The sequence below is a fragment of the Caminibacter pacificus genome (assembly GCF_003752135.1).
GTDB lineage: Bacteria > Campylobacterota > Campylobacteria > Campylobacterales > Nautiliaceae > Caminibacter > Caminibacter pacificus.
Genome location: NZ_RJVK01000003.1, coordinates 57,156 through 172,498, shown reverse-complemented (window position 1 = coordinate 172,498; position 115,343 = coordinate 57,156). Strand labels below are relative to the sequence as shown.

At 34.9% G+C, this 115,343-nt stretch carries 112 protein-coding genes (2 of these 112 cut by a window edge); 70 read left to right on the top strand and 42 right to left on the bottom strand.

Annotation, left to right across the window (positions count from 1 at the left end; genetic code table 11):
• A protein-coding gene (locus EDC58_RS07180) for a TIGR02757 family protein (RefSeq protein WP_123352840.1) crosses the window boundary here: on the bottom strand, positions 1-18 show its start. It extends 699 nt beyond the left edge of the window; only the first 18 of its 717 coding nucleotides appear in the window; its start codon is at positions 16-18; its stop codon lies beyond the left edge, outside the window.
• A 54-nt stretch (positions 19-72) separates the two neighbouring features.
• Between EDC58_RS07180 and EDC58_RS07175 the strand changes: the two genes are divergently transcribed.
• Positions 73-720, top strand: coding sequence for a hypothetical protein (locus tag EDC58_RS07175; RefSeq protein WP_123352839.1), 648 nt, complete (start codon positions 73-75; stop codon positions 718-720).
• Here the strand turns inward: EDC58_RS07175 and flgK are convergent.
• The 6 genes from flgK to EDC58_RS07145 are packed head-to-tail and all read right to left on the bottom strand — an operon-like array spanning position 710 to position 6,118.
• Positions 710-2,869, bottom strand: coding sequence for a flagellar hook-associated protein FlgK (gene flgK / locus EDC58_RS07170; RefSeq protein WP_123352838.1), 2,160 nt, complete (start codon positions 2,867-2,869; stop codon positions 710-712). The two genes, EDC58_RS07175 and flgK, sit on opposite strands and share 11 nt — an antisense overlap.
• A 2-nt stretch (positions 2,870-2,871) precedes the next feature.
• Positions 2,872-3,285, bottom strand: coding sequence for a hypothetical protein (locus tag EDC58_RS07165; RefSeq protein WP_123352837.1), 414 nt, complete (start codon positions 3,283-3,285; stop codon positions 2,872-2,874).
• Between the two features lie 29 nt (positions 3,286-3,314).
• Positions 3,315-3,509: a flagellar biosynthesis anti-sigma factor FlgM gene (locus tag EDC58_RS07160; protein WP_123352836.1), complete on the bottom strand. Its 195-nt coding sequence runs from the start codon at positions 3,507-3,509 to the stop codon at positions 3,315-3,317.
• A gap of 56 nt (positions 3,510-3,565) precedes the next feature.
• Positions 3,566-3,838 carry a rod-binding protein gene (locus EDC58_RS07155; protein WP_123352835.1) on the bottom strand — a complete coding sequence of 91 codons (273 nt, stop codon included), beginning with the start codon at positions 3,836-3,838 and terminating at the stop codon, positions 3,566-3,568.
• Between the two features lie 10 nt (positions 3,839-3,848).
• Positions 3,849-4,811, bottom strand: a complete 963-nt coding sequence (locus EDC58_RS07150; protein ID WP_123352834.1) for a flagellar basal body P-ring protein FlgI — start codon at positions 4,809-4,811, stop codon at positions 3,849-3,851.
• Positions 4,812-4,858: 47 nt separating this feature from the next.
• Entirely contained in the window at positions 4,859-6,118 is a 1,260-nt protein-coding gene (locus EDC58_RS07145; protein ID WP_123352833.1) for an MFS transporter, read from the bottom strand.
• 100 nt (positions 6,119-6,218) lie between these two features.
• On the opposite strand from EDC58_RS07145, the gene EDC58_RS07140 reads away from it, so the two are divergent.
• Positions 6,219-7,778, top strand: coding sequence for a hypothetical protein (locus EDC58_RS07140; protein ID WP_123352832.1), 1,560 nt, complete (start codon positions 6,219-6,221; stop codon positions 7,776-7,778).
• Here the strand turns inward: EDC58_RS07140 and EDC58_RS07135 are convergent.
• Entirely contained in the window at positions 7,775-8,554 is a 780-nt protein-coding gene (locus EDC58_RS07135) for a histidinol-phosphatase (RefSeq protein WP_123352831.1), read from the bottom strand. The two genes, EDC58_RS07140 and EDC58_RS07135, sit on opposite strands and share 4 nt — an antisense overlap.
• 54 nt (positions 8,555-8,608) lie before the next feature.
• Between EDC58_RS07135 and EDC58_RS07130 the strand changes: the two genes are divergently transcribed.
• The 10 genes from EDC58_RS07130 to waaA are packed head-to-tail and all read left to right on the top strand — an operon-like array spanning position 8,609 to position 16,122.
• On the top strand, positions 8,609-9,307 hold the full coding sequence (locus EDC58_RS07130; RefSeq protein ID WP_123352830.1) for a hypothetical protein: 699 nt from the start codon (positions 8,609-8,611) through the stop codon (positions 9,305-9,307).
• 3 nt (positions 9,308-9,310) lie between these two features.
• Positions 9,311-10,594, top strand: coding sequence for a peptidase U32 family protein (locus EDC58_RS07125; RefSeq protein ID WP_123352829.1), 1,284 nt, complete (start codon positions 9,311-9,313; stop codon positions 10,592-10,594).
• Between the two features lie 10 nt (positions 10,595-10,604).
• Complete coding sequence (purE, locus tag EDC58_RS07120; protein WP_123352828.1) at positions 10,605-11,102, top strand: 5-(carboxyamino)imidazole ribonucleotide mutase; 498 nt, start codon at positions 10,605-10,607, stop codon at positions 11,100-11,102.
• A complete protein-coding gene (locus tag EDC58_RS07115; protein ID WP_123352827.1) occupies positions 11,102-11,560 on the top strand; it encodes a DUF3972 domain-containing protein in 459 nt (152 codons plus the stop codon). Before purE ends, EDC58_RS07115 begins: the two co-directional genes overlap by 1 nt.
• A complete protein-coding gene (locus EDC58_RS07110) occupies positions 11,560-11,799 on the top strand; it encodes a glutaredoxin family protein (RefSeq protein ID WP_123352826.1) in 240 nt (79 codons plus the stop codon). The genes EDC58_RS07115 and EDC58_RS07110 overlap by 1 nt, the downstream gene beginning before the upstream one ends.
• Positions 11,799-12,662 (top strand): damage-control phosphatase ARMT1 family protein, encoded by an 864-nt coding sequence (locus EDC58_RS07105; RefSeq protein WP_123352825.1) that lies wholly within the window; start codon positions 11,799-11,801, stop codon positions 12,660-12,662. Before EDC58_RS07110 ends, EDC58_RS07105 begins: the two co-directional genes overlap by 1 nt.
• Before the next feature lie 10 nt (positions 12,663-12,672).
• Positions 12,673-13,527 (top strand): glycine--tRNA ligase subunit alpha, encoded by an 855-nt coding sequence (gene glyQ, locus EDC58_RS07100; protein ID WP_235823196.1) that lies wholly within the window; start codon positions 12,673-12,675, stop codon positions 13,525-13,527.
• Positions 13,524-14,252, top strand: a complete 729-nt coding sequence (locus tag EDC58_RS07095; RefSeq protein WP_123352823.1) for a Nif3-like dinuclear metal center hexameric protein — start codon at positions 13,524-13,526, stop codon at positions 14,250-14,252. Before glyQ ends, EDC58_RS07095 begins: the two co-directional genes overlap by 4 nt.
• 26 nt (positions 14,253-14,278) lie before the next feature.
• Positions 14,279-15,001 carry a zinc ribbon domain-containing protein gene (locus tag EDC58_RS07090; RefSeq protein WP_123352822.1) on the top strand — a complete coding sequence of 241 codons (723 nt, stop codon included), beginning with the start codon at positions 14,279-14,281 and terminating at the stop codon, positions 14,999-15,001.
• Positions 15,001-16,122: a lipid IV(A) 3-deoxy-D-manno-octulosonic acid transferase gene (gene waaA, locus EDC58_RS07085; protein ID WP_123352821.1), complete on the top strand. Its 1,122-nt coding sequence runs from the start codon at positions 15,001-15,003 to the stop codon at positions 16,120-16,122. Before EDC58_RS07090 ends, waaA begins: the two co-directional genes overlap by 1 nt.
• On the opposite strand, the gene EDC58_RS07080 is transcribed toward waaA, so the two are convergent.
• Positions 16,112-16,537, bottom strand: coding sequence for a hypothetical protein (locus EDC58_RS07080; RefSeq protein WP_123352820.1), 426 nt, complete (start codon positions 16,535-16,537; stop codon positions 16,112-16,114). The genes waaA and EDC58_RS07080 overlap by 11 nt on opposite strands.
• A gap of 70 nt (positions 16,538-16,607) precedes the next feature.
• On the opposite strand from EDC58_RS07080, the gene EDC58_RS07075 reads away from it, so the two are divergent.
• The 4 genes from EDC58_RS07075 to EDC58_RS07060 are packed head-to-tail and all read left to right on the top strand — an operon-like array spanning position 16,608 to position 22,325.
• Positions 16,608-16,889: a DUF167 domain-containing protein gene (locus tag EDC58_RS07075; RefSeq protein WP_123352819.1), complete on the top strand. Its 282-nt coding sequence runs from the start codon at positions 16,608-16,610 to the stop codon at positions 16,887-16,889.
• Entirely contained in the window at positions 16,886-19,258 is a 2,373-nt protein-coding gene (locus EDC58_RS07070) for a bifunctional diguanylate cyclase/phosphodiesterase (protein WP_123352818.1), read from the top strand. Before EDC58_RS07075 ends, EDC58_RS07070 begins: the two co-directional genes overlap by 4 nt.
• Positions 19,255-20,973: a DNA polymerase/3'-5' exonuclease PolX gene (gene polX, locus EDC58_RS07065; protein ID WP_123352817.1), complete on the top strand. Its 1,719-nt coding sequence runs from the start codon at positions 19,255-19,257 to the stop codon at positions 20,971-20,973. The genes EDC58_RS07070 and polX overlap by 4 nt, the downstream gene beginning before the upstream one ends.
• A complete protein-coding gene (locus EDC58_RS07060) occupies positions 20,970-22,325 on the top strand; it encodes a transporter substrate-binding domain-containing diguanylate cyclase (protein WP_123352816.1) in 1,356 nt (451 codons plus the stop codon). Before polX ends, EDC58_RS07060 begins: the two co-directional genes overlap by 4 nt.
• On the opposite strand, the gene EDC58_RS07055 is transcribed toward EDC58_RS07060, so the two are convergent.
• The 5 genes from EDC58_RS07055 to EDC58_RS07035 are packed head-to-tail and all read right to left on the bottom strand — an operon-like array spanning position 22,315 to position 30,650.
• Positions 22,315-24,042: a motility associated factor glycosyltransferase family protein gene (locus EDC58_RS07055; protein WP_123352815.1), complete on the bottom strand. Its 1,728-nt coding sequence runs from the start codon at positions 24,040-24,042 to the stop codon at positions 22,315-22,317. The genes EDC58_RS07060 and EDC58_RS07055 overlap by 11 nt on opposite strands.
• A 43-nt stretch (positions 24,043-24,085) precedes the next feature.
• Positions 24,086-26,686, bottom strand: a complete 2,601-nt coding sequence (locus tag EDC58_RS10365) for a flagellar hook-basal body complex protein (RefSeq protein WP_123352814.1) — start codon at positions 26,684-26,686, stop codon at positions 24,086-24,088.
• A 50-nt stretch (positions 26,687-26,736) separates the two neighbouring features.
• Complete coding sequence (locus tag EDC58_RS07045) at positions 26,737-28,644, bottom strand: flagellar hook-basal body complex protein (protein ID WP_123352813.1); 1,908 nt, start codon at positions 28,642-28,644, stop codon at positions 26,737-26,739.
• A 4-nt stretch (positions 28,645-28,648) separates the two neighbouring features.
• The gene (locus EDC58_RS07040; RefSeq protein ID WP_123352812.1) at positions 28,649-29,320 is read right to left on the bottom strand and encodes a FlgD immunoglobulin-like domain containing protein; all 672 of its coding nucleotides are present in this window, start codon (positions 29,318-29,320) and stop codon (positions 28,649-28,651) included.
• Between the two features lie 37 nt (positions 29,321-29,357).
• The gene (locus EDC58_RS07035) at positions 29,358-30,650 is read right to left on the bottom strand and encodes a flagellar hook-length control protein FliK (protein ID WP_123352811.1); all 1,293 of its coding nucleotides are present in this window, start codon (positions 30,648-30,650) and stop codon (positions 29,358-29,360) included.
• Between the two features lie 105 nt (positions 30,651-30,755).
• On the opposite strand from EDC58_RS07035, the gene typA reads away from it, so the two are divergent.
• From typA to rdgB, 6 genes are all read left to right on the top strand, one after another.
• Positions 30,756-32,567, top strand: a complete 1,812-nt coding sequence (gene typA / locus EDC58_RS07030) for a translational GTPase TypA (protein ID WP_123352810.1) — start codon at positions 30,756-30,758, stop codon at positions 32,565-32,567.
• A gap of 112 nt (positions 32,568-32,679) precedes the next feature.
• Complete coding sequence (locus EDC58_RS07025; RefSeq protein WP_123352809.1) at positions 32,680-34,113, top strand: TolC family protein; 1,434 nt, start codon at positions 32,680-32,682, stop codon at positions 34,111-34,113.
• A complete protein-coding gene (locus EDC58_RS07020) occupies positions 34,110-35,153 on the top strand; it encodes an efflux RND transporter periplasmic adaptor subunit (protein WP_123352808.1) in 1,044 nt (347 codons plus the stop codon). The genes EDC58_RS07025 and EDC58_RS07020 overlap by 4 nt, the downstream gene beginning before the upstream one ends.
• On the top strand, positions 35,153-38,671 hold the full coding sequence (locus EDC58_RS07015) for an efflux RND transporter permease subunit (protein ID WP_123352807.1): 3,519 nt from the start codon (positions 35,153-35,155) through the stop codon (positions 38,669-38,671). The genes EDC58_RS07020 and EDC58_RS07015 overlap by 1 nt, the downstream gene beginning before the upstream one ends.
• Before the next feature lie 34 nt (positions 38,672-38,705).
• Entirely contained in the window at positions 38,706-40,781 is a 2,076-nt protein-coding gene (locus EDC58_RS07010) for an EAL domain-containing protein (RefSeq protein ID WP_123352806.1), read from the top strand.
• A gap of 2 nt (positions 40,782-40,783) precedes the next feature.
• Positions 40,784-41,368: an RdgB/HAM1 family non-canonical purine NTP pyrophosphatase gene (rdgB, locus tag EDC58_RS07005; protein WP_123352805.1), complete on the top strand. Its 585-nt coding sequence runs from the start codon at positions 40,784-40,786 to the stop codon at positions 41,366-41,368.
• On the opposite strand, the gene EDC58_RS07000 is transcribed toward rdgB, so the two are convergent.
• The 8 genes from EDC58_RS07000 to EDC58_RS06960 all read right to left on the bottom strand — a co-directional run bounded on the left by EDC58_RS07000 (position 41,361) and on the right by EDC58_RS06960 (position 53,597).
• Positions 41,361-42,257, bottom strand: coding sequence for a hypothetical protein (locus EDC58_RS07000; RefSeq protein ID WP_235823194.1), 897 nt, complete (start codon positions 42,255-42,257; stop codon positions 41,361-41,363). The two genes, rdgB and EDC58_RS07000, sit on opposite strands and share 8 nt — an antisense overlap.
• 43 nt (positions 42,258-42,300) lie before the next feature.
• On the bottom strand, positions 42,301-44,118 hold the full coding sequence (locus EDC58_RS06995) for a polysaccharide deacetylase family protein (protein WP_123352803.1): 1,818 nt from the start codon (positions 44,116-44,118) through the stop codon (positions 42,301-42,303).
• Between the two features lie 147 nt (positions 44,119-44,265).
• Positions 44,266-45,585, bottom strand: a complete 1,320-nt coding sequence (locus EDC58_RS06985; protein WP_123352801.1) for a glycosyltransferase family 2 protein — start codon at positions 45,583-45,585, stop codon at positions 44,266-44,268.
• Entirely contained in the window at positions 45,579-48,986 is a 3,408-nt protein-coding gene (locus EDC58_RS06980; RefSeq protein ID WP_211325237.1) for a tetratricopeptide repeat protein, read from the bottom strand. The genes EDC58_RS06985 and EDC58_RS06980 overlap by 7 nt, the downstream gene beginning before the upstream one ends.
• Positions 48,983-50,311, bottom strand: a complete 1,329-nt coding sequence (locus EDC58_RS06975) for a hypothetical protein (protein WP_123352799.1) — start codon at positions 50,309-50,311, stop codon at positions 48,983-48,985. The genes EDC58_RS06980 and EDC58_RS06975 overlap by 4 nt, the downstream gene beginning before the upstream one ends.
• A gap of 19 nt (positions 50,312-50,330) precedes the next feature.
• Positions 50,331-52,163, bottom strand: a complete 1,833-nt coding sequence (locus tag EDC58_RS06970; protein ID WP_123352798.1) for a sensor histidine kinase — start codon at positions 52,161-52,163, stop codon at positions 50,331-50,333.
• Positions 52,164-52,261: 98 nt separating this feature from the next.
• Positions 52,262-52,894, bottom strand: coding sequence for a response regulator transcription factor (locus EDC58_RS06965; RefSeq protein WP_123352797.1), 633 nt, complete (start codon positions 52,892-52,894; stop codon positions 52,262-52,264).
• Between the two features lie 43 nt (positions 52,895-52,937).
• Positions 52,938-53,597, bottom strand: a complete 660-nt coding sequence (locus EDC58_RS06960; protein ID WP_123352796.1) for a 16S rRNA (uracil(1498)-N(3))-methyltransferase — start codon at positions 53,595-53,597, stop codon at positions 52,938-52,940.
• 52 nt (positions 53,598-53,649) lie between these two features.
• Here EDC58_RS06960 and EDC58_RS06955 point away from each other — a divergent pair, with 52 nt between their 5' ends.
• From EDC58_RS06955 to EDC58_RS06900, 12 genes are all read left to right on the top strand, one after another.
• Entirely contained in the window at positions 53,650-55,353 is a 1,704-nt protein-coding gene (locus tag EDC58_RS06955) for an ATP-binding protein (RefSeq protein ID WP_123352795.1), read from the top strand.
• A gap of 150 nt (positions 55,354-55,503) precedes the next feature.
• Positions 55,504-55,842 (top strand): NADH-quinone oxidoreductase subunit A, encoded by a 339-nt coding sequence (locus EDC58_RS06950; protein WP_123352794.1) that lies wholly within the window; start codon positions 55,504-55,506, stop codon positions 55,840-55,842.
• Complete coding sequence (locus tag EDC58_RS06945; RefSeq protein WP_123352793.1) at positions 55,826-56,299, top strand: NADH-quinone oxidoreductase subunit B; 474 nt, start codon at positions 55,826-55,828, stop codon at positions 56,297-56,299. The genes EDC58_RS06950 and EDC58_RS06945 overlap by 17 nt, the downstream gene beginning before the upstream one ends.
• A 9-nt stretch (positions 56,300-56,308) precedes the next feature.
• On the top strand, positions 56,309-57,958 hold the full coding sequence (locus EDC58_RS06940) for an NADH-quinone oxidoreductase subunit D-related protein (RefSeq protein WP_123352792.1): 1,650 nt from the start codon (positions 56,309-56,311) through the stop codon (positions 57,956-57,958).
• A 9-nt stretch (positions 57,959-57,967) separates the two neighbouring features.
• Positions 57,968-58,939, top strand: a complete 972-nt coding sequence (locus EDC58_RS06935) for a complex I subunit 1/NuoH family protein (RefSeq protein WP_123352791.1) — start codon at positions 57,968-57,970, stop codon at positions 58,937-58,939.
• A 1-nt stretch (position 58,940) separates the two neighbouring features.
• On the top strand, positions 58,941-59,528 hold the full coding sequence (locus tag EDC58_RS06930; RefSeq protein ID WP_123352790.1) for a 4Fe-4S binding protein: 588 nt from the start codon (positions 58,941-58,943) through the stop codon (positions 59,526-59,528).
• On the top strand, positions 59,525-59,992 hold the full coding sequence (locus EDC58_RS06925; protein WP_123352789.1) for an NADH-quinone oxidoreductase subunit J family protein: 468 nt from the start codon (positions 59,525-59,527) through the stop codon (positions 59,990-59,992). The genes EDC58_RS06930 and EDC58_RS06925 overlap by 4 nt, the downstream gene beginning before the upstream one ends.
• A gap of 2 nt (positions 59,993-59,994) precedes the next feature.
• Positions 59,995-60,303, top strand: coding sequence for an NADH-quinone oxidoreductase subunit NuoK (locus EDC58_RS06920; protein ID WP_123352788.1), 309 nt, complete (start codon positions 59,995-59,997; stop codon positions 60,301-60,303).
• The gene (locus tag EDC58_RS06915) at positions 60,296-62,146 is read left to right on the top strand and encodes an NADH-quinone oxidoreductase subunit 5 family protein (protein ID WP_123352787.1); all 1,851 of its coding nucleotides are present in this window, start codon (positions 60,296-60,298) and stop codon (positions 62,144-62,146) included. Before EDC58_RS06920 ends, EDC58_RS06915 begins: the two co-directional genes overlap by 8 nt.
• The gene (locus EDC58_RS06910) at positions 62,147-63,577 is read left to right on the top strand and encodes a complex I subunit 4 family protein (RefSeq protein ID WP_123352786.1); all 1,431 of its coding nucleotides are present in this window, start codon (positions 62,147-62,149) and stop codon (positions 63,575-63,577) included.
• A complete protein-coding gene (locus tag EDC58_RS06905) occupies positions 63,577-64,908 on the top strand; it encodes an NADH-quinone oxidoreductase subunit N (RefSeq protein WP_123352785.1) in 1,332 nt (443 codons plus the stop codon). The genes EDC58_RS06910 and EDC58_RS06905 overlap by 1 nt, the downstream gene beginning before the upstream one ends.
• A gap of 31 nt (positions 64,909-64,939) precedes the next feature.
• On the top strand, positions 64,940-67,180 hold the full coding sequence (locus EDC58_RS06900; RefSeq protein ID WP_123352784.1) for a tetratricopeptide repeat protein: 2,241 nt from the start codon (positions 64,940-64,942) through the stop codon (positions 67,178-67,180).
• Here EDC58_RS06900 and miaA read toward each other — a convergent pair.
• Positions 67,166-68,017, bottom strand: coding sequence for a tRNA (adenosine(37)-N6)-dimethylallyltransferase MiaA (gene miaA, locus EDC58_RS06895; protein ID WP_123352783.1), 852 nt, complete (start codon positions 68,015-68,017; stop codon positions 67,166-67,168). The two genes, EDC58_RS06900 and miaA, sit on opposite strands and share 15 nt — an antisense overlap.
• Before the next feature lie 54 nt (positions 68,018-68,071).
• On the opposite strand from miaA, the gene mqnP reads away from it, so the two are divergent.
• From mqnP to EDC58_RS06850, 9 genes are all read left to right on the top strand, one after another.
• A complete protein-coding gene (gene mqnP, locus EDC58_RS06890; protein ID WP_123352782.1) occupies positions 68,072-68,908 on the top strand; it encodes a menaquinone biosynthesis prenyltransferase MqnP in 837 nt (278 codons plus the stop codon).
• 2 nt (positions 68,909-68,910) lie between these two features.
• Positions 68,911-69,414 carry a hypothetical protein gene (locus EDC58_RS06885; protein ID WP_123352781.1) on the top strand — a complete coding sequence of 168 codons (504 nt, stop codon included), beginning with the start codon at positions 68,911-68,913 and terminating at the stop codon, positions 69,412-69,414.
• A gap of 78 nt (positions 69,415-69,492) precedes the next feature.
• Positions 69,493-69,879, top strand: a complete 387-nt coding sequence (locus tag EDC58_RS06880) for a DUF6115 domain-containing protein (RefSeq protein ID WP_235823193.1) — start codon at positions 69,493-69,495, stop codon at positions 69,877-69,879.
• A gap of 83 nt (positions 69,880-69,962) precedes the next feature.
• On the top strand, positions 69,963-70,385 hold the full coding sequence (gene rplM / locus EDC58_RS06875; protein ID WP_123352779.1) for a 50S ribosomal protein L13: 423 nt from the start codon (positions 69,963-69,965) through the stop codon (positions 70,383-70,385).
• Between the two features lie 5 nt (positions 70,386-70,390).
• Positions 70,391-70,783: a 30S ribosomal protein S9 gene (gene rpsI, locus EDC58_RS06870; RefSeq protein ID WP_123352905.1), complete on the top strand. Its 393-nt coding sequence runs from the start codon at positions 70,391-70,393 to the stop codon at positions 70,781-70,783.
• A 98-nt stretch (positions 70,784-70,881) separates the two neighbouring features.
• Positions 70,882-71,367, top strand: coding sequence for a hypothetical protein (locus EDC58_RS06865; RefSeq protein ID WP_123352778.1), 486 nt, complete (start codon positions 70,882-70,884; stop codon positions 71,365-71,367).
• On the top strand, positions 71,354-72,421 hold the full coding sequence (locus EDC58_RS06860; protein WP_123352904.1) for an NAD(P)/FAD-dependent oxidoreductase: 1,068 nt from the start codon (positions 71,354-71,356) through the stop codon (positions 72,419-72,421). The genes EDC58_RS06865 and EDC58_RS06860 overlap by 14 nt, the downstream gene beginning before the upstream one ends.
• Positions 72,418-73,188 carry an ABC transporter ATP-binding protein gene (locus EDC58_RS06855; protein WP_420836390.1) on the top strand — a complete coding sequence of 257 codons (771 nt, stop codon included), beginning with the start codon at positions 72,418-72,420 and terminating at the stop codon, positions 73,186-73,188. Before EDC58_RS06860 ends, EDC58_RS06855 begins: the two co-directional genes overlap by 4 nt.
• A complete protein-coding gene (locus tag EDC58_RS06850; protein ID WP_123352776.1) occupies positions 73,175-73,873 on the top strand; it encodes an ABC transporter ATP-binding protein in 699 nt (232 codons plus the stop codon). Before EDC58_RS06855 ends, EDC58_RS06850 begins: the two co-directional genes overlap by 14 nt.
• Here the strand turns inward: EDC58_RS06850 and bcp are convergent.
• Entirely contained in the window at positions 73,870-74,322 is a 453-nt protein-coding gene (bcp, locus tag EDC58_RS06845; protein ID WP_123352775.1) for a thioredoxin-dependent thiol peroxidase, read from the bottom strand. The two genes, EDC58_RS06850 and bcp, sit on opposite strands and share 4 nt — an antisense overlap.
• Positions 74,323-74,397: 75 nt before the next feature.
• Here bcp and EDC58_RS06840 point away from each other — a divergent pair, with 75 nt between their 5' ends.
• Entirely contained in the window at positions 74,398-76,380 is a 1,983-nt protein-coding gene (locus tag EDC58_RS06840; protein WP_123352774.1) for a methyl-accepting chemotaxis protein, read from the top strand.
• A gap of 86 nt (positions 76,381-76,466) precedes the next feature.
• Here EDC58_RS06840 and EDC58_RS06835 read toward each other — a convergent pair whose 3' ends face one another.
• The 4 genes from EDC58_RS06835 to EDC58_RS06820 all read right to left on the bottom strand — a co-directional run bounded on the left by EDC58_RS06835 (position 76,467) and on the right by EDC58_RS06820 (position 79,858).
• Positions 76,467-77,639 (bottom strand): ammonium transporter, encoded by a 1,173-nt coding sequence (locus tag EDC58_RS06835; RefSeq protein WP_123352773.1) that lies wholly within the window; start codon positions 77,637-77,639, stop codon positions 76,467-76,469.
• Between the two features lie 24 nt (positions 77,640-77,663).
• Positions 77,664-78,002 (bottom strand): P-II family nitrogen regulator, encoded by a 339-nt coding sequence (locus tag EDC58_RS06830; protein WP_123352772.1) that lies wholly within the window; start codon positions 78,000-78,002, stop codon positions 77,664-77,666.
• Positions 78,003-78,152: 150 nt separating this feature from the next.
• Positions 78,153-79,322: a formate-dependent phosphoribosylglycinamide formyltransferase gene (purT, locus tag EDC58_RS06825; protein ID WP_123352771.1), complete on the bottom strand. Its 1,170-nt coding sequence runs from the start codon at positions 79,320-79,322 to the stop codon at positions 78,153-78,155.
• On the bottom strand, positions 79,319-79,858 hold the full coding sequence (locus EDC58_RS06820) for a Uma2 family endonuclease (RefSeq protein ID WP_123352770.1): 540 nt from the start codon (positions 79,856-79,858) through the stop codon (positions 79,319-79,321). The genes purT and EDC58_RS06820 overlap by 4 nt, the downstream gene beginning before the upstream one ends.
• 81 nt (positions 79,859-79,939) lie before the next feature.
• On the opposite strand from EDC58_RS06820, the gene EDC58_RS06815 reads away from it, so the two are divergent.
• The 5 genes from EDC58_RS06815 (at position 79,940) to EDC58_RS06790 (ending at position 86,709) form a co-directional block, all read left to right on the top strand.
• Positions 79,940-80,164, top strand: a complete 225-nt coding sequence (locus EDC58_RS06815) for a FeoA family protein (protein ID WP_123352769.1) — start codon at positions 79,940-79,942, stop codon at positions 80,162-80,164.
• A gap of 12 nt (positions 80,165-80,176) precedes the next feature.
• Entirely contained in the window at positions 80,177-82,225 is a 2,049-nt protein-coding gene (gene feoB / locus EDC58_RS06810; RefSeq protein WP_123352768.1) for a ferrous iron transport protein B, read from the top strand.
• 177 nt (positions 82,226-82,402) lie between these two features.
• Positions 82,403-84,832, top strand: a complete 2,430-nt coding sequence (locus tag EDC58_RS06805) for a ribonucleoside-diphosphate reductase subunit alpha (protein WP_123352903.1) — start codon at positions 82,403-82,405, stop codon at positions 84,830-84,832.
• Between the two features lie 410 nt (positions 84,833-85,242).
• On the top strand, positions 85,243-86,283 hold the full coding sequence (locus EDC58_RS06795; RefSeq protein WP_123352766.1) for a ribonucleotide-diphosphate reductase subunit beta: 1,041 nt from the start codon (positions 85,243-85,245) through the stop codon (positions 86,281-86,283).
• A gap of 9 nt (positions 86,284-86,292) precedes the next feature.
• Positions 86,293-86,709 (top strand): secondary thiamine-phosphate synthase enzyme YjbQ, encoded by a 417-nt coding sequence (locus EDC58_RS06790; RefSeq protein WP_123352765.1) that lies wholly within the window; start codon positions 86,293-86,295, stop codon positions 86,707-86,709.
• On the opposite strand, the gene EDC58_RS06785 is transcribed toward EDC58_RS06790, so the two are convergent.
• The gene (locus EDC58_RS06785; protein WP_123352764.1) at positions 86,706-87,311 is read right to left on the bottom strand and encodes a hypothetical protein; all 606 of its coding nucleotides are present in this window, start codon (positions 87,309-87,311) and stop codon (positions 86,706-86,708) included. The genes EDC58_RS06790 and EDC58_RS06785 overlap by 4 nt on opposite strands.
• A gap of 56 nt (positions 87,312-87,367) precedes the next feature.
• Here EDC58_RS06785 and EDC58_RS06780 point away from each other — a divergent pair, with 56 nt between their 5' ends.
• From EDC58_RS06780 to EDC58_RS06765, 4 genes are all read left to right on the top strand, one after another.
• Positions 87,368-87,928, top strand: a complete 561-nt coding sequence (locus EDC58_RS06780) for a flavin reductase family protein (RefSeq protein ID WP_235823192.1) — start codon at positions 87,368-87,370, stop codon at positions 87,926-87,928.
• Entirely contained in the window at positions 87,925-88,500 is a 576-nt protein-coding gene (locus tag EDC58_RS06775) for a fumarylacetoacetate hydrolase family protein (RefSeq protein WP_123352763.1), read from the top strand. Before EDC58_RS06780 ends, EDC58_RS06775 begins: the two co-directional genes overlap by 4 nt.
• A complete protein-coding gene (locus tag EDC58_RS06770) occupies positions 88,497-89,189 on the top strand; it encodes a 7-carboxy-7-deazaguanine synthase QueE (RefSeq protein WP_235823191.1) in 693 nt (230 codons plus the stop codon). The genes EDC58_RS06775 and EDC58_RS06770 overlap by 4 nt, the downstream gene beginning before the upstream one ends.
• 110 nt (positions 89,190-89,299) lie before the next feature.
• The gene (locus tag EDC58_RS06765) at positions 89,300-89,884 is read left to right on the top strand and encodes a 6-pyruvoyl trahydropterin synthase family protein (protein ID WP_123352761.1); all 585 of its coding nucleotides are present in this window, start codon (positions 89,300-89,302) and stop codon (positions 89,882-89,884) included.
• Here EDC58_RS06765 and EDC58_RS06760 read toward each other — a convergent pair.
• Positions 89,862-91,334 carry an ATP-binding protein gene (locus EDC58_RS06760; protein WP_338025535.1) on the bottom strand — a complete coding sequence of 491 codons (1,473 nt, stop codon included), beginning with the start codon at positions 91,332-91,334 and terminating at the stop codon, positions 89,862-89,864. The genes EDC58_RS06765 and EDC58_RS06760 overlap by 23 nt on opposite strands.
• A 172-nt stretch (positions 91,335-91,506) precedes the next feature.
• Positions 91,507-92,250, bottom strand: coding sequence for a carbonic anhydrase (locus EDC58_RS06755; RefSeq protein ID WP_123352759.1), 744 nt, complete (start codon positions 92,248-92,250; stop codon positions 91,507-91,509).
• 213 nt (positions 92,251-92,463) lie between these two features.
• On the opposite strand from EDC58_RS06755, the gene EDC58_RS06750 reads away from it, so the two are divergent.
• From EDC58_RS06750 to EDC58_RS06735, 4 genes are read left to right on the top strand one after another with little or no spacing between them, the layout of a single operon-like run.
• Entirely contained in the window at positions 92,464-93,147 is a 684-nt protein-coding gene (locus tag EDC58_RS06750) for a TIGR00703 family protein (RefSeq protein WP_123352758.1), read from the top strand.
• Between the two features lie 9 nt (positions 93,148-93,156).
• Complete coding sequence (locus EDC58_RS06745; protein WP_123352757.1) at positions 93,157-93,870, top strand: hypothetical protein; 714 nt, start codon at positions 93,157-93,159, stop codon at positions 93,868-93,870.
• A 1-nt stretch (position 93,871) separates the two neighbouring features.
• Positions 93,872-94,252 (top strand): NifB/NifX family molybdenum-iron cluster-binding protein, encoded by a 381-nt coding sequence (locus EDC58_RS06740; RefSeq protein WP_123352756.1) that lies wholly within the window; start codon positions 93,872-93,874, stop codon positions 94,250-94,252.
• Positions 94,249-94,614, top strand: coding sequence for a NifB/NifX family molybdenum-iron cluster-binding protein (locus tag EDC58_RS06735; protein ID WP_123352755.1), 366 nt, complete (start codon positions 94,249-94,251; stop codon positions 94,612-94,614). Before EDC58_RS06740 ends, EDC58_RS06735 begins: the two co-directional genes overlap by 4 nt.
• 7 nt (positions 94,615-94,621) lie before the next feature.
• On the opposite strand, the gene EDC58_RS06730 is transcribed toward EDC58_RS06735, so the two are convergent.
• Genes EDC58_RS06730 through luxS form a run of 3 tightly spaced genes read right to left on the bottom strand, consistent with a single transcriptional unit; the run spans position 94,622 to position 96,762 of the window.
• Positions 94,622-95,086 carry a desulfoferrodoxin family protein gene (locus tag EDC58_RS06730; RefSeq protein ID WP_123352754.1) on the bottom strand — a complete coding sequence of 155 codons (465 nt, stop codon included), beginning with the start codon at positions 95,084-95,086 and terminating at the stop codon, positions 94,622-94,624.
• Between the two features lie 54 nt (positions 95,087-95,140).
• Entirely contained in the window at positions 95,141-96,235 is a 1,095-nt protein-coding gene (locus tag EDC58_RS06725) for an SLC13 family permease (RefSeq protein WP_123352753.1), read from the bottom strand.
• Positions 96,232-96,762, bottom strand: coding sequence for an S-ribosylhomocysteine lyase (luxS, locus tag EDC58_RS06720; protein WP_123352752.1), 531 nt, complete (start codon positions 96,760-96,762; stop codon positions 96,232-96,234). The genes EDC58_RS06725 and luxS overlap by 4 nt, the downstream gene beginning before the upstream one ends.
• A 189-nt stretch (positions 96,763-96,951) precedes the next feature.
• Here luxS and rpsB point away from each other — a divergent pair, with 189 nt between their 5' ends.
• Genes rpsB through fliR form a run of 4 tightly spaced genes read left to right on the top strand, consistent with a single transcriptional unit; the run spans position 96,952 to position 100,146 of the window.
• On the top strand, positions 96,952-97,782 hold the full coding sequence (gene rpsB / locus EDC58_RS06715) for a 30S ribosomal protein S2 (RefSeq protein ID WP_123352751.1): 831 nt from the start codon (positions 96,952-96,954) through the stop codon (positions 97,780-97,782).
• Position 97,783: 1 nt separating this feature from the next.
• The gene (gene tsf, locus EDC58_RS06710; protein ID WP_123352750.1) at positions 97,784-98,710 is read left to right on the top strand and encodes a translation elongation factor Ts; all 927 of its coding nucleotides are present in this window, start codon (positions 97,784-97,786) and stop codon (positions 98,708-98,710) included.
• A 39-nt stretch (positions 98,711-98,749) separates the two neighbouring features.
• Positions 98,750-99,388, top strand: coding sequence for an ABC transporter ATP-binding protein (locus EDC58_RS06705; RefSeq protein ID WP_123352749.1), 639 nt, complete (start codon positions 98,750-98,752; stop codon positions 99,386-99,388).
• Positions 99,379-100,146: a flagellar biosynthetic protein FliR gene (fliR, locus tag EDC58_RS06700; protein ID WP_123352748.1), complete on the top strand. Its 768-nt coding sequence runs from the start codon at positions 99,379-99,381 to the stop codon at positions 100,144-100,146. Before EDC58_RS06705 ends, fliR begins: the two co-directional genes overlap by 10 nt.
• On the opposite strand, the gene EDC58_RS06695 is transcribed toward fliR, so the two are convergent.
• Positions 100,136-100,654 carry a phospholipase D-like domain-containing protein gene (locus EDC58_RS06695; RefSeq protein ID WP_123352747.1) on the bottom strand — a complete coding sequence of 173 codons (519 nt, stop codon included), beginning with the start codon at positions 100,652-100,654 and terminating at the stop codon, positions 100,136-100,138. The genes fliR and EDC58_RS06695 overlap by 11 nt on opposite strands.
• A 43-nt stretch (positions 100,655-100,697) precedes the next feature.
• On the opposite strand from EDC58_RS06695, the gene EDC58_RS06690 reads away from it, so the two are divergent.
• Genes EDC58_RS06690 through EDC58_RS06675 form a run of 4 tightly spaced genes read left to right on the top strand, consistent with a single transcriptional unit; the run spans position 100,698 to position 104,620 of the window.
• Positions 100,698-101,936 (top strand): hypothetical protein, encoded by a 1,239-nt coding sequence (locus tag EDC58_RS06690; protein ID WP_123352746.1) that lies wholly within the window; start codon positions 100,698-100,700, stop codon positions 101,934-101,936.
• A gap of 1 nt (position 101,937) precedes the next feature.
• Positions 101,938-102,570, top strand: a complete 633-nt coding sequence (gene gmk / locus EDC58_RS06685; RefSeq protein ID WP_123352745.1) for a guanylate kinase — start codon at positions 101,938-101,940, stop codon at positions 102,568-102,570.
• Entirely contained in the window at positions 102,567-104,189 is a 1,623-nt protein-coding gene (argS, locus tag EDC58_RS06680; RefSeq protein ID WP_123352744.1) for an arginine--tRNA ligase, read from the top strand. Before gmk ends, argS begins: the two co-directional genes overlap by 4 nt.
• Positions 104,189-104,620 (top strand): 2-thiouracil desulfurase family protein, encoded by a 432-nt coding sequence (locus tag EDC58_RS06675; protein WP_123352743.1) that lies wholly within the window; start codon positions 104,189-104,191, stop codon positions 104,618-104,620. The genes argS and EDC58_RS06675 overlap by 1 nt, the downstream gene beginning before the upstream one ends.
• On the opposite strand, the gene rsfS is transcribed toward EDC58_RS06675, so the two are convergent.
• Positions 104,609-104,935: a ribosome silencing factor gene (rsfS, locus tag EDC58_RS06670; RefSeq protein ID WP_123352742.1), complete on the bottom strand. Its 327-nt coding sequence runs from the start codon at positions 104,933-104,935 to the stop codon at positions 104,609-104,611. The genes EDC58_RS06675 and rsfS overlap by 12 nt on opposite strands.
• Positions 104,901-105,452, bottom strand: coding sequence for a nicotinate (nicotinamide) nucleotide adenylyltransferase (gene nadD / locus EDC58_RS06665; RefSeq protein WP_123352741.1), 552 nt, complete (start codon positions 105,450-105,452; stop codon positions 104,901-104,903). Before nadD ends, rsfS begins: the two co-directional genes overlap by 35 nt.
• 38 nt (positions 105,453-105,490) lie before the next feature.
• On the opposite strand from nadD, the gene gap reads away from it, so the two are divergent.
• The 5 genes from gap (at position 105,491) to EDC58_RS06640 (ending at position 110,589) form a co-directional block, all read left to right on the top strand.
• On the top strand, positions 105,491-106,480 hold the full coding sequence (gap, locus tag EDC58_RS06660) for a type I glyceraldehyde-3-phosphate dehydrogenase (protein ID WP_123352740.1): 990 nt from the start codon (positions 105,491-105,493) through the stop codon (positions 106,478-106,480).
• A 185-nt stretch (positions 106,481-106,665) separates the two neighbouring features.
• Positions 106,666-107,880 (top strand): phosphoglycerate kinase, encoded by a 1,215-nt coding sequence (locus tag EDC58_RS06655; protein WP_123352739.1) that lies wholly within the window; start codon positions 106,666-106,668, stop codon positions 107,878-107,880.
• Positions 107,877-108,566 carry a triose-phosphate isomerase gene (locus tag EDC58_RS06650; RefSeq protein ID WP_123352738.1) on the top strand — a complete coding sequence of 230 codons (690 nt, stop codon included), beginning with the start codon at positions 107,877-107,879 and terminating at the stop codon, positions 108,564-108,566. Before EDC58_RS06655 ends, EDC58_RS06650 begins: the two co-directional genes overlap by 4 nt.
• On the top strand, positions 108,563-109,342 hold the full coding sequence (gene fabI / locus EDC58_RS06645; protein WP_123352737.1) for an enoyl-ACP reductase FabI: 780 nt from the start codon (positions 108,563-108,565) through the stop codon (positions 109,340-109,342). Before EDC58_RS06650 ends, fabI begins: the two co-directional genes overlap by 4 nt.
• 110 nt (positions 109,343-109,452) lie before the next feature.
• Complete coding sequence (locus EDC58_RS06640; RefSeq protein WP_123352736.1) at positions 109,453-110,589, top strand: major outer membrane protein; 1,137 nt, start codon at positions 109,453-109,455, stop codon at positions 110,587-110,589.
• A 117-nt stretch (positions 110,590-110,706) separates the two neighbouring features.
• On the opposite strand, the gene EDC58_RS06635 is transcribed toward EDC58_RS06640, so the two are convergent.
• The 5 genes in view from EDC58_RS06635 to EDC58_RS06615 are tightly spaced (each overlapping or abutting the next) and all read right to left on the bottom strand, a layout consistent with a single transcriptional unit that may run on beyond the window.
• On the bottom strand, positions 110,707-111,342 hold the full coding sequence (locus EDC58_RS06635; protein ID WP_123352735.1) for a Crp/Fnr family transcriptional regulator: 636 nt from the start codon (positions 111,340-111,342) through the stop codon (positions 110,707-110,709).
• Positions 111,339-112,592: a homoserine dehydrogenase gene (locus EDC58_RS06630; RefSeq protein WP_123352734.1), complete on the bottom strand. Its 1,254-nt coding sequence runs from the start codon at positions 112,590-112,592 to the stop codon at positions 111,339-111,341. Before EDC58_RS06630 ends, EDC58_RS06635 begins: the two co-directional genes overlap by 4 nt.
• Positions 112,585-113,796, bottom strand: coding sequence for an LL-diaminopimelate aminotransferase (locus EDC58_RS06625; RefSeq protein WP_123352733.1), 1,212 nt, complete (start codon positions 113,794-113,796; stop codon positions 112,585-112,587). Before EDC58_RS06625 ends, EDC58_RS06630 begins: the two co-directional genes overlap by 8 nt.
• The gene (locus tag EDC58_RS06620) at positions 113,793-114,572 is read right to left on the bottom strand and encodes a hypothetical protein (RefSeq protein ID WP_123352732.1); all 780 of its coding nucleotides are present in this window, start codon (positions 114,570-114,572) and stop codon (positions 113,793-113,795) included. The genes EDC58_RS06625 and EDC58_RS06620 overlap by 4 nt, the downstream gene beginning before the upstream one ends.
• Positions 114,569-115,343: the 3' portion of a helix-turn-helix domain-containing protein gene (locus tag EDC58_RS06615; RefSeq protein ID WP_123352731.1), read on the bottom strand. The gene runs 146 nt beyond the window's last position; only the last 775 of its 921 coding nucleotides appear in the window; its start codon lies off the right edge, out of view; it ends in the stop codon at positions 114,569-114,571. Before EDC58_RS06615 ends, EDC58_RS06620 begins: the two co-directional genes overlap by 4 nt.

Here is a 115,343-nt window from a genome sequence, read left to right as displayed (position 1 = left end):
TTTTGATTTTATATCCATTGAGTCCCTTTTTATAAGATTATGTGATATAATTATAATAAAAAAGGAGACGTAATGGTTATTAGAGGGGAAACAAATCTTATAAAAGTGTATGATTTGACTCCGATTGTGGATATCGAAAGTTATGATTTGAGCGAAACCAAAGATATCGAAAGATTTCAAGAAGTAGTGGCAAGTTATATTGACAGCGGAGAAGCCGAAGCCGTTGATTTGCCTACGGAACTTATGGGTGTTTTACCTGACGGGGCGGAGATTGAGATAGAAGATAAAACTTATACGTTTGAGGATATCGAATATAAAAATACAAGCGTAGACGAGCTTATTAGTGAAAATTTTAATGAAGGCGACGTACTTCTTTTATTGCAAGCAAATGGTGATGGGTATTTCGAATATGACGAAAATCCTGATATCAACGACTTGAAAATCGGATATACGGCTTGTGATATCGACGCACCGCAAGAGCCTATTTATGATTTCTTTTGTGATTTGATGCTTCCAGATATGGTATTAAAAGGTGAAGAAAAACTTGAAATAAAAGCAAGTAATTTCTATCCGAAAGATACGATGGTAGGTGAAGTTTATATCGTAAGAGAAGACGGAGGTAAATATCTCGAAAAAATAGCCGAAATCGATATGCTGCATTTCGGGTGGGATTTATTTGAAGATTTGATTCAAGTCGATTACGACGACCCTATTGCTTAATCGCAAATAGGGCGTCGAGCATATTGTTGATTGTAGTTATAACTCTTGCGTTGGCTTGATAGCCTCTTTGGAATTTTTCAAGGTTTATAAGCTCTTCGTCGATATTGACGCCGCTTAGAGAATAGTATTCGTTAGAGACCGATTTATAAAGAGTTTCGGCAGCTTCTTTTTGGTCGGTCGTATTTTTCGCTTCGTTTGCCAAAGAAGAGGTCATCGTTCTGTAAAATCCTGTAATGGTATTTGTTATTTTCGTATCGCCTTTATAAAATGTAATATCTTGGAATTGAAGTTGTAATATTTCGTTTGCCACTTCGTTATTACCCTCGTTAGGAGCTTTATAAGCGTGAATTTTACTCGGGTCGTCGATAAATTCTTGTCTTAAAGAGATATTGGAGCTGTCGGTTCCGTCAAAAAATTTATTTACTCCGAAACTCCCTCCGAAATTCGCCGTGTCGTTATCGAGCCCTACGAAAGTGTCTTCTTGTTTAGGTGCAAGAATGAATTTTCCGTTTAAAAACTTCGCTTGATAATAATCGTCAACGTCATCATTCGGGTTGTTGTTTTGGTTGTCGTCGATATTGGGCGTATTTATTTGAGCCATAATACCTTCGATTGTCGAATATCTCGGGTCTTTAGAGTCCATATTTACGGTTATGGTTCTTCTTGCTTTTTCTTCTCCGTTGCTGTCGTATACCACTACGTCAAAGGTTCCGTTATCCATCGGAATAGGGAGTTTTGTATCGTCTATTTTTGATAGAGGCATATATTCTATTTCGTTTAGAGCGCTAAAAAGCAAACTTCCGTCGTCTTTTACGAGGACATTCGGGCTTTCATTGCCGTTTGAATCTACGAATTTTATCTGTCCGTTGACAAGTTTTGCTTGAGTATCGGTAACTCCCGCATTTTGTAAGGAAGTGTTGATGTCGCTTATTATGTCGTTAATGCTTTTTTGTGAATCGATTGAAACTTTTACTTCTTGAGTCGGATTTCCGCTGTTGTCATATACTTGCAAAATCATATTTCCGTCTCTTACCGGATGAGCCAAATATTTTTCTATCAAAGGAAGAGGTTTGTCCGCCATATCCGGAGATACGGAAATAGGTTTGTTTATAGTATCCGTTTCTACGGATTCTTGAGCGGAATATGAATAGATTGAGTTTACGCTTCTTATCATTCCTTGTGCAAAAGCGTCAAGAGAGCTTAGCATATCTCCAATAACTCCGTCTTTTGGGTCGGTATTGGAGTTGAATTCTCTTCCTCTTACATCAAGAAGCGCGCCTAACTCTCCGCCTTTAATAGCATCGGTTACGTCGTTTATTTCGGTATTGGATTTTAGTGCGATATTGTAGTTTTGATAATTATCTTGCAATACCAATTCGTTTGAAGTGGAGTTATCAAGCAGTACGTATCCTCCGATACTTATTTGATAGTTTTCGGTATAATCGACGGTAGTAGTGCCTTGAGCGTCTTGAGAAGTTACGCCGGATTTGTAGATTTTAACGTCGGCAATCTCTTTTAATCTTTTTTCAAGGGCGTCTCTTTTGTCTCTAAGTTCGTTTGCATGAGAAGAGCCGTTTGCTTCGTGAGCCGTAATTTTAGCGTTTATATCCGCTATCTCTTTTACAATCGAATTAATTTCGTCCACTCTTGTTTTAACCTCTTCATTTAGGCTTTTTTGGATATCTTTTAATTTTCCTCTTAAAGTTTTGATATCGTCGGTCATTTTTTGGGTTTTGTACGCAAGGTCTACTTTTACCGCTCCGTCGTTGGGGTTGCTTGCAAAAGTTTGCCATGCGTCAAAAAAATCTTTGATGTCTTTATTTAGTCCTTGGTCTTCCACATCCGGAAAATAAGTCGCTATTTCATTTAGGTATTGTTCTTTTGTGGTTAAGTTTTTAACGTTTGCCGAAGTTTGAGTGAATCTGTTGAATAAAAAAGTATCAGTAATTCTCATAACGCTTTGAATCTTGACTCCTATACCGATATCGCCGGGAATAGAGTTGATTCCGTCATATGTCGTGAAAATCGCTCTTTCTCTTACGTAATCTGGATTTGAGGCGTTTGAGATGTTGTTTGATGTCACATCAAGCGCTGTTTGGTGTGCTTTTAGTCCTGTTAGAGCGGTTGAGTATGCTGTTGAGATTGCCATTTTTACGCCTTTAATTTAAGAAATGATTTTGGTAATTGGGAATCTTTATAGTCAATTTTGGGAGATTCCTGTTTTATTTCTTTCATCAAAGCGTTATAGAAATTTGCGACACTTAAAGCGAGTTTCGAAAATTTTTTGTGAAGAGTGTGAAATTCGCTTAGTTTATTTCTGAATTCATCAAAAAGTATCTCTTCTTCTTTTGAAAAAATCTCTTCTATCGGCTTGTTTCTTGAGACCAAAATATTATCTATTTCGCTTTTTAGATTGCTGAATTTCACTGCCAATTCTTCTTTTTTAGCGGTGTTTGCAAATACTTTTTCGTGATTTGCTGCTTTGATATTTTCTATATCTTGAGTTGTCATTTCTATTAATTGATTTAGCACGTTTATTATGTCGTTTAGTTTTTGAGTAAGCATTGTCCCTTCCTTTTAGTCAGGGTGGAAGATTAAAACAAAAGAGCCTTTGCCATAGCTTCAGCGGTTTTTCTGAGGTCGATTTTATATTCGCCTTTTTGGATTTGCTGTTTTATCTCCTCCACCCTGGATAATTTTTGCACCTCTTGGGTTTTTTGTGTTTTTTTGGTTTCGTTTTGTTGGGTAGAGACAAACGTTTTAAATCCGATAGAGATTTTTCTAATCATTTTGTCCTTCTTATTTTTAGTTTTCTACCCAATAACATCGTCTTTTTATTCATTTACTAAACTTTTTCTTTCAAATAGTCGAATAAAAGCTTAGAATAGCCGAAATTGCCGCTAAGTTCTTTTGATAGTTGTTCTTGATACATCGATTTGTATATCTTCTCGCCCGGAGATTCGGGGAAAAGAGCGTTATTGCTATCCATTGCTTCTTTTAAGAAAAAATTTAAAATTTCACTCTCGAAATCATCACAAACTTTTTTTAGCTCTTTTAATGTTTGCGATTTCGATTCGGAGTGTTTGTGAAGCAGACTCGTTATAAGTTGTGTTTTCATTTTAAGCTCCTTAATTTACGACAATTTTAGCGCTAATCGCTCTTGAAGCCCTAAGGTTTTCAAGAATTGCGATTACATCCTGAGGCGTAGCTTTTACTCGTTGTAAATTCGATGTCAATTCCAAAACGCTTGTCTCTTTGTCTATTTTGATCGTAAAGTTTCCGTATACGATCACTGTCGGCTGCACCTTTATATCACTACCAGCAATTACCGTTCCGGTTCTTTCGTCAATTACGATAACCGGCTCGTGAGGTACTTTTACGTTTAGATTTTCAACCATTGCCAAAAATTCAGGCATTGAGAGGTTTTTTGGTTTTTTTAGTTTTACGGTTCTTGGGTCTATTGCTATCGCTACGTTTTGTTTAAAAAATGAATTGATCGTTTTTTGCACGTTTATTGCGAGATTGAAATCGCTCGTATTTAAAGAAAGAGTGGCGAATTTTTTGTGATAAATATCCCATACTACGGCTCTTTCGACGGTTGCACCTTTGATAACTTTGACGGTTGTAGTGAAGTGTTTTTGTTTTTTGCCGCCTTTTGTATTGAATCCGCCCATCGTAATAGGTCCTTGAGCCAAGGCGTAGATTTTTCCGTCAACTCCTATTAAAGGAGTGATAAGCAATACCCCTCCTTGAAGAGATTTCGCATCACCGATTGAGGAGACGGTTACGTCGATTTTATCTCCTTCTCTTGCAAACGGCGGAAGCGTAGCAGTTACTATTACAGCCGCTACGTTTTTGGATTTGATGTCTTGAGGGTCGATTTTTAGGTTTGTATTTTTAAGAAAGTTGGATAAGAACTGCTTTGTGAATTTTGTGGAGGAATCACCCGTTCCGTCAAGTCCTCCAACAACTCCGTAACCGAAAAGCTGGTTACTTCTAACTCCTACGATTGAGGAGATTTCTTTGATTTTTTGCGAAAAGGCAAAAGAGAAAAGAAGCGACAGGATTAAAACCGATTTAAAGATGTTCATCTAAACGCCTTTTTGCCATATCAAGCAAAAGGCGTTCCGAAAATGTTTTAGTCGATGTATCTGACTATTAAAACGCCTTCTTTTTCATAAAAATCATATACGTTTTTTTCGGTTTTCAACTCTTCGATAAAATCTTTGTCAAATTCGGTATATTCGACGATTTTGAATTTTTTTACAGGTTTCATTTTTATAAGAGCGAATACCCACAAAAAAGCGATGATGATTGAGATAATCAAAAAGCTTTTTAGCATACCGTGTTTCATAAAATATCCCGCTACCGCACCGCCTAAGAAAATTCCTAAATATTGAATGGTGTTGGAAGTTGAAAGAGCGGTGGCTTTTTGGTTTGCGTACGCGACTTTACTAACGAAACTTTGAAGTACCGGCTCAAGCAGGTTGAATCCGAAGAAAAATACTATAACTGCGATAAGTGCAAAAAGATAGTTTTGAGTGTTTAGACCTATTAAGAAAAGTATTAAAGCTAAGGTGATACTAAGAGCGCTTATAATAAATACGGCTTTTCCTTTTCCTTTTTTTTCGGCCAATATCGCACCTAAAGGAAGTGCGAAAAATCCGAATACCAAAGCTGGGATATATACTTTCCAAAGTGAGGTTTTTTCCCAATGAAAAGTTTGGGTGAATACAAGAGGAATCAGTAAGAAAAATACGCTCATAAGGCCTTTTTGCATAAAACCGCTGAAAAATAGTTTTAATAACTCTTTGTGAGCGAAAATATCTTTTAGAGAAACTTTCGAATCGGTATGGTGCACGATTTTAGGAGCTGGAGGTACTTTTGCAATTACCAAATATATAGAAATCAAAGCAAGTATAGCCGTTAATAAAAAGAGTTTGTCAACTCCCCATTTAGTTCCGATTGTAGGTCCTAAAATCATAGAAATCGCAAAACTTAAAGCGATAAATTGTCCCATTCTCGCAAAAATTTTAGCTCTGTTGTTTTCGTCGCTCAAATCCGACATGTAAGCCAAAATCACTCCTCCGATAGCTCCGGCACCTTGGAGTAGACGACCGAAAATAAGTGTATAGATGTTGTCTGAAAAAGCACAGACCAAACTACCTAAAAATAGTAAAAAAAGTCCGAAAATAAGGATTTTTTTCTTATCGTATCTATCAGCGAGTTTTCCGAATTGAATTTGTAAAAATACTTGAGAGAGGGCATATGCACCAAGCGCTACCCCGACACTGAATTCACTGGCGCCTTTTAAATGCATGGCATAAAGTGCAAGTACGGGCATTACTATAAAAAGCCCTAAAAATCTGATTGCCATAAGCAGGCTTAAATAAATCAATTTTTCTCCTTTTTCTGTTTTGGGCGAATTATACAACACTAAGATTAATTTTTTCTTTTATTGTGCCGATTTAGTTGCAAATAAAAACAAGGATGTAAAAATGAAAGCGACAGGATTAAAACCGATTGTTGGAGCGATTGCTATTAGTGCGTTTTTAATAGGATGCGGCGGTGGAAGCGGAGGAAGCAGTGAAGTCCAAAAAGTGGAAGGAAGCGTTCAAGCGAGTGTTTTAAAAGGAGTCAAAGTTTGTCTAAAAGGGACGAATGTTTGTGATATAACCGATTCAAACGGAAAATTCAGTTTGGATACGACGTATCCCGCAAATCTTGAAATCAGTGTGGGGGATACGAAACTCGGAGATGTCGAAGTAACCGGAAATACCGATATTACACCTGCTCTTTTAGCGGATAATAACGTAACTCTTGCAGCATACTTAGGTTCGCTTTTGCATAAAGCTGGCGGATGTAGCGTGACATCTAGTTATTGCGATTTGTCAAAAGTTAAGTCTTTTGATTTAAACGCAAGCGGTGATACGCTTGTAGATATGATTACTAAAGCCGTAAAAGACGGAGAACTTTACGCAAAAGTGGACGGAAAAGACGTTAACGTTACTTTAAGCGACGTTGATGCGTACGTTACGGCAAATCCTATTATAAGCGGAAGAGGTGAAATTACTTATCAAGGTGCGATGACTCTTGGTGATTATGCCGAATTTACTTTCGATTTGAAAGACGATGTTGTAAATTATCAGATTAAAGGTAACGTATTAGGTAAAGTGGCATCGAAATCAAAAATTTACAACATGTATAATAATATGCTATTTGTCAATAACGACGGAAGCAACTTTTATTATTTAACAGCGGGAATTATGTTTTCTACGATTATGCAAAACGGAAGTCCTTATACCGTTGTAGGTATTCCGAAAAACTTTATTGCTTTAAGTGCAAGCGACGTAGCGGGAAAAACTTACAATATTTTGCTTAGAGGCGTAAAAATCGCAAACGAATCGATAACTTCAATCGCTACGGTAACGCTAAATGACGATAACACTTTTACTTTTGCTACAAAAGATTCTAACGGAAACGTAATTTCAGTACTCGGTACCTGGAATTTTACGGATAATAAAGTATATTTAAAAGACTCAAACGGAAATGACTTTATGATTATGGCGGTAAAAAAAGGATATCTTCAAAGTATTGCAATTGCCGATTTCGTAAACGGAGGTTTCGGTTTAGGGGTTGAGAGCGAGCCTATGAGCGCAAGCGACTTTACGGGTTACGGGTATATTAAATTCATTCAAAACGTAGGAGAGAATAAAAACGAGATTTGTCTTGGTAATTTGAGAGTTAAAAAAATAGACGACACTCATGCTCAAATTGACGAGAGAGATTCAAAATGTTTTATGGTTTATATCAATACGAACGTAAATGCCGTATTTTTTGAAGAAGTTCCTGCTGAAGAGCCTATTAGTTATATGGCTTTGATTAATCCGACTATGGAAATCAACGGAAATTATATCACTCTTAATTCGGTGGCTTTAAGCAGCGGTGACGTTACGGGTGCGAGTATTATTGACGGGGATAACGGAATCTTCGCACAAATCGCAATTAGAGACGGAAAAGAGGTGGCTATTTTAGGTTCTAACAAACCTATCCATTAAATTTTAAACTCTCTTTTCTCTTTTTTTTCAAAATATACCAACTTCTCAACTCCCATTTTTTTAAGTTTTTGAGTGGTCTCTTTTAGCATAAATCCTACTTGGTTTGGCGAATGAGCGTCGCTTGAAGTCGTTAGGTCGATATTTTCTTCGAGTATCATTTCAAGGAGTTCGTCTGAGGGATAAGCTTCTTTTACCGGTTTTCTAAGACCTGCCGTATTGATTTCTACCGCTATATTCGATTTTTTTATGGCTTTTATCGCTTCTTTTGCCAAATCTTTTATATTTTTTTTAGGTTTGTGACCGAATACTTTTACCAAATCCAAGTGTCCTACGATATTGAAAAGTTTTGATTCGGCAAGTTCTTTTATGTATTTGAAATACTCTTTATAAACGTCATCAACGTCTCTTTTGTCCCACTCTTTTATAAACTCCGGATTATCAAACCCCCAATTATCCAAAAAATGAACGCTTCCTATCAAATAATCGACATCGGCATTCAAAACTCTTTTGTCGAGGTATTTTTTCGGTGTGAAATCGACTTCGTATCCGAGTAATATCTTTATATCGTTTTTATACTTTTCTTTTAGAATTTTAATCTCTTTTTCATAGGTTTGCATATCGCTAAATTCCATACGATATTGTGGGTCGAAATTCATAGGAGCGTGGTCTGCGAATCCGTAAACTTTTATTCCTTTTTTGATCGCTTCTTGAATGTACTCATCAGGTGTACCTTCGGCGTGGTTGCAAAGCGGGGTGTGGTTGTGTAAATCGACCATTTTTTGCCTTTTTTAGTGAAATTATATATAATATATCAAAAAAAGAGGTGGCTTATGACACAAGAGGAACTTGACGCTTTAATGGACGGTGATATCGAGGGTATCGACGCTCTTGAAGAGAGCGAAGAAAATCAAAACGACCAAAGCGAAGATGATTTGCTTGAGGGAATTTTGGATGAAGCGGTAGAAGATAGCGAGCCAAAAGATGAAGATAGCGAAGAGATATATCCTCCGCCTGCGGATGATAAGCACAGAGTCGTAGCTCAGCTTGACGAAGTAACAAAAGAGAGCGAAGAAAAAGCCTCTCAGGTTATAGACATCATGGATGAAATATCCGAAGCCGTAAGCTACGCAAATGAAGACCTAAACGACGTACTTGATTTTTTCGTTCACCAAAAAGAGCTTTTTTCCAAGCTTGTCGAAAAGTTTCCTCATATTAAAACTTTTAAAACCGAGCTTGAAAAAATTGACGAAATGATTGAAAAAGTCAAAAAAGCTATAGAAAGCAACGAAGAGACTCAAGATAAAATAATGACGGCGATGGAGATTATGCAATATCAAGACATCCATCGTCAAAAAATAGAAAGAGTTATAAATATTATGAGAGCATTGATAAAATATATGAATAAATTATTCGAAGGAAAAATCGACGATGAAGAGAGAGTTAAAAGCGCAAATCATATTCATGGAGACGAAAGTGAGACCGTTAGCGACGAAGATATCGAAGCGTTACTCGAGCAGTTCGGAGTGTGATGTATGAAAAAACCTGAACTTTTAGCACCGGCCGGTGATTTCGAAAAGCTTAAAATCGCAATAGAATACGGAGCGGATGCCGTTTATGCGGGAGTGAGTCATTTTTCTTTGCGTTGTCACAGCGGAAAAGAGTTTGATTACGAAACGTTTAAAGAAGCGGTGGATTATGCTCATGAAAGAGGCGTAAAGGTATATGCTACTGTAAATTCCTTTCCTTTTGAAAATCAGCTTCCTTTAGTCGAGTCTCATATTAAAAAATTAAAAGAAATCGGCGTTGATGCGATGATTATTTCGACACTCGGGGTTATTGCAAAAGCAAAAGAGATAGCACCCGAAATAGATATTCATCTCTCAACTCAAGCAAACGCTCTTAATTCTTGGGATTATAAAGCGTATAGGGATTTCGGAGTAAAGAGAATTATTGCGGCAAGGGAGACAAGTCTTAAGGATTTGATAAAAATAAAAGAAAAAGTACCCGATGTGGAAATAGAGATTTTCGTTCATGGTGCTATGTGTTTTGCGTATAGCGGAAGATGTCTTTTAAGTGCCGTGCAATTCGGAAGAAACCCGAACAAAGGAAGTTGTGCCAACGATTGTAGGTATCCGTATGTTTTATATGCCGAAAATCCGGAGACCGGTACTATGTTTAAAATGGAAGAATATGAAGACGGCACTTATATAATGAACGCTAAGGATTTATGTCTTATTAAACATATTCCGGAAATTTTGGATGCCGGAGTTGTGGATAGTTTGAAAATAGAAGGTAGAACCAAAGCGCCTTATTACGTCGCGGTGGTTACAAAAGCTTATAGAGATGCGATTGACGAATATTTAAGCAGCGGAAAATGCGATTGCGAAAAATATTATAAAGAGATTTTAACGACCAAAAATAGAGGCTTGACGGATGCGTATTTAGTTAAAAGACCTTATGAAAGAGACGATACGCAAAATCTTGAGACTTCTTTGACTCACGGAGAGTGGCAGGTAAGCGGAGTAGTTACGCAAGAGGGTGATAGTTTTATGTGTAAATATAAAACTTTTCCGGGTGACGTTGTTGAAATTTTACTACCTAAAAATGCTAAAATTTCACCTTGTGAAAACGAGATAGGTAAAATTTGGCAAGAAGATGGCAAGTGGTATTTAAAATTTAATAAAATAGTTACAAAAAGCGGTAAAGAATTAAACGCGGTGCATAGCGGGAACCAAAATCCGATTATGCTTCCTTGCAAATTGCCGCCGCTTACCTTTTTGAGAAAAAAAGTAGAATATAGCCCAAACGGCGTATAAGGAGAGAAAAATGAGATTTGTTAGCGTGCTTATGGGAAGTAAGAGCGATTATGAGATAATGAGAGAAGCTGTAAAAATTTTTGAAAAATTCCAAATTCCTTACGAGCTGATAATTACTTCGGCTCACAGAACTCCGGATAGAACTCATTCGTATGTAAAAGAAGCCGAAGAGAGAGGTTGTAAAGTGTTTATTTGTGGTGCGGGAATGGCGGCTCACTTAGCGGGGGTTGTAGCATCATTAACTACAAGACCGGTTATCGGTGTACCTATGCCTACCGGAATGATGGACGGGCTTGACGCTTTATTATCTACTGTACAGATGCCCGGAGGTATGCCGGTTGCGACTGTTGCGGTAGGAAAAGCGGGAGCTAAAAACGCCGCATATCTTGCGCTTCAGATTTTGGCAAACAGCGATGACGAGCTAAAAGCGAAACTTGAAGAAGACAGAATCGCTCAAGCTAAAAAAGTGGAACTTGATTCAAAAGAAGTTGAGGTAAGACTCGATTAATGCAAACTTGGCTAAGTATCGAGGAGTTTAGTAAGCTTAGCGGAAAAACGCGCAAAGAGATAATTAAACTCTGTAAAGAAAAAAAACTTAAATGTAAAAAACAAGAAGATACAATTTATGTTGAAGTCGAATCGATGGCGAAGGCTCTTGTGCCTTTGCCCGAACTTCAAATAATCGAAAAAGAGCAATCGATTGCCGAGAGAACAATCGGTATGCTTTTGACGTTGCATGAAAAAGTTTTGATGAGTAAAGATGAGACTATCGAAACTTTAAAAGAAGAAAATCAGTTTTTAAAAGAGTCTATTTACGCTATTCAAGAAGATTACGAAAATCAAAAAAAGACAATCGAAAGACTTCAAAAACAGCTTGAAATTTGTCAAGAAGAGCTTGAGTTTTGCAGAAGAAAATATAAACTTATGTGGGGACAAGTATTAAAAAAAGAGAATAAGGAGGATTGATGGCTCAAAAAAGAGTTGTGCTTTTTACCGCTCCCGGTTGTGTGTGGTGTACTAAAGCCGAGCAGTTTTTTAGAAAAAACAAAGTAAAATACAAGAAAATCGATATAAGCAAAGACCAAAGAGCGGCAAAAGATTGCGAAAGACACGGATGTAGAGGAGTGCCTGTAATTCTTATAGGCAGCAGATGGATTTGTGGATTTAACGAGCCTGTAATTAAAAAAGAACTTGGAATTAAATAATGCATATAAGCAAAGAGTGTTATTTATGCATTTATAATCAGGTTTTTAAAATAACCGAGCGTTTGAATTTGAATGATGAAAAAGCAAGCGAGGTTTTAAGGGTCGGAGCTAAAATTCTCTCCAAATACGACCTAACATATATGCCGCCCGTAATTGCGGCGGATGTTTATAAAAAGATATCCGAAATTTTGGGAATTGAAGATTTATTTGAAAAAGAGAAAAAAGAAGCGATAAAAGAAGCGTTGAAGTTTAAAGAGATTCTTGAAAAAAGAATAAAAAAAAGCAAAGACCCGCTGTTTGATGCTGCGAAAATTTCCGTAGCCGGCAATGTTATAGACCTCGGAGTTCATCAGGAGTATAATTTAGAAAAAGAGATTAAAAATATTTTTGAAATGAAATTTTTTAAAAACGATTTTAATGAGTTTAGAGAAAAACTCAAAAATGCAAAAACTCTTTGTTATCTTGCTGATAATGCCGGAGAAAACGTATTTGACGAAATTTTTATTAAAGAGATAAGACGTTTTAATCCTGAAATTCAAGTTTTTTATTTTGTTAGAGGAAAGCCGATTATTAACGACGTAACTTTAAAAGATTTGGAAGGTCTTGAGATTTGGGATTTGGCGGAAGTGGTGGATAGCGGAGTGCCGACACCGGGATTTTGTATTCCTTTTGCTAACAAAAAAGCAAAAGATATTTTCCAAACGAGCAATTTGGTAATCAGCAAAGGAATGGGAAATTTCGAATGTCTTTTTGGAGAGTGTGAAAGAGAAGTGTTTTATTTTTACAAAGTAAAGTGCAACGTAGTGGCAAGAGCGAGCAAATCAAAGCTTGGCGAATATATGATTTATAAAGGTGAAAAATAAAGGAGCGTTGATGTATTTTAGTGATTTACTTTTGAAACTTCAGGAATTTTGGAAAAACAAAGGATGTAATATCGTTATGCCTTACGATTTTCCAAGCGGGGCGGGGACGTTTCATCCCGCAACTCTACTTAGAAGTCTTGAAAACAGACCTTGGAATGTGGCGTATGTTGCGCCGAGTCGTCGTCCGACAGACGGAAGATACGGAGAAAATCCCAATAGGCTCGGGAGTTATTATCAGTTTCAGGTTATTATGAAACCGAGTCCCGACAATATTCAAGAGATGTATCTTGAGAGTCTTGAATATTTAGGACTTGATTTGAAAAATCACGATGTGAGATTTGTAGAAGACAACTGGGAGAGCCCGACTCTCGGAGCTTGGGGGCTTGGATGGGAAGTTTGGCTTGACGGTATGGAAGTTACGCAGTTTACCTATTTTCAACAAGTAGGAGGTTTAAAGACTTTCCCGGTACCTGTTGAGATAACCTACGGTACCGAAAGACTTGCTATGTATCTTCAAGGGGTGGATAACGTATATGATATTAAATGGAACGAAAATACGACTTATGGGGATATGCATAAAGAGGGTGAATTTGAATTTTCAAAATATAATTTTGAAGTCGCAAATACGGATATGCTTTTTAGATGGTTTGAAGACAGCAGAAACGAAGCCAAAAGATGTATAGAAGCAAAACTTCCGCTTCCGGCGTATGATTATACGATTTTTGCGAGTCATATTTTTAACGTGCTTGATGCGAGAAAAGCCATCTCTCAAACCGAGAGACAAAACTATATTTTAAAAATAAGAGAGCTTGCAAAAGCGGTTGCCGAATTGTATGTTGAAATCCAAGAAAAGCAAGAGAAATGAAAGTAAGAACGATTTATGATTTTTTAAACGAAGTTTCGCCTTTTGAATATCAAGAAGAGTGGGACAATAGCGGTCTTAACGTAGGTGATTACAATCAAGAGGTTAAAAAAATTTATCTCTCTTTAGATATTGACGAGAGTGTAATTGAAAAAGTAGAAGATAATTCGTTGATTATCACTCATCATCCTTTGATTTTTAGAGGAATTAAAAGAGTGGTGCCTAATTCTTTTTCTACTAAATTTTTAATTAAACTGATTCGAAAAAACGTATCGTTAATTGCAATGCATACCAATTTTGACAAAACTCATCTTAACAACTATTTTGCGACTAAAGTATTGGGACTTAGCGGAGTTGCGGAAGATTTCGTTTTTTATAGCGATGTTTTTATGAGTTTTGACGAGCTTGTAAATTTAGTAAAAGATAAGATGAATTTGGAAAAAATAAAAGTTGTAAAAACAAAAGATTTTATTGAAAAGGTTGCAATTACGACGGGTGCGGGGATGAGTTTACTTAGCGGTATTAAAGCTGATTGTTTTTTAACGGGTGATATTAAATATCACGAAGCTATGGATGCAAAAGCCCGCGGAATTTCACTGATTGATATCGGTCATTACGATAGTGAAAAATATTTTACGGACGTTTTATATAAAGCGATTGATGGCGAAATCGGATTTGATGTGGAGATTATAAAAATAAATTCTCAAAATCCGTTTTCGTTAATTTGATATAATTTCATTAAAAAAGGCAGAGAATGAACAAATTCCTAAAAGAGCTAATTGAACTGAATAGATTAGAGAGAAAATTAAAAGAGCTTGAGCCTGTAGAAGCGAATATAAAAGCCCCTTTGATTAAGCTTGAAAATCAAAAAGCTTCGCTTGAAGAGAGACTTGAAAAACTTGAAGACGAGATTAAAAATATCAAACTTAAAAAAAGCAAAAACGAACTTTTAATTGCGGAACTTAAAGAAAAACTAAAAGATATCGAAGAGAAACAAAACAAAGTAAAAACTGAAAAAGAGTTTAAAGCGCTTCAAATCGAAGAAGAACTTGCAAGAGAACAAATAGAAAGCGCAAATGAAGAGATTGCAAGATTTGAAAAAATGATAGAACAAAAAGAGGAAGAAAAAGCTGAGCTTTTAAAAGAGATTGAAAAAATTGAAGCAGATATTACTATTACTAAAATGGATGTTGAGAAAAAACTAGAAACTGTTGAAAAACAAAAAGAAGAACTTTATAAAAAAAGAGACGAGCTTATTAAAGAGATGAATCCTAATATTTATAGATTCTATGAAAAAATCAAAAAATGGGCCGGAGTTACGGCTGTGGCTCCTATTAAAAAACAGGCATGTACGGGATGTAATATGAGAATTAACGACAAAATTTACGCTGAAGTTTTAAAAGGTGAAGAAATCGTAACGTGTCCACACTGCGGAAGAGTACTTTTCGTTGAAGATGAGGATAAATCACAAGATTAATGGTTGTAATTTATTATATCTTCGCACTTTTTATCTATCTTATTTCTCTTCCTTTTTTGATTTTTTTAAGTTTTAAACAAAAATATAAAAAATCAATTCCCGCAAGATTTTTTCTATATAAAAATCCCCCTTTTTCTAAAAAGCTTCATTGGTTTCACGCCTGCTCTCTTGGAGAAACTAAAGCGCTAAATCCGATAATAAAAAATTTTGAAGAGATAAATTTATCGGTTATTACTCAAACGGGATTTAACGAAGCCGAAAGACACAAAAACGCTCATGTAAGATTTTTACCTTATGAGATATTTTTGCCTTTTTGGATAAGGCCTTGTAAAAGTTTGGTGGTAATGGAAGCGGAGCTTTGGTATATGCTTTTTTACGTTGCAAAAAGAAGATGTGAAAAAACTATACTTTTAAATGCGAGAATAAGCGATAGAAGTTTTCCTAAATATATGAAGTTCAGGTGGTTTTATAAGAAAATATTCGAAAATATCGATATTGTTTTGGCTCAAAGCGAAACGGATAAAAAAAGACTTTTAAAACTTGGAGCGAAAAACGTAAAGGTTATAGGAAATATTAAAACTATAACCGATTTTAAAGTTACGAAAAACTACAAAAAAAGAAAAAAACTTTTGGTTATCGCTTCAACGCATGAAAACGAAGAGGAGATAATATTAAAAAACATACCTCTTGAATATCAAATAGTCGTAGCACCAAGACATCCCGAAAGATTTAAAGAAGTAGAAAAATTCCTAAAAGATTTCGCTACAAAAAATTCTCTTAGTTTTTCTAAACTTTCACAATCAGATGAGGAATTAAAGGCAGATATTATTTTGGATGACGTTTTGGGTGAGCTTATTAATTTGTATGCCGTGTCGGATGTTGTGATTTTAGGGGGAAGTTTTGTAGAAAATGTCGGAGGTCACAATCCTATAGAAGTTGCATATTTTAATAAACCTTTGATTAGCGGAAGGCATATCTTTAATCAAAAAGCTCTTTATAAAGAGGTGGAAAACATAAAAATTGTAGATGTTAAAGAGTTAAAAGAGGCTTTAAAAGACTTAAAGCCTACTTTTATTAAAAACAGAGCTGATTTGAAAGAGATTTTAAGAGTTATTTCGTAAGTTCGTCAAGTTTTTTCGTATCTACGTATTTTGCGAATTCTTTAAAATATGCTCTAACTTCAGGAGTGCTTGTAATTGCTGCGCCAGCTACTCTTCCTAAATATTCGAATGATTGGGAAATCGCTTGGTTTCCTTCGTATTTTACTGCGTTTTTGAATTCGTTTTTACAATCCACCGTTAATAATCTCGTTACATAATTTCCCATAGCTTTATTTATTTGTATTTTTTGTGATTTTGAAATTGTTGCGTATTTTGCGAGGTCCGGGTCTTGAGCGAATGCAAAAAACATCCAGGTTTTTAAAACTTTAATATCGTTTTGAGAAGAGTGATTTACCATACATTGAATTAATTGATTGGTATAAATTCCGGCATTTAATGTTATGGCGGCAGCGGCAATTGCTAAAAATTTTTTCATTCTTTCTCCTTTGGTTTTTCATATAATACCATAAAAAAAAATTAAATATAGCCGATTTAAAGGAGATGAAATGGTTTATGAAATAAAAAACGGTAAAGTAATTATAAACGTAAAAGCTCAGCCGAACTCGTCAAAAAACAAGATTGCCGGAATATACGGCGAGAGTTTAAAAATAAACATAAAAGCTCCGGCGGTCGAAGGAGCTGCGAATAAAGAGTTAATTAAATTTATTAGCAAAGAATTCAAAATACCAAAAAGCGAAATCGAATTAAAAGGTGAAACGAGCAAAAGAAAACAGCTTATTTTGCCTTTAAATGAAAAACTAAAAAAATTTTTAGAAAGTTTGGAATGAAACAATACTCATGTACGTTTGATGAAAGAAATATAAAAGAGATATTCGAAAAAACAAAAAACTTAAACTATAAAACACTTTTGGTTCAAATTTATTGCGGGGTTGTGATAAAGTCGTATATTTTAGGTGTCGTATCGACTGTAAAAGAGTATTTTCCCAATGCAAAAATAGTCGGTATAACTACCGATGGCGAAATTATAAATTCTAAAATAACTCAAAACGATGTTGTTTTGTCTTTTTCTTTTTTTGAAAATACTGATATTGAGATTGAATTTTTTCAAAAAGGCAATTTATTTGAAGATGGGAAAAGGCTTGCCTCAAAAATAAAAAAAGATACAAAACTTTTAATAATTTTTGCTTCGGGAATAGAATTTAACGCGGATGATTTAATAGAAGGGATAAATTTTATAAATGATAACGTTCCCGTTATTGGAGCGTTGGCCGGAGATAATGCGAAATTTAGAAAAACTTATGTTTTTTATGAAAATGAAATTACTGAAAACGGTGTTTTAGGAGTTTTTTTTAATTCTTCCGGTTTAGATGTTTATATCGACAGTTCTTTTGGATGGGTGAAATTCGGAAGACGTATGAAAATTACAAAAAGCGATAAAAATATCGTATATGAAATTGATGAAAAAAATGCATTTGATGTTTATAGCTACTATTTAGGAACCGAAATAAAAAATTACTTTCCTCAAATCGGAGTCGAGTTTCCATTGATAAAGACAATTAATAATTTGGATGTCGCAAGAGCGGTTGTAGGGATTAGGGATAAAGCGCTTATCTTCGCCGGAGCTTTGAATGAAGGTGAAATAGTAAATTTCGGAATTGCTGAAATTTCTAAAGTACTTGAAAATTCAAAAAGGATTTTTCAAAAACTTTTAAGACATAAAATAGAAGCTCTTTTTGTGTTTTCGTGTATGGCAAGAAGACGTTTTGTCGAAAAACTCTCTTTTTTAGAGCTTCAGATGTTAAAAAACATCCCCAATACCGGGTTTTTCGGATACGGGGAGTTTTTTAACGGCAGATTTTTAAACCAAACTTTAAACGTTTTGGCTTTAAGCGAGGGGGGAGATTTAGAAAATAAAGAGCTCTATATCCCCAAAAACGACAAAGTTACTACGATAGAATCTTTAATACATCTTGTCGATGTGGCTTTTAACGAAGTGAGGCAAAAATTATATATCGATAACGTAACTCAGCTTCCTAATAAAGCCGCATTTGATGAAGACGTACTTAGAAACCCTTACGGTGCGGTGCTTTTCGATATAAAAAAATTTTCTAATATTAATGATAAATACGGTGAGGAAGTTGGGGATGAAGTTTTAAAAAATCTTGCGAAGATTTTGCAAAAATTTATTATCAAAAATGCTAAACTTTATAGAATAAGTGCGGATTATTTTATAGTGCTTTTTTTTGAAAAATGTAATTTAGGAATGTTTGCTTATAGCGTAATCGAGTATTTTTATAATAATCCTTTAAAAATCAAAATCAAAGATGAAGAGTATGAGATAGATTTGGATTTATATGCGGCGTTGGTAGAGGGGGTTGAGGGTAGGAAAATAAAAATCAAAGCAGATATGGCTTTACATTACGCAAAAGTTACAAAAGAAAATATCGTAAAATATTCAAAAGATTTAAAAATAGAAGAAAAGATCAATAAAGAGATTGAAATATTAAATTTCGTAAAAAAAGCGATAATGGAAAATAGGGTGATTCCGGTATTTCAGATGATTCAAAAAGATGATTTGAGTTTTGAAGCGCTTGTTAGAATAATTGATGAAGATGGAAAATTAGTTTCTCCTTTTTACTTCTTGGATTCCATAAAAAATACGAGATATTACGATGAAATTACGAGAATAATGATAGAAAAAAGCTTTAAAATCTTTCAAGACCTACCACATAAACTTTCTATAAATTTTTCATACGAAGATATTCAAAACGAAAAGACTGTGGAGTTTTTATTAGAAAAAATAGAAAAATTCAATATGCAAAATAGAGTGATTATAGAAGTATTGGAGACCGATTCGATAAGCGAGTACGACGTTTTTGAAAATTTTGTAAAAAAAGTCAAAAAATACGGCGTTGAAATTGCGATTGACGATTTTGGTAGCGGTTATAGCAATTTTATCTATCTTGCGAATATAAAGCCCGATTATATAAAAATCGACGGAAGTTTGATTAAGTCTTTGGATGAGAATGAAAAATTTTATAAAATAGTAAAGACGATAGTCGAGTTTGCTAAGGAGATGGATATCAGAGTCATTGCCGAATTCGTCAAAGACGAGAAAATTTACGAAATATGTAAAAAACTCGGGATTGACGGAATGCAGGGCTATTTTATTCATATTCCTTCAAAGGATATATGATGACAAACGGCGAAATTGCTAAAATGCTTGCAATGACCGCGGATTTGCTTGAGATTAAAGGTGAAAACCCTTTTAAAGTCAGAGCATACAGAAACGCTGCGAGGATTGTGGAAAATTCAAGTAAAGATTTTGACAAATTGGTAAAAGAGGGATTTGATTTAACTAGACTTCCGGGAATCGGTAAAGATTTGAGCGAATATATAAAAGAGATTGTAAATACGGGCAAATTTCATAAATTGGAGGAGCTTAAAAAGGAGATTCCTCAAGGCTTGGTTGATATGCTAAGTATCGAAGGCTTAGGACCTAAAAGGGTCAAACAAATTTATGACGCATTCGGCGTTACGTCTTTAGAGGAGCTAAAAAAATACGCTCAAAGCGGAGAACTTGATAAGTTACCGGGGTTTGGGCCTAAGCTTATTGAAAAAATCCTAAAAGGCATAAAACAACTAAAAAAAGCCGGTATTAGATTTTTGTGGGCTGAGGTTGAGGATATTGCGGAGGATTTGAGAGAGTATTTGTTGAAATTCGAGGGTGTGGAGATTGTGGAAATTGCGGGAAGTTACAGAAGAAAAAAAGAGACTGTAGGGGATTTGGATATTTTGGTTGTGGCAAAAGATTATCCCAAAGTTAGTGAATATTTCATAAAATATCCCGAAGTAAAAGAGGTCCATTCCGCAGGTCTTACTCGCTCGACCGTCTTTTTACAAAACGGACTACAGGTTGACTTAAGAGCCGTGAGTCATGAGAGCTACGGGGCTGCTTTGCACTATTTTACGGGAAGTAAAGCTCATAATATCGAAATTAGAAAAATAGCTATTTCTTTAGGTATGAAAGTTAATGAATACGGAGTTTATAAAGACGATAAAAAAATAGCCGGTGAGAGCGAAGAAGAGGTTTATAAAGCGGTTGGACTTTGTTATATAGAGCCCGAGCTTAGGGAAAATAGAGGTGAAATAGAGGCTTGCAGGGAAAACAGACTTCCGAAACTTATAAAAAGGGAGGATTTAAGAGGGGATTTGCATATTCATTCAAATTACAGCGACGGAGCGAATACGATAGAAGAGATAGCGAAAAAAGCGATTGAGCTTGGATATGAATATATTGCAATTACAGACCACTCAAAAAGGCTTAAAGTCGCAAACGGAATGGATGAAAAGAAAATTCTTAGGCAATTTGAGGAGATTGATAGGTTAAATGAGAAGTTTAAGGGAAAAATTTATATTTTCAAAGGGTGCGAAGTTGATATTTTAGAAGACGGCTCTTTGGATTATGATGAAGAGATTTTAGAAAAATGTGAAATTGTAAATGCGGCTATTCATTATAAATTCGATTTACCAAGAGAATTACAGACAAAAAGAGTAATAAAAGCGATAAATAATCCTTTTGTCACCACAATATCACATCCCACAGGTAGAATTCTGCACAAAAGAGAAGAGATGAGTTTGGATTTTGAACTTATTTTTAGCGAAGCTGTAAAAAACGGAGTCTTCTTAGAGATAAATTCTCAACCCGACAGACTCGATTTAAACGACGTTTTGATAAAACAGGCAATCGAAAAAGGCGTAAAACTCGTCATAAACAGCGATGCCCATAATTTAAAATCGCTAAATTTCGTAAAATACGGAATAAATCAGGCAAGAAGAGGCTGGTGCGAGAAAAAAAATGTTATAAATACGCTTTCTTTAAAAGAATTAAAAGGAATGCTTAGAGAATGAGATTTTTGATTTTTTTTGTGTTAATAAAACTTTTATTCGCCGTCGATTTAAACTCCACTCAAAGAGAGTATTTAAATACGAGAGTATTTAATATTGCAACAACTACGAAGTGGGAACCGTTTAATACCGAAATCGACGGAAAACTTGTCGGAATAGCCGTTGATTATTGGAAACTTATAGCTAAAAAAACGGGGATTAATTATAAATTTTTAATAAAGCCTACTTGGATAGAAGTATTGCAAGCTATAGAATACGGCGATGCCGATTTGGCTCTTGGTGCCGGAAAAACTAAAGAGAGGGAAAAATATGCAGTTTTTACTAAGCCTTACGTTACTTTTCCTCTTGTAATCGCCACAAGAAACGATGTAGGATTTATTCCCAATATCACTTTTTTAAGAAATAAAATAATAGCTGTCGGTAAAGGATATACGGCAGAAGCGTTACTTAAAAAAAATTATCCCAATCTAAACGTCATAAGCGTACCCACGATTGATGAAGCTTTAAAAATGGTAAAAGAGGGCAAAGTTTATGCCGCTATAGATATTTTGCCGGTAATTGCTTACAAAATCAACAAATACCAATACGATAATTTAAAAATTTCAGGACAGCTTGATATAAAGTTTCCTGTTAGGTTTATGATAAATAAAAGTGAAAAAGAACTTGTGCCGATTATTAATAAAGCGATTGACGAAATAACGTTTGATGAGAGAGAAAATATTTATAAAAAATGGATTACGGCTCAAAAGTCAAAACCGAATTATTTTCAAATCGTTATTATCATAATTTTAGCCGCTATAATCGTAATGCTTATTATTTGGGTCGTTAAACTCAAGATCAAATTAAAATATGAACATGAATACGAAATAATGCTTGAAAAACTTGCTAGTTACGATAAACTCACAGGTATTTACAACCGCCAAAAACTCGAAGAATTTTTGGAAATGTTTGCAAGTGTTTATCAAATAAACAATGAGCCTTTTAGCGTAATATTTTTTGATGTGGATAATTTTAAAAAAATAAACGACGATTTCGGTCATCAGGTAGGAGATATCGTACTTGTAGAGATAAGCTCCATAATTCAAAGCAGTATCAGAAAAAGAGATATTTTCGGCAGATGGGGCGGGGAAGAATTTATGATAATTCTTGAAAATTGCAAAATCGACGAAGCTTGCAGTATTGCCGAAAATATAAGAAAAAAAATAGAAAAACACAATTTCGGTATTAATAGAGCAGTGACTTGCAGCTTCGGAGTTAGCGAGTATGCGGGAGGGGATTTGAAATATTTCTTGCTCGAAGTGGATGAAAAGCTATATAAGGCTAAAAGAGAAGGAAAAAACAGAGTTATTTGCTAAAAACGTCTAAGTTTTCGGAAATAGTCTCTTGCATCTCTTTCGGGTCTTTTGAGAACGAAAGAGCGTAGAAATTTATAAGTATATGAAAAATCGATCCCTTTAAAAGAGTGAAGGTTTTTTTGTCTATTTTTGCATACTCTTTTACTAAATCTTCAATAAAATCAACGGCACCCGTGAGTTCTTTTTGGTTTGATATTTTTAGCTTAAAGGCTTCTTTTAATGCTTTAATAAGAGGTTTCGTATCGACGTTGCAAGGAGGGTATTTTTTTGTTTTAAACGCTTTTAGCATTTGAGAGATAACTTTTTCTTTGTCGATTTTAGGTAAATTTTTGTTTTTTAGAGGTTGTGCGCCTTTGATATACGCTCCTTTACTTAGGTTGTAAACTTTTAAATTAAACATTTCTATCATTTTTTCTATTTTGTCTTTTGAAGAGAGAAAAAGAGAGTCGGTATAAACGTATTCGTCAAAATTTCCTTTTATTTTTATTCCGCTTTTTGCCGTGTCGTCTCTATCGTCATAAAAACTGCCGCTTGCGTGTTTTTTTTGACCTATTTTAAAGCCTAAATCCATACCGCAAAGATATATTTCGTCCGTAAAATTCGCTGCAAAAGCAAACCCTGCGTTTCCGACTATAGGTGATGATCCGATAAGAGGTTTATAGCAATCCTCAAGAGTAAAAGCTTCTCTTATAAACATCAGCGGTTTTTTAGCCATTTTAAAAACTTTTTCATCCACTACGCTTGCACCTAAAAAATACCCATTAAAAAACGGCAGCGTATCTTTTAATACATCCGGCAAAATATCTATTCTCTCTTGTTCTATATGAAAATCGGGCTGGATGTCGTGTTTTAAAAGAGGTTTTATTGCAGTACCTACCGATACTAAAATTATCGAATCTCTGTTTTTTTTGATAAATTCGATCGAATCTTCCAAACTTTTTCCGTTTGCAATAACGCATATCGGAGCGTTAATTTTTCTTTTTTCTTCCAAAATCGGATATTTGTTTATGTTTTTTTTGTGTTTTTTTATACCTTTCATTTCATCTTCATATGTTCCCCAGCCTCTTAGTTTGCTGGCTTGTATGTTTGAAAATTTTGCAATTGCGTCATTAATTAAAGGGTGTTCGTAAGCTTTGTAGTAGATATTTAAAAAGCTTGAAGTAACGACTCTTTCATAAAAGAATTTTTCGATTGCAAAATAGTCTATCTCTCCACCTATCCATAAAAAAAGTCTTTTATCGAGTTTGGTGTATAGTTTTTCATAATCCACAAAATAGAGACTGATTGCAAAAAATTCCGGATTCGGTTCGTAGATAAATAGAGATTGAAAATAGTATTTTTCTACTAAATTTTGAAGATGTTTTCCGCTAAGGAGCCCGAAAAGTATGGTTGTAGGCAAAAAATCGCTTTCAAAAGCGTAGTTTTTTTCTTTGCTCATAAATGAATTGATAACTTTTCCGGTAGCATAAAACTCTTTTTCATCCCAAAAGTCGGGATTTATAAAAAAGCTTTTTTCCCACAGAGGGTTTTTTAAGGGATTAGTCGAAATTGTTTTTGAATCGATTGTGATTGAATTGGGATATACCGGATTTCCGTTATGGTAGAGATTATCGTTTTTTATTTGGAAATTTCTTTTTTTTATGGATGTTATCAGTTTGTAATAACTTGGAATATTTTCATAAAAAAATTTCAGGTTTTTTTCAAAAAGTTTTTGCATATACGCCCCTAAAAATCGGAAGAGATTTTTAGGGTATTATAGTTTATTGTTTGAGTTGAAGCAAGGTGTTTAGCATTTGGTCGGATGTCGTTATCGTTTTTGAGTTTGCTTGGAAACCTCTTTGAATTACGATTAATTGAGTTAAGCTTCTGCTTAAGTCGACGTTACTCATTTCAAGAGAGCTTGGTTGAATACTTCCTCTACCGCCCGTTCCGGCCGTTCCTACTATCGGGTCTCCGGAGTTAGGAGAGGCGGCGAATAACGTTCCTCCTTCGTTCATCAAACCTTCGTTATTTACGAATTTAGCAAGAGCCACTTGAGCGAGGCTGTAGCTTCTTCCGTTTGTAAATACGCCGATAATCGTACCTGTTTGGTCTACTACGAGTTGTTGTAAATCACCTCCCGGGTATCCGTCTTGTGTTTGTCCGCTTGTGGTACTTGGTGCTTCAAAAGATGTTAGGCCGTTGAATTTGTTAGGGTCTCCGAAATCCAACTGTACCGCTTGACCTGTAGTCGCTCCGTTATTCGGGTTGAAAATCAAGCTTGGAGGATTGAATGAATTGATACTTCCGTCACTATTGAATTTTACGTATCCGTATGCCGGTTGGTCCAAGCTTGAAGGAGCAGGCACCTCAGCATACCATTTCCATACGGTCGGGTCGTTTGGTGAAGTGGAAGTATGGGTTTTTCTAAAATGAAACGTTAGTGTGTGTTTTGCGCCAAGTGAGTCGAAAATATCCATGCTTGTGGTATGAACTGCTGCGTTCATTGCTTGTGAAAAAGCACTGCCTCCAGCTGCTACGGTTCCGTTAATAGGTGAAAAAGCGTCTGTAAATAGTTGATTGTCCTGTTCGTCGCTAGGATAACCGTTTACGGTGATATTAAACGAACTAGGTGAAGTGTTTTTGACATTTATTTCACCGTTGTCGGTTATAGATACGATACCGCTGTTTCCTGTTGTCGAGTTAGCAGGGTCTCCGCTTGCATCAACCGCCATTTGCCATAGATTTGCCAAATCTTGGATATCATGGAAATAATAGATATCGTTTTTATAAAAAGTAGATGTTTCACTTCCCGTTCCGTCAAGACCGTCCATCATTTTCGCAAGTCTTCCGAGTACCGTCGTAGTATCTGCAGCGATTACGTTTCCGTTTGAGTCTCTCACCTGAGCGTCTTGGATTCCGCTACCGCTTGATTCGACTATTTTACCGTCTTTAAATGAGATTATATCGTTGATGTTTCTATTTGTAAGGTCAGTGTTTAATAAACAGCATAAATCACTTATAGTTTGAAAATCTTTTCCGTATGTATAAGTTACCGTATCACCGTTTGAGAGTACGAACGATAGTTGTTGATTCGTACTTAGATACGCTCTATTATCCGCATCGCTTGAAGCGTCGGAATAAAAGAGCCAATGGAATCCTTCGTTTGAATCTGCCGTGATAGGTTTTGCAGGTTGATAAGAACCTGTTGCCGTACCGCAACCCTCACTCGAATTAATAGGGTCTTTTGTGTAGATGAATTTTCTTGTTTCTCCAAGACCGTTGATATTTACGCTAATTCCTTGTCCGTCTTCAAGATTAAAGGCGTCTCCGTTGTTGTTAAAAAGCTCTCCTACGTCATCGGCGCCTATAAAGCTGTTTTGAATAGCTTTTAAAGAACCGGTAGTGATAGAAGGTCCTTGTAAACCTTTGAAAACGTCACCTAAAACTTGGTTTGTAGAGGCGAAAACAGAGTCGCTAACTACGATTTTGTTTTTAGGGTCTACGATTTGTCCGTCTCCGTTTAGGTATACTTTTGCGTTGTAGGCATCCGGAGTATCACCCGTAGATTCTAAAATTTTAGCGTTGATTTTATCCATTAATTCTTTAATCGTAGTAAATTTGTTATCGTCAGGCGAAGTGCTTTTCCCGTATACGAACGTAAAAACTTCCGTTGCGGTATCGATAGTTCCGTCGTTATTTATATCGATTCCGAGTTGTAATTTATCGACATCGGGAGTTAGGTTTATTTTGTTTCCGTTGGCATCGTAAATTCCGTTCATATCGGCCGTTTGATCTACTGTAGGTCTTGTTCCGGCTTTTTCTACTATATGATCGCCGCTATTTAGGTTGGCTTTTATAGAAATTTTGCTGGTAGGATTTGCCGGAGTCGTTAGTCCGGGAGGAATTGATATCGGTTGAAGACCTTTTGCGGTATCTATGTTGTGAGTTTCAGGGTCTGCCAGCCAACCTTGAACGATATATCCGTTAGGGTCTACGAAATTTCCGTTTGCGTCAAAAGTAAAATCACCGGCTCTTGTGTAGCGGTATGTTTTTCCTCCGTCGCCGCTTACGATAAAAAACCCGTCTCCGTTTATAGCCATATCCGTATTTTTATCGGTATTTTGAATACTTCCTTGCTTAAAAATCGTTTCAACCGAGCTTACACTCGTACCAAGACCTATTTGAAGCGAGTTTTTACCTCCTAAGTTTCCTTGAGGAGCAGTTGCGCTTTTTACGGTTTGGCTAAGTAGGTTTTGAAAATTCGTACGGCTGTACTTAAATCCCACGGTATTTACGTTAGCGATGTTGTTGGCTTCTACGTCCATAGCTATTTGATGAGCGTTAAGTCCGCTAACCCCGCTCCATAAACTTCTCATCATGGTTAATCCTTTTTCGATTTTTTATTTATAAAGTTAAGCAATTATCGTTCCTATCTTTTTAAATTTATCGCTTTTTGAATCATTTCGTCACTTGTCGTGACTGTTTTTGCGCTTGCACTGAATGCTTTTTGAGTAATAATTAGTTCGGTCATTGCCGTAGTCATCGAAACGTTTGAATTTTCAAGACTTCCGGATAAAATTTGAGCGCCTTGGATGTATTCTCCGTTGTTTTGATATAAAAACGCTTCTTTTGAATTTGAAGTAGGAGTGAAAAGATTACCTCCTACACTATCGAGCCCTTGGTCGTTTTGAAAATGAAAAATAGGAATTTGTCCCAAAACGGCTTGTTTTGCGTTTGAAAATGTAGCGATAATGTTTCCGTTTTGTTCTATTTGATAGTGTTGGAGATATCCTTTTTCTATTCCGTCTTGATTAAACGAATAGCTAAGAGCTTTATCGGGTTTTGCATAGGATGTTAGGTTGAAATTAATATCGATTTGTTGCGGTTCGTTTAGGGTTATGGTTTTTGGTGATAACAAAGCTCCGTTAGAATCGAAAACGAACTCTTTTGTTAGATTCGTAACTTCTCCGTTTTCGTTTGTTATTTTGATGTTTCCAAGCCAGGTAATTTTATCGGGCTCGACTTTTTGTTTTGTAAATTCAAACGTAATAGTGTCTTTATTTCCGTTTGCTTCGATAATGTTTCCTCCGAAATCTTGAGTATTGCTTAAAAACTGAAGACTTTTAGCGTCCGTTTGAGGAATTATCACGTTTCCGAGTCTATCGAGGTTTGTTAGGAATTTTTCGTTGGAATTGTTTGCCGCGTGAGAGTAAGCGTTTAGAGTTTCATTACTTAAATTCGAAATATAAAATTCTCCGTTTTCAAATCCTATTTTAGTTTCGTTTGGATACGCTACATCAGCAAGGGATTTTAGTTTTTCTACGAAATCTTTCGGAGTTGCGAAGTCGTATCGGTTTTTAGGGTCCGTTTTGTATGTCAAAACGGCAGCCGCCGTGCTTTGCATTATATTATCGTTTGATTTTAAGATAAATTCATTAGGAGTGCTTATAGTGATGGTGTCGTTTGAGATTGAGTTTGTAAATCCGTTTTTAGTCAGTTCGCTTGATAGTTTTTGTAAAATCTCTTCGCTTGTAGAGCCGTCGGGAAGTGTGAATTTAATCTCTTTTCCGTTTAGTGTAAAATCTATATTAACGTCTTTTCCGTCTTTTTCGTCGTTTGGAATACAAAAAGTAGAAGATAAAATTCCAGAATCGTATTTTACATCGTTTCCAAAACCGAATACCAAATTTTGAGAATCTCTAATTTGCATATCTTCTCCGTCTTTGTTATAAAGAGCACTGAAATATAGGTTTTCGGTAGCGGGTTTTGTTGTTGTAATTTGAGTGTCGTCGTTTAGGTTTGAAGTGAGGTTTACGTTTTTAGTCGCCACCGCCGGTAAAATCACGTTATCAGGAAGAGAGATTGGAGTGAATGTCGTATTTAAAATATCGGGAACCTGTTTTGTCGTATCAACGATATAGCTTCCGTCGTCTTGTTTTATTAAGTTATTGGCATTTGCTACCAAAAGATAATCTCCCGAATCATTTACCAAATATCCTTGAGCGTCTCTATTAAATGCTCCGTTTCTTGTATAAAAAGTCATATCTCCGTGTTTTACTCCGAACCATCCGTTACCGCCTATTGCCAAATCAAAAGGATTTTCGGTGTTTATGATACTACCTTGAGACGTATCAAGAGAAGTTGAGGTGATAGTGGAGCCCATTCCCGTATCGCTACTTTGGGTTCCTACGAGAGTGGTTGAAAAAATAGTTGAAAAATCGGGAGTTTTTTCTTTAAAACCGATTGTATTTATGTTTGAGATATTATCGCCCCATACATCGATTCCTTGTTGAAAACTCATAAGACCCGCAATTGAATTGTAAAATGAGGTTGTCATTTCATCATCCTTGCCATTCGTATATTTCTTTTATTTCGCTAAACGGAAGATAATTGCTACCGAGTTTTGCGTAAGGTTCTCCGTTTTCGAATTTGATAGATTCAATCGGATACGCCCCAAGAGCCGTAGTATGCTCGCTACCGTCAGGCGAAGTGTAGGTGGCTGTGACTTCATATGTGTCGCTCGGTACTCTCTCACCCGCGTCGTTTGTCAAATCCCAATCAAAATTCAATACGCCTTTCGTGTGCGCTTCAAGAGGGAAAGTTCTTACGACATTTCCGTTTTTGTCCTTAATTTCGACTTTACCGCTTGAGATATCGTCTCCGAAATACAAATCGAAACTTACGCTGTTATCGTCGTCGGTGACGTTTATGTATCTATATCCGGTATCACCGATTTTTCCGATAGCGCTAATTGCGCCGAGTTCGGAGTTTGTTTGGAGTGTTTTTGAGAGATTATCAAGAGTCGTTTGCATATTTTGATTCATCTCCATTGTCGAAAGATAAGCGGTTTGTTCAAGCATTTTATCCGTATCCATCGGGTCTGTAGGGTCTTGCATTTCAAGCTCTTTTAAAAATAGTTGCATAAACGCGTCTTTGTCGAGTTGGGAGTTTGGGTTATAAACGAAATCGTTATCGGATTGTGTGACGGTGTTGGAAACTGATGTAATTGCCATTTTCGATCCTTTTTTTAAATATAAGCAAAAGTCGTTCCTAAGCGTATGTGTAAGGAACTTCGATTACTATTTCTTCTAAATTGTCTTGAGTTTGTTTGTATTTTTGTTGGTTTTGTCTTTGGTGTTGCTGTTGATTTTGTTGATTGGTATTAAAGCTCATATTTACTTCGCTATATCCCATATTAATAAGGTTTTGTTTCAGTTCGTTTTGATGCGTTTGGATGAAATTTAGGGTTTGGGTGGTGTTTGAATTGATTTTTATTTGTAGATTTTCCCCTCTATGAATCAGAGTCACTTCCACTTTACCCAAATCTTTAGGGTTCATTTCTATAGATATTTTGGATAGAGGCGGTTTGTAATCTTTTATCGCTTCATGTAAGTCGTTTGAGAATTTTTGGATCGATTGTTTCGCTTTTATTATGTCGTGTTTTATTTGTGTTTGTACGCTTTGGGCTATTGTTTGGTTTATGGAGTCGTGTTTTTTTTCTTTCTTTTCTTGAGGTTTGTCGTTTAATAGAGTTTCAAGAGATATTTTTTGGGAGATTTTAGGCTCTTTTGATATTTTGATATGCTCGTTTTGAGGTTGTATTTGTTGGGTTTTTATATGTTTTGAGACAATTTCCGAAATAGGAGATTTTTTTGTTTTCGTATTTATAGTTTGTGTCGGGTTTAGAGGTTTTGTTTTTTGAGATAGGTTTATTTTAGGCTTTGGCAAGTTTGAAACAACGATAGGCTCAGGGTTTTTTTGAGGTGCGTTTTTTGAGATTGTGTATTTTTGAATATCTTTTGATATTTTTACTTTTTCGATATTCAGACCTTTTTTGTTGGCAAAAGTTATTAACTCTTTTAGAGATTTTATTTTTTTAAACTCTTTTATTTCCGTTTTCGATAATTTTATGTTTTCTTTTTCAAAAACGCTTTTTAGTTGTTTTTTTATTATCTCTACTTTTTTGTAATTTTTTTCTTTTGTTTTGACTTCAAATTCGGATATTTCTATTTTTTGTGTTTGAGGTTGGATTTGAGTGTTTTCCAAAAGGTCGCTTATGGAAGTGACTTTTTTTTCTTTTTTTGGTTCGGCAGTGGTTTTGATTTTGGGCTTTTGATTTTCGAAAAGAGAGATTATTTTTTCGAATTTTTCTTTGTCTTTTTGCGGAAGTTTTTTTAGTATCTCTTTTAAATCCTCTTTTGAGATGTTTAGAGATTTTAGTAAATTGAGAAATTGATTTTTATCTTCGCTTTCATCAAAAAGTTTCAGTAAAAAATTTTCGTTTGTTTTACTTAAGCCTTTAATCTCTTGATTTTCGGTGATTTTTAGCAGTGCCTCTATCATTAAAAAGCCTTTTTTTACCAAAGAAGCAAAATCCGTTCCTTTTTCGCTTCTATACTAAGATGAGTTTATTGGATATAATTCCAGAAAATTTTTTAAAGGCAATTAATGAAAAACATTAGAAATATTGCGGTTATCGCTCACGTTGACCACGGTAAAACTACACTTGTAGACGAACTTCTAAAACAATCCAACACTCTTGACGCAAGAAAAGAGCTTGGTGAGAGAGTTATGGATAGTAACGATTTGGAAAAAGAAAGAGGAATTACTATTCTTTCTAAAAATACGGCAATCAGATGGGGAGATTATAAAATCAATATCATCGATACCCCGGGACACAGCGACTTTGGTGGAGAAGTCGAGAGGGTTTTAAAAATGGTTGACGGGGTACTTTTGCTTGTTGATGCGCAAGAGGGTGTAATGCCTCAAACTAAATTCGTTGTTAAAAAAGCACTTTCATTAGGGCTTAAACCTATCCTTGTAGTGAATAAAATCGACAAACCCGCAGCAGAGCCGGACAGAGTGGTGGATGAGGTTTTCGATCTTTTCGTAAGTATGGGAGCAAATGAAGACCAACTCGATTTTCCTATTATTTACGCAGCCGCTAAAAACGGAATAGCAAAATGGGATTTGGAAGACGATAATGAAGATATGACTCCGATTTTCGAAGCGATTACAAAATATATCCCTGCGCCTGCTGGTGAAGAAGACAAACCTCTTCAAATGCAAGTATTTACACTTGATTATGACAATTACGTCGGAAGAATCGGTATTGCGAGAATTTTTAACGGAACGGTAAAAAAAGGTGAAGCCGTTACTCTTGTAAAAGCCAACGGAGAGAAAATTCCCGGAAGAATTACTAAGCTTATGGGATTCTTGGGGCTTGATAGAATGGAGATTGATGAAGCAAAAGCCGGAGACATCGTAGCAATAGCTGGATTTGAAGCCCTTGATGTAGGTGATACGGTAGCGGATAAAGATAATCCTGTAGGACTTGACCCTCTACATATCGAAGAGCCGACAATCAGTGTTATTTTAAGCGTAAACGATTCGCCACTTGCCGGGACTGAGGGTAAAAACGTTACCGCTCCGAAACTAAGAGACAGATTATTTAAAGAGATGCAAACGAATATCGCAATGAAAATCGAAGAGCTTGGTGAGGGTAAATTTAAAGTTAGCGGAAGAGGGGAACTTCAAATCGCTATTTTGGCTGAGAATTTAAGAAGAGAAGATTTCGAGTTTTCTTTATCAAGACCTGAAGTTATTATTAAAGAAGAAAACGGAGTTAAGTTGGAGCCTTACGAATACGTAGTGGTTGACGTACCTGACGAGTACAGCGGTGCCGTAATTGAAAAATTAGGTACAAGAGGCGGGATTATGAAAAATATGATGCCTCTAAGCGACGGAACTACGAGAATAGAATTTGAAATGCCTGCGCGCGGACTTATCGGATATAGAGGTGAGTTTATGACCGATACTAAAGGTGAGGGTGTTTTAAACAGCTCGTTTTTAGATTTCAGACCTGCAACTACAAAACCTTACACGAGAAAAAACGGAGCTTTAATCTCTATGGAAAACGGAACAGCGACCGGGTATGCTATATTTAACCTTCAAGAGAGAGGGAAAATGTTTATTAAACCGGGAGATAAAGTATATAACGGAATGATTGTCGGAGAGCATAGCAGAAGTAACGACCTTGAAGTAAACCCTATTAGAGGTAAAAACCTCACAAACGTAAGGGCAAGCGGTAGTGACGAGGCTATTAAACTCGTACCTCCTGTAGAGATGACGCTTGAGAGAGCCTTAGAGTGGATTGAAGATGACGAGCTTGTAGAAGTTACTCCAAAATCAATTCGTGTTAGAAAAAAATATCTTGACCCTACCGAGAGAAAAAGAATGAGCAGAAAAAAAGATAAATAATTCTTTTTCTCTTCTTCAAATCGGATAAAAATTCTCCCATAATTTTTTCTTATAACATGTGTTAATTAATAATTAATTTGTTAAAATTCGCAAAACAGTTTAAAGGAGCGGTATGAAAAAATTCTTATTACTCTCAGCCGCTTTGTCAAGTATGCTTTTAGCAAAAACTATAACGTTTGATGAGGCGTTAAAGGAAGCTTTAAGCAACAACCTGGAATTAAAAGCTAAAAAGCTTAATATTGACAAAGCAAAAGCTGATTTAAAGCAAGCAAAAGGTATGGACTGGGGGAAGCTTACTTTCTCTGAAGAAATCAGCAGAACCAATAACGCAATGTATGTGTTCGGAATGAAGCTCGAAAGCCGTGAAGCAACTTTTAGAGATTTCGGATTTGCGGATTTTTTAGGAGGAGTAGCTCAAGTTCTTCAAGCATCTCCTGATTATGATACGTTTAAAAGTTATATGACGAATCCTGCTATGGCTGCACAATTATTAAATACTGCGCCTAAAGATTTGAATTATCCGGGGAGCAGAACGAATTTTAAGACTAAATTCGTGTATGAAGTGCCGCTTTTTACGGGATATAAGCTAACATATGCAAAAGAGATGGCTAAACTTCAAATAAAAGCGAACAAATATAAATACGCACACGATAAAAATAAACTCGCTATCGAAGTTTTAAAAGCGTACAACGGAGCGGTCGCCGCTAAAAGTTTTGTAAATGCACTTGAGACCGCTAAAAAAACAACAACTTCTTTTATAAATATGATTAGTGCGTTTTATAAAAACGGAATGGCTACTAAAACCGATCTTTTAGAGGCAAAAAAAAGAGATAATGAAGTAAACGCAATGCTAATAGAAGCCAAAAACAAATATAAATTGGCGCTTGCATATTTGAGATTTTTGACTGACGATAATGAAATTAGCGATGTAGGGGATTTTAAAATTATTATTCCTCAAAACGCTTCTTTAAAAGAACTTCAAAAAATCGCTCTTCAAAACAGAAACGACTTGAAATGGATGAAGAGCAATTTAAAAACTATGGAGAAAAAAGTAAAATTCGATAAAGCCGATAAATATCCGATGGTCGGAGCTCATCTTGAGTACGGATGGAACGATAACGCTTTAAATAACATTTCGGCGGATAAAGATTATTATCTAATTGCTGCCGGACTTAAATGGAATATTTTGGATAAATCTACCGATGCTAAGGTAGAAAAAAGTAAAATCGAAGCGAATCAAGTCGCTTTGTATTACGGATATATGAAAAAAGGTATCAAACTTGATGTTGAGCAAAAATATTTAGATTACAAAGCGAAAAAAGCCGTAGTTAATGAAAAACTTACAAATAAAGAATTAGCCGAAGAAATCCTAAAAAAATACACTTATATGTATAAGCAAGGGATGATAAACATTACGATCTTACTTATGAAAGAAGCGGAAGCTAGAAAAGCCAGAGCCGAACTGATAAAAGCAAGATATGACGAAGCGCTTGCCGCTGCGAAACTAAAAGAAGCACTTGGAGATTTAGTAAAGGAGAGTAAATGAAAAAAATATTAGCTTTAGCGTTAAGTGTTGGGGCGCTTTTTGCGTTTGAGTATGCCACTGCAAAAAAAGAGACTATCAATATCACAAGAGATTACGTTGCAAATGTATATTCTCCAAAGCAAGTAATGGTAGCTACTAGACTTATGGGGTATATTAAATCTATGCCCGTTGAAGAGGGTGATGTTGTAAAAAAAGGACAACTGCTTTTTGAGGTTGACCCTGCAGATATCTATTCGATGCTAAATCAAGCAAGAGGTGCCGTTTTACAAGCTAAAAGCGGTGTTTTAATGGCCGAAATGGCATATGCCGATGCATTGAAAGATTATGAAAGATTCAAAAATCTATATAAAAACGGAGCAGTTAGTAAAAGAGATTTCGAGAAAATGACTTTAATGAAAAATATCAGAAAAAAACAAGTCGATATGGCTAAAGGAATGTTAAAACAAGCAGAAGCCGGACTTGCAAGAGCCGAAGCTCAACTTAAATATGCAAAAGTAACTTCTCCGATTGACGGTGTGGTTACGATGAAAATGAAAAAAGTAGCCGAAATGGCACTACCTGGGTATCCGGTGGTAGTTCTTAGCGATATTCACGTATTAAAAGCGAAAAGTACGGTAAAAGAGAGCGATATCGATAAATTTAAAATCGGTATGCCTGTAAATATTTACGTACCTGCACTTAAAAAATCTTTCCCTGCTGAAGTTTCGACTATTATTCCGGCAGGTGATAATATGACTCATTCTTTCGTTATTAAATATACTTTTGAAAATCATCAAGGACTTTTACCTGGTATGTATGCAAAAGCAAAAATCGTAGTCGGTAAAAAAGAAGCTGTAGTCGTACCGTTTTCAGCACTTACTACAAGAGCCGGAATTGTCGGTGTTTTTGTAAACGATAACGGAGTTGCGAGATTCGTACCTGTAAAACAAGTAGGACAAGTTGGAGATAATATTGCTGTTACCGGCTTAGTCGGTGGAGAGGAAGTTATTTTATATCCGCCTGCAAACCTTGAAGACGGACAAAAAATAGAGGAGCAATAATGGAGAGACTCAAACAGCTAAAAGCTCTTTTGGAAGCGAAAAGAAAAGAGCTTGAATCGAAAAGAAATTCCGCTTGCGATATAAACGAATTAAAAGCTCTTGAAGCCGAGCTTGCTTCTTTGGAAGCCGAAATTAAAGCCAAAGAAGCGGAGCTTAACGCTTTTGAAAAAGAAGTAAAAGAAAAAGAAGAGGAATTAAAACACGTAGAAGAAGAGCTACAATTAAATATCGCGGGTAAACTTGCGAGAACTTTTCTAAAAAACCCTCTAACACCTGTTCTTGCAATAGTATTTATGCTAATGGGACTTATTGCCGTATTATTTACACCTAGAGAAGAAAACCCTCAAATCGACGTACCTGCCGCAAACGTAATAGTTGTATATCCGGGAGCGAGCTCAAAAGAAGTTCAAAACGTTATCGTCGATCCGCTTGAGAGAACTCTTAAAGCCATGACCGGTGTTAAACACGTTTACGGAATGGCTATGAACAGTGTAGGTATAGTAACCGTTAGATTTAAAATCGGTCAGGATAAAGTTAGAAGTATGTCTAAGCTTTACGATAGAGTAATGCAAAATATGGATAAACTTCCTAAAGGCGTAATGCCGCCTCTTGTAAAACCTATCGATATCGACGAAGTGCCTATTGTTACGTTGGCTTTATCGAGCGATAAATATAACGATGCACAGCTTTATAGAATAGCTCAAAGATTGTTGTCTCCTATCGCCGAAGTAAAAAATGTAAGTATTATCGGTATAAAAGGGGGACATAAAAGACAGTTTAATATTATTATAGACCCTGAAAAACTTGCGGCTTATCATCTTTCACTCGGTCAAATCGCAATGGCTCTGACAGGAAGTAATAAAGACTATCCTTTAGGAGGAGTCGAAAAAGGAAAAGTAGCTATTCCTGTAGAGTTCGACGGATTTATCAGAAACGTAAAAGATGTTGAAAATCTAATCGTTGCAAACTATATGGGAAGACCTATTTATGTAAAAGATATCGCAAAAGTTGTTGACGGAGTTGATTATCAAAACAAACACAAAACTACGTTTATAGGCGGTAAAGCTTTTTATGACGATCCTAAACTTAGCGGAAAAGAAATTAATAAATTCCCTGTAGGTAAAAAACTTACTCAAGTTACTATTTTCGTAGGTAAAAAAAGAGGAAGTAATGCCGTTTTCGTAGCTGAAGACGTTCTCAAAAAAGTAGAAGAACTTAAAAAAGACCTTCCAAAAGACGTGCATATTTACGTAACGAGAAACGACGGTGAAAAAGCAAACCATGCGGTTAACGAGCTTATTTATCACTTGTTTATTTCACTTGGGATTATCGTAATTCTTTTAATTATTATGCTCGGTTGGAGAGAAGCTTTAATCGTTGCATTTACAGTACCTTTGATTTTATCGATTACATTATTTATCGGTATGCTTGCAGGTCAGACAATTAACAGAATTACTTTATTCGCTCTTATCTTATCCTTAGGATTATTGGTCGATAGTGCGATTATCGTTATCGAAAATATTCATAGACACTTTGAAATAGGCGATAAACCAAGAGAATATGCGGCCGTATATGCGACAAACGAAATCGGAAATCCTACAAATATTGCGACTTTAGCGATTATTTTGGCTTTCGTTCCTATGTTTTTCGTAACGGGAATGATGGGTCCATATATGAGACCTATTCCGTTTAACGTGCCTATTGCTATGATAGCTTCGCTTGTTGTTGCTTATATCTTTACGCCGTGGGCAGCTGTTAAATTCTTACCGGAACACAAAAAAGACGAACATCACGAACCGTTTGATATCAGAAAAACAAAAACGTTTAAAATATTCCACGGTATTTTAGATCCGTTATTAAATTCAACGTTTAAAAGAGCGGTATTCTTTACGGTACTTATTTTGGCGCTTCTTGGAAGTATGGCATTGCCTGCGTTTAAAATCGTACTTTTCAAAATGCTTCCGAGTGCGAATAAAAATACTTTCAACATAACTATAGACTTACCAAAAGGTAGTTCGATTAAAGCTACTACGGAAGTTAGTAATTGTGTGGCGAGTATCTTAAAAAAAGAGCCTGAAATTCACGATTTCGAGCAATTTATCGGTATAAGTGGAGTTGTTGATTTTAACGGGTTACTTAGAGGTACTTCTATGAAACAAGGCGAAAATTACGGAGAAATTAGAGTAAATCTCTATCCTAAAGAAAAAGGAAGAATCGAAAGTTCAATCGATATGGTTAGTAGATTAAGACCTATTATTCAAAGTAAATGTAGTTTTCATAATGCTAATATTAAACTTGTAGAAGACCCTCCTGGACCACCTGTAATTGCGACACTATTAATGCAAGTATTCGGTGGTGACGAGCAAGGAAGACTAAAACTTGCGAATTACATAGAAGAAATTTACAAAAAAACACCAAGAGTTGTCGATATCGATATTATGAGAGATAGACAAATCGTAAAATATAAGATTATTCCTGATAGAGAAAAAGCGGCACTTCTTGGAATTAGCGTAGATCAAATTGCAAATGTTTTAGGAATGGGATTAAAAGGAGCGGTTGTAAGTGTAGCTCATATTCCAAGTGAAAAAGAGCAAGTGGGAATATTCGTAAGATTTGACAAACAAGCAAGAGATAATATCGAGGCTCTTGATAAAATCAAACTTATGTCTATAACGACTCATAGATTAGTACCGTTAAAAGAAGTGGTAAAAGTAGTGCCTGTAGCGTATGACGGTATGATTACAAGCAAAGACTTAAGACCTATGGTTATGGTAACGGGAGAAATGGATAAAAGAGGTAGTTTATATGCACTTCTTGATGTATTTAGTGAACTTAAAGATAAAGGAATTCCTGGATATAAAATTATTTATGACGGAAATCCGAGACTAAATCTTCAAGCAATCGACCTTAAAACAGGTAAAAAATACGACCTTATTTGGGGAGGTGAGTGGGAGCTTACATTCGACGTATTTAGAGACTTAGGTAGCGCGTTTGGTGTAGCGGTAATCCTTATTTATCTATTGATGGTAGCTTATTATAAAAACTTCAGAGTACCGAGAATCGTTCTTGCGGCGGTACCTTTAACATTTATCGGGGTGCTTCCTGGGCATGCGATTATGAACTGGATTACGTTGGCGTTTTTCCATTCAAAAACATACTTTACCGCAACAAGTATGATCGGATTTATTGCGCTTGCGGGTATTGTTGTTAGAAACTCACTATTACTAATTGACTTTACAAACGATTTAATAAAACAAGGAAGAAGTATAAACGAAGCTGTAATCGAAGCGGCGGCAACGAGATTCAGACCGATTATTTTAACCGCACTTGCTATTATTTTGGCATCTACGGTTATCGTACTCGATCCGGTATGGCAAGGACTAGCGGTAGCATTAATTTTCGGAGTTTTAGCTTCAACACTACTTTCTGTCGTAGTTGTGCCGATATTGTATTGGAGATATTTAAAATCACAAGAGAAAAAAGAGAAAAAAGTAAGATACGGTATGGAGGAAATTTAACCTCCTTTTCTCTTTTTTAAAAATAAGGAAAAAGGTGAGTTTAAAAAACAGAATTGCTTTTACGATTATATTAAGTAGTTTCGGTATATTATTAGTCCTTGTTATTTTGTATAAATACATAAACCATATCGTTGTTTTACAAGAGGTAGCTAAAGCTAGACTTGAGAGTAAAACTATTTATTACTACAGGGAATATCTTGCTAAAGTTTCTCCGAATATTTTGGTAAAAGATAATAATCTTTCCTATTTTTCATGTACTCCCGCATTTGCTACTAATCAAGTGGCAAAAATGATAAGAGACAAAGAACATTTGTATATCAGACAAGTTTCGGATAGATGGAGAAGTCCTTATGACAAACCAAATTCTCATGAATTAAAAGCTATAAATTATTTTAAAACACATCCTAAAGCAAAAGAATTTTGGGAAATACACGACCCGCATAAAAATGTTTCAATGGGTGGGAATTTAAAACATATTTTTTATGCTTATCCTCTTTATATTGAAAAATCGTGTTTGGTTTGTCATGGAGACCCTAAAAAAGACGTTCCACCTAAACTTTATAAAATTTTGCTAAAAGAGTATGGAAATAGGGCATTTTATTATAAACTCGGCGAACTTAGAGGAATTATTTCTATAAGATTACCTTATCAACAGGTTCAAGAGAAGATTTTTTCGGTGTTTTTGGTTATTAGTACCATTTTATTTATAGCATTTTTGATAGGTACGTTTATTTTTGTAAAATTAAGTAAGAATATTACCGACGATATAGATAAGATTTTACAATTCTTTAAAAGAAAAATAGCAAACAACGACTATTCCATATTACGTAAAAAAATGAACTTTATAGAGTTTGAGAAGTTGAAACAAGAAATAAATAAAACGATAAAAACTATTAAAGATTATCAAGAAAAATTAAAAAGAAATCCTATTACAAAACTTCCTAACAGAATGCAGTTTTTCGAATATATTGAAAAAAACAAAAAACCTATTATGGTTGTGAATGTCGATAAATTTAGAGAAATCAACAGTTATTTTAATACGGAAGTCGGTGATGAACTTATTAAACAAATAGCAAAGAGATTAAAAAAATTAAGAACTAAATTTAATATAAAAATTTTTCATCTGGATATTGATGAATTTGCAATCGTACCTATGAATATTGCGGAAGATAAAGAAGTAATTAAAAAATTTGCCGAAGATATTTTAAAAGAGCTTGAAGAGCCGTATTTTATTTTTAATAATGAAATTTTAGTTAGATTTAGAATGGGAATCAGTTATAAGAAAAAAGAATACTTAAGAGCTGAAATGGCATTAAATAAAGCAAAAGAGATAAAAAAAGATATCGTATTCGGTACGGATGCTTTTGAAACTAAAGAAAATTACGGAGAACATATTAAGTGGCTTAAAAAACTTAAAAATGCTATAGAACATGATAGAATAGTTCCGTTTTTTCAACCTATTTACGATAAGAATGAAAAAATAGTCAAATATGAAGCTCTTGTTAGAATGATTGACGAGGACGGAAAAGTTATAAGTCCGTTTTTCTTTCTTGAAGTTGCTAAAAAATCTAGACTTTATCTAGAGATTACTAAAATTATGCTTTCGAAATCACTAAAAGCTATAAGAGACAAAAACGTATCGATTTCTATAAATATTACTCTTGAGGATATGGAAGACGAAGAGATGAGGGAGTTTATAATTAAAAAAATAGACGAATGTATTTACAAAGATAAAGTAACATTTGAAATCGTTGAAAACGAAGATATAAGAGAGAGTGAGGTAATAAAAGGATTTTTGGATTCTTTAAGAGCAAAGGGTGTTAGTTTATTTATTGATGATTTCGGTAGCGGTTATGCAAATTTTGATTATTTGTTAAAATTACATCCTGACGGTGTAAAAATAGACGGAAGTCTTATAAAAAATATTTTGACAGATAAGAATTCTCAAGTTATGGTAAAAACTTTAATTAATTTCGCAAAAGAGAGTGAAATATTCATTGTTGCGGAGTTTGTTGAAAATAGAGAAATTTTTGAGATGTTAAGGGATATGGGAGTTGATTACTTCCAAGGATATTATTTCTCTCCTCCAAAACCCGATATTGAAGGATAAAAATGAGAAGAGTGGTTTTAGCAAGCGGTAATAAAGGTAAAATAAGAGAAATTAAAGAACTTTTAAAAGATTATGAAGTAATTCCTTATACCGATTTGATAGATAAATTCGAAATTGAAGAAAACGGAAACACTTTTAAAGAAAATGCGATTATTAAAGCAAAAGCTGTAGGAGAAAGATTAAAAAACGAAATAGTTTTAGCAGATGACAGCGGAATAAGCGTGCCGGCTTTTGGGGGAATCCCCGGAATATATTCGGCAAGATTTGCCGGCGAGGGAGCAAGTGATAAAGATAATCTTTATAAACTTATTGAAGAGCTTAAAAAAAGAGGAATCAAAAAAACACCGGCATTTTATACTGCTGCAATAGCGATATATACTCCATACGGAATATTTACGACTCACGGATTTATGAGAGGTGAAGTGATAGATGAAGCGAGAGGTGATAAGGGCTTTGGATATGACCCTATGTTTATTCCTAAAGGTTATGATAAGACTTTAGGTGAACTTGAAGAGGAAGTTAAGAAAAGTTTTTCACATCGCTCAAAAGCTTTGAGCTTGGCAAAATATATATTGGATATTATTTAAGTTTTATAAATTCGCTAAAGGATACTTTTTTCTTTCCGTCGGCATTTTTGATTCCGAAATATTTTTCCGCAGTTTTAAAATATCCTTTGTGATTTGGTACATCAATGTAATTAAAAAGATTTATACCTAAAAGATTTGCAGAATTTTTCATTATCGGTAGTACTTTTTGAAATGTTGCAAAAACTTCTTTTTGTATGTTTTGTGCTTTGTAGCTTGAGATGGCAATATAAGCTAAAAAAGTAGGTTTGTTATATTTTTGGTGTAGATACTCTGCAAATGCGAGTGCTCTATAAGGTGTATTTAAGATTTGCTCTTTTTTATTACGAGTAACGGCTCTCATTTCTTGAAAAGCAATAAAATCACTAAGTTTTGCGCTGTATTTAAGCGATTTACTATTTAAATTCCAATTATATTCATCCCAAATTTTATTATAGTCGCCAAAATCCCCTAGACATACTCCCACTTTTGCGTTTTTGTCGTATTTTTTTATTAGGAGAATGGATTGAGCTTGTAATATATCAAAATCTTCACTATCATTCATTCCGTTTTCGTTGTATTCCGGATTTAAAATAACGATTTTTTTGCCTTTTATTTTTTGTAAATATTTTGCGAATTTTTTTAAAGTATCAAAATATTTAGTTTTATTTTTTTGTACGAACTTAGGTGAAATATCGTCTGCAAACCAATAAAAAATAAAAATAGGAGTATATCCTTTTTGTACAAAATCTTTGTTGATAGTATTCGACGGATACCAATTTTCTTGCCAATTTCTCGTAATCCACATTGATATTGCGTTTACGTTTTTTGCTTCGTTTTTTAGTGCGTAAGAGAGCGGTATTCTTTTTGAAAAAGGGCATTTTTTATAATATTGGCTTCCGTTTGCACTCATACAAACGTTAAAACCTCCTACGCCAATGTAAAAGGCGTGGAGATTAGAAGCTAACAAAAAGAATAACGGTAGTTTTAGGAGGGATTTTATTGATTTCAACATCGCTGTATTCTCTCGTTTTTTTAATTATCTTAACTTTTGTTTGAATTAATTCCGGAATTATTTTTTTAATTACGGTATCAGGATGATAAACTCTAAATTTTCCGTTTATTATCGGGTAATTTGAATTGTTTGAAATTTTAATTACGGTTTTGTTAGCGAAATTTTCAGTATCTATTTTTAAATTTTTAAGAATAATTGCTCTTTTAGCTATGTCAATCCCTTTCATAGGGGAAATTTCAGGATGTTTGTTTAAATAATCGAAATATTTGGCACTGACGTCAAGATTTGTTTTATAGCTTAAAAGATGGGTGTGAACGCTTAATGTAAAGAGTGCGTTCATTTTCGTAAGCATATACGTTTCTTGGATAATTTTGTTTAATATCTGTTTTTTATCCCAGTTGAGTTCGATTACATAAGTATAGTCATCGGTTCCGTGTCTAGGAATAGTGATTAAGCCTTTATAATCTTCTCTTGGTAAAAGATGAGGTTTGATTTTTTCCATAACATAAATATAACCGGCTTTTCTTAGCCATTTTTCCATTAATTTGTCTATCTCTTCTCTTGGAGGTCTAAAACCGTATATTTGTTTGCCGGTAATTTTTTCAAGTACTTCTTTTGAGCCTAAAATCTCTTTTTTTACTTTTTCTTCACTTGCTCCTAAAATTTTAGAGTGAGTCAAACTATGAGAGCCTATTTCAACATTCGGAAAAGTTGCAGCTTCTCGCGTAATTTTAGGATGTTTCATCGCAAGGTCGGCTACGCAAAACAGAGTTACGTTTATGTCTTTTTGTTTTGCAAGGCGTGCGAAATGTATCATATTTTCGTATTTGTATTCTGTGTCTTCAGATATAAAAATTACAGATTTTTGGTCTATATACGGATAAGGTACGATAGTAATATGATTTTGAAAATAATTGAAAATATTGTTAAAAAGAAATTTAAAATCATTAATAGGCATATCTATTAATACATATTGAGGAAAACTAAAATAAAACCATTTTCCGTTGCCGTAAAAACCGTGCCATATTATTCCCGCATCGTTTACTGGAAGAGGAGTTGAATTTATTTCGGGGGTGGATGTTATAGCCCAGTTCGTTAAAATTGCATCAGGAATGCTTTTTGATTGAAATAGAGGCAAAGTGTCGTTTCCGTATAATACTAAATCGTGACGTTTTGTTTTTTGAGATGACATACCGATAGGTGATAATACTTTTGGAATGTAAAAAAGAGGGTGGGTTTTCGTAATAGTCTCTTTTAATTCTTTTAAGGATGTTATTTTTGTAATTCTTTTTGACTTCACAAAGCGGTTTTTATCAAAATAGCCGAAATGATAGTTGAAAACTATATTACCGCCTTTTTTTAAAAACTCTTTTATTCTTTTGAAGTTTTTATTACTTATTGCGTAATCGTCAAAAATTAATAAAATATCTCCTTTTTTTAGTTCTGAAACTTTTTCATTCGAAATGTATTTGACGTTGTAACCTATTTTTTCAAATTTTTGTTTTAATTTTTCTAAGTTAGTTAAATAGTTTTTTGGAGATAGTTTCATTTTATTAAAAAAATATTCTACGTTATCCTCACTTTTTAATAAATAGATCGTCTTAGAATTTTTTATCGTTGGAATAAATGAAAAATTAGGTGCGGTTTTAGGCCATAATTGATAAAAAATATATCCTGAAACCAGTATCATTAAAATTAAAGATAAAAACGCAAAAAGTGGATATATTTTATTCGAAAAATATGTATTTGCCGCCGACATCTTCCAGTACCTCCTCGTATATTAACTCTTTGGATATGTTTTTTTTAACTCTTTCTCTGGTTTTATATAAGAAGTATGTTATTACTCCGAAAACCAGCGTAATAATCGTGATGATTAATATTAACATAGATAAAAATGCAAGTAAATTCATAAGTTTCCTTTCCTTTCAAGTTTTCCCCAAGTCATTTTTATACCGAACCACTCTTCTATGGTTGAGAAAATTTTTGCAATATTTATTATTGTAATAAAAAACAGTCTGTAAAATACCGCATAAAAAACTAGTGAAAGTTTTTCGTTGGTTATAAGTATACAATAAAGTGCGCCCGCCATATCTAGAATCGTGAAAATACTCCACCAATAAAAAATCAAAATACTTACTCCGGAAAATAGAGATAAATAGATAATAAACATATTCGTCCATACGTCCATAAAAGGCCAAAATACAGATTCAAAAAGCATATACCACATCGTAAAAGAAGCGGCAGGATTTTTTCTAATGTTCCACAAAAGCCCTTTATGTTTTTTTATCGCTTGTAATATACCTCTTGTCCAGCGATATCTCTGTTTTATCAAATCTAGCAGATGTTCCGGAGCTTCGGTATATGCTACGGCGTCCGATTCGAAATCGATTTTGTATCCTCTTGTGATTAATTTTAACGTAACGTCGCAATCTTCCGCAAAAGTATCGCTGTCGTATAATCCTACTTCGTAAAGAGCGTCTTTTCTAAACATTCCAATAGGTCCCGGGATAATATTTACAAGTTTTAAAAGAGCTTGACCGTTTCTTACCATATTAAGCCCTTCGATATATTCCAGGGCTTGAAGTTTTGTTAAAAGGTTAGTCTGATTACTTACATAAACAGAACCGGCAACAGCTGCGATATTCGGGTCGATAAAGTATCTCTCCATTAAAGTAACGGCGTCTTTTTCCAGCTTTGAATCGGCATCAACTACCATAATTAGTTCGCCTGTTGAGTGATGAATACCGAAGTTTATAGCGTTTGCTTTTCCGCCGTTTGGTTTTCTTAAGACTTTTACTTTTTTGCCTTTTGAATGCTTTTCGTAATATTTTGCCACTTCGCTCGTTCTATCCGTAGAGCCGTCATCTACTACGATAATTTCAAGGTTTTGATATGACTGATTAACTAACGATTCAAGAGATTTACCTATTACGACCTCTTCATTATATGCCGGAACGATTATGCTTACTCTATGATTTAAAGTTTTATTTATCCTTTCAAGATGTTGTTCGTCTGCGGTTTTGAATATAGTTTTAAGAATTGAAAAGAATAGTAAAAGCATATATCTTAAAATAACAAGAGAAGTAAAAACTAAAATAACGCCCACGCCTATTTTTACGACGATATTATTAATCGTGTAAAAATTATAATAAAAACTATATAAAACGAATCCTAAAAGTACGATTAAAAATAGGCTGAATCCTATTATGAGGATGTTTTTTACCATTTTTTACTTAGCTCCCATATACATTCGATACTTTGATATCCTTTAGTAGTTACAGATGAGGTGGAAGAATTGCTTATTTCACAGCCTAATTTTGAAAAAAACGTTTTATAATTAATAGTTTTTACGTATCCCTTTAACGAATAAAGGTATGTTTTATCCCAAAAACTATAGCCGATTCCACCTTGCATATGAGCTTTTAAGTTTTTGTTTAAATTTTTATTCAATTTTACTCCAACTATATTAGAATCGGTTTTTTTCGGAGAATAATAACAAGTTGTTGTTTTGGAATTGAATTGATACCATCCTGAAAAATAAAACGTACCGGTAAATTTTTTATTTTTAAATCCGTAGAAATCATAATCTATTTGAGGAGTGATTACGTTATTGTTATCATCAACCTTTTCATAAGCAAGCGACCACCAAAGTCCTCTTAAAGCGTCAAGCTGAGTATATTTTGTGATTTCCGTTTTTATTTTAGTATGATTTGTAGAACAAACCGTTCTTCTTGAATAGACCATATTGTGCTTGTTTATGAAAAGATTGAAATCATTTACTTTCGTATGAAAATCAAAACCGATTGATTTTTTAGTAGAAGTGTCATAAAAGATATCTGCCGTGAATTTATCGTTTTTGTATCCTATACCGGCTAAAGAAGCGTTTTTTGTTCCTTTTTCTTTTAAGTGATACCACTTAAAAAGTGCAAAAACGGAATAAAAGTCATTATTTTTATAAAACTTTGCTCCTAAAGTGTGCATAGTGGTATTTTGATTATCGCTAAAATAATCATAATCTATATCAATTTGCCAGGGCAAGGCCTTTTGTTGATATTCGTTTATTGTAATCGTTTTTGGAGTTAGTTTAACTACTTTTAGTTCCGATATATTTAATACTTCGTTTTGAGGTTTTATTCTTTTTTTAAGCCCAGGGGCAAGTGCTATTTTTTCAGTGTTTTTTGTATATTTTTTTGTTTCTTTGGTAGTGTTTTCTTTGGTTTTGTTTATTGTCGGTACGACTTCCAGTTTAGGAGTTTGTTTCTTTTTGATTTTATTCAGGTTTTCTTTTATATATTTCTCAAGTGAATTATTCGGATTATAGGGAGTATATTCTCCTGCTTCCCATTTTTCTTTGATAATTTTACAAACTCCGTTTTTGCATTTAATCCATAAAGTTTTATAACCTTTGTCTTTTCTTTTTTGAGAAGCATAAACCTGATAAAATCTTACGACGTAAACGTCGCCTTCTTTTTTGATTAGAAGCGGATTATAAATACCCACACTTATAAATCCTGCATTTTTAAAAATGTTTTGTTTTCTTAATCTCCAATAGGTGTTATTTGAAATTTTTTTGTCGTAAAATTTCGCATATTTTTCAAAGTTCATACCCTCCCAAGCTTTTTTCCAATCTTCTATAAACGCTTTTAGTTTTGGAGGAAGAGGTTTAGGTAGAGAACTTAGAAGTTTTTCATAAATTTTTTTAGCCTCTTGGATTTTTCCGCTTTTTTGAAGATTGTAAGCATAATGATATTCTATTAACGGAGTTTTTTTAGCCCACATAAGTAAGAAAAACTCACCTGCTGCGTTGGCATAATCTCCCGTTTTTTCTAAAGTATAAGCATACTTTTCTCTTACGTCATAATCATCAGGATTTAGAGATAAATATTCATGATAATAATCTTTAGCAGTTGCATAAAGATTATTGAAATAAGCCCTATCTCCGTAAACCAGAAGTTTTTTCGCTCTATTGTTAAAATACTCGTCTATAGTAGCCGCACTAGAAGAATCGACAAAACGAGGGTTGATTTTTAAAATTTTAGCTTTTAAAATAGCAGCTTTTTTGAAATTAGGATATCGCTTTAAAAGTTCGTCAAGTACTTTTAAAGCTTCTTTATTAAAGCCGTTCCAATAATATCTTTGAGCTAGTTCTAAATATGCCTCTTTTGTATTTTTATAGTTTGCATAATATTCCCAATCTCCAAAACCTTTATAATAATTTTTCAATTCCAAATAAATATCCCCAAGTGTTTTATAAATTTCTATTTTTTCAGGATGAAGTTGGAGATATTTTTCGTAATAGTAAGCAGCTTTTTGGTAGTTTTTATCCATATAGTAAAGGTCGGCGAGTTTTAAAATATATTGTTCGTTACCAGGGTCTTTTTTTAAGAGTTTTTCGTATTTTGCAATAACGGGTTTTATGTTCCCGTTTAGAATCATTAAAGCTTCTTTTACTTCTTCGTCATTTGGGTTTTGTTTTAGAAGTTTTTGGAAAATTTCTTTTGCTTTTTGGTTTTCGTTTTTCCACATTGCAATAAATCCGAGCATTTTTAACGCTTCATATTTTTCTTCCGGATTTCCGTGGTCGTATACGTCACTGAGATAGATTATTGCTTTTTCATAATCTCCTTGCCATGCAAGTATTTTTCCAATTAAAAGTTTGGCTTTTATATTGTTTTGAAATTCCTTTAAATATTTCAGAGCTTTTACGGTATCTCCGTCCCATGTTAGGATTTGAGCGAAGAAAATTTTTGCTTTATTGTCCGCAGGATTGTTTTTAATATATTCTTGAAGAAGTTTATAAGCTTTTTGTTTATCGGTGTTATAAATGGCTAATATAAGTGGTTTTAGGTTATCAAAAGTCGGGTTGTCTTTATATTTTTGATAAAGAGAATCGATATACTCTTTTTGAATTTTTGCAATTTTTTGTTGATATTCTTTTATTAATTTTTTATTTTTTGTTGTGTGAGATAAGCTAAGCAGTAGTTTTTTTGCGTTTTGAATGTCTCTATTTATCAAATAAAAATCTAAGAGTTTTTTTGCATATTCTATGTTTCCTGTCGAGTTGTATAGTGTTTTGAGATATTTTTCCGCTTTTGGGTCTCCTAAATAATAAAGATCATAAGCAGTAATTTCATAATAATCTATTGTTTTTTTATTTTTGGCGTGTTTTAGAACATTTAGGGATTTGTCGTATTTGCCCTCCCACATATATACTCTTGCGACTTTAAAAATCGAGTCGTCATTTAAGTTTTCATATCCGTTTAGTTTAGTATAGTATTCGAAAAAATTCATTAAGTTTTTATAATCGTTTTTTTCGTAAAGTGAAGAAATATATTCGTTTGGAGCTGAGAAATATTTTTTATATTCTTGTGCATTTTTTAATATTTCTATATTGTGTAGTAACTCTTTTGCTTTTTTATTTTTAGGATCAAGTTTTAAAATTTCTTCAATGATTTTTTTTGCTTTTTGAAGCTCTAATTTTTTTGTGTAATAGCTGGCTAAAATAAGTCTGTTTTTTATATCTTGCGGATGTTGTTTGATATATTGTTGTAAAGATGTCACATCGATTTGTAGTTCTTGAGAAAACAGTAAAGAACATGCCAGTAATATTAAAATCGATTTTTTCATTTGCAAATCCCTTTTTCTTTCCATTCTATGGCTTCTATCAAGGTATAATTTTTCGCTTTTATTTTGTTTTTTATACCTTTTTCAAAAACTTCTTTATTGGAATTTATAAAACAGATGTAAGTTTTTTGTCCGTCTTTAAATACTATATCGTGATTTCTTACTTTTTGTAAAATATTAACTTCTTCCGTTTCACCTATAAATAACGTGAAGTAAATTCTTTCGTTATAAAAAGTTTCTAAAATTTTGCAAAAATGTTCGAAGTTTTTAATTTCTCTTTGTTTTGGAAGATGATTTATTTTTTCGGTATAAAAAAAGTTTTTCGTAAGTTTTTCAATCGTAAAAATATATTCTTCTATGTTGAAATTTTTAGGCATTACATCGTAACATCCGGCATATACCGCTTGCATTTTATCATCGACTCTTACGTAGTCTTTGTTTAAAATATAGATTATATTCGAATTTATACCTTTGTCTTTTACAATATGACACATTTCAAAATTAAGGTCTTTTTCAGGAGGATTATATATTACGATTTCAGGATTTTCTAAAAGTTTTGAAATACTTTGAGTTATTGATGTGGCGATTTCTATATTGAATATTTTTTCGAAAAGATATTTGTTTAGTTTTATTAAATATTCGTTTTGAGACATTATTAGCATTTTATTATCTATAGTTTTGTTGTTGTATTGTGATGAAGGAACATTTTCTTTTTCGTGTGGAATTAAGACCAGTTCTTTTTGTTTTTCAAAAATATAAGATAACGGTGTTATAGGGAATAGAGAGCTTATAATGTTGACGATTCTTTTTTCTTTTTTTTCTATTTCAAAGTCGATATCGCAGTAATTTTCAATAACTTTTTGAATAATGGTATCTTTTTTTGAAGTTATTAGTAATTTAAAGTTTATCTCTTCTTTTAACTCTATTAAAGAATCGATAAACCATTTTGCGTATTCGTATTCTTCTTCGCTAAACATCAAATCGGCTCTGTGAAAAATGATGCTATCAGGTTTCGTGTCAAAAATAATATGTTTAATGTCTTCGATTAGGAAATCAAACCCGTATTTAGCTTTTATCTCTTCCCAGTTTTCTTTTAGGCATAAATATTCTGTGTTTTGTAAAAGGGTGTTGATTTTTTGATCGTTTAAATCTTCTATCGTTTTTATTCTTTTATTCATTAATGATTTAGGAATAGTCGATAAAATCAAAGTTTTCGAGTTTAGGTCTATATTGCTTAATAAAAATAAGGAAAATGTTAATTTACCGCTTTTATTTTCACCTTGAGTTAAAACAATTTCACTTTTCTTTATTGCGTTTATTAATTCCATATTTTGCCTTTGGGTTTGATTACAAAAATTGTTTTATTAACGGATTGTTCTGCATTTTTTGCAAAATCGTTTTTAATTCGTTATCGTTTGGATTTTCTTCGAGTGTTTTATAAATATATTGTTTCGCTTTTTTATAATCGTTTAATTTATAATAACTTAAAGCCACATATCTGTAAATATTCGGATTTTTAAATCCTTTTGAAAATAATTTTGTTACGAGTAGATAATTTTGAGAATTATATAGAAGTTTTGCGTATAAAGCGGCTGTTTGTTCGTTCGGTGTTATTTCAAATGCTGTTTTTGCCATTTTTAAAGCTTTTTTCAAATTTGAAGTTGATAAAATCTTTCCAAGAAGATAATAAGGTCTAAAGTCCGCTTTGTTAATTGTTGAAATAGAAATTTCTAAATATTTGATTGCGTTGTCGTAATCACTGTTTTTATATGCTTTTAATGCTTTATGATAGTTTATTAAAGATAAAAACTTGACTATTTTAGGAAGTGAATATAAATTGTCTTTTTCCGCTTGAATACTTAAATACCATATTCCGTCGTTTATATTTTTGAAAATAAATTTTTTTGTTTTGGTAGTGTATTCGTATATAGGAGGATTTTTAAAGTCTTTATCCATTGAAGCCGTTAATTTGAAGTTTTTATATTGACTTTGCCACATAACGATAATTTCAAAAGGTTTTTGTATCGTTTTTACAATTTCTATTTTTAGAGGTAAAGGTTCTTTTTTAGCTGTTTTTGCTACTATTAATCCTTCATTTTTAGCAACTTTGAATTTGTTGTTTTTAATGGCCCCTTTATATACGCTTACCGCCGTTTCTTTTGTTTTTGAGATAGTTTCGAATTGCGTACCGATATTGCTAAAAGAAGTTTTTGGTGTGTAAACTTTTACCGGTTGATGATTGGTATCTATAGTCATATCGCTTTTTTGCAGATAAAATGCAGTTCTTGTTCTTGTGCCCCAAATATTTTTATATGCTTTTAGTTTAAATTTATCTTCTATTTTTGCTTTAGCTATAACGCCGTTTTCAAGTTTAATTATTTGTAAATCGCCTGAATATGCGTATTTTACTTGTTGAGGTATTAAGCAATAGAAGTAATCAAACAAAAAAAAACCCGTCATTGTAAAGACAGCAAAAGCTAAAGAGAGGTATTTTATTTTTATTTTTTTTGAAATCTTCGGTAAAAATATATAAAAAACGCTTCCTTTGTTTTCTTCACTTTCAAATACTATAGTACCTCCGTGGCTTTCTATTACCACTTTTGCCATATTAAGTCCGAGCCCCGTTCCGGTTTTATTATCGGATGAGAAGTATTTTTTAAATATTTTTTCTTTTTGTTCTTGAGGAATTCCTACACCCGTATCTTTAATTATAAGCATATAACCTTTTTTTTCTACGTGAAAACTAATAAAAACTCTTCCGTTTTCTTTGTTGTATTTTATGCTATTGTGGATAATGTTTAAAAGAGCTTTTTTAATCCACTCTCTATTTGCTTTTATCATTAATTTTTCTTTGGGTTTGACATAAAGAATTTTTACATTTGCTCTTTGTGCGTCAAGTTCTAGCTCTTCTACGATTTCTCCTACTAATTGGGCTAAATCGAAGGTTTCATGTTTTAAGAATTTTGAAGCTTTATATTTTTCGAAATCCAAAAAGTCTTGAATCATATCTATGGCTTGGTCTGTGGTAATTGCTACTTTTTCTAGGAGGTCTTCTTTTTTTTCTTCAGGGAGTTTTTTATTTAAGATGATGTATAAGTTAAACTTTATTGTTAATAGTTTATTTTTTATATCATGAAAAAAAATTTTAGCGAAGTTGTCTTTTTTGAATAACTTAAACATATCAGCCTTTTATTAACCTTATTATGTAGTGATATCTTAAGGTTTTTTGATGATATTAAAATGATAAGAATATATAAAATATTATAAAAATAATTTATTTATATCAACATATATCCGATTTCTCTTTTCGAAGTAATAAGGTCTTTATTTTTTATTTTTTGTCTTAGTCTTTTGATTAATGCTGCTATAGTATTACTTGAAACGGGCTCGTCCCATATAGTCGCGGCGATAGTGTCGAACGATACGAATCTTCCTCGATGTTTTATTAAAAGTTCGAGAAGCATTGCTTCTTTTTTGGTTAATATCTCTTTTGAGTTTGGAGTTATAATAGTTTTTGATTCAGGGTCATAAAAGATGTTTTCACTCAATTTTGTCTTTTTTGTTTTAAATAGTTTTTTTACTCTCAGAATTATTTCTTCCGGTTCAAAAGGCTTTTTTATAAAATCTTCAGCACCTAAATCGAAGGCTTTTTTAATGTTGTCAAGTTCTCCGTGTGCGGACATTATGATGATTTTCGTCTCTTCTCCGATTTTTTTGTGTTTTGACAGCTCTTGAAGAAAGTTTCCGTCAGGAAGAGATATATCAGCGATTATAATGTCGTAATCGTTATCCGATTCTCTTAAAAACTCTCTAATGTTTTTAAATGACTCAACATTGAAATTTTCAAGCTCTAAAAGTAATTTTATAGCTTCATTTAAATGTAATTCGTCTTCAATTAAGGCTATTTTCATCTGACTCCTTTTTGACGTATCAATTGTAACAAAAAATAATTTTTTATAGCAAATATTTAGCGCTTAGCGCACAAGCCGCTGTTTCACTTCGTAATATAAACCCTTGAAATTTCAATATTTTTTTAAACTTTTCTTTTTCTTTTTGAGAAAAACCTCCCTCAGGACCTATTAAAAAAGGATTTTTTGTTTCAATTTCACAAGGAAATTTTTCTCCGTTAAAATCAATTGCAATAAAATCGGGATATTTTTCAAAAAATTTATCGCTTGAGTCGATTATTTCGATTTCCATCATATCGCTTCTGCCGCATTGTTGAGAAGAATTTATTAAAATTTTGGTTAATCTCTCAAGTTTTAATTTAAAGTTTTTTTGGGAAAAATCACAATAAACGAAACTTATTTTACTTACTCCCATTTCATTTAAAGCCGGTAATGTTTTTTCGATGTTTTTCGGATCGATTACACACCAGGCTAAATGCATAAATTTTTTCGGTTTGTTGGGAGAGTATTCGGTGTTTATTAGAGAGAGCAGAGCTTCTTTTTTGTTTATGGAGTCGATTTTGTAAATATAAAGATTATCGTCTTTTAAATTTCGGATTTTTACGGTTTCATCTTTTTTTATTCTTCTGACTCTGAATAGGTATTTATGATTCTCTCCTGTAATTATAATATTGTTTTTGGGATTTTCATAGTATAAAAACTGCATTTTACTCCCTTTTTGATAAAATTATAATAAATATAATGTTAAAGGAGTTTTTTTGGTAGAAAATATTAAAGAATTTTTGAAAAATCCCAAAAAAAGCAAAGTTTATAAAATATTAAACATTTCAAAAGAAGAAGTTGAAGTTTTAAAACATATGCTTGAAATGTATATCGAAGGGCAAGAGGACGTAAAAGTCAGAAATATTTTACAAAAAATATATTCGGATGATAAACTTGAAGCTTTCGAGCATATCGGAACTATTAAAAATTTAATAGAAGAAGGGTGGGTTGTAGTAAGCTTTTTCGGTGCAAAAAGTCCTGAACTTAGCGCTCTTGAACTTTTTAACGCAAACGTATCGTTATCGGTAGCGTTTTTAAAACTTCTTGAAAACGGGGATTTGGAGCTTGTTATTCCTCAAAAAACTCCTTATAAAGACCATTTGGAATATTTGCACGATCAATTTTTAAGAATAGACATTTACGAACAGCTTGCAAATTTAAAAAATAGCTTCTCAAACGAAACGGCTTCTATAAAAAGACTTCAAAGCAAACTTAAATTGATAGAAAGTACGATAAAAGAGAGAGTTAAAAAAACTCAAATAGATTTACCGGTACTTAATTTTATGATAGAAAACGATTTTAACGAAAAAGAGGAAATAATTTTCTTAGCGCTTTTAAAAGAAGAGTATACAGGAGGCAGCGAAAACGCAAGAGAGCTTAACAGACTGCTTGATTTAATAAGTGCCGATGAGATTGAGAGGATAAAAAATAGAAGTTTGCTTGATGAAAATTCGAAATTAGTTAGTGAAGGTATTATCGATTATGACGAGCTTTTCGGAGCGTTTGGCGGATATACGAAAATATATTTTATAAGCGAAGATATTTTAAACGAACTCATTCACCCAAGAAGAAAACATAAATTGGAACATTTGGTAAAAGATACGATTTTCGATTTGGTGGAGCCTAAAAATTCCCTTGAAGACGTAGTATTGCCTAAACCTACAATGGAAATGGTAAAAAGAGTGCTTAAACAAATCGATAAAAGAGTAGTTAATTTACTTAAAAAATGGGGAATAAAACAAAATAACGATTTGGATGCTAAAATCATATTTTACGGACATCCGGGTACCGGAAAAACTCTTACCGCTCACGCTATTGCAAAAGAGCTTAATAAACCGGTACTTTCACTTGATTCGAGCAAAATTCTTTCCATGTATGTAGGAGAGAGCGAAAAAAACGTAAGAAGATTGTTTGACGAATATTATGAAATTAGCGAAAAATTAAAAACAAAGCCGGTTTTATTGTTAAACGAAGCTGACCAATTTTTATCGACAAGAACGACTGCTGCTTTTAGCAGTGCCGATAAAATGCATAATCAAATGCAAAATATCTTTTTAGAACAACTCGAAAAGTTTGAAGGCGTATTGATTGCCACGACGAATCTTTTGGAAACTATTGACAGCGCGTTTTCAAGAAGGTTCGATTATAAAATCAAATTTGAAAAGCCTACGTTTAAAGAAAGAGTGAAACTTTGGCAAAAAAAACTTCCTAAAAATGCGGATTTCGAAGAAGATTTCGATGTAAATGAGCTTGCGAAATACGATTTGACAGGGGCTCAAATAGAACTTATTATTAAAAATACCGCGTTAAAAGTAGCTATGAAGAAAAAACCGATTTTTAAACTTAAAGATTTTATAGAAGAGATAAAAAGTGAGAAAAAAAGTGCTTTTGACAGTGAAAAAGAGGTAGGATTCGTATAGTTGAGTGAATAATCATTTATTACTATATGTAACTTTCATGTCATTTAAATAAGAATAAAATTGTCTTAAATATAAATTTTACTTATAATATGAAAATAATATGAAAACTCTCTTTAGAGTTTGATAATATACAACGAAAAAGGAGACGCAATGGAAACCATTATCATTTATGGTACGGGAATACTTGCGGGCGTGCTTTTGCTTTACTTTTTAGGTATTGCAGTTGCGCCTTTTAATCCCGGAGAGATTAAAAACGATCACTTCGAATGTGGTTTGCCGCCGAGTAGTGAAGTGCCTATGAAGGCTAATTTCGGCTATTTCATTTTTGCAATCGCTTTTATCGTATTCGATATGGCGGGATTATTTTTTAGTTTGTTCGTATTTGCCGACAATCCTGAAGCTTTAAAATGGGCTATGGTTTTCGGGATTTTATTGTTTGCGGCTATTACAGTTAGTATGAAGGAGTATAGAAATGCTAAAAGTGCTTGATTTTTTTAATTATGCAAGAAGTAAGTCTCCATGGATAGTGCATTTTTGTAGCGGGTGTTGTTCCCTTGAAATGCTTGCTGCTATGGGACCGAGATACGATTGGGAGAGATACGGATATATCATGACTCCGACTCCGAGACAAGCTGATATTATTTTTATTACGGGGCTTGTAAGTAAAAAAATCTTACCTGCACTTTTAAGAACGTATGAGCAAATGCCTGAGCCGAGATATGTTGTGGCTATCGGTGCTTGCGCTTATGACGGCGGACCTTATAACGATTCTCCGTCGGTAATTAAAAATATGACCGAAATTTTACCGGCTGACGTTTTCGTTGCGGGATGTCCTCCAAAACCTGAAGCGATTGTTGCCGGGCTTGAAGAGTTGAAAGAGAAAATCAAAAGAGGTGAGCCGAGTGCTTCAAGCCAAGGCGGTCTTTGGAAACAAATGAAATTTTAAGGGATGGCGATGGAGAGAATTAAAGAGATACTTAATAAATTCGATACGGAATACGTTGAGGATTATAAAAAGAGTTGGGTAAAAGCAAAACTTAAAAACAAAGAGGATTTACTTGATGTAGTAAAAGCTCTGAAAGAAGCGGGAGTAAAAACTTGTTCTACCGTTTCTCCTACTGATTTTATCGACGAAAATAGGATTGAAGTTAACTATTTTCTTGAAGATTTGACAAATAAAAGAAACGTATGGTTGAAAGTGGACGTTGATAGAGACCTTGAGAAGTGCGAAATAGATTCGATTACTCCTTTGATGCCGAGTGCGAATTATCACGAGCTTGAAGCATATTCGACTTTCGGTGTTAAATTTAAAGGTCATCCTGATTTAAGATTTTTCCTAATCAGTAGAGATTATTACGGTAAGTTTCCGTTTAGAAAAGATTTCGATTGGAAAGAACATGAAAAACATTTAATTGAAAACGTAAATGCTATTACCGAAGAGTTTCATGAAGAATATGAAGAACACGAAAGAACGTTAGGACATGAGGGAAGTAGAACGGTACTTCACTGGGGACCGACACACCCTGCAAGCGGACCTATCAGACTAAAAGTTTTCGTTAACGGTGAAAATATTGAAAAAGTGGAGCCTGATATTGGATACGTTTGGCGTGCTCTTGAAAATTTAGCGGAAAGAAAAGATTTTATCGGTACTATCGTAGCGGTTGAGAGAATCTGTTTTATGGATAATCCTAATCCGATGATTTGTTATTCTCAAGCGGTAGAAGAAATTGCCGGAAAAGAGATTACACCTTTTGCTAAATATATGAGAGTTATTTTGGGTGAAACGGGAAGAATTGCGTCTCACTTAATTTCACTTGGCGGATTTTTCGGAACAATGGGACTTCAAACGTTTTTAATGTGGTGTTTGGATGTTAGAGAATATTTCCTTGACGTTCTTGAAGATTACAGCGGAGCGAGAATTGCGACTGCGTGTATAGAACCGGGAGGTGTTAGATATCCTCTAAACGATTATAAAGCGTGGTTTGCGGAAATTAATAAAGCTATTGCAAAATGGGAAAAAACAAAACCTGATATTGAAGATATTTTCCTTAAAAACCCTCTTATGACCGTAAGGGCTAAAGGTACGGGAGTATTTACTCTTGATGATGTCGAAGAGTTCTATTTAGCAGGACCTATTGCAAGAGCAAGCGGAGCTAAAATAGACGTAAGAATCGACGAACCTTACGCTGCTTACGATGAACTTGAAATGGATTACGTAACATGCGACAGCGGTGATGCGAGAGATAGACTTTATATTATTTATAAAGAAATCAATCAAGCTGTTGATTTAATCCAACAAGCGATGAAAAAAATAGAAGAAGGTGTTGAAGCCGGAGAAATGGACCCTAAAAAAGACCATTTGGTTAAAATGCCAAAAAGACTGCCTGCGGGTGAAGCGGTTAGTAGAGTTGAATGGGCAAGAGGTGAGATGTTAATGCATCTCGTAACCGGCGAGAAAGCAACTACGCCTTATAGACTAAAAATAAAAGCACCGAGTGTAAATCACACTATGATTCTTGAAAGATTACTTCCAGGGCATACCCTATCAGATATTCCTCTACTTTACGGTAGTATGCATATCTGTCAGGGTGACCTGGATAGATAAGGAGAGGGTATGAGCGTTGGAGAAATTTTATTTTACATTTTAGTTTTCCCTGGACTTGTTTTCTTGCTTGCATGGACGTTTTTCGTGTTTTATTTTTCAAGAAAAGTTCTTGCATATTTGCATAAAAGGGTTGGACCTCACTATAACGGACCGGCAGGGTCTTTGCAAACGGTTTATGACGTATTTAAGCTTTTGACAAAAGAATCTATTACGCCAAAAAGTGCGGACCCGTATTTATTTAATATTATTCCGATTATTACACCGCTTGTTGCGGCATTGCCTGTAATTTTAATTCCTTGGACGCCTTTAATTAATAACGGACATGGAATTTTGGATACTCAATACGGAGTTTTAGGGCTTGTAGTTTTAATCGGAGTTGAACCTTTCTTGCTATTCTTAACGGGATTCGGTTCAAACAATAAATATTCGTTTTTAGGTGGTATGAGAATTTTGGCTCAAATGCTTTCTATGGAAGCGCCGTTTTTCTTAGCGGCATTAAGTCCTGCTTTGCTTTTTGGTACTATGAATCTATATGAGATTATGTATAGCAATACTTGGCTTACGACTCTAATTCTTTTACCTGGAGCCATTATTTTCATTATTACGATGCTCGGTATTTTAGAACAACCTCCATTCCATATTCCTGATGCGGAACAAGAAATCGTTTACGGGTTTTATACGGAATATGCAGGTACTAACTATACGCTTTTAAAATTCGCGGAATTTACTGAAATTTTAGTGGTATCAGCTGCTGCAATTACATTGTTTTTCGGAGGATACAGAGGAATTTTCTTTGATAGTTTCTGGTGGTTATTCTTAAAAATCGCACTTCTTGCGGTTGTAATGGTTGCTATTAGGGCTTCTAACCCGAGACTTAGACTTGATCAAATGCTTAAATTCTGTTGGAGCTGGTTAACACCGCTTGCGGTACTTAACTTAGTGTGGGTAATTTTTGCAAAACTTTACATTTTAGGAGCATAAGATGTTATTTCAAATCAGTGAAAAAATCGTAAGAGTTATGAAAGCTTTTACGGAGCCGAGAATAGCAACGAAAGATATCGTAAAAGAACCGGCTCACAAGTCTCCTATCTTTAGAGGAAGACACGAAATTAAATACGAACTTTGTATCGGGTGTGACGCTTGTAATAAAATTTGTCCTGTTGATGCGATCGTTATGAAGCCGCTTCCGATTAAAAAGCCTAAAATTATTCCGGAAGTTAATTTGGCTATATGTATTTTCTGTGGTTTGTGTGAGGACGTTTGTCCTACAAAACCTGAAAAAGCTATTAAGCTTAGCGGCGGTGATATTGAAATGATTACCGGAGGTACTCATAAAGACCTTGATAACTTCTGGGTAAGAGTTGACGTACCTGAAGAGTGGATTGAGCAGAAAAAACGTGAAGAAGAAGAAAAAGCGAGAAAGAAAAAAGAGATGATGGCTAAGAAAAAAGCCGAGGCTGAAGCTAAGAAAAAGGCTGAAGAAAAAGCTAAAGCGGAAGCTACTGAAGCTAAAAAAGAGGAGAGTGCAGAGCAAAAAAACGCTTCTGCTGAAAAAGGAGAGGAGAAATGAGCGTATTGATTCTTGCTGTTGCTATTATCTTGGCAATAATGAGTCTTACTCAAAAAAATACCGTACCTGCGGTATTGTCATTCGTTTTGATGATGTTTTTATTAGGAATCTATTACATTCTTATGGATGAAAAATTATTAGGACTTTTCCAAATTTTCGTATATACGGGTGGTATCGTTGTATTAACACTTTTCGGGGTTACGGTTATCGGTTCTAAATTCCCTAAATACGAAATCAGACCTTGGGCTGTTAGTGTTGTAACAATCGTAATTATCGGTCTTTTAATCGTACCGTTTTTAATTCCGGATATTCCATACGAAGGGAAAGCGATTCCTCTAAAAGACCAAGTGAAGATATTTACTGATTTTTATGCTCAAATTGCAATCTTTATGGGTGTGGTTGCGGCAAGCGTTCTTTACGGAAGTATCAGAATGCTACACACTCTAAAACATGGAAAGGAATAAAAATGGTAGGGTTTTATATAGACGCGATAGCTGCCATTATCCTTTTTGGAGTGGGGCTTTACGGGGTTACGAGTAAGAGTGACTTTTTGAAAATCTTCTTTTCACTCGAAATGTTATTAAACGCCGTTATTTTACTTCTTGCAAGTGCGGCATATCATTTCGGATTTACAAGAGGTTTGGCCGTTGCGTACGTAATTATCGTAATTGCAACTCTTGAAGCGGCGGCAGGTGTACTTATTTTCATTTTATCTAATAGAATTACCGGTGAGGTAATTCCTGACAAATTAGATAAGGCGGTGAGCGATGAATAATGCAGTATTGATTTTACTAACGGCGCCGTTTTTAGGGGCGGTTTTGGCGTATGTTTTAGGTAAGGCTAAAAGAGAGCTTAGTTTCTGGGTAGCTGAAGTAACGGGAGCTATTCTATTTTTAGCAAGTTTGGTGTTGTTTTTTAATTATTCGCATACGGTAATCGATATCGATTATACATGGATTGCATACGGAGATTTAAAAGTACCGTTCGGAATTTATATTGACCACTTATCTATTGTAATGCTTTTAGTAGCGACAGGTCTTGGATTTTTAGATATCCACTTTGCGCACGATTATATGGGTGAAGACCCAGATCAGCCGAGATACTATGCAAAAGTACTATTCTTTATCGGCGGTATGATTATTCTTGTTATTACAAAAGATTTAATCGGTGCATTTGTAGGTTGGGAATTCATGGGGCTTGCAAGTTACCTATTGATTAGTTTCTGGTATTACAAAAATTCAGCGGCTGATGCAGGTATGCAAGCGTTTCTTTATACGAGATTCGGTGATATTTTCATCTTAGCGGCTATTGCATTGCTATTCTTCTTTGCGGGAACGGTAGATTTAGTAAAACTAAACGAAATGGCTCTATCAGGAGAGCTTAATAAAACGGTAGCTCTCGTAGCGGCACTATTTATCTTTATGGGTGCTATCGGTAAATCAGGTCAGTTTCCATTGTATCCTTGGTTAATGAACGCGATGGAAGGTCCTACTACGGTATCTGCGTTAATCCACGGTGCGACAATGGTTAACTCGGGTATTTATATCGTAGCGAGACTATTTGATTTCTTTGCATATACTGACGCTCTTTTCATTGTTGCAAACGTTGCGGCGCTTTCGGCGTTTATCGGTGCTACATCGGCACTTGTACAAAAAGAGATCAAAAAAATCTTGGCTTATTCTACAATGTCACACTTATCGATTGCGTTTGTGGGTCTTGGTGTTGGAAGCTTGGCTGCCGGTATGCTACACCTTGTAAACCACGCAATCTTTAAAGCGTTATTATTCTTAAGTGCTGGTGCTGTTATTTACATCGCACACCATACAAAAGACGCATGGAAACTCGGAGGTCTTATCAAAACTGCTCCTCTTGTAGCACTCTTTATGGCTATGGGTTCACTGAGCCTTGCGGGTGTACCTCCGTTTAGTGGTTTCTTCTCAAAAGAGCTTGTAGTTGCAAGTGCTTGGGAATGGGGTAACGGATTTACAAAAACATTCGTAACGATTGCGGCATTGCTATCAATCGGTTATATTACGAGACTATGGATTCTTATCTTCTTGGGTGAGCCGAGAAACGAAGAGATTGCTGGAAGCGTACACAAACCGAGCAACTTATGGATTAGATTACCGCTTGGTATCTTAGCTTTTGTTACGTTATTCATCGCTATTTGGCAAAGCGATATTATTCACTATATCGTAGGAAAAGAAGTAGTAGAGCCGCATGTAGCGGGACTTACTGCGTTTATGTTAACAGGAATGTTAGTGATTTTCTTAATCGTTGTAGGTCTGTATGTAAAAGGATTGAACCTACTATACAAAATCGCATCACATCATTTCGTACAAACAATTCATCAAGTACTATTTAACGGATATTATGTTGAAGCTATGATTACTTGGATTTCTAAAAACATTATCGTTAATGCCATTGCAAAAGCGGCAAGATGGTTTGATACGTATGTTATCGACTGGCTTGTTAATGCAACCGTGCCTGCTTCATATGGTATTTATAAAGCGTTTAAAACAGGGCACAGCGGTAAAATCGGAACGTATATGGGGCAATTCGTCCTTGGTGTTGCAATTATCGTAATTGCTATCTTAATAATTGTAAAGGGGCTGTAAATGGTAGCGGTAGATATTATTTTTGCACCGATATTTTTCTCGGCCCTTGTGTATTTTTTAACACGTGGGGCACAGCATTTGGCTAAGTATATTGCGCTTGGTTGGTTTATTATACTTTTCTTTATTGCATTCAATTGGTATCATCAATTACCGGCTGACGGCGGGTTTTTGTTTCTTGGGAACTTTTTAAGCGTTCCTGCGTTCGGGTTTGAACTTACTTTGCAAATAGATGCGTTAAGTGTCGCTATGCTTTTATTAACGGCGGCATTACTTATATTGGTAGTGTTTACGTCTTGGGAAGAAAAAAATCAAGCGGCTTATTTTAGTTTGCTGATACTATTTAGCGGACCGATTTTCGGTGTATTTATGACGACAAACGTTTTATGGTTTTTTATTTTCTGGGAATTAACTCTTGTACCTATGCTTTTCTTAATCGGTATTTGGGGTGCGGAAGAAAGAATTTATGCGGCTATTAAGTTCTTTATCTATACGCACGTTTTTGCGATGTTTATGTTTGTCGGGTTTTTCTTACTCTTTAAACAAACTGGATATTGGGATTTTACGTTGATAAAAGAAGCGGCGATTGCAACTCCTGCTTTAATTTGGTGGTTGATGTTTATCGGTTTTGCGGCTAAATTGCCACTATTTCCATTCCATACATGGCTACCTGATGCGCACGTTCAAGCACCAAGCAGCATTTCGGTATTGCTTGCGGGTGTACTTTTGAAAATGGGTGCTTACGGGCTTATCAGATTTACGGTAGAGTTAATGCCGGCAACTACGATTCAATTTTCGATGTGGATGTTGGTACTCGGTCTTGCGACGACGTTATTTGCGGGTATGCTTGCTATTTATGAAAGACACATCAAAAAAATGGTTGCATACTCTTCAATTTCGCATATGGGGCTTGTTGTTGTAGCTGTAGCTACTATGACATACGATGGTTTAAGTGCGGCATTATACGAAATGATCGGACACGCACTTGTAATTTCACCACTGTTCTTACTTGCAGGGTGGTTCCACCACAAAACTCATACGTGGTATATGGATGAGATGGGCGGAATTATGAAAAAAGCGCCTTATGCTGCTGCGATATTCATCTTAGCAGGTATGGCGGCGTTAGGGCTACCTGGAACGATGGGATTTGTAGGTGAGCTTACAATTATCATCTCGGCTGTTAAGTCATTCGGTTGGTGGATTGCTATTATCGCACTTGCAGGTCTAATCAGTGCGGGTTACATTATCTGGTCTGTAAGACGTGCAATTCACGGTCCTATGAGTCCGATTGTGGAAAAAGCAAACTTTACTATGAGTTTTCCTGAAAAATTCGCATTAGCGATTTACGCGTTTTTGATTGTTTACTTTGGTATCAATCCTCAACCAATTTTCGATTTAGCAAATCAAGCATTTAGCTTCTTTGGAGGGATGTGATGAGTTTTATAATATTAATAGCAGCGGGATTATTGGTACCTCTGTTTTACAGAAACAACATTTTTATCGCTAAAATGATAGCGGTAGTAGCGTTTATTTTAGCGGCGTATTTTATTTATGCGGGCAACAGCTTACATGCTATATTCCCGTATTTTACGACTGATACTGCAACTCAGCTTATGGAGTACGTATTACTTGCGACGTTAGCTGCGGTTTCATTAGCGCTTACAGGGTTTGAGAGACCTTTGATTTCTCAAATGCTTTTCTTAGCGGGTGCCTCTTTGGCGTTTTTGGAAACGGATAACTTCTTTATGTATATCGTGTTATTTGAAGTTATTGCAATTATTTCTTATATTTTAGTTGCGAATATCAGAAACTTCTTCAACGCGGAAGGTGCTATTAAAGCATTTATCGCCGGTGCGGTTGCAAGCGGTATTATTTTACTCGGGTTTGCACTATTTAGTTTTACGACTGATAGTTTCAACTATGCGGAAATGAACGTTAGCGGTAAATTTACTTTAATTGCCGTAGCTATTATGCTTGCGGGTATCTTTTATAAACTCACTGTTGTTCCTATGCACGGATGGGCTGCTGATGCTTACGCACAAGTAAACCACGCAGCAGCTGCGATTTTGAGTGGGGTTATTAAATCCGTAGTTTTAGTTGCTACGTTCAAAGCGTTTTATAAATTTCTTATCGCATATCCTGTAGCTACAGTACTTATTTTCAGTTTCTTTGCGATAGTTACAATGACACTTGCAAACTTTATGGCTCTATGGCAAAAGAGAATTTCTAAAATCTTGGCATTTTCATCAATCGCGCACAGCGGTTATGCGTTAATTCCGTTTGCGGCGGCAGCAAGTGCATATTCATATGCAGGGGTTTTATATTATGCAGTAGCGTATATTTTCATGCAAACAAGCGTATTTTTGATTCTAAACGATTTAAGAAGAGAGCTTGGAGTGAAATATCTTCAAGATATCAAAGGTTTATACAAAGTGGCGCCTTTACATTCGCTATTCTTTACTATTCAATTGTTCTCACTTGCAGGTATTCCGTTACTTGCAGGATTTTTAAGTAAAGCAGTGGCGTTTTATGCCGGGGTTGATGCCGGATTATGGGTTATTGTTTTAATCGCATTATTAAATTCGGCTCTTGCGGTAGGATACTATGTATGGATTATTAAACATATCTATTTTGACGATACAAAATCAACTACAACAATTACAATGACGCCTGGAAGTTTAATCGGGCAATTGATTTTACTTGCGGGAACGGTATATTTCGGTATCGTTGCAGGAAATATCATTAACGCAACGGTTGCATTCTAACCTTTTGATATAATTAGCAAAAAGGTTAGAGTTGAGATTTTTTCTCTTTTTCCCCGTATTTCTTTTTGCATTACAACTAAACATCGATTACGGAAATGCAAAGAAACCTTACGAAGTACTTACTATTTACAATAAATTTCCTTTTAAATGTTCTTTGAAAGAAAAGACTTTTATTTGTGTTTTTGACAAAACTCCGAAAACTCCCGTTTTTAAAGAAGAGAGCAGATTTTTTCAAGTGATTCCTAAATTTTCAAAAAAATTTACTATTACGATCAAAATAAAATCGGACAACTTTAAAGTTTTTGCGTTTAAAGATAATCTTTATAAAAAACCTCTAATTACTCCTTTTAGATTAAAAAAAGCTAAAAAATGGGTTATTGTTGCAAACGAGCAGTATTTGGAAAATACAAATAAAGGTCTTGATTTTTATTATAAACACGCCGTTTATCCTTATATAGGCGCTATTGATGAAAATTTGCGCCCGATAAGAGGCGAAAACGCAATGGATATAGCAAAATATTTCGAGATTTTAAAAGCCTACAAAAAAGGGCGCGACGTTCTTGACGAGATAGACCAGTTTGTAAAAGAATATCCGAATTCCATATTTTTATCCGACGTTTTGTATTTAAAACTTAAAATTTTAGATAGAGAAAATCAATCCGAAGATGTCGTACAGCTCGGAAAAGAGTGGATTAAAAAATTTGCATACTCTCCTAAACTTCCTGAAGTTTTGCTTTTGATAGGCGAAAATTATTCGAAAATGGGACTTATTAGTGATGCGAGTTATTTTTTTAATAGAATTATTACGGAGTATCCGAATACCAAATACGCCTATAAAGCCATGATATATCTCGCAGACCAACTCTATACTATGGGAGATGAAAAAAAAGCTTTCAAACTATATGAAAAAGCCCTTTATTCTACAAAAGATATAAACGTAGCTTCTCTTGCGGCATTAAGGCTTGCACAAAGATATATGGATAAAGGACAAGTAAAAAAAGCGATTGAATATTATGAAAAAATTTATAAAGCCAATAAAGAGTTTTTGTTAAAAGACAAAAGAAAAGCTTACGAACTCGCAAAAAGACTTGCAAGTGAAAAGGTTTATAATTTAGCGATAAATATCGGTGAAGATTTGTTAAAAAGACTCAAAAAATTGGATGATTTGTATGAGCCTTTGCTTTATAATTTAGCGCTTTGGAGTTATGAAGCTGGTGATTATCAAAAATCTTTAAAATTTATCAATAAATACTTAAAAGAGTTTCCATACGGAGATTATAGCGATAATATCAAGGCTTTAAGAGATAAAGTTCTTTTTGAAGTACCGGAACAAAATCTTACTAAAAAACTTCAATATATAGATAAAGTGTTAAACGAATACAAAAATACAGATATTGCTAAAAAAGCTTTGGTCGAAAAAATTAAAATTCTTTATAAATTAAAAAAATACGACGAAATTTTAAAACTTCAAAAAGAGATTAAAAATATTCCGAAAAAACTATTCCCGCAAAAAGATACTTTTATTAAAAAGGTAGCTTCGGAATATGCAAAAGAGCTTTTAGAAAAAGGATATTGCCAAAAAGCAATAGAGCTTATTAAAAAATATAAACTTAATTTAAAAGAAGATGAAAAAGTTTATAGCTGCGCTATGAAAGTGAAAGATTGTAAATTGGCATCGGCAATATGCAATAAATACTTGGATAATCCGAGTGATGAAGTGTTTGTGAAGTGGATGAAAAGAAAAATCGAGGCTCTTTGGTGTATGAGGGATTATAAAAACGTAGTGACTGCTGTTGATGATTTGTGTCAGATTGAGAGAAATTGTCATAAATATCTGATGTATAAGTTTTTTGCTCTTTGGAATTTAGGAAAATATAAACAAGCTCTAAAAACCGCACAAAAACTTGAAAAATACCAAACTATTCAAAATGCCGACGCTTATATAAAAATCGTTAATTGGGCTATGCAAAACAAAGATTATCTCTTAGCCGCTACATACGCTAAAAAAATAATAGATTTACAAAACAGATTCAATGCCTATCCTTATTCGCCTTTTGTAGATTTTGTTTTTGCAAAATATACGAAAAATAAAAATGAAGCTATAAAAGTCCTTGAAAAACTGATACCGAAAGTTAAAGGTGAAGATTTGGCGAGGGCATATTTTATGCTTGCGAACCTAACGGGGAAAAAAGATTATTTACAAAAATGTCTAAACGTAAAAGATTCCAAACTTTGGAAAGGATTATGTAAGGACGCTTTAAATCTCTTTTAAGATTATATCCTCCAATTTTTCAAGAGGCGCTGAGATTTTTTGAGGGAATTGGGTTTTATTAAAAGTTTGTTGTCTTTTTGCGAGTCTTGCGGTATTCGTGATTATTTTTTGTTTTAGTTGTTGTTTGTCATATACGCCGTTAAAATAATCGAGCACTTCTTTTACTCCTATAGCTTTTAAAGCGGGAAGTCTTCTGTCTTTGTATTTCGCTTCAAGATATGCGACTTCGTCAATAAGCCCCGAATCAAACATTTTCCCCGTTCTTTTTTCTATTCTTTTTCTAAGAGTTTCTCTATCGACTGCTATTTCGAATATTTTAATATCCGGTAATACCGGAAGAGGAGGATTTTTTTTGAAATATTCGCTCGGCGGCATATCGGTTGCAAAATATATTTCGAGTCCTTTTTGAATTCTATAAGTATCGCTCGGTGAAATCTTAGAAGCGAAAAGCGGGTCTATTTTTTTTAGAAGTTCGTAATCTCCTCTTTTTGCTTTTTTTCTAATTTCTTCAGTGATTTGAGGCATTTTTGATATTCCGTCAATCATAGCTTTTAAATAAAATCCGGTCCCGCCTACTATAATTATATTTTTGTGAGGGATTTTTTTATATATCTCTATAAATTTGGAAACGTCGAATTTTTCATCGGGATATATTTCGTTTATTCCGTAATGTTTGACTTCTTTTAGTTCTTCTTTTGAGGGTTTTGCAGAAGCGATATCCACTTCTTTATAAATGCTTAAACTATCGAGTGAAAGTATCTCATATCCCAATTTTTTAGCAAGTTTGATAGCCAAATCGCTTTTGCCGCTTGCCGTAGGACCTATTATTGCAAACATATACGCCTTTTTTGTTACAATTATACAAAATTAATAGAGTATTAAAGGCGGCGTATGATTAAAAAATATATGGAACTTGTGAAGTTTTCTCATACGATATTCAGTATTCCTTTTATATTGATAGCAATGGTTGTCGCCGCAAACGGGTGGTTCGGTTGGAAATTATTCGTTTTGGGGATTTTAGCGGCGGTAAGTGCCAGAAATTTCGCTATGGCGGTAAATAGATATTTAGATAGAGATATAGACGCCAAAAACCCGCGCACCGCAGACAGACCTTCGGTTACGGGTGAAGTTAATGAAAGCGAAATGCTTATTTTTATAGCGGCGAACGCTTTGATTTTTATAGGTGTGGCTTATATGATTAACGATTTGGCTTTTAAACTTTCGATTCCTATTTTAGCGGTTCTTGGGGGGTATAGTTATTTTAAAAGATTTAGCGAGTACGCTCATTTGGTACTCGGAGTGGCACTTGGCCTTGCGCCGATTGCAGGGGCTATTGCCGTTACGGGTACGATTCCTTGCTGGAGTGTATTTTTGGCTCTTGGCGTTATGTTTTGGGTGGCCGGGTTTGATATATTGTATTCTCTTCAAGATATGGAATTCGATAAAAAAGAGGGACTTCATTCTATCCCGGCATTAACCGGTGAAAAAGGAGCGCTTTTTATATCCGAGATGTTTCATGTTTTTGCCGTAATTTTTTGGGCGCTGTTTGTTGCATACGCAAATCTCGGATTTTTTGCGTGGCTTGCGGTGGTCGTCGGGGCGGTAATGCTTTATTACGAGCACAAACTCGTAAAAAAAGATTTTAAAAATATCCCTAAAGCCTTTTTTGACGTAAACGGTTTTTTGGGGATTATCTTTTTGGTTTTAATAATACTTGATAGGATTTGAAAATGAGATTCGTACCGGCATATATTACCCTTGAGTTTGACGAATATAACGAAAAATTCAAAGAAGAATACGATAAATTGGGAAGTGAGAGCGAAGACCCGATAGGCCAATATATCAAACTTGCAAAAGCAAGAGGCGAAACGAGAGATACCGACCCGGTATTGCTTGAGCTTTTGATTGCATTACATAGAAAAGTGGACGAACTGACGGCTCTTGTTAAAAACGAAAAAAAAGAGCTTTTGCCTTTAAAATACAAAACGGAAACAGAAGGTTTGGGATTTGAATATTTCAAAATAAAAGAGCCTATGCTTGAAAAAGGCAAAAAATATTACGGGCGTTTTGATTTGCCGGTTTTTCCCGAAAGAAAGGTTCCTGTCATTTTCGAAGGGTATGATAACGATATAGGAAAAATTCTTTTTATGCACGAAAAAGACGAAAAAGATTACAATGCCTATATTACGGCAAGAGAAAGAGCGATTATCAGGGAGATGAAGAAAAATGGGTGATATGATTGTTTATATAATGTTCGGGGTGTTAGCTTTTTTATGTTTTTTTTGTTTTTTTACGTATTGAAAGTCGAAAAAATGATAGAAAGAAAATTTGCGGCTTTCGAGCTTACCGTAGAAGAGCTTAATAAAGAGGTCTATTTGATAAAAAAAGAGCTAAAAAGAAACGACACTCTAAATACTCTTGAAGAGATTGAAAAAATTATCGAAACGATAGTGGACGATATAAAAACTATTGAAGAGACCAACAAAGATATGTACGAAAGTCTAAAAGAAGAGATAGCCGAACTCTCAAACGAACTCAAAAAAAATAAAATTCCCGAATACACCAATATAAGCAGACACGAAGAAGAAAAAATTATCAATATGTACAAATCGGGATACAAAGTTGAAGAAATAAGCCGAGAACTCCGAATTCCCGCCGGTGAAATCGAGCTTATTTTGAAGTTTGCGAACATAGTCTAACCTTAAACTTTCCTTAATTTAAGTTTCTTTTAAGGTTTCTAACATACAATTCCATACCTAAAAAATTCACAAAAGGTGTGATAATGAAATTTACTAAATCAATAAAACCTGAAGAAGTTAAAAGAGATTGGATTTTAATAGATGCAAAAGATAAAACTTTCGGTAGATTAATAACTGAAATCGCAACTATTCTTAGAGGTAAACACAAACCTTACTATACTCCGCATGTTGATTGTGGTGATTATGTTGTAGTTATTAATGCTGATAAAGTTAGATTTTCAACATCTAAAAAATTATCTGACAAATACTATAAACACACAGGTTATTTCGGACACGTAAAAGAAGAAACTGTAGAAAAACTTCTTAAAACAAATCCTGAAAAACTTTTCAAACTTGCGACAAGAGGTATGCTTCCAAAAACAAAACTTGGAAGAAAAATGCTTAAAAAATTAAAAGTTTATGCAGGTGAAAATCATCCACATACAGCTCAAGTAAAGGGTAACTAATGAAAATGCACGGAAGAATTTACGCAACTGGAAAAAGAAAAGAAGCGGTAGCGAAAGTTTGGCTTAAAAACGGTAGCGGTAGCATTACTGTAAACGGAAAACCTCTTGATGAATTTCTTGGTGGTAGAGAGGCTCTAAAATTAAGAGTTAGATGGCCTTTAATGCTTACTAAACAAGAAGGAAACTTCGATATCGAAGTTAAAGTATTAGGCGGTGGTTTTGCGGCTCAAGCGGACGCAATTAAACACGGAATTTCTAAAGCTCTTGTAGAATACGCACCTGAATTCAGAAGTATTCTAAAACCTGCGGGACTTCTAACAAGAGACGCAAGAAGAGTAGAAAGAAAAAAATACGGAAAGAAAAAAGCGAGAAAATCTCCACAATTCTCAAAAAGATAATTTTTTATCTTTTTTCCTCTTATTTTTCAAAAAAAATCTTTTCAAATTCGTTTAATTTATATTAATTGATGTTATAATTTTGTAAAAAAGGTACACTTATGCGCAAATACCTTTTGTTATTACCTCTTGCATTTTTGGGATGTAGCGTTTCGAATACGACTACTAAAGTAAAAAACTTCACAAAATGTTATATTCATCAACTTCCTGCACCTTTTTGGGTATGTTATCAATCTTCGTTTTTAGCTGTTGGTAAAGTTTTTACCGATAAAGTTTCAAGATTGAAGCAAGAAGAGGCTTTTTCAAACGGCGTTGCTCAGCTTATAAATAAACTTCAAAACAAAACGAAAATTCTTTTAAACAAACTTGATATAAATGACGAAAAACGTGTGAAGCAGATTTTGGATGCCGTGAAAAGTTATGTAATAGTCAATGCGATTCAAGGTAGCAGTTGGTATTCAAAAAAAGATAAAATGTTATATGTAGAAGTAAAAATAAACGACAAGGATTTTAAAGATTTTTTATTAAGACAGCTCGGTAATATTGATAAAAATAAATATGAAATTGCGTTTAATGAAAGTTTTTGATTATGTAATAATAGGTGCCGGTATTGCCGGTAGTTTGGCAGGCTATTTTCTAAGGGATAAGAACGTTTTGGTTGTTGATAAAAAAGGAAAGCTTGAGGCTGCCAGCGGCGCTGCGGGAGCTTTTTTGTTTCCTAAAGTAGGATACGATACGGCATATACGAGATTTATAAACGAAGGGATTGTAAGTTCTATTGAGTTTTATAAAAGAATAGGAGTCGATACTCACACAAAAGGCGTTTTAATACTCCCAAGAGATGAAAGAGATATAGAAAAATTTAAAAAATATGAAAAAGAGATAAAACTCCCCTTTAAAAAAAGAGGAGAGGGATTCTTTTTTGAGATAGGGAGCGTAATAGACCCTGAGGAAGTTAAAGAAAAACTCGATTTTCCTTTTGAAAAATTGGAAGTTAAAACTCTTAAAAAAGAGGAATATTGGGTAATAAACGATGAAATAAAAGCAAAAAACGTCATTCTTGCAAGTGGATATGAGAGTATTGTTGATATACCATATATTCAAATAAGACCGATTTGGGGCGAGAGAATAGAGATAGAGGGTATTTGGGATAAAAGTAAATGCGATATCTATTATCACAAAAACTGCTCGGTTGGATGTAACGGGGTTATGAAAATAGGAGCGACTCATAAAAGAAATTGTCTTGAGTGTAAAGAAAACGAGCAAGAAGCTATAGAACTTATTAAAAAAGCAAGAGAGATAATTGATATAAAAGAGTATCAAATAAAAGACATTAAAGGTGGTTTTAGAGCCGCAAGTACGGATTATTTTCCGGTTGTAGGGCAGGTAATAGACGTTGATAAAACTCTACTAAACGACAAGCATATCATAAAGGGTGATATGCCAAAAGAGATATTTTATATCGAAGGTCTTTATATTATAAACGGAATGGGAGGTAGAGGCTTTTCAAATGCCTATGTTTGCGCTAAAATGTTAAAAGACTTTATCGAAAACGGCGCTGATTTGGGTTGGGTGGATACGAAAAGACTTTTTATAAAATGGGCGAGAAAAAGCGGAGAAGCATATTTAAGGAGTAAATAATGTTAAAAGTTGATAAGGTTACTAAGCAGTTTGGTGGGGTTGTTGCGATTAAAGATGTTAGTTTTGAAGTGAAACCTCTGGAGATTTTCGCTCTTGTAGGGCCTAACGGAGCCGGAAAAACCACTCTTTTTAATATTATTACGGGTGTTTTAGAGCCTACAAGCGGAAAAGTTTATTTTAAGGATGAAGATATTACAGGTCTTTCACCTGTAAAAATCGTTGAAAAAGGAATAGCAAGAACGTTTCAAAACATAAGACTTTTCAGCTCTTTAACAGTACTTGAAAACGTACTTATCGGTTTTCATAATCATATCGAATATAATTTTTTCGAATCACTTTTCAGACTTCCGAGATTTTTTAAACAAGAAAAAATCCATAAAGAAAAAGCTATGGAAATTTTGAAATTTTTAGGGATAGAGCAATATGCGGATTATAACGCAAAAGCTTTAAGCTACGGTAATCAAAGAAAAGTGGAAATTGCAAGAGCTCTTGCTACGGAGCCAGATTTGTTACTTCTTGACGAGCCGGCTGCGGGGATGAACCCCAAAGAAACTGACGAGCTTGCGGATACGGTTTTTAAATTAAGAAGCGAAATGGAAAAAACAATTCTTTTTATCGAACATGATATGAAATTCGTTCAAAAAATCGCTGATAGAGTAATGGTACTTGATTACGGAAAAACTATTTTTGAAGGTAAACCGGCCGATATGATGAAAGATGAAACGGTAATAAAAGCTTATTTAGGAGATATCGATGTTGAGGGTTAAGGATTTAAAAGTAAAATATGGAGTAATCGAGGCTGTAAGAGGGATTGATTTTGAAGTAAAAGCAGGAGAAATCGTAACTATTATCGGTGCGAACGGTGCCGGAAAAACATCTACTTTGAACGCTATTTTTAATGTCGTAAAAAAAGAAGGATATGTAGAGTTCGTAGAAGCCGATATCTCGAAAATTCCTACTCATTTGATAGTAAAAAGAGGTCTTGCTTTAGTACCCGAGGGAAGGAAAATTTTTATTAACTTAACCGTTGAGGAAAACTTAAGAATCGGGGCGTATCTTAATGATGAAAACTATGAGAGATTAAGAGATGAAATGTATGAACTCTTTCCAAGACTCAAAGACAAAAAAGATAACTACGGAGGAAGTTTGAGTGGTGGTGAGCAGCAGATGTTGGCTATTGCAAGGGCTCTTATGAGTGAGCCTAAAATGCTTGTGCTTGACGAGCCGTCTTTGGGGCTTGCACCTAAAATCGTAAAAGATGTTTTTCAAATTCTTGTGAATCTAAACAAAGAAAAAGACGTGACTATTCTTTTAGTAGAGCAAAATGCGGGTGCCGCTCTAAGAATTGCCAATAGAGGATATGTAATGGAAAACGGAAGTATCGTCTTAGAAGACGATGCAAAAGCTCTTCTTCAAAGTGAAGAGATTAAGAAAAAATATCTCGGAGGTTAAGAGATTAGCTCTTTTAAATCCTCCAATACTTTTGCCGCGTGACCTTTGGCTTTTACTTTTTTGTACTCTTTTACGATTTCACCTTCAGGGTTTATAATAAATGTCGAGCGAATTACTCCTTCGTACTCTTTTCCGTACATTTTCTTTTTGCCCCATGCTCCGTAAGCTTTTAAAACATCTTTGTTTTCGTCGCTAAGAAGAGTTATTTTAAGTCCGTGTTTTTCTATAAAATTACAATGTCTTTTAGGACTGTCGGGACTCACTCCTATAACAATCGCTCCGAGTTTTTCGAACTCATCAAGCAGTTCGCTGAATTCTTTAGCTTCAGTGGTACATCCGGGAGTATTGTCTTTGGGATAAAAATATAAAACAATCCATTTTCCTTTTAAATCTCTAAGGCAAATTTCAACGCCGTCTTGATTAGGCAGGCAAAACTCAGGTGCTTTCATAAAAATCTCCTTTTTGGGCTCAATTATATCAAAAGAGTGCCGATATAAATAATAGCTAAATTTTAAGGAGGAAGTATGAATTTCATTCACAAGCTCTCGCTAAAAACCAAAGTAATTACGGTAGTATTGCTTTCTATTATCATGATTGTCTATTTTACCGGCAAAGAGTTGGTAAGACATTTTGATTTTGAAAAGAAAAAAGCACAGTTGACTGAACTTATCGTACTTAGTGAGTCATTAAGCAAACTAATTCACGAAACCCAAAAAGAAAGAGGTATGAGTGCCGGATATTTAGGAAGTCACGGAAAAAAATTTGCAGAAATGCTTCCTAAACAAAGAGCGCTAACGGATGAGCGTATTAAAGAATATCTTCAAGTTCTAAAAAAACTCGATTTGGCTAAATATTCTCCAGAATTTAAACAAGAGATTGAAAAATTAAACCAATATTTAAAAATGCTCCCGGAGATTAGAAATAAAGTGGATAATTTTCAAATTTCTTTACAAGATGAAGTTAAGTGGTACTCTCAAATGAATGCCACTATTTTAAAAATCATCGGTTATGCTGCAAGATTTGCGCCTAATGAAAAAATCGGTATGGACCTTGCCGCTTATACTTCGTTTTTGAAAGCAAAAGAAAGAGCGGGGATTGAAAGGGCGGTGCTTAGTGCAACATTCGGTGCGGATAAATTTGCTCCGGGAATGTATACTAAGCTTATAAGATTAATATCAGAACAAGATGCATATATTGACGACTTTTTAACTTTTGCAAACAAAGAAATGAAAGATCTTTATTTCAAAACAATAAAAGAACCTGAGTTTGCGGAAGTACAAAGAATGAGAGATATTGCTATTTCTCATCATAAAACGGGTGGATTTAATATCGATCCTGAATATTGGTTTAAGACAATTACTAAAAAAATCAACGCTCTAAAAAGAATTGACGATAATATTGCAAAAATTATTATGCAAGATTTGAATTCGATTAAAGACCATGCGATTATGGAAGCGATTATCGGAGCGATTTCAATTTTAATAGTACTATTCTTATCATATTTCATTATCAGATCGTTTACATTACAATTAAACAGTCTTAAAAATCTGATTTTAATGATTGCAGAAAATAAAGACTTATCTATTGAAGTATACATTTACGAAGATGACGAATTCGGTGATATTAGAAAGGCATTAAGAACGTTCTTGGCTTCGCTTCATGAAGTTATGATGAGCGCTCATACAAGCTCTATCGAAAATAAACAAGTTGCGACAAATCTTGAAAAATCATTCGGTTCAATCACCGAAAATATACAAAAAGAAGCGAATATCGTAACAAACGCTTCGGAAACTACAAACGAGCTTAGAGAAAAATTAAACGAAGAAGCGGAAAACTCAAACGAAGTCAAAAACGCTATCGTGGATGCAAACGAATCATTGCAAGAAGCAATTAAGCTTATTGAAGATACAATGAGTAATATTCAACTAAATGCTGAAAACGAAAACGAACTTGCTATGAGATTACAACAACTATCTCAAGATGCGGAGCAAGTTAAAAACGTATTGACAGTTATTAGAGAAATTGCCGATCAAACGAATCTTCTTGCTCTAAACGCCGCAATTGAAGCAGCAAGAGCAGGAGAGCACGGAAGAGGGTTTGCGGTAGTTGCCGATGAGGTTAGAAAATTAGCTGAGCGTACTCAAAAATCTCTTGGCGAAATAGACGCTACTATTAACGTAATCGTTCAAGCGATTAATTCGGCAAGTACGGATATGAATAAAAATATCGAAAACGTAAATAGAGTAACGGAAAAAACAGGCGAAGTACAAGGTAGAATCCAAGAAGTATCTACAAAAATGGAAGAAGTGGTCGTAAAAGTGGACCAAAACGTAGAAGAAGTGGAAAAAGTTGTAAAAATTATGGAAGATTTCATCAAAAAAATGAACGAAATTCAAAAACTCTCTTCCGAAAACAAAGAAAAAGTATTATCAAATCAATCTTACATCCACAGAATCGCAACTCTTGCGGACGAACTTTTAAAAGAGATTTCACAATTCAAAATTTAATCGAAATCTCTTTGTTTCTTTTTTTAAATGTAAAATTCAGTGTCTGAGTATTTTACGGATATAAAAAAGAAAAAAGAAGGAGGAAATCAGATAGCTCTTTTGAATTCAGGATAGCTTTCAATCCCGCATTCGCTAACGTCGAGCCCTTCGATTTCATCTTCTTCATTCGCTCTAAACGGAACGATTTTATTAATTGCCCAAATGATAATATAAGACGCCACAAACGCAAAAATTCCTACAACTACAACACCTTTGATTTGAGCTGCAAGACTAACGCCTTTACCCCAAATTCCGGTAGCGATAGTTCCCCAAATTCCGTTTACAAGGTGAACTGATAGAGCACCGACAGGGTCGTCAAGTCTTAATTTATCAAAGAATGGTACCGCATAAAATACCAAAATACCACCGATAAGACCTATTAGTAAAGCTGCATACGGGCTAACAACATCGGCTCCAGCCGTAATTGCTACAAGACCACCCAACGCTCCGTTTAAAATCATAGTAATATCGAATTTTTTGTATGTTAAGTAGCTTAGCACCATTACTGCAAGTCCGCCTATTAATCCTGCGTTGTTTGTATTCATAACAACAAGAGCTACCGTATTTGCCGCTTCTTTGCTCGAAATACTTCCTACACTTCCGCCGTTGAATCCGAACCAACCGATCCAGAGTAAAAACGCTCCTAAAACTACAAGAGGAATATTACTTGCCGGAATTACTCTAACTTTTCCGTCTTTTGTGTATCTTCCTTTTCTCGGTCCGATAATTAAGATAGCCGCAAGTAGTGCCCAAGCACCTGTCGAGTGGATGACTGTAGAACCGGCAAGGTCGTGCATTGCCGAAATATCAAGGAACGTACCTTTTAGCATATTTGCACCCCAAGTCCAATTCACTACAAGAGGATAAATAAGCCCCGCCATAAAAATAGTAAAAATCGCAAGAGGAATAATTCTTGTTCTTTCGCTCACACCTCCGCTCATAATATTCACTGTTTTACCGACGAATGCAAGTTGGAAAAGAAATGCCGCATACATACTCATACTGCTTCCGTCCCATCCGCCGAATGCCAATACATATCCCCATAAGAAAAATACGAGACTCGCTACAAGATAAATCATCGTATTTACTGTAAGTACCGCAGTTACGTTTTTCGTTCTTACAAGTCCGGCTTCAAGCATTGCAAAGCCGGGAACCATAAGGATAATTAGCGTAAAGGCAAATAACGCAAAAAAGGTATCAAGAGCCCATGCTAAATCCATAATATCTCCTTTAGTTTGTTATTTTTAGATAGCTTCTTCGTCTTCTTCGCCCGTTCTGATTCTGATAGCTTTTTCTACAGGAATTACGAAAATTTTTCCGTCCCCGATTTTTCCTGTTCTTGCGCTTTCTTGAATAACTTCGAGTACTTTTTCGAGTTCGTCGTCTTTTACGACAAGTTCGATTTTGATTTTAGGTAAGAAATCCACAACATACTCCGCACCTCTGTATAATTCCGTGTGACCTTGTTGTCTTCCGTGACCTTTTACTTCACTAACCGTAATACCGCTAACACCTGCTTCAAATAACGCTTCTTTAACATCATCAAGTTTAAAAGGCTTGATAATAGCTTCTACTTTTTTCATTCTCTCTCCTTGAGGATTTTTTTACAACTTAATCATATTAAAATGTTTTAGGTAATTGTGTAACATAATTGATTAATTTTTAATCAATTAAAGAAGTTTTTTTAATTTAGAGTTAATTTTTTGTATAAAAAGTAGATAAAGAAGGAAAAATTAGAAAAGTTTTATTTTTCCTATAAGCTCTTTTGCTCTTTTTAAAGCTTCTTTTGATGTTTTGTCACTTACCAAAAGCACTCCCATTCTACGTCCCGGATGAGCTTCAGGTTTTCCAAATACTATAAAGCGGCTTTTATCACTGAAAACTTCAGGGTCTATTTCGAATTGAGGGATATAAGAATCTTTGTCGGCTTTAAACGCAGCAGATGCTCCCGGAGTTAAAAATTCAAATCCAAGAGGCAGGTTTAGTACCGCTCTTATATGAAGAGCAAATTCGCTTTGGCTTTGAGTGATTAAGGTAACAAGTCCGGTATCGTGAGGACGAGGGGATACTTCACTAAAATAAACTTCATCTCCTTTTACGAACAGCTCGACTCCGAAAATTCCTCTACCTCCAAGACCTTCGACGATTTTTTTAGCGATTTCTTGAGATTTTTTTAAAGCGATTTCGCTCATTTCCATCTCTTGCCATGAGAAAATATAATCTCCTCCGCTTTGAATATGTCCGATAGGCGGACAAAATACGATTTCATTATCGTTTTTTGCCGTTAGCATCGTGATTTCATAATCAAAATCGATAAACTCTTCTACAATTAATTCATCCGCACTTCCTCTGGCGTCCGCTTTTGCGAATTCCCAAGCGGTAATTACTTCTTCGGGGTTTTTTACGATACTTTGTCCGTGTCCTGAAGAGCTCATAATAGGTTTTACGACTACGGGATACCCGAGTTTGTCGCATGCCGCTTTTAAGTCTTCGTATGTTGAGACGAATTCGTATTTTGAAGTTTTAAGTCCCAAAACTTCGGCTGCGAATACGCGTATATTTTTTCTATTCATAGTTTTATTTACGGCTTCGGCATTCGGTATTACGTGAATTCCTTCTTTTTCGGCTTCAAAAAGAGCTTCGATATTTATAGCTTCAATTTCAGGCAGTACGAAATCGGGCTTTTCGCGTCTTATGACATCAAGTACTTGAGCTTTGTTTTTCATATCTATGACGTATGATTTTTGAGCCACAAGCATAGCAGGAGCATTCGGATATCTATCCACAGCTATTACTTCACATCCTAAGCGGTTTGCTTCGATAGCCACTTCTTTTCCAAGCTCACCCGAGCCTAAAAGCATAATTTTTATTGATTTTGATTTTAGAGGGGTTGAAAGAATCATTTTTTACTCCTTAATTTTTTGAAAATCGTATCAAAATCTATTTCACCTTCGCATGAAGTGTCGGAAATTTTTAACTTTTCATTTGAAAAGTCGCCTATTTTTATGAATTTTCCGTTTTCATTTTTATATACTTTCGCTTTTAAAAATTCAGGATATGCCAAAATATAATATTTCACCATCTCTTTTTCATAAATGTCGAATTTGATTTTTTCATCTCTTTTTGCGGTCGATTTACTAACTACTTCTACGACGATTTCGGGTGCTTTTGTTATGTATTCGTTTTGTTCGTTGCATACTACGCTTACATCCGGTCTAAGTACCGTATCCTCTTCTACAATCCAATCTTCTTCCGCTAAAACCATACACTCTTCGCACTCTTGATATATTTTATTCAGTTCCACTACAAACATAGTTGTTAAATATTGATGAGATATTACGGGACTCGGAGCCATAGCTACGGGACAGCCGCGAATCAGCTCCCAATCGCCTTCCCATTTTTTATAATCGTCGTAGGTATAATATTCGACCAAGCACATTTTTTGCCTTTTCTTGATATTTGTCAAAAAAAATTTTTTTAGTTATTGATATTATACCAAACAAAGTATTAAGGAGTGGGAGTGAAACTAAACGAGCTGAATATCGGAGATGAAGCTATTGTAAGAAAGGTGTTCGCAAGCGAGCCTTTAAAAAGCAGACTTTTATCTATGGGTATTACAAAAGGCGAAAAAATAAAAGTTTTAAAACATACTCTTGCAAAAAATACTTTCGAAGTGGAAGTGAATAGAGTGCCGATTGCTCTTAGAAGCGAAGAAGCGGCGCTTGTTGAAGTTGAGAAAATATAATTTGGAGGTGTGATGAAAGAGATAAAAATAGCGCTTGTCGGTCAGCCGAATGTGGGAAAATCTCATTTGATAAACTCCATTTCGGGTGCGACTTTGCATGTCGGGAATTTCAGCGGCGTGACCGTCGAGAAAAAAGAAGTGGAATTCGAAAGGGGAGGCGTTAAGCTAAAACTGATAGACCTACCGGGGACATACTCTTTTCATGCTTATACTCCCGAAGAAGAGGTGACGAAGAAATTTTTGTTAAATGAAGAATATGACTTGATTTTAAACGTAGTGGATTCGAATCAGCTCGAAAAAAACCTCACTTTTACGTGGCAGCTTGCCGATTTGCAAAAACCGATGGTTGTCGCTTTTAATATGTATGACGAATTTGCAAGAGGCGGCGGAGAGATAGATACCGATAGATTTTATAAACTTACGAATATAATGGCTCAAAATGTCTCGGCAAAAGAGAATTTCGGGCTTGAAGAGCTTTTTGAAAAAGTAATAAAAACATACGAATTGAAAAACACTCCGAAAGTTTATTACAGCGAACTTGTCGAAGAGCAAGTGGAGAATTTGAAAAAGGTCGTTAAGGAGTGTAGATTTTCGAAAAGATTTATAGCAATAAGACTCCTTGAAGACGACGAAGACGTCTATAAAATAGTGCATGAAAAGGTGTGGTTTAGCGATCTTTTGCCTGTTTTGAAAAAAGCAAAAGACATTTTAAGAGGCGAATATGACGAAGAAGACACAAAAACGATACTTTTTGAAGAGAGATATGCTCTAAGCAAAGGAATGGTGACACAAATCGCAAAACGCCCTAAAAAAGAGACTTTGACCGAAAAAATAGATAAGATTTTGATTCATCCTATTTTGGGACTTCCTCTGTTTTTATTAATTATGTGGGCGATTTTTCAGGCGACTTTTAGTCTTGGTGCGATACCTATGGATTATATAGGAAAAGGTTTCGAGTCGTTTGCGAATTATATAGGCTCTTTGCTCCCGAGCGGTATCGTAAAAGACGCAATTACCCAAGGGGTTATACCGGCGGTGGGTGCCGTGGTGATGTTTTTACCGAATATTCTTATTTTGTTTTTGGGAATCAATCTTTTAGAACAAACCGGATATATGGCAAGAGCCGCGTATGTAATGGACGGAGTGCTCAAAAGATTCGGGCTTCAAGGAAGGGCTTTCATACCTTTGGTGACGGGATTTGGGTGTAGCGTACCGGCGTATATGGCCGCAAGAACGCTAAAAAACCCGAAAGACAGATTAATAACTATGCTTGTAATAGGCTTTATGAGTTGTGGGGCGAGACTGCCTGTTTATGTGTTGTTGGTGAGTGCGTTTTTCCCAAAAGAGATTCAAGGTAACGTAATGTTTGCCATTTATATAGGAGGAGCGCTCACCGGTCTTGTCGTGGCTAAAGTATTAAGAGCGGTACTCTTTAAAGGAGAGCCGGAACCTTTTGTTATGGAGCTTCCGAAATACAGATTTCCGAAGCTAAAATCCCTGCTTTTCGATTTATGGATAAAAACGAAACTTTATTTACAAAAAGCGGGTACTTTTATAGCGGTTGCATCGTTGCTTATTTGGGTTTTGAGTTCGTTTCCAAGAGCGGAAATTATCAAAAAATACGAAAATATGCCGCAAACCCCGCAGTTGCAGGCCAAAATGCATAAAGAGATACTTGAAAATTCGTATCTTGCGAGAATCGGAAAACTTATGGAGCCGATAACAAAACCGCTTGATTTGGGCTGGAGAGAAGACGTATCTTTAATGGCGGGGCTTGCAGCAAAAGAGAATATCGTATCGACTATGGCGGTACTTTACGGCAACGGAAGCAGCAATTCAAAAACATTAATAGAAAACATAAAAAAATCGCTTCCGTTTACGGCTGCTGTGGCTATGATTATCGTGATTATGTTTTATTCTCCGTGTCTTGCGGCTATGAGTACGTTTTGGGCTGAGGTGCCTCAGTGGGCTTGGAGACTTTTTTATACGGTCTATCCTAACGTATTCGCATATTTTGCAGCGCTTTTGGCTGTGAGTTTAATAAAATTATTCGGTGCCTAAATTTCGGGCTTTTTCTTCTTTTTCTTCAAAAAAAATTATTTTTGTGTTAAGTTTAAGGGAGACTTTAAGGTTTAGTTGATAAGATTACGAAATAGATAAAATCACTTCATTGTCAGATTGACAAGTTATCATTAGTTAATCATTTTTCATAAAAAAAGGAGATATATGTATCCGGGTATTACAGTTATAAAAAGAAACGGAAGACGCGAACCGCTTGATATTTCAAAAATCAGAAAATACACTCAAGCGGCTTGTGAAGGACTTGAGGGGGTCGATTTTGCAGAGTTAGAGCTCGATGCCAAGCTACAATTCAGAGACGGAATCACTACTGAGGAGATTCAACAAACCTTAATCAAAACCGCCGTAGATAAAATAGATATCGACAGACCGAATTGGAACTACGTAGCAGCAAGGCTGTTTTTATACGATTTGTACCATAGAGTAACCGGATTTACGGGATATAATCATCTAAGAGACTATTTCAAAAAGGGTGAAGAGGCAGGCAGAATTTTACCCGGATTGAAAGAAAAATACGACCTTGACGATTTAAACGATTACCTAAAACCCGAAAGAGACCTTCAATTTACATATCTCGGAATAAAAACGCTTTATGACAGATATATAATCAAAGACAAACAAGGACATCCTATAGAGCTTCCGCAGCAGCTTTTTATGGGTGTTGCTATGTTTTTGGCTCAGAATGAAACGAATCCCGAGAGTATTCCTCAAGAAGACAAAGACAAAGTCGATTTGAACGACCCGAAATCGATTAGAGGATATTGGGCTAAGAAATTTTACGACGTTATTTCTAAATTCGAAGTTATGGTGGCAACTCCTACTCTTAGCAACGCAAGAACCACACGCCATCAATTAAGCAGCTGTTATGTCGGAAGTATGAACGACAATATCGAAGGGATTTTTGACGATTATAAAGAGATGGCTCTTTTATCCAAATTCGGAGGAGGAATCGGTTGGGACTTTTCAAAAATAAGAGCGCTCGGTAGTTTTATCGACAATCACAAAAACGCGGCCGGAGGGGTTATTCCTTGGCTTAAAATCACAAACGACATTGCTATTGCCGTAGACCAGCTCGGTACGAGAAAAGGTGCTATTGCGGTATATTTAGAGCCTTGGCATATGGATATTTTGGACTTTTTGGATTTGAAAAAAAACAGCGGTGAAGAGAGAAGAAGAGCGCACGACCTTTTCCCGGCGCTCTGGATTCCGGATTTGTTTATGAAAAGAGTAATGGAAGACGGGCTTTGGACTCTTTTTGACCCGTACGAAACGAAAGATTTGACCGACCTTTACGGAGAAGAGTTCGAAAAAAGATATATCGAATACGAAAACGACCCGAATATCTCTAAAGAGACGATTAGAGCAAAAGAGCTTTGGAAAAAAATCCTGCTTGAATATTACGAAACGGGAAATCCTTTTCTTTGTTTTAAAGATAACGCAAACAAAAGAAACCAAAACGACCATGCCGGAATTATCAGAAGCAGTAACTTATGTACGGAGATTTTTCAAAATACGGAGCCGAATCACTATAAAGTAAAAGTGACTTTTGAAGACGAAAGCTTCGTAACATACGAAGAAGAAGAGGATGTGGAAGTTATAAGCGGCGGTGTTAAAGTAACTAAAAAAGCTAAAAAAATCACTTCTCTTGACGAAATTGACGGCAAAAAAGTATATATCGTAGAAAAAGTATCGGTCGGCGGTAAAACGGCTGTTTGTAACCTTGCGAGTATTAATCTTAGCAAAGTAAATACTCCTGAGAAAATTGCTAAGGTTGTGCCTATCGCTATTAGAATGCTTGATAACGTAATCGATTTGAACTACTATCCGGTTAGAAAAACGAAAGATACCAACTTAAGAAATAGAGCGATCGGGCTTGGTGCTATGGGTGAAGCTCAAATGCTTGCGGAAAAACAGATTTTTTGGGGAAGTGAAGAGCATTTAAGAGTGATTGACGAAATTTTTGAGGGTATCAGCTATCATGCTATCAACGCAAGCTGCGATTTGGCTAAAGAAAAAGGCGTTTATCCTGAATTTGAGGGTAGTAGATGGAGTAAAGGTATTTTACCTATCGATACGGCGAATGAAGAAGCTAAAAAACTCGTCGAAAGAGACCTCTTTAGCGCAATGCAATATGATTGGGAAGGTCTAAGAAAAAAAGTAAAAGAAGGTATAAGAAACGGATATTTAATGGCAATCGCGCCGACAAGTTCCATTTCTATTTTAACGGGTACCACTCAAACTATCGAGCCGGTTTATAAAAGAAAATGGTTCGAAGAAAATCTTAGCGGTCTTATTCCTGTGGTGGTTCCGAATCTTAGTGCCGATACGTATATGTTCTATACTCCTGCGTACGAGCTTGACCAAAGAGTTCTTGTAAAAGCGGCGGCTATCAGACAAAAATGGATAGACCAAGGGCAAAGTTTGAATATTTTCATTACTACCGACAAAGCGAGCGGAAAATATCTGCATGAAATCTATACTCTCGGATGGAAATTGGGACTAAAAAGTTTTTATTATCTAAGAAGTCAATCTCCGGAAGTAAATGAAGAAGTAATGGATAGATCGGTTGAGTGTTTCGGATGTCAGTAAGGGTGAATTAAGAAAAATTTGCGATATTATCAAAGCAGAAGTTGTCAAATGTAAAACTTATCTAACAATTTCCCGTATATTTTCGGGGGTTCTTTTTTTCCTTTTTATTTTTTTATATGAAAATTATTATCTTGATTTGTTTAGATATCATAAGTCTTATTTTGTCGTATTGTGGATTATTGTAGATTTTTTAATAGCTTTGTGGATTGCTAATTTTTTATGGATTTTTATTAAAGATTTTTTGAAGTTCTTATGCAAAAGAAAATTGAGAAAAATTTTTGGTGAAGATTATGATAAATTGAAGAAAATAATTGATATAATGTGCGTATGTTATAAAACTGAAATTAAACAGATTGATAATTTCGATTGTTATAGAGAAATAAAAAAATATTTAAAAACGGAGGAGTGAGATGCAAATAAAAAAACTTTTCAATTACAATTGTCCCGTGCATAAAGGAAGTACGACTTCTATTATTAACGGATGTACCGAAGGGATTATTAACCTAAACAAACTAAGTTATCCGTGGGCTTATAATCTATGGGAGATGATGCTTGCGAATACTTGGTTTCCAAGAGAAGTGGATTTAACGGAGGATGCAAGACAATATAGAAATCTATTGCCTGCTGAAAAAAGAATGTACGATAAAGCGCTCTCTCAGCTTATTTTTATGGATTCTATCCAAACAAACAACACTCCCGACCATGTAAACCCTTGGATTACTGCGCCTGAGGTTAATATGTGTTTGGTAAGACAAGCGTTTGAAGAAGCTCTTCATAGTCAAAGTTATGCGGTTATGGTAGATAGTATTTCTTTAAATACCGATGAAATTTACGAAATGTGGAGAGCTGATGAAAACCTAAGAAAGAAAAACGAATTCATCGGAAATGTATATGAAGAGTGGGGTGCTAAAGCTTTAAACGGAGATGACGAAGCGAAAATTTATATGATAGTGGCGAATCAAGCGCTTGAGGGAATCTATTTTTATAATGGATTTGCGGCATTTTACGTTCTTGCTCGTGCCGGGAAAATGATAGGTAGCGCTCAGATGATTAGATTTATCCAAAGAGACGAGGTAACTCATACGCTATTATTCGCAAATATTTTTAAAGAGATTAAAAAAGAGTATCCTGACCTTTTCACTCCTGAAGTTATCAGAAACATAAAAGATATGCTTTATGCTGCATATGAGCTTGAAAGAGATTGGGGATGGTATATTACTCAAGACCAGATTTTGGGAATGAGTAAGGAACTTATCGATAGATTTACAAAATATCTTGCAAATAAAAGAGCTCAAGCTATGGGGCTTGAGCTTTTATTTCCTGATGTCGGTCTTAAAAATCCTATTAGCTGGTTTGATAGTTTTAGCTCGTTTAACGACCAAAAAACAAACTTTTTTGAAGGAAATGTAGTTAATTACAGCAAAGGTAGCTTAAGTTTTGACGATTTTTAAGGGTTTCGTATGATTTTCAGACAAAAAGAGATTATTGTAAAAGCTCCCAAAAGGGGCTTTTTTTTGATTACCGATAAAATTTTAAGCTCAATTGATATTAGCGATATCAATACGGGAATGATGAATCTTTTTTTAAAACACACTTCGGCATCTTTAACGATAAACGAAAACGCTTCTCCTGATGTTAGAGTGGATATGGAAATGATTTCGAGTAAATTGGTACCCGACGGGTATGACTATAATCACTCCTTAGAAGGTCCTGACGATATGCCCGCACACTTTAAGTCTTCGATGTTCGGAGTTAGTCTTAATATTCCTATTACAAACGGAATGTTGAATTTAGGAACATGGCAGGGGATATATCTAAACGAGCACAGAGATTATCCCACAAACAGAAAAATTGTAATTTCCGTTTGGGGAGTTTAGAAGCACTCTATCGTATAATCCGCTTCTATGCTTTGTTTTAGTTTCTCTATAGGCATAGGTAGTGATTTCATAATTGTCATTTGAGGATAGTGTTTTTTTATTTGAATGTTTTTTGCAAAGCAGTGAAGTTTCAGTTTTTTTGAGAGTTCGTTTTGTTTGTTTTGAATTTGTAAGTAAGCTTGTAGTTTTAGGTTTTTATCCATTTGCTCTTGCTCTTTTGGAGTAAGTGCGAATCTTAGATTTTGGATTGTAATAATTCCTTTGATTTTAGGAAAAACATCCGAGAATTTTTTGGTTTGAGTACGTGGAAAAGTGCATTGTGCGTGAATATGAGAATTATACCCCTCAAAAATTCTAACGTCTCCTTTGTATTTATATACCGGATTAATACTGTACGTCACTTTTTGACAATAAGGTCTCAAAACTTTTATGTTATTTGCCGCCGAATCGATTGCGTTTTGCATTTTCTTTTGAGAATTATCGATATTTAGGATAACTTTTATAGAAGACGGATTTGCTTCTTTTGTGATAACAACTTTATCTTTGATTTCAAGTGCAAAAAGTGTCAAAGTAGACAACCCCATAACGATTAACTTTTTCATCCCTTCTCCCTTTTATAATATAATAACGAAAAAATTATATAAAAAAAGGATTGATAGTGCAAATTATCGACTTTAACGAAATTGAAAGCAAAGAACGCTATAAACTTATGGCCGGCAATATAATCCCGCGCCCGGTTGCTTGGATTGTGACTGAGAATAATGGAATTATTAACGTTGCGCCTTTTAGTTATTTTACGGGAGTGTCTTCAAAACCTCCTCTTTTAATGGTAAGCATAGGGCGCAAAAAACCTACGATCGACGAGCCAAAAGATACTTTTAAAAACATAAAAGAGACAAAAAAAGCAAGCGTTTGTCTTGTACCTATCGAGATGTATGAGACTATGGATAAAACGGGAGAAGTATTGCCTTCAAACATCAGCGAAGCGGAAAAATTCGGTATCGAGCTTGAGAGAATCGACGAAAATTTCCCGCCTATCGTAAAGGGCTGTAAAAGAGCTTTTTTGTGCGAACTTTACGGAACGTTTGAAAATGAAGAGATGGCGACGATTCCTTTCTTTTTGAAAATAGAAAAAATGATAATTGACGGGGATTTCGAGCCTGTTGCGAGAGTCGGCAAAGGATACGCAAGGCTTTGCGATATTGAGGATAAAAAATGAATGCGAATAAAATAGTCTGTGTCGGAAGAAATTACGTAGAGCATATTAAAGAATTAAACAACGAAATGCCAAGCGAGCCGGTATATTTTATGAAGCCTTTTAGCAGTGTGAGTGAGGATATCGTACTTCCTGGGTATTCTCCTATGCATTATGAGGGTGAGATTTGTTTTTTGATAGGGGATAGGTTAAAAGTCGGTTTCGGGTTTGATTTTACGCTTCGTGAAATACAAAGCGAGCTAAAGAAAAAAGGACTTCCTTGGGAGAGGGCAAAAGCTTTTAAGGGAGCTGCTGTTTTTAGCGATTTTGTGGAATTTGAAAATATAGAAGATTTGGGACTTGAAGTTTATAAAAACGATGAGCTTATTCAAAAAGCAGACGTTTCTTTGATGATGTTTAAACCTTGGGAGTTGTTCGAAGATATCGATAAGATTTTCGGTTTAAACACAGGAGATATCGTAATGACCGGCACTCCTAAAGGTGTCGGGCTTGTGGAAGAGGGTGATGAATTCGAGGGTAGGATTTTGGAAAAAGGCAGGGTGATAGTCTCTAAAAAATGGAAAGTCAAAAAGTGAAAAAAATACCGATAAGCGAGATTTTTTATTCGATTCAGGGTGAGGGCAAATACTGCGGAACGCCGAGTGTTTTTGTAAGAGTCGGCGGGTGCAATCTGAGATGTCCCGGGTTTGGAGATAAGGGGTGTGATAGTTATTATGCTGTGGATAAAAGGTATCAAAAAGAGTGGGAATTAAAAAGTATCGAAGATATAAAAACTGAAATAAAAAAATACCTGAAATTCGACCCTCATCTTGTGATTACGGGTGGGGAGCCTACTCTTTATTTTAAAGAGCTTTATCCTTTAATCGAGTGGTTTGAGGGGCAAATAACGATAGAAACAAACGCGACTATCGATATAGATTTTGAAAAATTTCCGGCTTATAAAAAAGTCGCTTTTGCCATGAGCGTAAAACTATCCAATAGCGGCGAAGAGTATAATAAAAGAGTCAAAAAAAACGTCATAAAATCATACGCTAAAAACGCAAAAAAAAGCTTTTTTAAATTCGTAATCGACAAAGACTTGAAAAAAGAAATCGAAGATATTACAAAAAATATCAACCTTTCTATCTATTGTATGCCTCTTGGCGCTACAAAAGAGGAGCTTGAAAAAAACGCACCTTTCGTTTTTGAATTTTGCCTCAAAAACGGCTACAGATATAGCGATAGAATCCACATAAGGCTTTTTGGGAAGAAAAAAGGGGTTTGATTTTGTCCGCTTATTTTCTTCTATTTTTTGAAAAGTAACTTCGATACATTGGAGTAACTCTTTGCTTAAAATTTCACATTTTTGCTAAAATCACATAAAAAAGGCATTTTGTGATAATCAGAAAACTTTACAAATTCGAAAACGCTCATATAGTCAGAAACTGCACGAGTAGGCGTTGTAGTCGCTCGATTCACGGGCATAGTTATAAAGTCGAAGTGAAATTAAGCAGTAATTTTTTGGATAAAGGTCAAATGGTTTATGATTTCGGACTTATGAAGCTTAGTATCAAAGAGCTTATCGATAGTTTCGATCATGCTATTACTATTTGGAGCGAGGATAATGAAGAGTATAAAAATTTCGCTAAAAAATTTAGCGAGAGGTGGATTGAGCTGCCTGTAAATCCGAGTGCCGAGCAGTTTAGTAGGGTCTTTTTTTTGATAGTGGATAGAGTGCTTGAGTGTATGGAATTCAGAAACGAAGAAAAAGAGGTAAAAGTCCATTCGGTAGTGGTGCACGAAACGGATACGGGGTATGCCGAGTGTTTTAGGGAGGATGCTTATAATTTTAAAAATATGGGTGAGATTAGGCTTGAGGATATCGTTTTTAGCGATAGAATAAAAGAGGAATGGAGTGATAAGAATCTTTGGGATAAACTTTTGAAAAAAGAGAAGCTCACTCCTCCGAGCGAGGTTTGATTTTTATTGTAAATTTTGCGCCTTTTTTTGTATTTTCTACGTCTATGGTTGCGTTCATTTTCTCTTCTAAGATGATTTTAGTCATATAAAGCCCAAGACCCGTGCCTTCTTTTTTGGTGGTGAAATATGGCTCGAAAATTTTGTCTATTATCTCTATCGGAATTCCTCCTGCGTTGTCTTCTATTTCTATTGTTATAAAGTCGTCTTGTTTTAGTGAGATTTTTATCTCTTTGTTTTTCGGATTTTTTTGGTTTAGGGCGTCTTTTGCGTTTGAGATTAGGTTGATTAGTAGCTGTTTTAGGGTGTTTGGGTAGCCTTTTAGGGTGATGTTTCGGGTGTTTAGTTTAATTTTTATGTTTGATTTTTGAAGCTCGGCTTGGCATTCGTCTATTGCCAAGTCGATTATCTCTTTTAGGTTGAATGTTTTTTTGTTTTCTTTTATTTTGAATATCTCTTTGAAGTCGTTTATCGTATTTATCATATACTCGATTTGTTTTTTGGAGTTGGTTTCGTATTGTTTTAGTGCTTTTTCGTCCAATTTTCCAAGTTTGTACTCTTTTATAAGTAGTTCGTTTAGGGCTTTTAGGGTGCTTAGGGGTTGTTTCCATTGGTGAGCTATTATGCTTATCGCTTGGTTGATTTGATTTAGTTTCGAATCTCTTAGGCGTTTTAGTCTTTTTAGGGCTTGTTCTTTTTTGAGGATTTCTCTTTTTAGTTTTCTATTGATTGTATGCAGATAGATTAAAAAAGCGATGATGATAGTAAACAGCAAAGCAATAAAAATCATAGTTTTTTTATCGAAAATTACTATTTTTTCTTTTATGTAACCCCATTTTAGTTTTAGGGCTTTCATTTTATCTTGCGGGATTGAGTTTAGGGCTTTTGATATTATGATATTCAAAACGGGCTCTTTTATGTTCGTTGCGATTTTTAGGTAGTAGTTGTAGTTTAGATTAAAAGCCGGGAAAATGTCGTTTAGGTTGTGTTTTTGGATGTAGTAATTCGCTCTTACGGTTTCTGCTATAGCGGCCGAGACTTTTTTTGAATTGAGAAGTTTTAAAGCTTCAAGCTCGCTGTGTGTTTGTATGAGACGTATTTGAGGGTATTTTGCTTGGAGATATTCGCTAATGGCGCTTCCTTTTGTAACGGCGACTTTTTTGCCGAAAAGCTCTTTTATTGAATTTATTTTTTTGGCGTTTATGTTTTCTAAGACCATATTTTGTTGGATAAGTACGGTATCGGTAAAATGGAGATAATTTAATCTCGAAGGTGTCTTTTGTGCGGCAAATACTATATCGATTTCTCCTTTTTTTGCGGAATTGATAAGGTCGCACCAGGTGTGATAATAGACGTATTTGAATTTAACGTGAAGTTTGTTTTCCAAAGTTTTGAAAAGATCGATAAAAAAACCTTGATATCCGTTTTTTGTTTTTAGAATTTGATTCGGGATTTGGGTGATACCTATGGTGATTATTTTTTTGTTGTTTAGCCATGAGCGTTCTTGTTTATTTAGAAAAAGTGTTGAGGCAAAAAGTATGGTTGAGAGTAAAAAAATTATAAGCGCTCTGATTTTTCACCCTTTTTTATCGGGTATTATATAAAAAAAGAGGAGAAAAAGAGAATTATTTTAGGATAACTCTTGCGTTTATAGGTTGAAGAGGTCTGTTGTTTTTACCCATAACTTTTTCGAAAGCTTTAATTTGCTTTTCGCTAACTTCTACAGGTTGTTTAAGAACGAACCATCTCACTCCCTCACTACAAGGAGGTGTCGTAAGAGACCCGTTGAATCTGTAGTATTCAAGACTTTTCGGTAATAGGTCTTTTGCTTTTAGGTTTGCCGGGCATAGGTTGTTTTTTACTCCCGGTTTTTTAGGCATATTATCTACTAATTTTTGAAGTGCCGGGTTGTATTTTCCTATTTTGAACATAACCGCCACTACCGCAAGTTCTCCGTCTTTTGTAGAGTGAACGAAATGCGCTTCCATAGGGAAGTATTCTCTGTTGATAGTGTTTTCGCTTGGTGTGTGGAAGTGGAATTGTAATAATTTAAATTCTTTTCCGTCGATATAAAGTTTCGCTCCGTCTTTCATTTCGGCTTTTACCGTATGGCCGTTATTTAGGAATGTTTTGGCTTTTACGTCGTAATAGATGTTTAGAGGTGTAAGTGTTGCGCTAACGGCACCGCTAACGTCGATTGGAGATTGGTTTTTTCCGATTTTACACATAATGTATTCTTTTTTCAAATCTCCCCAATATTCAGGTCCGGTTTTTCCGCTGTAACTCCAAGTACCGTGTGCGTAGTTGCTTGCCATAAGCGTACCTGCCGTCATTGCAGATATCGCAAGTGATGCTAATAATTTCTTCATAGAAACTCCTTTTAAAAATTTTTTCGGTAGGGAAATGATATTAAGTTACGTGTAAACGTAATGTAAACAATTTATAATATAAGAAAAAATAATAAGAAATAAATTTTTTCGATAGAAAAAGTTATAACAATATAAATGAACTAAAAATTTTAAAAAACTTGACAAATAAATACTCAAAATATATAATTATAAAAAACTAAATAAGGAGACATTATGATTACTGAGCTAAGACGCGCACAACTTCTCAATACTTTGGTATTCGAGACATTGGGACAACCTGAAAAAGAGAGAGAATTTAAGATTAAATCTCTTAAAAAGTGGGGATTTGATTTGGTTTTTGGTAAAAAAGACGGAGAAGAGACGTATTTTGCCGCAGCTGATAAGAAAGCGGGAGATAAATATACCGAAAACGACGTAGAACACGAGGTGGTGGAAGTATTAAGCGAACTGCCTAAAAATAAAAAAATGTTTGCAAAAATAGAAATGATTGAAGGAAAAGCACACTTATACGTTTATCTAAGAGAAGATGATATCGATACGCCGATACTTCATATTCCGGCGGGTGAGATATTGCTTGCGTTTTTGAAAAAACACAAATTCATTCATATCATTGAAGCCCTAAGAAATATAGGGAGTGCCGCAAATCTTGTAAAAAAACACGGAGACGAAGGAAAACCACTGCCTTTTGAAGAGTTGCCGCCGGTACCGAGAAGATTTTTAAGAGATGCAAAAAAAATAGAAAAAGAGATGGGATTCGGGAGAATCGCACTTGCATATTTCGGAGAAAATAAAAGCGGTGAGGCGAGATATTGGATGGAGTGGATGGTGCCTACAATCGCACTTTTCGATGAAAAAATTTCCCAAAAAATAGATAAAGCCCTGGCTGAATTCAAGTAAGGAGTGAGTATGCTTATATTTTGGAGCGGGACTTCTTTTGAAAAGAACGGATTTTTAGAAGACGAAAACGGAAAATTTATCCCGAGAAACGCTATTTTGGAAGCGCTTGAGAGTGCTGTTGTGTTTTATTACATCAAAAAAGACAAAGAACTTGAGAGACTTGTCACAAAATATTTGATGGAAAAACCGAAACTAAAAGAAATCAGCAAAGAAGTTAAAAAAAGAGTTTTTGAAAAATATCCGGTGCTTGATGGAATCGAAATTCCCGAAAAAATCTATTTACCTGAAGAGAATATTTCAAACGAGCTTGTAAAAGTATTCGATTTGGAGAAAAAAGAGTTTACGAAAAGTTTTCATATGGATGTTTTCAAAGGCGTGCTTGAAGATGTGAAAATAAAATCTCAAAATTTGGAAAAAATCAAAAACGCTTGTAAATCTTACGCAAGAGCACTTGCTGAATATGAGCACAAAGCTCTTAAAGATACTGAGTTTGAAGATTTGATGGTTGAGATTCAAAATAATATTGCAAACGAGTGGGAAATTCCTATTCGTGTAGGGCATTGGACAAATACGCCTTATAAAGGTGATTTATTGTTTTTCTGGAGAGTTAAAGAGGTGAGAGATTATCTTTTGAAACATTTACATATTGACATTCGTCCAAAAGATGTGCTATATTTACCGCGTACAAATGAATTCCTCGGATGGGGAGAAATAAAGGATTAAAATGTCAATAAAAGTTGCGGTACCTGTAAAAGATGAAAGTTTGGAGATTGTAACAAGAACGGGAAGAGCTCCGTTTTTTGCAATTTTCGAATTTGACGGAAATGAATTCAAACTTTTAGGATTGAATGAAAATACTCATGCAGGAGAGCATGAGCACGAACACGGACATCAAGAAGAACATACGGCAGATGAGGTAGAACATCATCACAAACACGTAAAAGCGAGCAAAGTTGATGACTGTGATTATATCGTTGTAAGGGCTCTTGGTCCTAATATGGAAGACGCTTTGAAACTTGCGGGTGTGAAGATTATAAAAGTTAGTAAAAAAGACGGCGAAAAAGCGCCGGAAGTTTTGGAAAAAGTTAAGGAGCAGTTGAAATGAGAGTTGTAATTCCTACATCCACTCCCGACGGACTTCTTGCAAAAAGGGGTGCGCATTTCGGGAAAGCTCCTTTTTATGTTATCGTAGATATCGAAAACGGAGAAATAAAAGACGTAAATTTCACTCAAAATCCCGGTCACGCCGGCGGAGCATGCGGTAATGCCGTAATGAATATCAAAAATTTGGGAGCTGATACTTTAATAGTTGTGGGTATCGGTCACAGACCTCTTGAAGGTTTTAAACAAGCCGGTATAAAAGTGTATTATGACGACGTATCTCCTACTGTCGAAGAAGCTATCAACAGACTTTTAAGCGGAGAGACTCAGGAGATAAGACCTGAGAACGCTTGCGGGGTTCATTAACCCCTTTTTATTTTAACGTAATCGTATTTTCCCAAATTCCGTGAATGTTACATCCCGCAACGGCAGTTAGTTTTTTAACTCCGTCAAGTTTTACTTTATATGCCGCATAACCCATTGCTTTTCCCGGTTCGAAGAGAGTTCTTGCTACAAGTTTTCCGTCTGCGTTTAATTCGATAAAATCTATCCAGTGATTATCGGTACTCGGATGAATAATCCCTTCTTGCCCGAGAGTAATTTCTACAAGAGTATATCCGTTAGTGTCTTTCGGTCCGATTTTGATGTCAGGAGTATGTTTAAGCTGACCTTTTGTAGGGTTTTTTGAGTCTTTTTTATATTTTTCTCTGTTTTTGATGCCTTCTCTATATTTTCCGTAAACATCAGTTTTTTCTTCTTTGTATTCGCTTGCACTTAGAGTTGTAGCTGCTGCCAATGCTCCTAATGCTCCGATTTTTAGTGCTTTTCTTCTATCCATAATAGTCCTTTTAAGATTATTTTTGTCTTATTATAGTGGAAAAATATTATTAAGTCAAATAAATTTTTGAATAATAAGAAAAACTAATAGATATGATAAGATGAAAAAAGGAATAGAATATTTATGAAAGCTCAGATAAACTTTGGAGTTATTAAGAAATCTAAGCGCTATAACGTTTGCAAGAGAACTTATCAAAAGTCCGTTTCCTGCGACGTTCACTCCGTAAGCAATTGCTACGTAATCGTTTGAAAAATGTGTCATAAAAATCGCCGCCGGGACGTTTGAGATGAATTGAGATAATACCACGCTTATATTGAATACGTTTATAAAGTCGGTTTTAAACGAGTGCATAATATCTTGGATGCTTTGGAGTTTTGCTAAGAGAGAAAAATCAATAAACATTATAATAAACGTAAAAATTAAAAAATAATCGAATTTTAAAAAAACTTCATTTTGTTTGCTGAAAAGATAAAACGAAATTATAATAATCAAAGCGTATCTTACTAATGAATTTTCAAGTGCGAAAATAAATATCAAAAATAGTATGATTGATGAAAAAAACAGAAATTTATCCACTTTTACTTTTTCTTTTAGTTCTATTTCTAATGTTTTAGGTTTGAAAAGTAAAAAAACGAAAATAAAAAGTAACACCAATTCCGGCACAACGATAAAGCTCATAGTTTTTATGAAATCCAAAACTCCGATATCCATTTGTCTGAATAAAAAAAGATTTTGAGGATTGCCAAAAGGTGTTAGTGCGCTTCCGACATTTACCGCTATGGCTTCGAAAATTATGAGTTTTGTGAGGTCGTTTTTTATTTGAGATGAAAAAGCGATAGTTAGAGGTACTAAAATAAAAAGAGTAATGTCGTTGGTCAAAAACATGGATAAAACCAAAGCAAGAGAGATAAAAGCAATCGCAAGTCTTCTTTCGTTTTTGAATTTATCTATGGTTTTGATAGCAAGAAAATCGAAAAATTTTGAAATTCTAAGTGCCGTAGTTATTAATAAAAGCGCTATTAAAGCTCTGAGTGTTGCAAAATCTATCGAGGATATTATTTCGTTAAGAGTGGGCTTTAGCTTAAAATAAAGAGGAAAAAAGAGGGCTAAGAAAATAAAAAAAAGCCACTCTTTTTTTAATAATTTCATCCTAATACCGTTACTTTATCTCTATCCACGTCACAAACGTTCGGGATTTTTGTAGGGTCTAATTTTAAAGATTCGTTGTCGATTTCTACGATGTTTTTGTTTAATATATGTTTTGCGACCTCTTTTGCGGCGTTTAGAGAGTGCATATAGCAGCTGCCGCATTGATAAATATTGGCTTCGGGGATATCGTTTGTATTTAGGATGTCTTGCATTGATTTTTTAAAAGCGTCTATGATTTCTTGGGTTTTAGGCTCACCTATTACGCTCATATAAAATCCCGTACGGCATCCCATAGGAGAGATATCGATGATTTCGTAGTTTGGTAGATTGTCTCTCATATATCCGGCAAAGAGATGTTCTAAGGTATGCATCGCTTTTTCGCTGATGATTTCTTCGTTCGGTTTTGCAAATCTAAGGTCATATACCGTTATAACGTCTCCTTTTGGAGTTTTTACTTTTTTTGCTACTCTCACTCCTGGTGCTGGCATTTTTACGTGGTCTACTAAAAAGCTATCAAGCATTGGCATGGTCTTTTCCTTTTTTAAAGTAAATATTGTGAAAAAAAATCTTTTTTCTACTGTATTTTATCATAAAATATAGTAAAATTTCAGTTCAAATCCTCACCTCTCAATCCTTGGTAGGGTTGCAAGCGTAGCTTGTTAACGGGGAGGGAGGCTAAACCCGAAACCAAGAAAAAAATAATTCAAGGAGAACAAATGGCGTGTAACGTAACAATGAAAGATTTATTAGAGTGTGGTGTACATTTCGGACATCAAAAGAGAAGATGGAATCCGAAAATGAAAAAATATATTTTCGGTGTGAGAAAAAACATTTATATTATCGACCTTCAAAAAACTCTTAGACATATCAAATATGCTTGCAACGTAGTAAGAGACGCTGCAGCTGAAGGTAAAACTATCCTATTCGTAGGTACAAAAAAACAAGCTGTAGATGCTATTAAAGAACATGCGGAAAGAGCCGGAATGCCGTATGTAAACCACAGATGGCTCGGTGGTATGCTTACAAACTTCCCAACAATTCAAAAATCAATCAGAAAACTTGAAATCATCGAAAAAATGCAAGAAAGCGGACAAGTTAATCTTTTAACTAAAAAAGAGAGACTTATTCTTGAAAGAAGAAGAGCGAAACTTGAAAAAGTACTTGGTGGTATCAGAAATATGAAAAAACTTCCTGATATGTTATTCATTATCGATACTGTAAAAGAAAAAATCGCAGTTGCGGAAGCAAACAAACTCGGTATTCCTATCGTAGCACCTGTTGATACAAACTGCGACCCTGACGTAATCGATTATCCGATTCCAGGAAATGACGACGCTATCAGAAGTGTAAATCTATTCTGTAAAACTATTGCGGATGCGATTATCGAAGGTAAAGAAATGGCTGAAAGTGCTGCTGAAGAAGCGCCTGTAAGCGAAGAAGAAATCGCAAACGAAGTAAAAGAAATCAAAGAAGAAGCTGCGGCTGAAAGCAAAACTGAAGAAGAAATCAAAGAAGAAATCGAAGAAATCAAAAAAGAGGAGGCGTAATATGGCGAATATTACAGCAGCAATGGTAAAAGCGCTAAGAGATAAAACCGGCGCTGGTATGATGGATTGTAAAAAAGCTCTTGTAGAAGCAAACGGAGACGAAGAAAAAGCGGTAGAAATCCTAAGAAAAAAAGGTCTTGCAAAAGCAGCTAAAAAAGCTGACAGAAACGCGGCTGAGGGTAGAGTTGAGATTTATTTGACTCCTGATTACAAAAAAGGAAGCATCGTAGAAGTTAACTGTGAAACCGACTTCGTTGCTAAAACTGACGAATTCGTTGAATTTACAAAAGAAATCGTTAAAACTATCAACGTAAACGATATCGACGATGTAAATGCTTTAATGGGTACATCATTCGGAAGCGGAACTTTTGAAGAAGAATTAAAAGTAAAAATCGCTAAAATCGGTGAAAATATCGTTGTTAGAAGAATGGCGACTATCAAAGCTCCTGAAAACGGAATCGTAAACGGATACATCCACGCTGGCGGTAGAGTAGGTGTACTTGTAGCGGCAGCATGCGACAAACCTGAAACTTGCGAAGCTATTAAAGATACTTTAAAAGATATCGCAATGCATATCGCAGCTATGAAACCTCTATATTTAAACCCTGAGAGCGTACCGGCTGACGTTATCGAAAAAGAAAAAGAAATCGCAAAAGAACAACTTCTAAAAGAAGGTAAACCTGAGCAAGTTATCGATAAAATTATCCCAGGTAAAATCAAAAAATACTTCCAAGAAGTATGTTTGACTGAACAAGAATACGTAAAAGCTGAGAAAAAAGAAAGCGTAGCGGAAGCTCTAAGCAAAGCTGCAAAAGCTGCCGGAGGAGAGGCTAAACTTGTTGATTTCATCAGATTCGAAGTTGGTGAAGGTCTTGTTAAAAACGCATGCAACATGGCTGATGAAGTTGCAAAAGCTTTAGGAGAGTAATCTCTCCTTTTTTTGCTATAATTTTGCAAAAAGGCAAATATGTTAATAGCAAAAAACTTATCTCATTCTTTTGACTATCTTCTTTTTGAAAACGTAAATCTTCAAATAAATCCAAAAGATAAAATTGCAATAATCGGTAGTAGCGGTAGCGGAAAATCCACACTTCTTCATATTTTATCGGCGCTTTTAAAACCTCAAAACGGCATAGTGGAGTATGAAGGAAAAGATATCTATTCGATAAGTGAAAAAGAGCTTATAGAAATAAGAAAAAAAGAGTTCGGGATAATTTTTCAGTTTCATTATCTTTTTAATACTTTTACCGCTCTTGAAAATCTTCAAGCTGCGGCGATTTTAGCACAAAGAGAAGTTGATATGAAACTGCTTGAGAGACTGAAAATCAAAGATGTTATCAACCAAAACATCCAAACCTTAAGCGGTGGACAGCAGCAAAGGGTAAGTATAGCAAGGGTGCTTACAAAACATCCGAAAATAATTTTTGCCGACGAACCTACCGGAAATCTCGATAAAGAAAACGCAAACGAAGTAATTGACGTATTGTTTGAATATTGCGACGAAAATAATGCGGCACTTTTGACCGTTACTCACGATTATGAGATTGCGAAAAGATTTGAAAGAGTTTATGAATTAAAAGATAAAAGGCTTAATATTTGGAAATAATCAATTGGCTAACTCCTGTCAATGTCGTAACTTTTTTGCTGCTTTTTATTAGAATCAGCTCTTTTTTGTCTTTTATGCCCTTTTTTAACTACGTAAATATTCCGATGAGCGCTAAAGCGGCTCTTAGTATTTGGCTTAGCGTGCTATTTTTCCCAATCGTGCCGAAAATTACTTTTGAGATTAATCTTTTGAATTTAATGCTGGCGATTTTTAATGAGGTGGCTTTTGCTTTTTTTGTGGGGATGGCGCTTCAGCTTATTTTTGATATCTTAAAATACGCGGCCGAGCAGATAAGTTTTGTCATGGGTTTTACTATGGCAAACGTAATAGACCCGAATTTCGGTACCCAATCCACAATCCTTTCTCAATTTTTCACATGGGTTGCTATTCTTGTTTTTTTAAGTTTGGGAGGGGATCATCTTGAGATTTTGTTTATGTCAAAAACATTCGAGTCTTTGCCTTTCGGGGCTTTTTTTAATTATCACAACGTTTATGAATATTTTGTCGTTTATATGGGAAAATATTTTATGATTGGAATCGGGCTTGCTTTTCCGATTTTGGCTATTTCTTTGATGAGTGACATAATTTTCGGAATGATTATGAAAACTATGCCGCAATTTAACTTGTTGGTTGTAGGGTTTCCTATCAAAATCGGTATCTCTTTTATCGTTTTGATTGTTATTTTATCAAGTATGATGAACGTATTTTCGAACGAAATAGCCCAAGCTTTTAGGGCTATTATGCATTTTATCGGCTGAGTCTGTAGGGAGTTGAGATAACTTTTAGTTTTTTAAAGAAATTTTCGAATTCGGAGATTAATGTTTTGTCTGTTTCTATCAAGATATATTCGTAATTTTTAAAAAAAGCCGAATAAGAATAGTTCGCACTTCCGATTACGAGATATTTATCGTCGATTATACTCATCTTGACGTGCATCTTCGCTCTATCTCCGTTTTTGTATCTTTTACCGCTTAAAAGCAGTACTTTTATATTTTTTATTGCTGCGAGATTGGGAATGACGCTTCTTCTGAATTTGGCTTCTTTTTTATCGGCGATAATAGTAATTTTCACACCTTTTTTTGCCGCGATTTTTAAAGCTCTTGCCAATTTTTTGTTTGTGAACGTGTAGATTGTGATTTTTATGTTTTGGTGAGCGTGAGAAAATAACTCGCTTAATCTTTTTTGAGCGATTTCTCCGTCCATTGGCATAAAATATACCTCTTTTGCAAAGAGAATAGTGGCAATAAGTAGGATAATCTTTTTCAAATTCGCCCTTTTTTACTATAATTATATTAAAAAAGGCCGGTCTATGAAAATTCTTCTATTTTCCAATAATCCAACCATCCAAAAACTTTTCACCCTTAGTGCCGAAAAAAAAGGCGACGAAGTAGAAATAGGTACCAGCGATTATATGCCCGAGGGTAAATTCGATATCGTTTTTATCGACAAAGATATCTTAACGGATGAGTTTTTAAAAGAGTTAAAAGAGATTTATCAAGCGAAATACGTTTTGATTTTGAGTAAAAATGACGAGAAAGTTCCCGGGTTTGATAGCTATCTTTTTAAGCCGTTTTTGCCTACGGATTTGATCGATTTTATCGACAATCTTCAAAAAGATGAGACTTCAAGTGATTCGGAAGAGATTAATATCGACGATTTAAGTGACGATATGGATATTGAAAGCTTTGATGAAAATTTGGAAGATATCGGGGATTTGGACGATTTGGATTCGCTTGAGGATTTGGATGAGCTTGGAGGACTTGAGGAAGTAGAGGGGCTTGACGATTTGGAAGAGGATAATGACTTTTTGGTCGAAGAAAACGACTTGGATAACGAAGTCGAGGAGAAAGACGAAGAAGAGGAATTTTTGATTAACGAAGACGAACTTGTCGAAGATATAGAAAAAATCGAAAATGAGGAGGAAACTTTGGATAAAGTCGAAGAAAAAGCTCTTGAAGAGGAAATGGAAGTAAAAGAAGAGGTTGATGAAGATTTTGTAGATGAAAATTTTGATGTGGAAGACTTAGAAGAGCTTCAAGAAGATAGTGAGCTGGATAAAGATAACGAAGATGTTGATGACGTTATGGTCTCTTTGGATGAAATTGAAGAAGAATCAACTACACAAGAGAGCGAAAATATAGACGATTTGCTTGAGGATGAAAATTTAGCGAATGAAGACGAAGAAATTGAAGAAAAAATTGAAGAATTCGAAGCGATTGACGAGACGGTAATGGATGACGAGCCTATCGAAGAGCCTGAAACTAACGAGTCTCAAGAAAGCGCGGAAGAATTCGACGAGCTTGAGAATTTGGATGAAAGCGAACTTGCAAAAGCTCTTGGAGAAGATATAGAAGAGACGCCTGAGAGTGAAGAAACTCCTGAAATAGAAGAGTCTGCGGCAATAGAAAACGAGCCGAAAATCGAAGAATTCGCTAAAGACGAGCCGAGTCTTGAAGAAAAAACTCTTGGAAATATCTTAAATATCAATTGGGAAGAGCTTAAAAAAGCAAAAGCAAAAGTTACCATAACAATAGATTTCGGAGGCTAAGATGGATTATCTGAAAGTAAAGGGAAGTATTTTAGTCGTATCGGGTCCGAGCGGTAGTGGGAAGACTTCTTTAGCAAGAGCGGTTTGCGAAGAGCTTGGGGATAAGGCTTATTTTAGTATCTCTACGACAACTCGTCCGATTAGAGACGGAGAAAAAGACGGAGTTGATTATTTTTTCGTAACTAAAGACGAATTTTTAGAAGATGTGGAAAAAGGTTATTTTCTTGAATGGGCCGAAGTGCACGGAAATTTTTACGGAACGAGCAAAATTCAGATAAATAAAGCCTTGGATGAAGGTAAAATCGTATTTTTGGATATTGACGTTCAAGGACACGAAGCGGTTAGAAAAGCGTATCCGGATGTAGTAACGAGCGTATTTGTAACTACAAAAGATAAGCATACGTTGATTGAAAGACTCAAAAACAGAGGAACGGAAACTGAAGAGACTCTGAAAGTCAGAATGATAAACGCACTTCATGAAATGAAAAAAATTCCGGAATACGACTATCTTTTGATAAACGACGATTTTGAAGTGGCGAAAGAATTTTTAAGAAGTGTGGCTATTTCATCTTTAATCAAAACGAGCAAATACGAACTTGATAAATTTATAAATCATTGGAAAGGGAGTGAATGAAAAAAAGAGTTGCCGATATTTTTAAAGACCATTTAGGAGAACATCCTCCGATTAACAAACCCAAACAAAAAGAGTTCGGGCATTATGCGGTGCCTGTATTTAAATATGCCAAAATGAACAAACAAAATCCTGTGGAATTTGCAAAAAATCTATGTGAAAAACTTGGGAAGTGCGAAGAATTCGAAAGTGTAGAGCCTCTAAGCGGATTTGTGAATATAAAACTTAGTGATAAATTTTTGGACGAATTCGCAAATAGGGTATTGGAAGAAAAAGAAAATTTTGCAAAAGGCGAAGGAAAAGAAAAAATCTTGCTTGAATACATCTCAGCAAACCCTACCGGACCATTGCATATCGGACATGCAAGGGGTGCGATTTTTGGGGATGCTCTTACAAGAATCGGGCGTCATGTAGGGTATGACGTAGTGACAGAATACTACGTAAACGATGCGGGACGTCAGATAACGCTTCTTGGGCTTTCGGTTTATCTTGCGGCGCGTGAGATTTTGGGACTTGAAGTCGAGTGGCCGGATGAATACTACAGAGGCGAATATATTAAAGATTTGGCAAAAGAAGCAATAGAGGAATTTGGAGAAGATTATTTTAAAAATCCTGTGGAAATTGTAGAAAATGAAGGCAAAAAAGAAGCGAAATTCGAAGATGAGAGGTTAAGTCTTTGGGCTAAAGATAAAATGCTTGAAGAGATAAAAAGCGATATAAAAGCCCTAAACGTGACGCCTTTTGATAATTGGGTTAGTGAGAGAAGTCTTTATAAATACTGGGATGAGGTTAGAAAAATCTTAGAAGAACACGGCGCTTTGTATGAAAAAGACGGAAAAATTTGGCTTAAAAGTAGCGAATATAAAGATGAAAAAGATAGAGTGGTAGTAAGAGAAGACGGAAGACCTACATATTTGGCCGGTGATATTATCTATCACTGGGATAAATTCAAAAGAGGATTTGATAGATACATCAATATCTGGGGAGCGGACCACCACGGATATATTGCAAGGGTAAAAGCGGCTATCAAGTTCTTGGGATTTGAGCCGGAAAAACTTGAAATACTTTTGTCTCAAATGGTAAAACTTCTAAAAGGCGGAGAGCCTTACAAGATGAGTAAAAGGGCCGGAAATTTCATCTTAGTAAGAGATGTTGTGGAAGATGTTGGGGCGGATGCTCTTAGATTCGTATTTTTAACCAAAAAAGCCGATACTCATCTGGAATTTGACGTTGACGATTTAAACAAACAAGACGCAAGCAACCCGAGTTATTACGTTAATTACGCTCATGCAAGGGTTAGAAGTATTTTCAGAAACAAAGGCATTGATTACGATGACGTAAAAAATGTGGAGCTTAAAGATTTGAGCGAAGACGAAAAAGATTTGCTCTTTTTAGCTCTTCAAATTCCTTATGTTTTGGAAGATGCGTTTAGTGCAAGAGAGCCTCATAGACTAACAAACTATCTTATCGATTTGGCAAGTGAGTTTCATAGTTTTTATAATAAAAACAAAGTTATCGGAAGTGAAAGAGAAGATATTAGACTTAAAATCTTAGCGGTTGTCGGAAGTATAATTAAACTCGGGCTTTCATTACTTGGAATTACGGCTAAGGAGAAAATGTAGTGCAAAAGGCTATGATTAGCGAGTGTATGCTTGGGGTTCCATGTAGGTACGACGGCAAATCAAAGCCTTTGCCTTTGGAAATCATAGAAAAACTAAAAGAAAAGTACGAGCTTATTCCTTTTTGTCCGGAAGCTTTTGCGCTTCCGACTCCTCGTCCTCCTGCGAGATTCATAGGAGATAAGATTATCGATATAAACGGAGTTGATAAAACGGATGCGTTTTTAAAAGGTGCGAAAGAAGCCCTTAGAATTTGCAAAGAAAATAATATTAAGGTTTTTATTGGAAAAGAGAAATCTCCAAGTTGTGGTGTTAAAAAAACAAGTGCTTATATTAACGGATGCGAATGCAAATGCGACGCACCCGGGCTTACGAGTAAAATACTAAAAGAAGAGGGAATCGAGCTTATTAGCGAGTGGGATTTAACCTCTTAATTTTTCTTTTATCTCTTTTAAAAATTCGTCCATTTGATATTTTGCTCTGTATTCTTCACTCATTAGATGAATTAAAATATCACCTAAGTCGATAACGGTCCAATCGTCACTCTCATCAACACCCAAAAACTCTTCACCAAGAGGTTTTAAGGTTTTTTTGAGATGATCGAGTAGCGCTTTTGCGTGTTTGTCCGCCATTGTTGTAGCAACTACTACGTAATCTACGAAATAATCCGTATCTCTTAAGTCGTAATCCATAATATCAAGTGCTTTTTTTTCGTCAAGTAGCTCTTTTATTTTTGCAATTCTGTCCATAAAACTCCTTTATTTCTTTTTCGATTTTTTTAGGTAAAAATTTAAAATTACAATTTCTTATTTCCGTAGAACTTATCGGAACGTCAATATTTATAATTTTTTTTATATTGTGCTTTTTTAGGAGATTTTCGTCGAGTTCTCCTCTTGTGGCTACTACAAATTCTACCATATTTTTAAGCTCTTGAATATTTTTCCATTTATCAAGCGTTTTTAGGTTGTCGCTTCCTATTATAAAATAAGTCGGATTGAAATGTTTTACTGTTTCTATCGAATAGACGGGGCGATTTTTTGAAATTTCATAATCGCTCACTTCCACTTTTTCAAAATCACTAAAAACCTCTTTTAGCCATTTTAGCCTAAGTTCCGGCGGTGCCGAGAAGCTTTTTTTTAACGGATTGAGATAATTGGGTACTATTATTACCTTATCAATGTCCAAATTTTCAAGAGCTTTTTTAACAATTTCGATATGTCCTAAATGTACGGGGTCAAAACTTCCGCCGAAAATTGCTGTTTTCATAACGGAATTTTACTATAATTTCATCAAAAAGGCGGTTAATGAAAATAGCAATTAACGGAATTGGCAGAATAGGCAGAAACGTTATAAGAGCACTTTTGAAAAGAGATGAATTCGAACTTGTAGCTATTAACGATATTATGCCTATCGAAATTGCCGCTTATTTATTAAAACACGACACTATCAGAGGAAATTTGGAAGATATCGAAGTTTTGGACTCTCAGACATTAAAAATCGGACCTCATTTTGTCAATTATTCTCAAAAAACGACTCCTAAAGAGTGTGATTTTAGTGAAGCTGATGTAGTTATAGAATCTACCGGGAAATTTTTAAGTTTTGATGAAGTAAAAGAGCATTTGAAAGGTAATGTGAAAAAAGTGATTATTTCAGCACCCGCAAACGATGATACTCCGACTTTCGTTTACGGAGTGAATCATAAAGAATATAACGGCCAAAGCGTAATTTCAAACGCTTCTTGTACTACGAACTGCTTAGCTCCTATAGCTAAAATAATTGATGAGAAATATTCGATAGTTTCAGGATTTATGACAACCATCCACAGCTATACGATGGATCAAAAACTCCTTGACGCTCCAAATCTTAGAGACATAAGACGCTCGCGTGCTGCTGCGAGTAACATTATCCCCACTTTTACGGGAGCGGCAAAGGCTATTTATAAAGTTTTACCGAATTTAAAAGGAAAACTTGACGGAAGGAGTGTGAGAGTGCCTGTAAATAACGTATCGCTTATGGATTTGACCTTGCAACTTGAAAAAGAAGTTAAAGCCGATGAGATAAACGAGCTGATAGAATTTCACGCTAAGACGGATTTTAAAGGAATAATCGGAATAGATTACGAGTATGCCGTAAGTAGCGATATTAACGGAAGAAAAGAAAGTAGTGTTTTTGTACCCGATTTAACTCAGGCAAACGGAAAACTATTAAAACTTTTTGCCTGGTATGATAACGAATGGGGATATTCAAATAGGCTTCTTGATATGGCGGAGTATGTGTATAAGTGGGGAGAGTGAAATAGTAAGTTTGTGAAATTGTTGGAAAAGATTAGTTTGATAGATTAAATGGTATGGGTGTTGAGGTTGTAAATATAAGATTCTAAAAAAATTTGTAAAGTTGAGGTTAAAAAAAGGGTTGGAGAGTCGGGTTTGATTTGTTAAAACTCAAGCGGATTGGATATAATTTTGAAAAAAGGAGAGGTATGAAAATTAATTCGCCAAAAGATTTGCCTATAAAAAGAGGTGATAGGGTTTTTGTAAGATGTGATTTTAACGTGCCTTTGGATGAATTCGGAAATATTACTGATGACAGAAGAATCAGAATGGCTCTTCCTACTATTAAATATCTTCTTGACAACGACTGCAAAATCGTAATCGCAAGCCACCTCGGAAGACCAAAAGGTGAGTTTAACGAAAAATTTTCATTAAAACCGGTAGCAAAAAGACTTTCTCATTTATTAAAACAAGACGTTATTATGGCAAAAGACGTAGTGGGTCCTGATGCTAAAGAAAAAGCGGCTAATTTAAAAGAGGGAGAGGTTTTACTCCTTGAAAACGTAAGATTCGATAGCAGAGAAACGAAAAACGACGAAGGATTTGCAAAAGAATTAAGCGAATTTGGAGATTTTTATATTAACGACGCATTCGGTGTTTCACACAGAGCTCATGCGAGTGTCGAGGCTATTACGAGATTTTATGATGATTGTCATAAAGCTGGCGGATTTTTGCTACTTAAAGAAATAAACTTTTTCCATAAACTCCTTGAAAAACCGGTAAGACCGTTTGTAGCTGTGGTAGGTGGTAGCAAAGTTAGCGGTAAGCTTCAAGCTCTTGTGAATCTTTTACCGAAAGTCGATAAAATGATTATCGGCGGTGGTATGGCGTTTACGTTTTTAAAAGCAATGGGATATAACGTCGGAAATTCGCTTGTTGAAGACGATTTGATCGATGAAGCGTTAAAAATTATGGCGGAAGCAAAGAGACTCGGGGTTAAATTTTATCTTCCTGTAGATATCGTAATTGCCGATAAATTCGCAGAAGATGCGATGGTTAAATACGTAACTTATCAAGAAATTCCAGACGGATGGATGGGGCTTGATATCGGACCTGCGACTGTAAGATTGTTCGGAGAAGTGTTATGGGATGCACAAACTATTCTTTGGAACGGACCTATGGGTGTTTATGAGATGGATAAATTCAGCAGGGGTACGTTTAAGATTTCTCATGAAATTGCAAGAAGTCATGGAATCAAAGTGGTGGGCGGAGGTGATACTGCCGATGCCGTACAAAGAGCCGGAGATGATGAAGAGATGACGTTTATTTCAACGGGAGGCGGAGCGTCTCTTGAACTGCTTGAAGGTAAAAAACTTCCAGGAGTTGCTGCTCTTGAGATTCCGGATGAAGTGAGTTGTCAATGATAGTAGCGGCCAATTTTAAAATGCACAAAACGAGAAAAGAGACGATAGAATACTTAAAAGAGCTTGAAAATGTGGAATTCACAAGAGTGAAAGTTGCGGTTTTTCCTCCTTTTAGTGCTTTGGTTGAAAATGATTTAATCGGAGCTCAGAACGCATATCCCGCACAAAACGGAGCCTATACCGGTGAAATAGGGCTTGAACAATTGAATGAATTTAACATCAAAAGAGTTCTTTTAGGTCATAGTGAGAGACGTCATATTTTAAATGAGTCCCAAGAATTTATTGCAAAAAAATTCGATTTTTATAAAAAAGAGGGTTTTGAGATTTTTTATTGTGTGGGTGAACCGCTTGAGGTTAGAAAACAAGGAATCAAAGCGGTTATGGAATATATTAAGTCTCAGTTTGAAGGTATTGATTTAGAGTATGAAAAATTAATTATAGCTTACGAGCCGGTATGGGCTATCGGTACTGGAGTTAGCGCTACAACCGAGGAGATAAAAGAGACTCACGAAGAGATAAGAAAACTAACAAGTGCTCCGATACTTTACGGCGGAAGCGTAAAACTTAACAATATAAGCGAAATACTTGATATTCCTAATGTAGACGGCGTACTTGTGGGAAGTGCGAGTTTGGATGTGAATACTTTTAAAGAAATGATAAATAAAGCAAAGGAGAAGATACAATGATTATGGAAGGTAAAAAAGGTTTAATTATCGGTGTTGCGAATAATCGCTCAATTGCTTACGGAATTGCAAAAGCTTGTAAAAATCAAGGTGCGGATTTAATACTTACGTATCAAAACGATAAACTAAAAACGAGAGTTGAAAAAGTTGCAAAAGAGCTTGATGTAAAAAACATCTATCCTTTAGATGTTAGCAAGCCTGAAGAAATTACTGCATTGAAAGAGGCTATTGAAAAAGATTATGGGAAAATAGACTTTTTAGTACATTCTGTTGCATTCGCTCCAAGAGTAGCGTTGGACGGAAAATTTATAAACACTACAAAAGAAGCGTTTAATATTGCAATGGAAATTAGCGTATTTTCATTAATAGAAGTTGTTCAAAAATTAGAGCCTGTATTAAATGACGGGGCGAGTATTCTTACATTAACATATTTAGGAAGTCAAAGATATATTCCTCACTATAATGTAATGGGTGTGGCAAAAGCGGCTTTGGAAGCGAGTGTTAGATATTTGGCTGTTGATCTTGGAGAGAGAGAAATTAGAATTAACGCATTAAGTGCGGGACCTATCAAAACGCTTGCTGCAAGCGGAATCGGAGATTTTAGTGAAATCCTTAAATATAACGAAAAAAATTCTCCGCTTAGAAAAAATGTAACAATAGAAGAGGTTGGTAATTCCGCAATGTATTTATTAAGTGACCTCTCAAGCGGCGTAACTGCGGAGGTTCATTATGTTGATAGCGGATATAATATAATGGGTATGCCTTTATATGAAGATTAATCAAAAATTAACAAAAAACTATAAAAAAACACAAAAATAGCACAAAATATTTGATTTTTAAAAAATTTGTAGTTATAATAATGAGACAAAATTAAAAAAAAGGAGAGAGAATGCTAAAAAAACTATCTTTAGCAGCATTAGTAGCTATGGGTTCAATGAGTATTGCAAGCGCAGCTACTCCACTTGAACAAGCTATTAAAAACGTAAGCGTAAGCGGATATTTAAGATTAAGATTCTATAATGAACATTTCCATAGCGGAAATCAAGACTACAACAGATGGAGAACGAATGCTAAATTCGTATTCAATATTCCTGTTGCTGAAAACTTAAGCTTCGTATGGAGAGTAAGTGATCAAACTGACGTAAGAGATAGATCAACTTCAAACATTAAAGCTGATGTAGATGTTACATTACTTGATAACTTATTCTTCTTAAAATATAGCAACAACGGATTAAACGCTATCGTTGGTAAAATTCCTGTATTAACACCAATTACAAGTGCTGATCCTCAAACAACAGCTCACGGTGCTGGTGCAATCGCTACTTACAATGTAGGTAACGGGTTAACTGTAGCTGCTGGATATGTTGATGCATTAACAAACGTTGATGATACTCCACTTGGAAAAACTATTTCTAATGATATCTATACTGCAGCTGCTATTTATAGCAACGATGCATTTGGAACTGCACAAGTATGGTACTTCAACGCTACTAGCCTATTAGATTATGACTGGGTATTCGTTGGAGACTTCAATGTTCTTAAAGATTACGGTTTAGCATTACATGTAGATGCTGCAACTGGTAAACTTGACGGTGCTAGTGATGCACATAATTACTACCATGTAAGCGTAAAAGGTCAAATGGATCAATTCTGCGGAAAAATCGGTTTCGCTCAAACAAACGACAAACCTGGTGTTGTAGAACTAAGTGTTGATTCACCAATCGCAGCAATCGCTCCTACAGCATTGAGATATTCAATTGCTAATATGACTGACGCTACAGCAGTATATGCAAAAGTTGGAATGAAAGTTGATCCTAAAACAAGCGTATACGTAGGTGCAACTAACATTCATAACGCAGCAAAAGAAAACAGTGCTGAATACATTGGTGGTGCAAGCTATCAAATGACTAAAAAACTTGCATTTAGTGCATACTATGACTATCTAAACTACTCAAGCGATGCTACAGCTAAAAACGGTTTAGTAGATCAAAACGAATTCAGATTCGAAGCTAAATACAGCTTCTAATCTTCTTCTTTGGGCTTTGCCCTTTTTAGTTAAACAAATAGAGACAGACACCTAATGAGTGACATATATTTATTTTGAATTTTATTTGATATTATCTATAGTTTTAGCTTTTCTTTATTAATTTAGTAAATTCTTTAGTTTTTCTTCATCAATTACTTTTATAGATTTTTCACAGTAGCAAATAATTTCTTCGTTTCTTAATTTACTTAAAATTCTGCTTAATGTTTCCGGAGACATATTAAGCTCTTTTGCTAAAAGATATTTTTTCTTTCTTATGAATTTTTTAGGAAAGTTTAGTAAAGCATATACGAGTCTTTTTGTAGCGTCGTATTTTTGGAGTTTGTTAAATTCCATCTCTTGTAAGATTTGGTTGCTAAGCATTTTGATTATTCTGTCGCTAAACGGAGGGTTTGAGATAAATTTTTGAAATTTAGTATAATCTATTCGAATAATCTCGCTATCACTTTCGCTTTTTGCGCTAAGACAATATTCTCTATTTTGTATTTGAGATATAAGACCGAAAATATCACCGCATCCGAATTGATTTTTAGGAATGATATTGCCTTTTAGGTCGATATCATACATTAAAACACTACCGGTAACTATTCCGTAAAAATATTTATCTTTTTCACCCTCATAAAAGATAATCTCATCAGGATTGTATTTTTTAAGGTGTGAAAAAGAGGAAATTTCCTCTAAAATTTTGTCTTCGATATTGAAAAATAGAGATATTTTTTTTAGTTTTTCTATCACTCTTCTATTCTTATGTAGTTGATTGGTTTTAATACGAAGCTTAGTTCTTGAATCTCTTTAATAGCTTTTTTTATCTCTTTTTCTTTACATTTATGAGTTGAAAATAGAAGTTTAACATATCCGTTTCTCGGTTTCTGTAGAAAACTTTCTATTGAGATGTTGTTTTTAGCTAAAATATGAGCTATTTTTTCAAGTACGCCCACTTCATCGTTAACGGCTACTCTTAAATAATATTTGCTTTCTATTTCATCTATAGGTTTTAATGTAACATTATCAAGTTCAAGAGGTATTTTAAATCCGAGCATCGGTTTGATACAGCCTCTTGCTATTTCTATAATATCACTTATAACGGCGCTTGCCGTTGCATCTCCTCCGGCTCCGGGACCATAATACATCGTTTCACCAACCACATCTCCGATTACACTTACGGCATTCATAACACCGTCGACTTTCGCTATCATCTCTTCTTTTTTGATTAAAGTAGGGTGGACTCTCAGCTCAATTTCGTTTCCTATTTTTTTAGCGATACCTAATAGTTTAATTTCATATCCGAACTCTTTTGCGAATTCTATATCAGTTAAATTTATATTTTCGATACCTTCAATTAAAATTTCTTCAGGTTTAGCATCGATATTATAAGCGATACTTGCTAATATCAAAAGTTTATGAGCCGCATCAAACCCGCCCACGTCAAAAGTCGGGTCCGCTTCTGCGTAACCTTTTTCTTGAGCTTCTTTTAAAACTTCTTCGTAGTCTCTGCCTTTTTTCATTTCTGTCAAAATATAATTACATGTCCCGTTAATAATACCTTTAATCTCTTCAATATGATTTGCGCTTAATCCGTCTCTTAATGCTTTAATTACAGGTATTCCTCCGGCGACACTCGCTTCGTATTCAAAAGGCGTGTTTGCTATTTTTTGTAGCTCGAATCTATGATAAGCCAAAAGTGCTTTATTTGCGGTAACTACAGCTTTTCCGTGGTTTAGTGCGTCTTTTACCACTTCATACGCTTTATCCACACCGCCCATTAATTCCACTACTATATCAATTTGAGGGTCTCTTGTCACTTCTTTATAATCCGTTACGAGTTCAATATTAACATCTCTTTTTTTGCTCGGGTCTCTAACAACGCCTTTTATTACTTTTATCTCTTTTCCTGCTCTTGATTTTATTATTTCTCTGTTTTTTTCAAGGTTTTTTACAACACTAACACCAACAGTTCCGACTCCGACTATTCCGACCTTAACCATTGTTTTCCTTTAGATTCTTTAAGAAATATTTTACGTTTTTTGCCGCTTGACGAATTCTTTTTTCGTTTTCAATCAAAGCGATTCTGACATAATCATCTCCGTACGCTCCAAATCCGATTCCCGGACTTACCGCAATATGAGCTTCCGTTAATAATCTTTTTGAAAATTCAAGACTTCCTAAGTGTCTTGCGACTTCAGGGATTTTTGCCCATACGAACATTGTGGCTTTTGGCTTTTCTATTTCCCATCCGGCATTTGCGAAACTTTCTATTAATACGTCTCTTCTTTTTTCATATGTTTTTGCAATTTCTTTTGGTAAATCTTTATATTCTCTAAGTGCAACGGTTGCCGCAACTTGAATAGGTGTAAACATTCCGTAATCTATCCAAGACTTATATTTTTGAAGAGCTCCTATTAATTCAGGATTCCCTACTAAAAATCCAACTCTCCATCCGGCCATATTGTAGCTTTTGCTAAGTGTAAAACTCTCAACCGCTACTTCTTTTGCGCCTTTTGCTTCAAAAATACTCGGAGTTTTGTATCCTTCAAAAGTTATATCGGCATATGCTATATCGCTTATGATATAAAGTCCTTCTTCTTTTGCGAAATCCACAGCTCTTTGATAAAAGTCTTTTGTTACCGTAACGGTTGTCGGATTGTGCGGGAAATTTAGGACTAAAAATTTAGGTTTAGGAACGGCTTCTATCATCGCTTGTTTTAATTGCTCGAAAAACTCATCTTCGATAAGTTCGTATTTTTCATTATAAGTAAGTTTTACTTTTCTAACGCTTGCACCCGCCAACATAAAAGCGTATGAGTGAATAGGATAGGTAGGATCGGGTACGATTGCCACATCTCCTACGTTCGTAATTGCTTGAGTTAAGTGAACGTATCCCTCTTTGCTACCCATAGTTACGACGGCTTCTGTTTCAGGGTCGAATGTTACACCGTATCTTCTTGCGTACCAATTACAAATCGCCTCTCTTAATTTATAAATACCTTTACTTACTGAATATCTGTGATTTTTCGGCTTTTGTGCCGCTTCTATGAGTTTATCTACTATTGGTTTGGGTGTCGGGCCGTCCGGATTTCCCATAGAAAAATCTATAATATCTTCTCCCGCTCTTCTTGCTTGAAGTTTTAAGTCGTTTATAACCGCAAAAATGTAATTAGGAAGTCTTTCTATTCTTTCAAAATGGTTCATTTTATTCCTTTAATGAATATTCCTCTTTTTATGTTTTCTTTCGAGTAGTTGTCTCTTATTTTTATGTATTTACAATCATCCGGTATTTTTGCCGTAACGATTCTCTGAATATTTTTAGATGTAATTATATTAAGAATATTCAAATTTTTGTCATAAAAAACAACGTATGGATACCATTTATCATATTTTGATGTTTTTATTACCACTTTTGAGTATCCGTTCGTATCGACCCAGTATTCACCTTGAGTGTTTGTAAGGTTTTGAACGTTATCAGTTAGTTTTGTTACATTTAAATCGGCATCGCTACAGTCGATTGTATAGGTGTAATATTCGTCTTTTTTAATATTTAGGATAATACAGTTATGGTTTTTCATCTCTCTTAAAAACAAAAGAGGATCGATAAATTGTCCCGAATTCATTTCTATTGTTATGTCATATGTTCCGTTTGTTTTTATTTCGCTCGGGTAGAAATAAAAATATCCTAAATTCTTAAGACTGTCGTTTAATATTTTAGTGTCAAGTTCGGGATTGTTGTCTTTAAAAACAAAAGAAGTTTCGAAAATCTTGGGTTTATCGAAAAATAAGTCGATAAGTCCGTTTTCTTTTAAAGAAACTATTATGGATTCTATTGTGGCATTGTTTTCGTTTATCGTTTGAGAAATTAGGTTTTTATAGGTCTGATATTTCTGCTCTCCTATTAGATTTTTTACGAAACTTTGAACGTCAAGAGCAAAAAGAGCGCTTATTATCGATACTAAAATTATTAACTTTTTCATTTCGGATATCCTGCCGGTGGATTTTTAATATATTCGTATTTTCCGTTTTTTAGGATTATTCTAACGATTTTTTTTGTATCCGGGTTGATTTGTTGGTTTGCATATTCGATTGTTACAAGTCCGTGTCCGAATTTTATGTAATAGTTGCCTTTTGGCAGGGTTTTAAGGTTGCTTGTGAGGTATTCGATAGTTTTGTTCGTATCGAGATTAATCGCTCTATACCAAACTCTTTTTTGCGGGATAATAGTTACGCTATATGTTGTTTGTACTTTTTGAGGTGCTGTTTTAGGAGTTGTAATTTTCTGAGTTGTTGAAACGTTATTGGTACTTGGTGTAGTGTTTTTGTTGTTTGTAGTTCCGATATTTTGTTCGTTATTTTGAGGAGTGGGTTGCACTATGTTTTGAGTGTTCGTTGAAACGGGTTTTTGGATTTCGTTTGCAGTTTCTTTTTGAGGTTGTTCTTGGATGATGTTTGTTTTATTATCGTTTTGAGGTTTTGGTTGTTGAATCTCATTTTGAGTAATGTTATTCTCAACCGGAGGTTGTTTTGTTTTTGAGAAATTATAAAGTATGGCTCCTGCTATTATTAAAATTATCACCGCTAAAATAATAACGAGATATGATTTTTTTTCTTTTATTTCGGAAGTTTGATGTTGTGTGGTTTTTGGTGTTTCTTCTATTGTTTTTTGGTTTTTTTCTTTTTTTGTAGGAGTGTTGTTTGCTTGGTCGAATTCTTCAATCAAATCGCTTAAATCAACTTTAAACTCTCTT

Coding starts and splice junctions, on each gene's coding strand:
- feoB (WP_123352768.1), top strand. CDS start 80,177: ATGAAAGAGATAAAAATAGCGCTTGTCGGTCAGCCGAATGTGGGAAAA.
- EDC58_RS07090 (WP_123352822.1), top strand. CDS start 14,279: ATGAACAAATTCCTAAAAGAGCTAATTGAACTGAATAGATTAGAGAGA.
- EDC58_RS06730 (WP_123352754.1), bottom strand. CDS start 95,086: ATGGATAGAAGAAAAGCACTAAAAATCGGAGCATTAGGAGCATTGGCA.
- EDC58_RS06820 (WP_123352770.1), bottom strand. CDS start 79,858: ATGTGCTTGGTCGAATATTATACCTACGACGATTATAAAAAATGGGAA.
- gmk (WP_123352745.1), top strand. CDS start 101,938: ATGGATTATCTGAAAGTAAAGGGAAGTATTTTAGTCGTATCGGGTCCG.
- EDC58_RS07140 (WP_123352832.1), top strand. CDS start 6,219: ATGAAAGCGACAGGATTAAAACCGATTGTTGGAGCGATTGCTATTAGT.
- EDC58_RS07105 (WP_123352825.1), top strand. CDS start 11,799: ATGCATATAAGCAAAGAGTGTTATTTATGCATTTATAATCAGGTTTTT.
- purT (WP_123352771.1), bottom strand. CDS start 79,322: ATGATTCTTTCAACCCCTCTAAAATCAAAATCAATAAAAATTATGCTT.
- EDC58_RS06910 (WP_123352786.1), top strand. CDS start 62,147: ATGGTAGCGGTAGATATTATTTTTGCACCGATATTTTTCTCGGCCCTT.
- EDC58_RS06980 (WP_211325237.1), bottom strand. CDS start 48,986: ATGAAAAAATCGATTTTAATATTACTGGCATGTTCTTTACTGTTTTCT.
- EDC58_RS07080 (WP_123352820.1), bottom strand. CDS start 16,537: ATGAAAAAATTTTTAGCAATTGCCGCTGCCGCCATAACATTAAATGCC.
- EDC58_RS06905 (WP_123352785.1), top strand. CDS start 63,577: ATGAGTTTTATAATATTAATAGCAGCGGGATTATTGGTACCTCTGTTT.
- miaA (WP_123352783.1), bottom strand. CDS start 68,017: ATGTTTGCAATAATAGGTCCTACGGCAAGCGGCAAAAGCGATTTGGCT.
- EDC58_RS06935 (WP_123352791.1), top strand. CDS start 57,968: ATGAGCGTTGGAGAAATTTTATTTTACATTTTAGTTTTCCCTGGACTT.
- EDC58_RS07130 (WP_123352830.1), top strand. CDS start 8,609: ATGACACAAGAGGAACTTGACGCTTTAATGGACGGTGATATCGAGGGT.
- waaA (WP_123352821.1), top strand. CDS start 15,001: ATGGTTGTAATTTATTATATCTTCGCACTTTTTATCTATCTTATTTCT.
- EDC58_RS07070 (WP_123352818.1), top strand. CDS start 16,886: ATGAAACAATACTCATGTACGTTTGATGAAAGAAATATAAAAGAGATA.
- EDC58_RS06835 (WP_123352773.1), bottom strand. CDS start 77,639: ATGGATTTAGCATGGGCTCTTGATACCTTTTTTGCGTTATTTGCCTTT.
- EDC58_RS06915 (WP_123352787.1), top strand. CDS start 60,296: ATGAATAATGCAGTATTGATTTTACTAACGGCGCCGTTTTTAGGGGCG.
- EDC58_RS06775 (WP_123352763.1), top strand. CDS start 87,925: ATGAATGCGAATAAAATAGTCTGTGTCGGAAGAAATTACGTAGAGCAT.
- EDC58_RS07110 (WP_123352826.1), top strand. CDS start 11,560: ATGGCTCAAAAAAGAGTTGTGCTTTTTACCGCTCCCGGTTGTGTGTGG.
- EDC58_RS07040 (WP_123352812.1), bottom strand. CDS start 29,320: ATGGCAATTACATCAGTTTCCAACACCGTCACACAATCCGATAACGAT.
- EDC58_RS07075 (WP_123352819.1), top strand. CDS start 16,608: ATGGTTTATGAAATAAAAAACGGTAAAGTAATTATAAACGTAAAAGCT.
- EDC58_RS07060 (WP_123352816.1), top strand. CDS start 20,970: ATGAGATTTTTGATTTTTTTTGTGTTAATAAAACTTTTATTCGCCGTC.
- EDC58_RS06630 (WP_123352734.1), bottom strand. CDS start 112,592: ATGGTTAAGGTCGGAATAGTCGGAGTCGGAACTGTTGGTGTTAGTGTT.
- purE (WP_123352828.1), top strand. CDS start 10,605: ATGAGATTTGTTAGCGTGCTTATGGGAAGTAAGAGCGATTATGAGATA.
- EDC58_RS06755 (WP_123352759.1), bottom strand. CDS start 92,250: ATGAAGAAATTATTAGCATCACTTGCGATATCTGCAATGACGGCAGGT.
- EDC58_RS06750 (WP_123352758.1), top strand. CDS start 92,464: ATGATTACTGAGCTAAGACGCGCACAACTTCTCAATACTTTGGTATTC.
- typA (WP_123352810.1), top strand. CDS start 30,756: ATGAAAAACATTAGAAATATTGCGGTTATCGCTCACGTTGACCACGGT.
- EDC58_RS06740 (WP_123352756.1), top strand. CDS start 93,872: ATGTCAATAAAAGTTGCGGTACCTGTAAAAGATGAAAGTTTGGAGATT.
- EDC58_RS06945 (WP_123352793.1), top strand. CDS start 55,826: ATGCTAAAAGTGCTTGATTTTTTTAATTATGCAAGAAGTAAGTCTCCA.
- EDC58_RS06965 (WP_123352797.1), bottom strand. CDS start 52,894: ATGAAAATAGCCTTAATTGAAGACGAATTACATTTAAATGAAGCTATA.
- EDC58_RS06735 (WP_123352755.1), top strand. CDS start 94,249: ATGAGAGTTGTAATTCCTACATCCACTCCCGACGGACTTCTTGCAAAA.
- EDC58_RS06940 (WP_123352792.1), top strand. CDS start 56,309: ATGGAGAGAATTAAAGAGATACTTAATAAATTCGATACGGAATACGTT.
- EDC58_RS06920 (WP_123352788.1), top strand. CDS start 59,995: ATGGTAGGGTTTTATATAGACGCGATAGCTGCCATTATCCTTTTTGGA.
- EDC58_RS07025 (WP_123352809.1), top strand. CDS start 32,680: ATGAAAAAATTCTTATTACTCTCAGCCGCTTTGTCAAGTATGCTTTTA.
- EDC58_RS06690 (WP_123352746.1), top strand. CDS start 100,698: ATGAAAATTCTTCTATTTTCCAATAATCCAACCATCCAAAAACTTTTC.
- EDC58_RS10365 (WP_123352814.1), bottom strand. CDS start 26,686: ATGATGAGAAGTTTATGGAGCGGGGTTAGCGGACTTAACGCTCATCAA.
- fabI (WP_123352737.1), top strand. CDS start 108,563: ATGATTATGGAAGGTAAAAAAGGTTTAATTATCGGTGTTGCGAATAAT.
- EDC58_RS07150 (WP_123352834.1), bottom strand. CDS start 4,811: ATGAACATCTTTAAATCGGTTTTAATCCTGTCGCTTCTTTTCTCTTTT.
- EDC58_RS06975 (WP_123352799.1), bottom strand. CDS start 50,311: ATGGAATTAATAAACGCAATAAAGAAAAGTGAAATTGTTTTAACTCAA.
- EDC58_RS07115 (WP_123352827.1), top strand. CDS start 11,102: ATGCAAACTTGGCTAAGTATCGAGGAGTTTAGTAAGCTTAGCGGAAAA.
- EDC58_RS06995 (WP_123352803.1), bottom strand. CDS start 44,118: ATGTCGGCGGCAAATACATATTTTTCGAATAAAATATATCCACTTTTT.
- flgK (WP_123352838.1), bottom strand. CDS start 2,869: ATGGCAATCTCAACAGCATACTCAACCGCTCTAACAGGACTAAAAGCA.
- tsf (WP_123352750.1), top strand. CDS start 97,784: ATGGCGAATATTACAGCAGCAATGGTAAAAGCGCTAAGAGATAAAACC.
- EDC58_RS06745 (WP_123352757.1), top strand. CDS start 93,157: ATGCTTATATTTTGGAGCGGGACTTCTTTTGAAAAGAACGGATTTTTA.
- nadD (WP_123352741.1), bottom strand. CDS start 105,452: ATGAAAACAGCAATTTTCGGCGGAAGTTTTGACCCCGTACATTTAGGA.
- EDC58_RS06930 (WP_123352790.1), top strand. CDS start 58,941: ATGTTATTTCAAATCAGTGAAAAAATCGTAAGAGTTATGAAAGCTTTT.
- polX (WP_123352817.1), top strand. CDS start 19,255: ATGATGACAAACGGCGAAATTGCTAAAATGCTTGCAATGACCGCGGAT.
- EDC58_RS06650 (WP_123352738.1), top strand. CDS start 107,877: ATGATAGTAGCGGCCAATTTTAAAATGCACAAAACGAGAAAAGAGACG.
- argS (WP_123352744.1), top strand. CDS start 102,567: ATGAAAAAAAGAGTTGCCGATATTTTTAAAGACCATTTAGGAGAACAT.
- EDC58_RS07055 (WP_123352815.1), bottom strand. CDS start 24,042: ATGCAAAAACTTTTTGAAAAAAACCTGAAATTTTTTTATGAAAATATT.
- EDC58_RS06925 (WP_123352789.1), top strand. CDS start 59,525: ATGAGCGTATTGATTCTTGCTGTTGCTATTATCTTGGCAATAATGAGT.
- EDC58_RS07175 (WP_123352839.1), top strand. CDS start 73: ATGGTTATTAGAGGGGAAACAAATCTTATAAAAGTGTATGATTTGACT.
- EDC58_RS06655 (WP_123352739.1), top strand. CDS start 106,666: ATGAAAATTAATTCGCCAAAAGATTTGCCTATAAAAAGAGGTGATAGG.
- EDC58_RS06830 (WP_123352772.1), bottom strand. CDS start 78,002: ATGAAAAAAGTAGAAGCTATTATCAAGCCTTTTAAACTTGATGATGTT.
- EDC58_RS06795 (WP_123352766.1), top strand. CDS start 85,243: ATGCAAATAAAAAAACTTTTCAATTACAATTGTCCCGTGCATAAAGGA.
- EDC58_RS06625 (WP_123352733.1), bottom strand. CDS start 113,796: ATGAACCATTTTGAAAGAATAGAAAGACTTCCTAATTACATTTTTGCG.
- EDC58_RS06865 (WP_123352778.1), top strand. CDS start 70,882: ATGCGCAAATACCTTTTGTTATTACCTCTTGCATTTTTGGGATGTAGC.
- EDC58_RS07160 (WP_123352836.1), bottom strand. CDS start 3,509: ATGATTAGAAAAATCTCTATCGGATTTAAAACGTTTGTCTCTACCCAA.
- EDC58_RS06850 (WP_123352776.1), top strand. CDS start 73,175: ATGTTGAGGGTTAAGGATTTAAAAGTAAAATATGGAGTAATCGAGGCT.
- EDC58_RS06785 (WP_123352764.1), bottom strand. CDS start 87,311: ATGAAAAAGTTAATCGTTATGGGGTTGTCTACTTTGACACTTTTTGCA.
- EDC58_RS07095 (WP_123352823.1), top strand. CDS start 13,524: ATGAAAGTAAGAACGATTTATGATTTTTTAAACGAAGTTTCGCCTTTT.
- EDC58_RS06705 (WP_123352749.1), top strand. CDS start 98,750: ATGTTAATAGCAAAAAACTTATCTCATTCTTTTGACTATCTTCTTTTT.
- EDC58_RS06970 (WP_123352798.1), bottom strand. CDS start 52,163: ATGTTTAAGTTATTCAAAAAAGACAACTTCGCTAAAATTTTTTTTCAT.
- EDC58_RS06880 (WP_235823193.1), top strand. CDS start 69,493: ATGATAGAAAGAAAATTTGCGGCTTTCGAGCTTACCGTAGAAGAGCTT.
- EDC58_RS06725 (WP_123352753.1), bottom strand. CDS start 96,235: ATGAAATTATTAAAAAAAGAGTGGCTTTTTTTTATTTTCTTAGCCCTC.
- EDC58_RS07000 (WP_235823194.1), bottom strand. CDS start 42,257: ATGAGTGCAAACGGAAGCCAATATTATAAAAAATGCCCTTTTTCAAAA.
- mqnP (WP_123352782.1), top strand. CDS start 68,072: ATGATTAAAAAATATATGGAACTTGTGAAGTTTTCTCATACGATATTC.
- rdgB (WP_123352805.1), top strand. CDS start 40,784: ATGAGAAGAGTGGTTTTAGCAAGCGGTAATAAAGGTAAAATAAGAGAA.
- EDC58_RS07015 (WP_123352807.1), top strand. CDS start 35,153: ATGGAGAGACTCAAACAGCTAAAAGCTCTTTTGGAAGCGAAAAGAAAA.
- EDC58_RS07035 (WP_123352811.1), bottom strand. CDS start 30,650: ATGATAGAGGCACTGCTAAAAATCACCGAAAATCAAGAGATTAAAGGC.
- EDC58_RS06985 (WP_123352801.1), bottom strand. CDS start 45,585: ATGGTAAAAAACATCCTCATAATAGGATTCAGCCTATTTTTAATCGTA.
- rsfS (WP_123352742.1), bottom strand. CDS start 104,935: ATGGACAGAATTGCAAAAATAAAAGAGCTACTTGACGAAAAAAAAGCA.
- EDC58_RS06840 (WP_123352774.1), top strand. CDS start 74,398: ATGAATTTCATTCACAAGCTCTCGCTAAAAACCAAAGTAATTACGGTA.
- EDC58_RS06885 (WP_123352781.1), top strand. CDS start 68,911: ATGAGATTCGTACCGGCATATATTACCCTTGAGTTTGACGAATATAAC.
- EDC58_RS06950 (WP_123352794.1), top strand. CDS start 55,504: ATGGAAACCATTATCATTTATGGTACGGGAATACTTGCGGGCGTGCTT.
- EDC58_RS07165 (WP_123352837.1), bottom strand. CDS start 3,285: ATGCTTACTCAAAAACTAAACGACATAATAAACGTGCTAAATCAATTA.
- EDC58_RS07045 (WP_123352813.1), bottom strand. CDS start 28,644: ATGACAACCTCATTTTACAATTCAATTGCGGGTCTTATGAGTTTTCAA.
- EDC58_RS06790 (WP_123352765.1), top strand. CDS start 86,293: ATGATTTTCAGACAAAAAGAGATTATTGTAAAAGCTCCCAAAAGGGGC.
- rpsB (WP_123352751.1), top strand. CDS start 96,952: ATGGCGTGTAACGTAACAATGAAAGATTTATTAGAGTGTGGTGTACAT.
- glyQ (WP_235823196.1), top strand. CDS start 12,673: ATGTATTTTAGTGATTTACTTTTGAAACTTCAGGAATTTTGGAAAAAC.
- gap (WP_123352740.1), top strand. CDS start 105,491: ATGAAAATAGCAATTAACGGAATTGGCAGAATAGGCAGAAACGTTATA.
- luxS (WP_123352752.1), bottom strand. CDS start 96,762: ATGCCAATGCTTGATAGCTTTTTAGTAGACCACGTAAAAATGCCAGCA.
- EDC58_RS06960 (WP_123352796.1), bottom strand. CDS start 53,597: ATGCAGTTTTTATACTATGAAAATCCCAAAAACAATATTATAATTACA.
- rpsI (WP_123352905.1), top strand. CDS start 70,391: ATGCACGGAAGAATTTACGCAACTGGAAAAAGAAAAGAAGCGGTAGCG.
- EDC58_RS07135 (WP_123352831.1), bottom strand. CDS start 8,554: ATGGTCGATTTACACAACCACACCCCGCTTTGCAACCACGCCGAAGGT.
- EDC58_RS07125 (WP_123352829.1), top strand. CDS start 9,311: ATGAAAAAACCTGAACTTTTAGCACCGGCCGGTGATTTCGAAAAGCTT.
- EDC58_RS07155 (WP_123352835.1), bottom strand. CDS start 3,838: ATGAAAACACAACTTATAACGAGTCTGCTTCACAAACACTCCGAATCG.
- EDC58_RS06640 (WP_123352736.1), top strand. CDS start 109,453: ATGCTAAAAAAACTATCTTTAGCAGCATTAGTAGCTATGGGTTCAATG.
- rplM (WP_123352779.1), top strand. CDS start 69,963: ATGAAATTTACTAAATCAATAAAACCTGAAGAAGTTAAAAGAGATTGG.
- EDC58_RS07020 (WP_123352808.1), top strand. CDS start 34,110: ATGAAAAAAATATTAGCTTTAGCGTTAAGTGTTGGGGCGCTTTTTGCG.
- bcp (WP_123352775.1), bottom strand. CDS start 74,322: ATGAAAGCACCTGAGTTTTGCCTGCCTAATCAAGACGGCGTTGAAATT.
- EDC58_RS06620 (WP_123352732.1), bottom strand. CDS start 114,572: ATGAAAAAGTTAATAATTTTAGTATCGATAATAAGCGCTCTTTTTGCT.
- EDC58_RS06860 (WP_123352904.1), top strand. CDS start 71,354: ATGAAAGTTTTTGATTATGTAATAATAGGTGCCGGTATTGCCGGTAGT.